Consider the following 93,932-nt stretch of genomic DNA (forward strand, 5'->3'; position numbering starts at 1 on the left):
TGACTACGATGCAGACCCTAGTAAAAAATTAAAGCTTGATGCGGGTGTGCAAACAGGGAATAGCAAAATTACAACGAATGTATGGGCTACAGGGTTTGCGTTATCAGAAGATTTCCGTGCTGAGTTTCTGAAAGAAATAGGAAATCTTACACCACCAGATGTATTTAATGGTACGACTCAATCAATTTTAAAAATCAGTTTACTTAGCGAACCTAAAAAAGTAAACCCAGGTAAGTTTCAAGTAGATATGGTAGGGGAAGTAATAGTTTTTCAGGGTAATAATATGGTTGGAGAACCAATAGGGTTTAACAAAAGTGTTTTTGTGAGAGTGATAGACACACCGACATTACCGCAGATTTCATCTGAGTTTCAACAAACAGCTTATCGTGTCCGCAAAGCAGGTTTAGAAATATATAAAATTCAAGATTTGAATTTATGACACAAACGCAAGAATCACCAGCAGTAAATAAAAGAAACGTTCCCCAAGAAGAAGAGCCAGCAGAACTTTTAGCACAAGAGCAGTCAGACACAGCGAACCCAGATTCTTTGGATAAGAAAGATAAAGATTTCGCTGCGATGAATGGGGTAAGTATTCAGCTTGAATCCTTAGCTGATACAGAAGCTCCTGAACCAGAAGAAATCACAACTACTCGTACAATTCCGCAAAACCCACTTTTAAAGATGGCTGTGATCGGTGGGATAATACTTGTTTTTATAATGATTGTTGGCGGACTAATTAATGGTTCCATGAATGCCCTGAACTTTTCTCCTAGAAAAATAGAATCACCAAAAATAAATCTTGAAACAATAGAAGAACCAGTCAAGGATGAGACTGGACAAAATAAAACAGCTTTAGCTTTGACTAGCCAGAATGTGGAATTTAAGAAAATCCGCGATCAAAAAGCACAAGCAGAAGCAGAAGCAACACCAACACCTAGTCCTACATTCACACCTGTCCCGGTAGCTCCTCCACCACCAACAAGAACAATACCCCAGCGTACACAACCAGTAACAGTTACTAGAAATCCCTCTCCACCTAGAATTAATACGCCGACTAGACGTTCGTTGCCAGTTTCTCAACCTCAACCTCAACCAAAACAAGTAGCACGAGTAATCCCCAATGCAAGTTCGGCTGTAAAAACTCAACAATTAGATCCGATGCAACAATGGCTTGCTGTTGCAAACGTTGGTAGTTTCAGTAGTTCAGTCAACTCTGATGATGAACAATTAAACCCTAGTGGGATAAAAGGGGGAATAGGGTCAAGTACAGAAGTTAAAAATCAAACTACTGCACAAACAACTGATTATAATACAAAGCGTATTTTAGTTGGTAGTACTACAGAAGGACGGTTAGAGACACCAATATTTTGGGGGACTAATGATGATATCGGTCAAAATTACCTGATTAAGATATCCCTTCCATTGAAAGCATCAGATGGTAGTGAAGTGTTACCCACGGGATCTTATCTGGTAGCTCAATTGACTAATTCAAATGGCTCAGGATTTGCCCAATTGCGTGGGGTTTCAGTTTTAATTAATTCCGATGGGAACGCCCAAGAAAAGAAACTGCCAGAAAACGCTGTTTTAATCATGTCTAAAAACGGCAGTTTTCTAAAAGGTGAATCTCGCAAAGGTAGTAATTTAGGAAGTGATTTGATGTCGTCCGTAATTGCCGGGGTTGCCAAGGCTGCTGAGATCCAGAATCGCCCAACAAGTCAGACTAACATTAGTTCTAATGGATTTTCTAGTAGTACAACTACTAATGATGATAAAAATATCACTTCTGCTTTTGGTGAAGGTGTATTTAACAATATTCTCGAAGGTATTAAAGCATCTAATCAAAGTCGCTCTGGGCAATTAAATAGCCAAGAAAAAGTGTTCGTGATTGATGCTGGTCAGACAGTACAGATATTCGTTAATCAAACGATTTCGTTATGAAAAAGATTCTAGCCCTAGCTGCAACATTATTGTTAATAAACTCTCATCAGGTTTTAGCTGGAAGTGTTAGAACTGTTTATTATCAAGATGTTGATTCTAATTTCCTGGAACTGAAAATTTGGAAAGGTTATGGACTGACGATTAATTTGATGTCTACTGGAGAAGTTATCAAGCAAGTCTGGATTGGCGACCCCTCTAGAATTACTTTTACCTCAAACGGAAGCTTGTGTCAGAAAAGTAATGATAACTCTAATGATTTAAATTGCAGTCAAGGAAATGCGACGGTTTTATTCTTGCGGCAAATCACACCAATTAAGTTCGCTAATTTAACTTCTTCTTCGGATGGAAATACACAAATAACCATTATTACTAGTGGGTCAGAGGGACAAAAACAATACCAATTTAAATTAATTCCTGCTACAGGAAGTCCATCTTACACTAGTCTGGTGATTAAACCAGATTCGGCCCGTCCGTTACCTGTAGTACCTGTAGCCATTAAACCGGAAGTAGTCCCAACTACCTTAGATAGGATACCAACGCCAGCAACAATACCGCAACCAACAGCAGCAACTATAAACTCTATATTACCTGGTAGGGCTTTACCAAGAAATGATGCTAATGCTCTTGTTTATGGTTTAGCGATCGCTCATAGTAATGGTCAAATTAAGGAGGGTTCAATAACTTGGAAAAAAGCTCAGGATGCGATTAAATTACTACGTCAGGGTAAGAGAAAAGAAGAAGCTATTTCGCGTTCTGGTGTTAAGGAGGAAGTTTTTAATCAGTTAATTCAGTGGGGGCAAAAATAATGCTTTGCCCTTTTTTACTCAGATAATTATCGGCTTTATTAGTTAATTAATCAGGAGATCAAATGAAGTTGAAAGAATATTTATTAACAGCTATGTCTTTAATTCCATTTGTCTTCCCTGCTCCATCAAAGGCTGAAACTCCGACAATTACCTATTCGCAAGGTCAATATCTTGTTCAGGCTCCAGACTGGTCACGAATTACATGGGATAATCTCCCGCCTGTGCAAGAACCGGGATATCTAAGCATTCCACAGAATCTCATCTCGCTATTTGGATATGACCCGTCACGTTCCTGGTCAGCAGGACAAAAAGTTGATTCTGTTGTGATGCTGGGTGATACGGATGATGCATTTAAAATGTCCAGTTTGAGCCTGAAATCGATAAGTTCAATCGCACCAAATAATAACAAACTGACACTAAAAGATTTTGGATTAATGCAATGGCAGACACCAGCATCACTAGTTAAGTCCATCCCTAGTTTAGGAAACTTAAGCCTTCAAAAAGTCCCACCAATAGCCGCCTTATTGTCTAGAAATAGGGTATTAAGTGGTGGAAACATTTCTCAAATTTTACGGTTAAACCCGGAAGCAGCGAATCTCCCTTTAGGTAAACTTGATTTAAGCAAGTACTCGTTAAACTCTATACCAGGATTAACATCAACTTCCTTGGGAAAATTCAAGTCTTGGCAGCAAAGTTATATTAACCAAGTCCCTGGATTAAATCAAGTACCCTTCGATAAGATGCCCCAACCAATTAATTCTGGTGTTAGTGTTGTGGGAATTGCTTCTGTAGTTCTTGGTACTTCTGAAAGAGGTGATGCAAGAGTTGGGAATAATTATTTTATCTCTGGCAGTGTAATAAGGGGCGATAAAACTGTACCTACTGCTTGTGCTGCTGGTAAAGAATGCTCATATCTAGAAATGGGCGATTTCTCAGGTTCAGAGGGTACATTATATGGAAAGCGTTGGGCTTCTGGGTCATCACAGCAGGTAAAAGGTGGTTATGGTTTCTTGGCTGCGGTCAATTCCGGGAAGGAACCGACAGGACGGTTGGTATATGGTAGTGGATTCAAGGTTGCATTGACCGGAGTGAATGAATCATCTGGTACAGCAGACTTTGGGTTGTTCTTCCGAATCTGTGTGCGTCCTCCTTTTATGCAAAAAACTTGTACGCCCTATTTTATTGGGCCAGTGCCCTGGCTTGGAGTTAAAGAGAATGGGTTAGTTATTGTGGGGAGCGGACAATGACAACGACCAACACGCAAGTCAATGCGAACCAATTCATTCCACCAGGACTCTCTTCTGCACTAATCTCACCCGCAGGGCTGGGGTTACTGGCCTGTGGTGCGGTGATTGTGGTAGCCAAATACATAGATGGCAAAAGGGGTAAAGCTAAACTAGCAACTGCAAGGTGGGGTGGAACAGCAGAGAAGACAGCAGCCCGTAAACTTGCGTGCAAACAAATAAATAAACGTAAACATAATCGTGTGTCTCTGTACGTCGGCACTCCCAAGAATATAAAAAGTGAAATTGTCAATGGCATCAGGAAAACGTGCATTCCCGAAGATCCAGTAACCCTTTACTTACCAGACGCACAACGGGGGATTTTCGTTTGTGGTGGCCCAGGTTGTGGAAAATCATTTTCAATGATTAATCCGTTGATTCGTTCAGCAATAGATCAAGGATTCCCCTTAGCACTTTATGATTTTAAGTATGCAGAGCAGGAATCAGCCACAGCCGCATCTAAAGGACAAGCCCCAATACTCGCGGGGTATGCACTCGAACGTGGTTATAAAGTCACCGTCTTAGCCCCAGGATTTCCAGAATCTGCGATCGCCAATCCAATAGATTTTCTTCGTAGTAACGAAGACTCGGAAATGGCGCGGCAGCTTGCTATCACTCTCAACCGCAACTTTCAACTCGGTGAAAAAGATTCAGGAAACAGCTTCTTCACGAATGCCGGAGATCAGCTAGTACAAGCTGTTTTCATGTTGGCGAAGGGAACTGCTTACCCAGATATCATGATGTGCCAAGCGATTTTGGGATTACCCAGCAATTCTCATTTTGAAAACAAAAGAAGATAAAGTTCTTTCGTTTGCATAGACAAGTTCTGTGTAATTATGATTTTTTGAAAGATAATCATAATAACTTGACTCAAGAGAAAAAATTTTAAAAATCTGCCCATGAAAAATCGATTTCAACTTAGTAAATATAGCTGAAATTTAGACCCACTTTGTAAAACTTCTCAATTAATAGTCTTTACCTCCTCTCAAATGTTTGACATTTTCAACTAGAATTTCCTTTTGTGGTCGGGACATATTCGGTAATAATAAATAAGAAAAACTCCGACCAGTCTTGAAACCAAATAAATTTTAATAAGGTACGAATATCATTAAAAAAACTAGTCCGAGTTACTAATAACTCACGAACTTTTTGATAGGTATGATTGGCTAAATCTAAAACAGTATGAAATAAAAAAGCTAGTAAATTTAAAGACAGTAATAACTCGCACAAATGATTTTTACCATGACCAAAATTATGCTCTAAATTATAACCATGATTTTTTAGTACGTTATTACCTTCATTCTCAACTTTCCATCTACTGCGTCCAGCTTTGACAATTTCTTCAACATTGTTTTCAGTAATTTTATGATTAGTGATCCAGTTATTTTTGTAGATAACTTTCTGTGTTTTCTCATTAATAACAGTTACTTCACACCAATTAGCTTCAAGGCTTGAATCCCCATTCTTTAAAGGAACTCTAGAAGCATACCGATAACGGTAAATTAATTTTTTTCGCCCATCCCATTGTTTCTTTTCAGTGGTTGTAACTTCCCCACTGGCTTCTAAAAATTCTAGCCATTCATACAAAGTTTTATGTGACGTTTCCAGACAAACAAAAATAAAATTATAGCCTTGCTTTAGTGCTAAATCACAAACAGGTTCATGAGAATATAAGTCATCCCCTAGAAGGGTTACAGGATGACCATACTTACTTTTATGATTCTTATTTAACCATCTTTTAACAGCCGCATTTTCACAGTCTTGTTTTTGATGTCCATCTTGTTTTTTAATAAATTCTGGTTCTAAGTTAATTACTTGTTTTTGATTAGGAGAAACCACAACAGGTGTGACACAACCATGAAAATAGGTTGTAGTTCCATTTCGATGATTACGATAGTTACAATGAGGACAATTAATTTTCTTTGATGAGAAATATTCTGTGCCATCTAAAGCCACTAAAATTTCTCCATCTAAGTAGAGAAACTTTTTCAAAACTCCCTTTGACTCTAACCATTGATAGACTTTTTGAAAAGCCATAAAGATAGTACTGGCTGGCACTGGATCTAATAAAGTTCTTATTTGATTATCACTAGGGATTGCCTCAATTGAAAATAAACTTTCAGCATTATTTTTTCCCTTATTGCTATTCATTAAACGTTGATGATCTAAAAAAGACGCTGACTGAGTAAAAAAAACTGAAAATGCAGCCATCACTGCATCTTCTACCTGATATTTCGTATTATTTCCAGGTTTCCTCTCATCGGGTAAGTCATGTAATAATGACCGTAAAAATTGCATTAATTCAGAAATTTCTATGGTCGCCGCTTTTTGAGCCATCTTGAAATAATTTGACGCGAGAAGTGGATTTTTAACTCACCAATTTTACCTGAGATGACAACAGTTATAAATTTTTATTTCGTTTGAGTTCTCTTTTCTCAAAACAGAACTTTTTTGCTCGATTTCCCCTTTTCGTTGTCAGCCAATTCCCGCCAATGAATTGAGTATTTATACTCAATCAATCGGTCAAATTGTTTTTTAAGCGATAGCTTCCCTCGCCACAAGCATCACCTCTCCCGGAAAACTAGTTATTTTGTACTATATTTTGAATTTCAAAATGGGGGTTAATACTCCATTTATTTCAAAATGAGAATTGCTGGGGATTACCGAAGCTAGTCAAACGCATGGAACAAGCAGAAAATCTGAATTTCATGGTTAGGGAAGCTTTCGCCCAGTTTGTATCTGTAGCTGGTAGCCCAGAAACAGCAGCTAGCATTGTGGGAACAGCAAGCGGATTGTTCAGCCGATTTATGGTTCCGGCAGCATTGGCAGCTTTCTGCGGAAAAACCAATATTCCACTGGACTTGAAAGGACGGCAGATGGTGATTTTTGGGATGAACAAAGAAAAGCGTGATGTAATTGCACCGTTGCTTGTCTCCATTCTGCATTTAATAATAAGTAGAAATGTCGCCTATAAACGCGCTTGTCCTCTTGTGCTTGGGATTGATGAATTACCAACATTATATTTACCAGCCTTGGTGGATTGGTTGAACCAAAACCGGGAGGATGGACTAATTTCTATCTTAGGTTTACAAAATCTCTCAATGCTAATTGAATCTTATGGAGAAAATACAACAAATGCCATATTTGGAGGATGTGCTACCAAAGCATTCTTTAACCCTCAAGATGATGTAGCAGCAGAACGTTTTAGTAAGTTCTTAGGTGATGAAGAGATTAAATACAAGCAACGTTCCCGTTCATCAGGAGGAAAAGGAGGAGCAAGTATTTCTAATTCTGACCAAAACAGTACTCGCAAGTTATTTGATATCAACCAATTTAATACATTACCAGAAGGTAAAGCCGTAATTATTAGTCCAGGGTTTCGTTCTCGCGGACAGATAAGTATACCAATCTTGCAAAATATTCATATTCCTCAACATGAGATTAATTCGGAAGCGGCGAGTGTAAAAGCTTGGTATAAATTCCAAAAGTCATTAGCCATGAAGTCTATTTTGAAACCTCCAGCAGATGAAGAAATGAGAATTCGTCGGGCAGAGGCATTAAAATTGTTGCCTTTAATAGAAACTCAAGAGCAGCTATCAGAATATGCAAGCCTGATTTAGGCAAGAAAAAGGGAACAGGGAACAGGGAACAGAGAATAGAAAAAATTAGTAATAAATGAAGGCTTTATATGTCAGAAATTAATGATTTTAAAGACTTAAAGATTTGGCAAAAAGGGATAGATATAGCTGAGAAATGCTATTTTTTGACCAAACTCTTTCCTAAAGATGAGTTGTATGGAATGGTACAACAAATCAGAAGGTCTGCGGCATCTATTCCAGCTAACATAGCAGAAGGCTATGGAAGAAGATCAACGGCTGAGTATATAAGATTTCTTAACATTGCCCAAGGTTCACTTAACGAATTAGAAACACATATTATTTTATCTCAGAGAGTAGGATTATGTAGCCAAACTGACATAGAATCAATTATCCTTTTACTACGAGAAGAGAGCCGGATGATTATTGCTCTTATTAAAAAGCTACAACAATAAATTCTGTTCCCTGTTCCCTGTTCCCTGTTCCCTGTTCCCTGTTCTCTGGATAAAATTCATGTCATCAAGTAAGTTTTACCCGTTCTCTGATTATGATAGAAAACAAATTGCAAAACTCCCTCCTGATATAGCAGCCCTCGCAGATAAATATCCAAGCGAAATTTTAAACACTGCTGATAGTTGGGATAACTTGCCTTTTGATGCTAACTATCTTCCTGAGTGCCTTGAAGTCTATAGTAGCGATGCAGATGATGCCAACATTTTTGTGTTAAATGGTGTCCTGAAAGATTATGTCCCATCTCGCGCTGAAAAAAATACATCATCGATAACAGTGATGATCGATGGAGAATTTGCTTACATTGAAGTTGAAGGAAGACAGGTTCTTAATAAACTCGGTGGGATAGTTTTGCCAGAAGTAGCGATTAATCCTGAACTGTTAATACAGTCAATTCTCAAAGGCGAAAATAATGATTGATGATGGTGAAGCGAAAGAAATTAAGCGAGATTATTTAGACATTTTAGAATCTCTCCTCAAACTCATCCATGCGAAAGCTAAAGAAAAAGGATTAGATCCCAGCAAGGATGTTTCTATTTACTCTAGCTCTAGCAAAGTTTATCAAGGAACATTGGGAGAATCTCCCTCGAAAAACTTATTAACACCAACGATAGTAGAGAACTTAAAAAAAGCTCTGTCTGACCCGAAAAATTCTCAAGGTGCAATTTCTATTAAAATTGGCAATGAAAAAGTATTCCATATTAAAAATGGAGAAGTACTGACTGACAAATTAGGTTTAGCTCCCCCATCACCGAAAAATAAAGTTGTAAGTAATGAGCGAATCTACAGTGTAGAAGCTTTACAAAAACAAGTGGCTGTTTTGCAATCTAAACTAGAGTCGCAACAAAAACTTGTTGACAGTCTCAAAAAAAATGAACAAACATCTGAATCCTTGTCAGAACTGGCTGCTCAAGTTAGCGAAATGGGCAAGTCTTTAGAAAAGCAACAACAGTTGATTGAGAACACCCAAAAAGCTTTGTCCCAAGTAAATGAACGGTTTTTACCACAAGTTCAAAATACTAAACTCCAAAACTGGGTTGGGTCAGTTGAACGTCAGGTAAAGAAAACGGCTAAAAATGTATTTGAGCAGATTAAAGATGCGCTGACCCCTGAAGTCACCAAGCTTAGAAAAGAAATTGCACAGATGAAAGCTCACATAGAGCAACAAGTTACTAACCGACTAGATGAAGTCAGAGAAAACACAGATAATGTCAGGGATGAATTCAATCAACAAATTGGGAATTTAACTCAAGAGTTACGTACACAGGTAGACGGTGTTAAAAACACTGTTGATCAAAGCCTTATGGGTGTCAAGTCAGCTATTGACAATACTCGAACTGAACTACGAGATGCTGTTAAGGATGTTAAAGGTAAAGTAGTTGAAGAAAGCGTTAAAGCACTGCTAAATATCTTGGGCACAAATAACCCCGATGGTTCCAAGAGTTTCAAAAGTACAACTTTTGATTTTGAACGTCTTGGCGAGAATGTAATCGTTCGTGCCAAAAACGGCGAGCCTGTTCTCACTGACGGAGTTTTATCACCTAACGTAAGTGACCAACAGTTACAGGCACTTGATAAGGTTCAATCTGTTGTTAATATGCATCATCAAATTCAGCAGGATTCTCAACAAGAATCACAATTTAGAAATATGCACAGATAAGCCCGCATTTCTCACAAGCTTGAGGGGAAGGATGCTTGAGGGGCAGAGGGGCAGAGGGGTAGAGGGAAAAGAACAAGGCACGTTGAACTCTCCCCTGCCCCCCTGTTCCATGATCAAAGGGAAGCGTGAAAATGATACTAATTGTTTGCTTGTTGTTTGCACTGGGTGGGATAATTTTTCTAAGTTGGCTGTTTGTTTTTTTTCCACCTTCAAGTCCAGAACCAAAGTATCGCTCCCAAGATTTTAAACCTGACCAATTACCAGCCAAGAGTACAAAAGCGTCGTCAATTTCACCTCAAAATTTTGTACGACAAAGCCCAGCACCAACGCAAAAGGCTCTCTTAGCTAAAAATTTTAAAAAGCAGTTACCACTAAGCAAAGCAACAACGCGAAGGGTTAGATTAGCTAAAAAGCTTAAAAAGCAGGCAAATATTCAGTACGCCTCTCAAGTGCTGCAACGGCTTTGGAGCAAAACTCCCATCGTTAAATTACCAGTAGTAATCGCCACACTGCGTAGGATATCACCTTACGTTTTTGAAGAGTTGGTACTTACTTGCTGCCTTGAACAGGGCTGGCAAATCCAACGCAACTTTCGGTACACTGGTGACGGCGGTATAGACGGTCGCGTATTAATTTTGGGAAAGCTCTATGTAATCCAGGTTAAACGCTACACTAATCACATTAATGCAGAACACATCAAAGATTTTCTGTCTTGTATTGAGCATGAAAGAGCCAGTGGTGGATTCTTCGTGCATACTGGCATAACTGGACAGTTGTCAAAACAGTTGATTCGTCGCTCCAATAAAATAATCTTAGTAAGCGGTCAGAAACTAGTAAATTTTGTCTTAAATAAGCAGTTAAAAATAGTGGGAATAACAATAAGTGGTAAGTCTTAATTTTCATTTCCAATTGATAGAAGAAAGGCAGGAGGCAGAGGGCAGAGGGCAGAAGGAAGAAGGAAGAAAAGGTACAAACCTCGCCCCTTGTTGGCGAAAAAGTAGGAATACTCTTTTCGTTAGCGAAGCGGCACGAAGTGCGATGCACAGCACAAAAAAAGATGTGTCCGTAGCACTTACCTCTTCCCTTCATGGGAGAGGTGTTCCTTCTGCCTTCTGCCTCCTGCCTTCTGCCTTGCCGCCTTTGGCGGCTTGATTAGTTAGCGCCGAAACCGGATCTGCTCCCCGTTGTCATCTGACTGTTGAGGATTTATTTTCAATCTCTTCAGAATCAATGGTTTGTCATCTCTAATCAGTTGCCTAACGATGTTCATTTTTTCCTCAAAAGTCAATACTTTTGCATCAGTTGTAACACTCGTAAATAACTCGCTGACCTTTGCTCCTGTTACCTTTTCACCTTTGACATATTTTCCTACTTCCATAACTACTTCTGCCAATCTTTCAATATCTAAACCCTGAATCATCTGTTTGAGATGCAACTTTAATTCTGCTAGTAATGTTTTAGCTAAGGTTGACTCAGTAGCTGATTGCTCAACAGAGTTAGAGGTGGATAAAATAGCTCTCTTCTTTACATGAGATTGCAACTCAGTTGTCAATGCTGTTTCAAAGTCATTGAATGTAGTCTTAGATGCAACAAGTTGTTGATGAGACTGAGAAAGTTGTTCTGTCAATCCTAATACTGCTTGGGCTAAAGCAGACTCGATAGCTGATTGCTCAATATAATCAGAGATTGACAGAATGGCTTTGTTTTGTGCATGAGATTGCAACTCAGCCGTAACTGCTTCATCAAAGTCATTGAATGTAGTCTTAGATGCAAGAAGTTGTTGATGAGATTGAGAAAGTTGTTCTGTTAATCCTAATATTGTTTGGGTCAAAGCAGACTCGATAGCTGATTGTTCAATATAATCAGAGATTGACAGAATTGCTTTGTTTTGTGCATGAGATTGCAACTCTTGAATCAAGGCTGTTTCAAAGTCATTGAATGTAGTCTTAGATGCAACAAGTTGTTGATGAGATTGAGAAAGTTGTTCTGTTAGCCCTAATATTGTTTGGGTTAAAGCAGACTCGACAGTTGATTGCTCAATATAATCAGAGATTGACAGAATGGCTTTGTTTTGTGCATGAGATTGCAACTCAGCCGTAACTGCTTCATCAAAGTCATTGAATGTAGTCTTAGATGCAAGAAGTTGTTGATGAGATTGAGAAAGTTGTTCTGTTAATCCTAATATTGTTTGGGTCAAAGCAGACTCGATAGCTGATTGTTCAATATAATCAGAGATTGACAGAATTGCTTTGTTTTGTGCATGAGATTGCAACTCTTGAATCAAGGCTGTTTCAAAGTCATTGAATGTAGTCTTAGATGCAACAAGTTGTTGATGAGATTGAGAAAGTTGTTCTGTTAGCCCTAATATTGTTTGGGTTAAAGCAGACTCGACAGTTGATTGCTCAATATAATCAGAGATTGACAGAATGGCTTTGTTTTGTGCATGAGATTGCAACTCAGCCGTAACTGCTTCATCAAAGTCATTGAATGTAGTCTTAGATGCAAGAAGTTGTTGATGAGATTGAGAAAGTTGTTCTGTTAATCCTAATATTGTTTGGGTCAAAGCAGACTCGATAGCTGATTGTTCAATATAATCAGAGATTGACAGAATTGCTTTGTTTTGTGCATGAGATTGCAACTCTTGAATCAAGGCTGTTTCAAAGTCATTGAATGTAGTCTTAGATGCAACAAGTTGTTGATGAGATTGAGAAAGTTGTTCTGTTAGCCCTAATATTGTTTGGGTTAAAGCAGACTCGATAGCTGATTGCTCAATATAATCAGAGATTGTATTTAAGAGTTGTCTGGTGGCTGGTTGTGAAGAATGGACATAATTTGTTTCTCTATTAAAAATTGTTGAATCTTGTCCGTTAATTTGTCTTGAGAGTTTCTCTGTTCGTTGACCTCGAAGCCCATCATCTGTAGAGCTTTGGTTAATTCCTGCAATATCGTCTCCATGCTCGAAGACTTTTTCGAGTTCAGCATCTCGGTTAATTGCTGCAAGAAATTCGCGTGACTCGCACTCATCTCGGTTAGTTTCTCGGTTTGACTCGTTTCTAATAACTTGATTAGCTCGCTCATCTGCTGGCTGTTGGTTTGTAACTGCTCGATTCTCTGGGTCAATTGCTCTATCTTCTCGGTTAGCAACTGTATCTGTGTTGGGTTGTTGTCGTTGGTTAAAGTCATGGGTTTGTACCTGTGGTTTATTTTGTAAAAGATAGGGAACAGGTAATGGGGAACAGGCAACAGTTTTTTCTATTTCCTCTTCCCTGTGTGTTGGTAAGAGATCCAATTTGTCATTCCCTGTTGCCCGTTCCCTGTTGCCTGTTCCCTCAAGTTGTATAGAACGTTGTTCTGGTGTCAGATGAGGCGGTGATGGAAAAGCCGCATTCAAGAAGCGTTGATTGTGCTGTTGCCAGTCTCTTAAACGCTTTGCTTCATGGCTCAATTTCTCGTAAGCTAGTGGCCCACTTGCGACTATGAAATCATCAACACCTTTAGAAGGCCCTGGCAAGCTGACAACTTTTACTCTTGCTCCAGCTTCTTGTAACAATCTTCCAGTCACGGAAATATCTCGTTCGATATGGAGCTTAGTTTCGGGCTTGGTTTCGTAGTCAAAGCAGAACTTGAAAACTCTCCCTTGTGTGGCGAAAACGGCTAACTCTTCATGAAGATAGGACTTACCGATTTTTTTGCCAAACTCGTCTTTTGGAGAGCGATATCCTGCTGAAATTCCAGGTAGCCCAATGGTAGCGTGACCCTGACTCAACAGGCTGGCCGCTTTTTTGGCTCCCTCTGCGATCGCACACGGTAAATTATATTTCCATACACAGTACCAAAATCCCGATTTGCGCTCCTGCTGGGTGGGATTAACTTTATGTTTGGAGTAAATGCGTTCGGCAATATCTTCAGAGACATTGAGCAAGAATATACTTAATTCAACCTTTGGGGGATGCTCATATTTAATGAATTTCCCTTCAATTATCTGGTTCTCCTCATCTTTTTTGGGTCTAGGTGTGTTCGGCTTGTAACATCCCCATCTTTTAATTGCAGGTTTATCACCTGGTGTTAAATCAGCAAATGAACGCGCATCAACTCCAGCATCACACCACCAACCACCAGCATCAAGGTGAGAATAGGCTTTGATTAACCCTTCACTAAGTCGCCCCGTATTTGTACGATTAAGTTTTTCGCTAACCATCAGCCTTTCCCAAGCCTCATGCTCACCACCTGCATAGTTGAACTGAAGGCTTTCAAAGTTTAGCGCTGCAATTTCTGGGTGAATGGCACTTGATTCAAACTCTTGCCAGTGTTTTGATTCAATAAAATTAGGTACTTCTTCTTGCTTTTGAGGTATCCAAAATGCTTCTGTTGGGGCAGCAGTCTTTAATACTGGTTTTTCAAAAACAGGAGACTTTCTATCATCTCTATGTTTCTCTTTGGGAGTGGGTTTGGCTACAGTTTCTAAACTCGTCGTAACTAATGGAACTGGCCGACTAACTGCCAAGGAGACTTGTTCTGTGATTGTTGGTTGAGCTTTCAGTACAGGCTCTGCTATTGCTACTTCAAGTTTTACTATTGGCTCATTAGCTCTTGGACTGACCGAGGCAGTTTTCGCCTGAATTCGTTCCGCTTTTAAGGAATTCATCAGCAATTCTAAGGCGTTATCTTTGGCTTTAGACTCTTGCGCCAGTTCCAGCAATTCTGATTTGTCTTTAGTATAAAGTTTGACGTTATGCCTAGCTCGACTAATCGCCACATAAAAACTTTCTTGCCCAATGGTGTGATCTGCCGCAATCAAGGCTAGGTCAGTGGTTTTACCTTGGCTACTATAGATTGTGCTGACAAGGGCATAGTCCAGGTTTTGCGCCTGTTTTAGGTTAATAGTTTCAGTTCGATTGCTATCTAAATACTGAATTTGGGCGGAATCTCCCTCAATCGCCGTGACTATAAACTCTTGACCATTGCGCCTTTGTAACTGTCGGTCATTTTTCTTCCATTGCAAGCGATCGCCTACAGCAATCTCAATTTCATCACGCTGGTAAACAGCTTTGTCAAAATTGGTATCTACTTCTAAACGTGTCCCAGCAGAGGTTTTTAATATTAGCCGATCAAGCTCCTTACTGAGTACTTCATAGACCTTGCCTTTCTCTAAACCCCGGCGCTTGTAGTTGCGCGTCGGCATTACCACATCACCCAGTTCAAAGTTATGAGTGTAGCGCATCTGGACTCTTGTAAGATTTTTTGCTTGCAACTGGGTAATGTTTGCAGTTGCCCCTAAACTTCCCTCAATTTTTAGCTTGCCTCGGATTGCCTGCGTAAGTGCCAACTTCTCTACATTTGTGCCAGCGAGTACTAAAGTTCGCGCTCGTTGCTCTTTCCCTAATCCTATATAGTCAGCAGCAATTATATCTAGCTTCGTATCAGCTGATACTTCCTGAATACTACCAATTGTATCTAATTGCTTAAATCCCGCTTCTACTCTCCCGTCTGCAATTAGGTCTACTGCAATTTTCAGATCCAGGTTACGCTGCCTATTTGATTGGTTTAAGTGCGCGGTCTTGATGCCAGCTTGTTGCAAGGATTTGAATGGGTTTCCAGCTTCTACTGCCGATAATTGCTTGGTATCGCCAACTAGTAATAGTCTTGCTCCCTCAAGGGTAGCTCTCTCTAACAGGGCATGAGCATCTTTGGCACTAAGTAAACCTGCCTCATCTACAACCCAAATCTGATTTGATTCAATTAGGGGTGCTGGCTCAGACACCAATAAACTGGCTACAGTCTCAGAATGTATGCCTAGTTCCTCACTCAGTACCTTTGCTGCCATTGATGAAGGGGCAAAAGCTTTGATTGTATAGCCCTGGGCGAATGCGATCGCGTTTAATTCTTTGAGGGCAAAAGTCTTACCAGCACCAGCTACCCCTTGCCACGCAATGAATTGGTCTGTCGTCGTTGCAGCTAGACTAACTGCCTGCCTCTGCCCAAGGTTTAGTGAGGTTTTATCCAACTGACTTTCAATTACTGGAGTTGAGCAGATAGGGTTTACTTTACTTTGTCCCGACTGCATTAATTCAATAGTAGCCAGTTCTCGCTTTACTGCTGCCCATGTTGTGTATTGCATCTGCACGTAAGGCAGAACAATTAACTCCTGATGTTGCTTGATCAATGGCTCAATTGCAGTCACATCAGTGAAGAGGCTTTCAGAAAGGATGAATTTCTCCAAATCCTCCTGCTTAAAAGCGACATTCCTCTCACTACAATGAGCAATTGCATTATCGAGTGCATCTTCTAGAGTTTGTTGTGAAAGAGAATCTTGTACAAAACTATTTGGCTCAACAGGAAGAGAGAAATTGATGCCCAGTGCCGCAGCTTCTTCATTCCACAGTGATTTGAGTTCCGATTCTGTTACCTTTTGCTTGCACTGCCGAGTATTATCCCAGATTTTTTCGCGTTCTGCCCATGTAGTTGATGCACCCGCCGCAATAATTTGCTGCCGCCGTTTTGAAAACGCCTCTAAGTCTTGTTCCTTGAACCCCTTGATCTCAAATTGTCCATGTTGACGTGGCTCGACCTCATACCCCAACTTGATTACTTCTGTTGCCAGATAACTTTGGTATGCCATACCCAGGAATTTCTTGTTGGCGAATATCTCATTATTGACCAAGCTCATCCACTTACCGTCTGCCTGGGTTGTGTTCATGACTAAGCAGTGGGTATGGAGATGGGGGTCTAAGGAGCGACTCTCGATGTGGTCAAACTCTGCAACCACCAAGTTAGCTGTGTTTACCCTGTGACGAGAATCTCCTTGTGTCACTCTAGTTATTGCGTAACGTTGTTCCATCAACGTTAATACTTTTGTTAATGCCTGATGATGCGCGGCAATTAATCTTTCATCTCCACCTACCAACGCCATTAGGCTCACACTCTTGGGGGTAGAGAATGTACAGTCTAACGCTGCTCTGCGTTGGTCGGGCTTTAGTACTCTGGCATTAAGTTGCTCACGACCATTAGGCGAAAGCCCAGAGATGACATTTTTAAACGCTTGCTGATTTTCAACTGCTCCTGATAAACCAAGCTTCTCTGCACCTTGACCACTCCAGCGTGACTTGCCTTGGTGATAGTAGTTCTTGATGAAGTAGTTGACTGCCATCTCTGATGACACGTTAGCAGCTGTTAGCATCGCTCACCTCTGCCATCAGCAAAACATAACTTAACTCGACGACTATTGAACAACCCCCAAAAAATATTGAAGTCATTGTTTAACGCCGACATCAAACTCGCTTTGGTTTGATGCCGAGTTAAAAATTTTTGATAAGACAATGACAGCAACAAATTTTTTATTCACCAACTCTCATGCACTTAAATATAGCAAATTATCGTCTAAAACTTTCTGCCAAATTTGGCGTACTGTGCGTAAGATTTTGCTATTATTGCTTTACTAAAAGAATAATATCATTGTAATAGTATATATATTAAAAACGCCTGTATTTAGAGGGATTGCGTCAGAGTTATGCCAGAATTGCGCCATTTTTTCGAGGAAAAAGCACTTGATTATCAATAAAATTAAATTGTTGATAAATACTATTTAAGATTTCAGAGTTATGCTAGAGTTATGCCGGATTTATATGAGTTTGAGCCTGTTTTTATCAAATTCCATAAATTTGCCATAATTGCGCTATTAACGACTTATGATTTGATGAAATGGTTGAGTAATTTTTGTTGAAAGTAGATGGCAGATTTAATAATCTCATTCGATCCGGGAGCATCGTTGAGTAGAGTTTTTTTTACTCTAGATTCAAGTAAGCCGGAGTTGCTTTTGATGGAACCCTACACAGCATTAATCCCGAAACAAAGCCTTTTAAGTTATGAGGAGGATGCGATTGGTGTATCTTCTCCAGAAAATTCAGCTTGGATTGAATACAATCAGCAATGCTGGGGTATAGGATTAATTTGTCAGAGGTTTTTTGCAGATTTGAAGTTAGAGCAGCCAAAATTTGAGCTAGCGATTTATAAAACCTTGGCTGTAGTGGGTGCTATAGCCCAAAAGAAGTCGTTAGCCAACGGTGCAAGTATTCGTCTGGGCATCTTGTTTCCTTACGGAGAATACTCGGATCGCAAATTATTTGAGATATCGATTACAGGCGCTCTGCTCAACTTTAAATGGAGAGGTGAAAAACGCTCTTTCAAGCTAGTGGAGTTTGTTTGCCGCCCTGAAGGATTTGGATTGCTCTCACGAGGACGTACAACTACTCATAATTTGCGTTCACGGAAAGTAGCGGTGGTGATGATTGGCTTTCGCAATGCCTCTATTTTGATTATGGATAAGGGTGCGATGACAAGTGGAGTTACAGAAGACTTAGGGTTTCATAAGTTAGTATCATCAGTACAGCGTCGGGTAGCTGGACAAAAACCTCTGTCTCTTGCGGCTGCTATTAGTGCTGCTGGTTCCAAAATAAATCTAAAAGCCTTATTACCTTTAGTTCGAGTCGAAGATGCTTTGCTACAAGAATTAGAAATTCAATCAATCAAATCAGCAATCAGTATTGCTCGTGAAGAATATTGGGCAGTGCTTTCAAGTTATTTGCATCGTTATATTCCATCAGATATTGATGAGATTATCTTTGCTGGTGGAACTGCCCACTATTTCAAGAGTGAATTGAATCGATTATTTCCACGTCCTGAAAAAATTTCCTGTGATGCCTTGGAATATTTAGTACAGCAAGAATTTTTATCTGAGAAACCTAAATCAGATTTATCCTTTCGCTTAACTGATAACTACGGTTTTTTCTCCTATCTTTGTAAAAATTCTCAACAGGTCGTAAATCATGCCTGAACAAGTTGATTTTCGTTTTCAGTTCAGTACTTCATCTCCTTATCTTCCCCTCTTAAAATATCTGAGTCCCAAAAATAAAACTCTTGAATTTCCGAGACAAAACATGATTATCTGGGCAATCGCTGCCTTTTGGCACCCGATAGCTTGTCGGTGGTTAGGAGGGTTCTCAGAATCAGATTTAAAATCAAAGGCAAGAATTTCAATTTACCAACTGCAACAACAAATTATTTATTTAGCTCAAACTTTTAACTTGGAGCAAGAACTGGAGAGCCATCTAATCGTTGCAAACCCTACCGACAAGGTTGATACACATTTTGGATCTTCACCTACTCACGAGGATGATGATTGTTTACTAGAAAATGCATTTAACTAGGAATAAATTTATGCCTTATACCAAAGAACTGCTACAACAAATATAGGAATCATATTTGATTTCTGAAAAAAACTACGAGATAATACGGACAGAATATTTGTCTAATAGCTAACAATGATAAACCAGCATCTACAAGCCGCGATCGCAGAACTACAAGAATTTATAGATGATCGCCCAGATGCGCGTGAGGTGAGGAAAGCGTTGGCAGTCAAATTGGTTTATCAAGGCTACAAGTATGAGGAAATTCAAACAATTTTAGATGTGTCACTGGGTTCGATAACAAGCTGGAAGCAAGCTTATGAGGAAGATGGAATTTCGGGACTGCGCCTGAACCACAAGGGGAAAAAAAAAGTTACTTAACTGCTCAACAACGAGAAGAAGTTTTAAGTTGGTTGCAAACAAAAGAATGTTGGGAACTTGGTGAACTCGAATATAAATTGGCTTTTGAATATGATGTAACTTATGAGTCAAAGCGGAGCTATTATGACTTATTTGATGCGGCAGGAATTAGTTGGAAGAAAACTACTTCTTTAAATCCAAAAGCTGACGAGGACGCTGTTGCTGCAAAAAAAAAAGAGATTGAAACACTATTGGCAAGGCATCGGCAGGAAATTGAAGAAGGAAAGTTGAGAGTATTGCTGCTTGATGAGTGTCATTTAATGTGGGGAGATTTAAGTGGGTATGTCTGGGGAAAAACTGACCAAGAAATAGCAGTGAGAGTTGTTAATATACGAGACAAACAGACATACGGGAGCTATGCGGTTTTGTCAGATCCTGCGATCGCTAAATCATTTTCTCCGTAATACAAATAAATTTATACCTATTAAGCCGTATTAAGACTTAAAAAGTAAAGATGAGTTTGAATCACAAGTTGCAAGACTCTCTTTTTTGACCCAAAAAAAGCTAGGATTCCCTTTGAGCAATAATTTCGAGGCAGGGATTATCTATTTTAATGGAAAAATATATATGTGCAACTCTAGATTTGAGTAAATCATTATCAAACTTTTCTTCGCAGGTAACAAAATATTTAGAATTGACGAACATCACAGAATGGAATGGAAAAATTCTTGAAGAAAGAGAAAGAAAGATTAGAGAACTTGCACTTATCTTAGCTGGTCAATGTATCGCGATTTTATTGTATAACCTTTCCCAATCTCAGTCAGCCAATCAAACCGCTATGAACCAAACAAAAGGCTGGTGGGGTGGCAATATGCAAAAACACGGTTATAGAACGCGGCAAATATTAACAGTCGGAAATGTTTTAGTTACTTTAAAATTACCATATATGGTAAGAAAAAATTCAACAGCTTCGACCAAAAATAAAATCTCTACTCAGGGAGTATACCCTTTATTAAAGTGGTTGGGGATGTCAGACGGTCTAACCCCATTAGTATGGTCAACAGTTGCCCAATACGGCGCAATCACTAGCTCATTTGAAGCCGCCTGTACAACTTTGACGGGTTGGGGAATTAACCTTAGTTTAAAACGAATTGAACGTTTGACATATAAATTTGGTCAAATTGGGATCAACTTACGTCAATCTAAAATCTTAAATCGCCAATTAGGGAATTTAGCTGAAGGTAATATTCTTAAAGACCAAAGAGTTGTGATCGCCGTAGATGGTGGTCGGAGTCGAATCCGAATTAATAAAAAGGGAAGAAAAAGTTCCAAAACCAAGCGACACGGGTTTATCGGCAAATGGGTTGAGCCAAAATTATTTACAATTTATGTTGTTGACGAGCAAGGTAAAAAAATAAATAGTTCTGAAATTCCTATTACGAATGATGGCACTTATGAAGGATATAAAGCGCTTTTGGAGATTTTAGAAGCGGATTTAGTTGACTTGGGAATTAGTCAAGCAAAACAAGTATTATTAATCGGGGATGGAGCGGAGTGGATCTGGATACATATTCCCCCACTTTTGACAAGATTAGGATGCCCAGTCGAAACTTATCAGTTATTCGATTTTTATCATGTTACGGAAAATATAAAAGTATTTGCAGACGCAGCTTTTAATGAAGAAGTACAGTCGAAAGAATGGTTTGTAAAAGTTAGAAAGAGTTTAAAAAAAGGTAAAGCTAAATCCTTAATTAGCCAGATGGATGAATTGATTGCTGTAGCTACTGGAGAGCGGTGTAAGATTATGGTAACTAAACGAAATTATATTTTAGATGCTTATCGTAAAGGACGTTTAAATTACGATAAAGCAATACAGAAAAAATTACCTATTGGTAGTGGTGCAATTGAGAGTTTAATCCGCCAAGTTGTCAATTTAAGAATCAAGGGTAACAGTAAATTTTGGTTGAAAGAAAATGCAGAAATTATGTTACATCTGCGTTGTCAATGGATAGCTAAAAGTTGGGATAATTTTTGTGCTTCCATATTTAATTCCTTTATCAAACCAGAAACTGCTTGATAAATTTTATACTTTAGCTCTACTTTCAACTTGTTATTTGCTTTAATTAACACTAAGTATAAAAGGCTAATTGTAGATATTTTTGTTAATAATCGTCAAATACCTTGCTAGTAATCTTTTTGAGATATCTCATCAAGATGAATTCTCGTGACTATCAACATATATTTAGTATAGGACTAGTATTTGATTTATGAAAAAATCTAAGTATATGTAGGGTGTGTTACGGCTTCCGTAACGCACCAAAATCTTCGGATGGTGCGTTAGCCTACGGCATAACACACCCTACTGAAATATTTTCAGAAATCAAATATGATTCCTATAACCCTCTTCTGTCACTCTCCGAAAACATTTGCCTTTTCTAAAATCTAGAGCTTTTGTATAACAAGCGATTGCGCGATTATTTTCTAATAACAAATACAAGTCCTATTTTTTTCTAATAGTATAGCTTGTATTGATTGCCTCATGAGGCTTCTAGCGATCACTTTCCCGGAAAGTGACAGAAGAGGGATAAATAAAGTTACTGTCTACTTAGATCCAATTTTTGCGATCGCACTTTGTTTACCGGATCTGACAAAACCGCATTGCTCCCCAGACATACTACGGGGCAGTTGACTATCTGGAGGGAAGCTTACTACTAAAAGCGTATAACGCAGGTAACTCAGAAAATACAATTGATTATCTACGTTATTTATTAGATCAGTCCCCCAATCAAAGATTACTTCTTTTTTGGGATGGTGCTTCTTACCATCGTTCACATCTGGTTCAAAACTTTTTAGGCGAGGTAAACCAAGATTTGTCTCAAGAGGAGTGGAAAATTCACTGCGTCCGCTTTGCTCCTAATTGCCCGTCACAAAATCCAATTGAGGATATTTGGTTACAAGCTAAAACCTGGGTGCGGCGTTTCTGTGCCTTGATTCCTTCGTTCTCACATCTCAAATGGATGTTTGAGTGGTTTATCCGGCACACTACCTTTGATTTTGCGACTCTTCAAATGTACGGAGCTTTTTCAGAAATCAAATATTAGTCCTATATATTCGCTCTCTGTAGAAGATGTTGATGCCACGTTGACAGCAAGTAATTTACCTATTGACCAAGCTGATTACAGTGATGAAGAAATTCAGTCCCGTTTTGATGTGATCCGAGCGTCAATTCAACAGGGTAAAACCTATAAGCAAGCGGCAGCACATTTTCAAAGACAAGAGAAAAAACGTGCTGATAAAACTGAATTTCCACCAATGAATATTCTGGAAATGTTAACTCACATTAAATCAGAGTACGGCATTGAGCTAGAACTAACTGAAGCGATTGAGATTATCAACGCTTGTGGACTATCTCCAAATCAGAAGGAGTATCGTCAGTTGGAGTGTGAGCGATTTCTCGAAGCTTGCGACCTAATTAAGGAGCAAAATAAAACATATTTTGATGTAGCTACTCACTTTGGCATAGTTCAACCCCAAGATGAGAGCCAGTTAATTGCTGAATTTTTTGGTGAAGAAGCATCTGTTTCTGAAGAGGAATTGGTCAATTTAGTGGATAATATTACCCGAAAACGCGCTCAAAATATTCCCGGACTAGTCAACCAAATGTATCTCAAGAATGTACTCCACGCACTTTCGGAAAACAAACAGGATATTAAGAATTTTTATTTAGGACTAGAACAACGTATATTGGAGCGCATTGAGGGAAAGTCACGATTGAAAACTTTAATGGCGAATCACTATCCGATGAAGGATTTTCCGCTTTCTTCGCCCACGCCGATGCTATCGCCCAACGTGTCCGAGAGTGGAACGAGTACCGATTAGAACAAGAAATTGCTGACCAAAAACGCACCATCGATCTGAAAATCGAGAAGGCATCTGATGTTAAAGCTGTTGAAAAGTTAAAGAAGTCCAAAGAATGGTTGAAACATCGCCAACAGAGGTTTGAAAAAGTTAAAGAGTTGCTTTTCTGGATTGGTGCTTGGGTCGGCTCTGGTCGCTCTGGTACTTTATTTTTCCTGAGTGGCATTGTAACATTCGCTACTCTTGGGCTAATCGCAGGACTCAACTGGCCTACCACCATCGCTTGTAAAAGTGGCTCTGGGGGATGTTATTTACTGCGATTTGATAAGAAAACCGTGATTCTTCCCCAACAATTCAAAAATATCCTTGCTGAGTACGAACGTAATAAGAACAAATCCAAACATCTTAAGAGGGAACAGGGAATAGGCAACAGGGAACAGACAAGAAACTAAAGTTTCAGAGTTTAAAGCTCAGTCAAAAAAAAAAGATGTTTTTTGAGATGTGTAGCACGAAAAAACAGTGTCATTATTTCAATCTCATGTTTAAAAACCATGAGTTTTTCCTGTTCCCTCTTCCCTCTTAAGAGTTCCTTATTCCCGCCCCAAAGGGGCTTCGTAAATAATTAAGAAATACTCATGTCCGAACTACAACAAACTAAGCTCTGGGACGATTGGGATGATATCAATTTATCAACTTCTGAACGTCGCATTGAACGCTTAGAAATACTGCTGTGCCAAAAAGTACACCAAGGCGAAGATATCTCTCAATGTCTGCAAGTTTTAGAGTACTTGAAAAATCGCACGACTCACCAAAAGTTAGAGTCTGTTTTCTTTAGGCAAGTTCATTTTAAAATGACTTTCAACTACTGGCAAATAATTAGTCAGGCTATGTTAATTTTTTTAGTCGCTATTCCTTGCTGTTTTGCCATGTATAAAATAGCTACTTCATCAATATCTAGTAGTTCTTCGTCTGAATTATTTCAGGGCAAACAATTATCAAAAAACACCCCACCACACGGGAAAAAACATCATAAATAAATCTAGTCACAGTGCGGTATATTTATTGACTGCACTGCACTTACTGAGCAAAGTAAAAAGGCAGTTTATGAATATTTACTTCCATGCCTGTTGTAGGCGATCGCTTTTTTTCATATATTCAGATAAAATCACTGTACTTGATGGATAAAGCGGGGTTACGGCGTAATCTCACCTACTTTAATAGAAGGTGTTTTTATCAAAAGGCAAGCTATCTTCCGGCTCAAAGTTCCGCAAGTCCTGTTCCATTTGGCGGCGGCGTTGAGCGTATGTTCTGCTGTCTTCAATCCTTTCTTTCATCCGTTCTTCACCAAAGTTAATGCCTTGTTCTGCATGTTCGGCAGATACAGCATCATAATTCTCGACTTCGTTTCTCTTACGCCACTCTTGGTGTTCCAAGGCACTTTCACTGATGCCAATTTTACGAGCGTATTCTACATATTCAGGTCTGAGAGAACCATCACGGTTAAATTCCTTTTTCTCTTGTTCAGTGAAGAAATCGTAGGCTGTGTAGATTGGCCACGGCTCTGGGTCAGTCTCATCCAGGTGCTTCCACTCGTCGTACTCTTCTTTTAATCTACGAGCATAATCATCGATTGCTTCTGGATGTGCGCCACGAGATAACTTTCGTTGTCTTACTTCATCTTTTAAAGTTCCATCTGCATTGAACTCTTCTTTATTCATATTTATCCAGCGCTTAATTCTTGACATAAAAACCTCCTAAAATATTAACCAATCTTCATCAATTTATTAAAACCATGACTCTGGAAATTAAACATTTTGATCCCAGGCTTAATCAATGGATTTATACAGATGAGCGTAAAACTATTTTAACCGAAAAGCTCAGTAATACTTTACTAGAATTTTACTTTCCTGATAAAGAATTCTCATTTGGACATTCAGATGAGTACAGTACAGACGAAGAATTAAAGAATCATCCAGACGGACAAATTTTATTGCTATCTTCTAAAACCCGCTTACTTTATGGAGAAAAAGAATGTTTAGAAACAATTCAAAAAATTTGTCCAGATGGTAAAGACCGTGGAGCTTATGGTTCGATATTTCTTGGGGCTTGTAAAAATGCGATTCACGAGAAGCTAAACATTCTAGTAGTAGATGATTCTACTAATAATCCCGGTCAAAATGGAGGGATATTATCAAATGATTTAGCATATAAACTAGTTGGCGATTGTTATGGACAAATTTCAACACAACTTTATGACTTGCTCACTTCAAGAGAATCACAACAAGATAAAAGCTACCGTGTTATCCAGCATCGATTCGGCTGGAGGGAAGGAAACGGAGAAGATACTAGTAAATACCGCTTTGGTAAGGGAACACTTCGACCATACAAACTAGATAAAATAGAATATGCAGAACCAAATAACAAACCAAAAATAGACATAATTCTTCCCATAAGTAGTTTTAAGGGAACAGATAAGGATAGACCAGCAGGGGCGACTAAACCTCAAATTAAGCCAGGATTATATCAGCAAAATATTTGGTTGGCTGAAAAAGGACAATCTCAGCAAGGTCAGATGTCTATCTCCCAACTATTGGCATCTTTCCCCCAAGGAATTAAAGATTTTGCCGAAGAATTAGAGCTACAAGCTGAAAAACTAGCCTCTATTCAAGATGACCCTAGAATTGTTGCTGCTGACTATTGTGAAAAATACGAAAAACGCAAAGAATCATTGAACCAAAGTAAATTAAAAATAGGAGAGGTCACAAACCAAGAAATAGATATTAAAAACTTAGGGACAAATAACGATTTAGAGACAGATGAGGAATTAGATGACGAGAGTACTAAAGATGACTTGTTCATGTACAAACTCATCAAAACTGACTTACTTGGTCATCAACAACTTTTAGAAACGGAAAAAGTTAAACAGGAATTAAGTCGGTTTTTACAGAGCCAATGGCGAGATATCGCTCTGGGGAAAACGCTTACTTTTGACCGAGGGATGATTATTCCATCCAAAGAACTTAAAAATGGTGAAATTTGTGTTTCATGGGAAAAGAATGAAGAGAAAATTCTTAACTTCCGTTCTCCTTTTCTGAATTCTAACGGATTGTGTGTGTCTGCTAACAAGCACATTAAAGATCGACTCGGGCCAGATGGTAAAGACCTCAAAGGCATAATTGTAGTCAATGACGAAGACCACAAGCGCATACAAGCCAGAATTACAGAGTTAGAAGCGCAAGGGATTGATGTTGAAGAAATAGATCCAGCAGAAACAGAATCAGAACGCCAAGCACGAGACTACGATGGTGACTGCATTGGTGTAGCAAGAGCCAGCTTATATCCCAACTTAACGGCAGAGGCAGAGCGAAGAAATCTTCCCCAAAACGCCTATTCGCCCACGGTTAAGCTCAAAAAACAATCATTTTATGAACCCACCGATGGAAGCCAGCCTCCATTTGAAGAAATAGCTATCCACATGAGCGATAGCATCAGCGTGGGCATAATCAACAATCAAGTGACAGCACTGGAAGCATTAGAATCGGAAATTGAGGTACTAAAGACTTACGGTACTTTTGAGCAGAAATCAAATTATCTAGACCAAGTTTCTAACCATTACGAAACCCTGTTTGAGCAAGAACGCCAGAAAGATCCAAAGTTAATTCGAGAAGAATACAAGCCTTATATGCAAGGGGTTGTTGAAATTGCTCATTCTCAAAGAACTCCCGAAATGATCCAGAAAGCAATGGACATTAACCGTCAAATGTACCGGAGCATGATTGAAGAAGGATGTTATCAAAACCAAATAGCGGTTGATTTATTCAAAAGTGCTAAAAAACCTGAGATGAATAAAATCCGGGAAAACAGCCGCTACTTATATCGTGATGTTAATTATATTAAAGATAAAAAGTCGCGTTCAGTTTATTTAAACACAGGTATAATACCAAAGGGCTACTCACCAGTAGAATTATTGATTAGCCAAACTAATAAATATTTCCAAGAATCACAGTTAGAATCGCGTCCCATTGTCCAGTTTAAAGACTTGTTCAAAGGGGTAGAATTTTCACCACAGCAGAAATTTGCAGCGATCGCCGCCAAATACGAGTTTGATCAGAAATTCAACGCTGCGGTACGTATGGAGCGACGGCGGGAAACCGAGAAAGGGCCATCAGCAATCATCCAAACTCCACAGTCTTGCCAACTCGAAATTACCAATCTCACCCATTACGAACATCCTCTGATTTGGAAAGCCCAAACGTTGAACATTCGCCTAGACGAAATACCAGAGAAATGGCGAACTAAAGAACGCCCCCACAAATTACTAGCAGTTGCACAGATAGATGGCGAGATTGGGGAGGATAAGAAACCCGCTTACCGCAACCTGGGGACAGTTAGCCAACAATCTGTGACTGACCACAACCTCAAGGCGGGGATGGCCATGCAGGGAGCTAAACTATTAGAACTAAAACCAGAACTTACTAGAAGCCAAACTAAACTACTCTTTGCCTTGGCAAATGATGCAGCAGAAGCATTTTACGCGAAAATCCCAGAGTCAGAAAAACTTGCATCTGCTGCCGCCGCTTGGAACATCTGTGCATCTCGCCAAGATGAACTTGAAGTTGCAAGAAAAGAAAACGCAAACCCCCAAGCGATCGCTAAAAAAGTCTCTAATTTTGCCTTCGCTGCTTTCCCCAATGAGATTATCTCTCGCTTAGATAAATTGCAATTTACTGAACCAAAGTTAGTCACACTCAATAATGAAGCGAATCAATTTTTGGGTCGAGACTGGAACGTTCATGAAAAACACCCGATAGAAATTAGAGCTAGCCACCACCCAGTTGGGCATGAGCGCCATGTTTCCAGATTGTTATTTGTCCAGGATGCTGACGGCGAATATAAGGAATTCGCCATGCTCGAAACCAGAACTGCACAGCTTCCCATTGGTACGAAAGCGCTCTCTTGTATGGTTGGGGTAGAACCTGCCACAGCATCAGCAACTATTGGACTACCAGGAAACGAGCCGATTGAGATTACCATCCGTGAACTCAAGAACTTCTCTTATGCAGGACTTGTTTTTAACGCCGAACCGGTCAACTTAGAATTTGGCACTGTGCCGATTCCTGATAAAACAGTAAAAATCAAAATTGATGCTTTGACCCTGGGTGAGTTAGACAGTGATTCTGCCCAACAGTTAAAAGAAATTAATTATCTCAAAAATGGTAATCCCCTAAAATTAAAGCTCACGTCAATCTCTGAGACAGGAGATCAAGCTTTTGTCCTGGGTGAGTCTCCCAATGGAAATCTCCTCAAAATTAATAAAATTAACTTTTATGATTTTTCTGGTCAGACATTCAATGATCAAGATTACCGAAAACTGACTATCGAAACCTTAGCTTCTAAAACTAGGGATGCTGTATTTTTGAATAGTGAACCCCTGGGAGTATTGCACTTCAAAAAAGACAAAGACGCGCTCAGACAACTTGGATTGCTCAAAACCGGAAAACTTACATCCGCCGACGCTATCATTGAAAGTAATTTTTCTGTTATTTGCGCTCAAATTGACCCTAATACCGTTGAATATCCTACTATTTGGACGAAAGAATTTCAGGCTTTTGGGACTCAATCGGTTAATTCTGAACAACAAGAGATGATTGAGAGTAGTGCGAATATTCTACATCAGATTAAAGAGCGCCCTACTTTCTTATTTTCTACCCAATCAAACAAAAAACTTGGAGTCATGGGCTTGGCTGTTGACAACCAGAAAGCTGATACTGTAACTAAATGGTTAACTGCTCAAAAAGTTGAATTCTCGCTTGCCCCAACAGAAGATGTTATAAGGGAAACTAAGAAAGGTCTAGCCGTATTTAACTTGGTTGATAGCTCCATCCCTGCCAAAACTTTAGAGAGCATGGCCAAGAAATTTGGGGCTGTGATTGAAACGGATAGTGAGTATCAACAAAGGGTTAATTCCCTCGCCACACGACCGCAGTTTTTGAAACCTCCATCTCAATCAGCACAATCCCCGCCTCAACAAAGCGCTCAATTCCACCCAAACCAAGAGGTTCAAAATGTCGCCCCTCCTGTCATCAAAGGCAAACCGATTCCGATGAACTACCCTTTAATGATGCATGGTGACACTAATCCACTACCTGTAAATACTTGCATTGATGCCATGCGCGGATATGGCAGAACTCATACCACCAGAGCTTATCAACCATACAAACAGTATGGGTTTAAGGAAGGGGATATTGCTCTGGCGACAGGCATTGATAAGCAAGTCGCCTTTCGAGTCGGTAAGCAGTATCAAATCACACCTAATATGATTGCTGACCCCGTTTATCAACAGCAGTGGGCTGATATGGAAAAGCACTCACCCAAAGCATTACCAGAATTGTTCACAGGCAAACAGCAGGTGTGGGGACTACATCTTGAACCCTTGGGGGATTATGTGGAGGGTTTTATAGTCCCGTTTCCTGAACCACAAAATAGAGCCGCACTTGAAGCAACAGTCCAAACTCAATCAGTTACTATTGATGACTTGAGAAATTGGTACAATGCCGCAGATAAGTTAGGGAAGCCGGAGAATTACAAAAAACGCATTGTAGAAGTGGCAAATGGGTTTAAAGCTGGTGAGCAATTGTCAGCCGAAGCGTTGACAGTAATGAATAAAGATAAGTTTGATCTTGTTGCCATCAGTCGGTTGACTCAAATTGCTCAAAGGATTGGCATGGTTTGGGGTAAGTCTGATGAAAATGGTACTCAAGTCCAAGGGAAAATTTATGACTTGGCTTTCAATACCCAGCAGAGGGATTTAACTATTTCGCAGAAAAATGGAGAGGTAATTTTAAACTTGCAATCTGGCAAAGTGCAGACGAATAAAGTAACTCCACAGATATTGCAAACTTTTGAGGATGCGAATAGTCAGATAGATAAAATTTTAGCGAAAAATAAAAGTCAAGAATTAGAAATACAAAGATAGATTTATCTGCCTCTGGCAAAGCAGAAAGCAGAGAGTATTTCTTGATGGAGGAAAGAATAAGTTTTAAATATTGCCTTTTTGCCTTGCTAACTTGGGTTTAAGCTCCCTGCTAAATCGTAGATTTAACGGTCTACAATTACTGTTATTGTCAGAATCCCCTTTAATTGACCTTCTGCCTTCTGCCTGAATTATTCATATCAAAGCCAAAGATGCATCCAATTCAAGCTTTACAGGTTCAAGCGATCGTTCCATGAATTCGTTTTCCTAGTCCCTGCTGAAACAATCAGCTTACGGCAATGCATGAGCTGATCGCTTGTGGCTTCTACAAGAAAACCACACCAAATGGGAAAAAAGTGTTTGATGACTCTTATAAAAATGCGTTAGCGTTAGCTCCTCTGAAAGAGGTTCGCCACAAATTAAGCTTACTTTCAGAGTACCGCAACCGTGCAGCAAGGTTCAAAGTTCCAGCATTGTGGGTGGATGCTTGGTGTCAAAGGTGCTTTGTATCGTTCACGGAAATGGTAAAGTGGCGAAGGGTTATTCAGTGAGATGCGACAAGTCTATGAGACACTTACAACACATGAGATTTTAGTCAAAGATTGTGTCGGTTACATTAATCGTGTACTATTATATTAGTACAAATATACTGTAGTCTACGATGAGCAAGCCAAAAAGTGTTAAAGATTGCAAAAAAAGCAACTATAATTAAGCGATAGAAATATTCTATAAAATCTTTATATTTTATTAAATAAAAAGGATTATGAATCTTTATATACATTTGTCTTTGTTCATTAATTAGATTATTTTGTGGCAGTAAACAGAGAGAAAGGTCATGTTGGATAAACTAATAAAATATTTTGTCTACGCGACAAAAGGGTATATTACAAAAACACAACTGATCAAGTTTTTGTATTTAGCTGATCTTTACTCTGTTAAGTGGACAGGAAAGCAGCTGACTGATCTAGATTGGTGTTATTATCAATTTGGCCCTTGGAATGAGGGTATAGATGCTGCTTTAAATGAAATGAATGGGAAAGAGATTATTCAAGAGTCTCAGTATAATGCAACATATATTAGACCTGTGAATCAAGCTGCTCAGGCAGATGATTTGGACATACCTCTCAGTATTAAGTTTGTACTGGATAATATTCGGAGAGAGTGGGCTGGCTCAGATAAACTGAATCAGTTACTAGAGTATGTATATAGCACTGCTCCAATGCTGGAAGCAAAAAATACCCATAGACCAGAAGAAAAAGCTAGACTTAACTTACAAGCAGAAAGAGAAAAATTAGTCAGTGAATTAGGATTGTAAAGTGGCTGGACAAAGACCTAGACAAGGTTGGATCTATTCCATAAATCCCTATAGGGTATCTCTTCGTTGCAAACTGGGTCATGTCCATATTTATAATTTAGATGAGCCAGGTGAAGTAGAATGTCAAACTTGCACTGAGAATATTAATTCAAGTAGGGTTTTCAGAGGGATACATCCTTATATCATCTGGACAAGCGATAAATTTCAAGATGAATCTGGATATATAGCAACATTTTCCGTTATTCCTCTGACTTCACAAGGAACATTTAACGGTTTACCAACTACATATCCAATTAACTCTACAAGTAGAAATGGTCTTGATAAAAGTTCATACGCTTTAGTTCATCAAATATGTACTGTTGATGCTAATTGCTTTAAAGGCTCATCAGCCAATTGGTTAGAGAGAATTGGACAATTGGATAAAGCAGATAAAGAAGCTATAGAAGAACGTTTAAAATATTTTTTGAATATTCAAGAGAATCCTAGTGAAGACTGGTTTGCTCAAAATGCGTCTCCAGAATTTTTGAAAAAAATCTTTGATTATCTACCTGAAGATACAAAAAATTTAGTAATAGAAGAATTAATTAACAATTTAGACTCATATAGGACTAATATTTGATTTCTGAAAAAGCTCCGTACATTTGAAGAGTCGCAAAATCAAAGGTAGTGTGCCGGATAAACCACTCAAACATCCATTTGAGATGTGAGAACGAAGGAATCAAGGCACAGAAACGCCGCACCCAGGTTTTAGCTTGTAACCAAATATCCTCAATTGGATTTTGTGACGGGCAATTAGGAGCAAAGCGGACGCAGTGAATTTTCCACTCCTCTTGAGACAAATCTTGGTTTACCTCGCCTAAAAAGTTTTGAACCAGATGTGAACGATGGTAAGAAGCACCATCCCCAAAAAAAGAAGTAATCTTTGATTGGGGGGACTGATCTAATAAATAACGTAGATAATCAATTGTATTTTCTGAGTTACCTGCGTTATACGCTTTTAGTAGTAAGCTTCCCTCCAGATAGTCAACTGCCCCGTAGTATGTCTGTTTGTCTCGTATATTAACAACTCTCACTGCTATTTCTTGGTCAGTTTTTCCCCAGACATACCCACTTAAATCTCCCCACATTAAATGACACTCATCAAGCAGCAATACTCTCAACTTTCCTTCTTCAATTTCCTGCCGATGCCTTGCCAATAGTGTTTCAATCTCTTTTTTTTTTGCAGCAACAGCGTCCTCGTCAGCTTTTGGATTTAAAGAAGTAGTTTTCTTCCAACTAATTCCTGCCGCATCAAATAAGTCATAATAGCTCCGCTTTGACTCATAAGTTACATCATATTCAAAAGCCAATTTATATTCGAGTTCACCAAGTTCCCAACATTCTTTTGTTTGCAACCAACTTAAAACTTCTTCTCGTTGTTGAGCAGTTAAGTAACTTTTTTTTCCCTTGTGGTTCAGGCGCAGTCCCGAAATTCCATCTTCCTCATAAGCTTGCTTCCAGCTTGTTATCGAACCCAGTGACACATCTAAAATTGTTTGAATTTCCTCATACTTGTAGCCTTGATAAACCAATTTGACTGCCAACGCTTTCCTCACCTCACGCGCATCTGGGCGATCATCTATAAATTCTTGTAGTTCTGCGATCGCGGCTTGTAGATGCTGGTTTATCATTGTTAGCTATTAGACAAATATTCTGTCCGTATTATCTCGTAGTTTTTTTCAGAAATCAAATATGATTCCTATAATACCTGTATATTTATCAATAACATTGATATTCTAATTATTACAAATTCGGCAATCTCCGTAGTGCTGTTAGCTTGGTCAGTGCAAAGTGCGATCGCTTATGGAATGGTACGCTTGATTTATGTGAAACCTGCTTGCTGACTATCTTGTTGGGGTAGGGTGTAGGAAAAAAATCAAGAAAAGTAAATATGAGTGCGAACATAATTGAAGAAGAATTCAGCTATTCAGAATTCAGGAGTCAGCAATCTTGACGCTCTCTACGAGACGCTACGCGTAGCTTGCTTCTCCGTAGGAGTACGCAGACTCGCTATCCGCCAGTCATACACAATACCTTTCCTGTATTCTGACTCCTGACTCCTGAATTCTGTTTGATAAACTTCTTTGCGGGAGCAACGCTGGCATGAGCATTACTACACCCCACACCCAAAAACCTTATAAATAAGGGATTGCCTCATATCTTGCGTGCCATTCGGCTATAAGTCAAAGTCAAGGCTGAAGGTTTCGCTTGAAGAATCTTCTTCTTTCTTCTGTGCCAATGGAGTTGAAGTCATTGAAGGAAGTTTGTTCGGCTCAGTAGTAATCGGCGTGAAAGCTACTTGTTGTGTAGCTAATCCAGCCTTGATGAAAACAAAATAGCAGTCAATTATAAAGTAAAGCGTCTCCAGGTAACTTTTACCTAGTTGTTGGGACTCTGCAAATATGCGCTCTCGGTAATTATCTTTGAGGCGAACTTTTTCCGGTGCTAAGTCTTTTTTATCTGCCATTGCGATCACTTAATAGATGTAGATGCTGGATTCTTGCTGCTGATGGCTTTTGCCATCTCTAAAAGCCCAAAGACATTAGCTTCTACTGGGTTGTCCAGTATTTTGAACCCGTTTTTCTCTAAAAGCTTCTTAAATCCAGGTAAGAGGCAGCCTCCACCAATCGCCCAGATTTCATCCCCTTGGTGTTTAGCATCAAGCGTCAGATTCACCACTTTCTTTAAGTATTTTTCATACCAATCTTTTAAACAAGCGCTGTAAACATCTTTGATATCGATGTCACGGCTGTACCGAGTATGCCCCATTTCCAGACAAAATCGGATTTTGGATGCATCCCCGATTTTTCCGCCATTTAAATGTTTCATCTTTTGGGAAATATCATTGATGAGAACTTCTACGCCAGTGGGGTAGGCGGTGTGAACTTCTCGTTTCCCTTGGTTGTAACGAGAATACAAAGTTGTGCCATTGCCAAAATCTAAAATGGTTAATTTTTTGGGTAGTTGATGCCCAAACAATGCACCCATCCCTTCTAGTACGACTTTCAGGACTTCGATCTTCACCTCTGATTGTTTGCCAGCAAGTATTGCCTGATATTCCCCGTTTAGTACTTTTTGCAATTCGTCAGCCAGAGCGACATCATGTAAGCTAACAACTAATTTTAAATGCCAAGCTTTACGGTGTGGAAGATGTGCCAATGCACCGAATAAAGTCAATAATGCGTTATTGACTTTGTTTTCATTGTTACCAGTGTTTCGGTCAAAATAATTTCCTGTACGGAAAGCTGATTCTCCAACTCAACTGTGTAAGCATTACCGTTAAAAACTACCCTCCCAGGTACGTCTTCCATCTCGGCATTGGTTATATAGCTGGGGACACGAACTACTTCAAAGCCATCGACTAAAAGTTTTAGGCTTTTTTTTCTTCAGCGTCAAAAAATTATCATAACCTCTTGGGGGCTAAGTGGGGTAAAACCTCACTCAATCGAATATACCCCATACAGCCCCCATAAAGCCCCCATATAGGAGTCAAAATTTGTTCAAGCCCCTAAATGATTTTGGGGTACATATAGCCCCCATACAGCCCCCATGAGTTTTTTGAAATCTTTTCTATGAACGCAGCAAAAATTAATTTAGATCATCGTTGACTGCTTGATTTATACTTTAGTGCCAATCTTTTGTTAGCAATTTATTTCCCTGCAAGATGTCTAGCTAAAGCTCTGATCCACTTACTCTATATCGCGTTATCGCGATGATTAAGTAACGAGAGGTTAACCCTTTTAAGTGTAATGCTGGGAATAGTGAGTGATCCGGCTTTCACTCTATATCGCGTTATCGCGATGATTAAGTAACGAGAGGTTAACCCTTTTGAGCGTAATGCTGGGAATAGTGAGTGATCCGGCTTTCACTCTATATCGCGTTATCGCGATGATTAAGTAACGAGAGGTTAACCCTTTTAAGCGTAATGCTGGGAATAGTAAGTGATCTGGCTTTCACTCTATATCTGTCACTATACCCAAAAGATTTCCGGGTCTGGAAGCATAACCGAGTATTTCAATGTCTGAAACCATTATTGTTGCGTTACTGGATTGTCAGTAAGTCCTAACATTGGAAGGATAACTTGTCTTTTGACTCAAAATGGAAGCATAAAGCTATCCGCGAGTCCCAAAAAGGAAGTATCTTTTAAACCTAATAAAAACGTTGGTTCAACACTAGTTCTATTTTTTACATCCTCGCTGGGCTTAAGTTTGGGGCTTAGAACCATAATTTGTCCTTTTGGCGATTGGAAGCATAAGCCGTCCTTTTCTGCCAAGTTATCGTTCCAGTGACAATATCGCGTTATCGCGATGATTAAGTAACGAGAGGTGACTGTAACCATAAGTTTGCCGCTTTTGAAAGCATAGCCTTGCCGCAGGACAAGCCCAAGGGCTTGATTTAACGTTCTGCGATCGCAGTCAAAGCATTTGGTTTTGAAACCAAAAAGTTGCCGAAAGTCTAAAAATCAAGCATAAACCTGCCGAAAGTTCAGGGATTATGTACCCTCAAATACCTGAAGTAACAAGATTGCCTCTTAAAAACCCCAAAAATTCAAGCTGTCGTAAGTCCATTTGAAACTATAAACGTGCCATCCCGGTAAACTTATGCTTACAGTCACACGAGAGGTTAATCCTTTTAAGCGTAATGCTGGGAATAGTGAGTGATCCGGCTTTCACTCTATATCGCGATATAGAGTCGCGATCACTGGTTCTAATTGGTTAGCCCTAATAAAGTTTTTTTAGTTAAACAAAGATAACAGTAGAAATCAGGTTTGACTTTCTGTGTATATCGCGTTATCGCGATGATTAGTTAACGAGGAGTATCAATCGAGTGGTGGTGTTTTAGAAAGAGCATCTGAGATGATTTGTGCAAGCTTATACTCAAACTCAGCCAGAGCTACTGGATCACCATTTGGTGGACGCTCTAGCTTTTCCGAGTGGCTAGCTTGTGCAATAATCTCTTTCTGCGCGTGTCGAAGAATTGTCATGCAAGACCTTAATACATGACTAAGTTTGAGAGGAGTTTCTAGTTCCTCGGCAAGGCGAGAGACGAATCGTTCAATTTCTCTTTCCTCAGATTTAGTCAAAAGTACCCGCTTCTCTCGACTTAATTTTTCGATTACTGGTGCAGGTTGTATTGGTGGAGATTGTTGAGGGTCAAGAGTTATTGGCTCCACTAAAGTTGAATCTCTCACAGATGGAGCAGCAGTATTATCTGAAACTGAAGTTGTTTCCTCTGAATCGGAACCCCTGAGAACAGACCGTACCAATGCTTCGTCTACTGGGCGGTAGGGTTTTTCATTTCCTGAAACGCGTTTAGCCATTGGTGACTACTTTTTGCCTCGCTTTGTTGAAACAGCAGATTTTATAGTAGATGTTGTAACTGGTTCTTCAAACTCAGCAATACGAGCTTCTATTTCCTTAGACAGCTTACGATATTGGTTTGTGACTTTGTGGTTTGGTGCAGTTTGGAAAATTGTCTTCCCTAACTTTTGGGACTGAGGTACAACCGTAGAACGGCTGATGAGTGTATCAAATTTTAAAGACTTACTACCATCAGAAAAAAGTTTCTCGACATATTCAGTTAGAGAACTAGCTAATATAGTTCTGCTATCTACACAACAAAGAATTACTCCTAACAAACGTAAATTCGGGTTGCCGTAACGTTGAGCGCCTTGAATGTCAGTTAAAGCATCATTAAGTCCTGCGATAGCAAATGGGTCAGGAGTGGCTGAAAGAATAAACCAGTCAGCCGACTTATAGGCTGCAATTGTTGGTGTAGTTGCATTAGGCGCTGTATCAAGAAAGATGTAATCATACATTCCAGCAAGCTTGCGTAAAGGATTAATCAAAACATCTTGAGTAACCAAAAACTTATCTCTAGCTGCGAGTGCTTGATCTATCTTTTCTAGATTTCGACGAGCTGCAATCAAATGAATATTTTTAGGTAACTCTACTCCATCATCAGGGGTAATGATTACATCTGTTGGTTCTTCTTCCCCAGTCAAAACTTCAAAAGTACCAAGGAAGCTTTCGCTAGGAATTCCTAAATGCCGGGTAGCTCCCTGGTTCATATCTAAATCGAATATTAGGCATCGCCTTCCCATTTCACCTAAAGCAGTTGCAATATGAATCAGGTTACTAGTTTTTGCAACTCCTCCCTTTTGATTGCCCACTGCAATTACTTTAGTTTTTCGTGCTGTTACTTCATGGCTCATGTAAGTGTCCTCAATAACCAGCAAATTTTAATAGCGACTTCGCATTATAGTAATGTCGCGTTATCCGAAACTAGCGTTATAGGATACTCGCGTTATCGCGATTTAGTAAGTGGGCTGATAATACCACTCGATAAGTAAGATCCTTACCGTACAACAATTTTTCAGTTTTGATAACGAGTTTGTATTATAACAATGTCGCGTTATCCGAAACTAGCGTTATAGCAAACTCGCGTTATCGCGATTAAATAAAAAAAAGAGCTTATTATTTTTTTTAAGGGTAAAAAAGACCCAGATTAAATACCTGGGCCTTTGAGGTTGGGAATTACCCCAAGATTTCAATCACAGCCGCTAGAATAGCTGGGGCTTTGTCTGAAACCGGAATGAATACCCGCTTTTGCCAGTTGATGATCTCGGTGAAGCAACCCACAGCTAAGAGTCGCTCTGCCAGTGAGATACCATTAACCAGTTCTATGCGAGGTTCATTAGCAACGAAAGACCGCCGCAGCGTAATTCCTCCTGGTAGTTGCTGTGTATATCTCTCGTTTAATACCAGCGAAACAAGTTCTTCTGGAGAAAGGACTTGATTTCTTAGTCCGAGTTGTTCGCGCACGGTTTGAATGTCGTGAGCATTCACCACCCGACCAAGAATCTTTTGCCCATCGCTGGTTTGTAGTCGGAATACTCGACTATTCTGCTGTGGTAGGATTTTCCAAATGGGCAACAAAATACCGGTGACTAAATGCAAGTAATCGGTTGTGAACTTGGGTAATTCGTTTACTTCAGTAGACCAAGCAGCAGTAAACGCATCAATAGAAACTTGCCCCCATGTGGAAGATTCCAAGTCTTGGACTGGTACGCGAGTTTCCTTCTGTGGACGAATCAGCAAAACTCTTGGGACAACACCACCATCCGCGTCGTAGATACTATGTGTCGGAATTGATACAGCAGCATTGCCTGACTTGGAGTTGATCATGAGCCTTCCTTGATATTGAGTGGCGAACTCTAACATCTCGTCAGCAGTTCTGATGTTGTTCTTCTGAGTGCGTTCCACTTTCAAGTAATTGGTGACGCTACCAGTTTGAGCATGAGTATATACAGCTTCCTGGCTCTCAACAGTAAACCGTTCAGCCCGTAAAGTTTCCACACCCATCTCATAGACCCCTGCGGCGATCGCTGCTTCAATCTGTTGACTTAGCAACAACTCAAAACGCTCGAAAATGATGTTTTGCATATCGATGCGTAAAGCCAGTAGTCGGTTAAGGAATTGACGCAGGGGTGGGAGATCGATCTTCATCCCGCCTTCGTGGGAAGTCAGCGATAAACCTGTCATTTGCTCGAAAGTGCCGAGTGACACTTCATAAAATCGACCTTGGAAGATTTGCTTAAATAACTCATACAAAGCGTGTTCTGCATACTGAGATTCAAGATTATCTTTAGCCTCAAATATCCCATTGCCTCCGGTTTGCCTTTGCCCCCTTGTGAGTGCCCCCAAGCTATCCAGCCGTCGGGCAATGGTTGAGATAAAGCGGCGTTCACCGATGACGTTAGTGGTAACAGGTCGGAAAATAGGTGCTGATGCTTGGTTAGTTCTGTGCGATCGCCCTAAACCTTGGATGGCATTGTCTGCTCTCCAGCCGGCTTCCAACAAATAATGCGATCGCCGCCGACGATTCACAGCATTTAGATCAGCATGATAACTCCTGCCTGTGCCGCCGGCATCACTGAAAATGAGGATTTGCTTGTCTCCCTGCATAAACGCAGCAGTTTCAGCAATATTCGCCCCACCACCGCGTGAATCCACAAACAAACGTCCAGATTCATCTTTGAGAACTCGTTTACTACGACCCGTAACTTCAGCCACTTGCTTATTACCGAAGTGCCACAGCAATTGTTCTAATGCACCAGGGATTGGATCAAGACGTGCTAACTTATCGACTAAGGCATCTCTCAAAGCTACAGCTTCTTGTGAAATAACTGGAGAGCCATCAGCGTCAAAGACCGGCTCGGATCTTTCTTCTCCATCAACGCCAGAATGGATGGAATGAAGATGAACAGGGAAAGCACTCATCAGGTAATCCATGAGGTATTCCCGTGGGGTCAGGTCAAGATTAAGATCCTTCCATTCCGAAGCCGGAACTTCATCAAGTCGTCGTTTCAAAAGTTCTTCATTAGTCGAAACTATTTGAATGACAACTGCAAGACCAAGGGATAGATCCTGCTCAATCGCTTTGATCAGGGTAGGGCATTTCATCCCGGTCAGCAGATGATTGAAGAATCTTTGCTTGTGTGACTCAAACTGCGAGTTGGCAGACATCTTAGCAGCACGATTGTACGTTTTTGCGCCAGAGATATTACAAGCTTCTAACGCTTTTTCTAAATTATTATGAATAACCTGAAAAGCATCGGAGTAGCTATTGTAAATCCGTTCCTGCGTGGGCGTTAAATCAATGTAGAGAGTTTGATACTCAACTCCCTCGAATGAAAGGCTCCGCGCCAGATACAGTCCCAAAGCCTTGAGATCCCTGGCGACCACTTCCATCGCAGCGATACCACCGCCCTCAATGGATTCCACAAAATCCTCACGGGAGGTAAACGGAAAGTCGCCCGTCTGCCAAAGCCCCAGACGATTTGCATAAGATAGGTTAGAAACCTTCGTCGCTCCAGTCGCGGAGACATAGACAACTCTTGCCCCAGGTAAAGCATTTTGCAACCGCAGCCCAATAATGCCTTGCTGGGATGCTGCAACCATGCCCAGTTTACCCTCTTGCGCCATTGCGTTACCCATACTGTGGCACTCGTCATAGGCGATCGCTCCCTCAAAGTCCTTGCCTGCCCACTCAACGATTTGCTTGAGCCGACTTTTACCGTTCTTTTGAGAGCGAAGAGTTGAGTACGTGCAGAACAGAATACCTTGGGTGAAAGGGATGGGGTCGCCAAGTTTGATGTTGCTCAGGTCAATGATATCTTTTTCACTACCTCCGAGCGCACACCAATCTCTACGTGCGTCCTCAATAAGAGCAGAACTCTTTGATACCCAAATGGCTTTTCTTCGTTCCTGACACCAGTTGTCGAGGATGATTCCTGCACATTGTCTTCCTTTCCCCGCGCCTGTCCCATCGCCTAAGAACCAGCCACGACGAAATTTTACGGCATTTTCTTCGCCAGTTGCCGCTACAGTCACATTATCCCATGAATCATCCACAATATAAGACCCAGACAGAAATTCACAGTGAGCCTGACCTGCGTAAATAACGCTCTCAAGTTGTGCTTCTGATAACAAGCCTTGTGTAACAATGTTTTGTGGGAGATGTGGTTTGTAAGTGGGAGCGGGGGGCGAAACAAGTGCTAGGGCTGCACTTTCGCACAGTAGGGACGGATGAGCTAAAGCATCTTTAATTCTGATTCGCTGTGGGCGATAGGTTTCATATAAAGTATCTTTGAGTCCTTCTGTAGCAGACCATTCGATAACCTCATACTCCAACACTACTACGTCGTCTGGAAGAAAGGAGACTGTTTCTGGTTGTGCAACTGTAATACGCTTTGGCAATTGAACGACAATTGCCTTCGCAGCAGCTTTGACTTTTTCTGAGCGTTCCCACAAAGATCGCTTAGGTAATTGCTCAATCAACGCTAGCAGTTCGGGCAAGTCCAAGGTTTCGGAAATACAGGGGATGTCACTGTGATTATCAGCCGGAACCTTGTCAATTACTGTGATTCTGGTATCGATTTGTGTACCATGTTTTGAGTAAACCTTGCCGTTAACCCCGACTGACATTAAAACTCGCGCTTCTGAGTGCCACCTAACAAAAGTCTCTCGCCAGCTTGGGTTAGCCGGAGAGAACCAATTGGCTGTGATTGTTACCAGTCGTCCACCGTCAGCCAGTCTTTGCAATGCCGAGTTGATGTGGCGAGGAGTTGCGTCGGGGTTACGACTGTTGATTTTGGGAGATGCAGAGAAAGGTGGATTCATCAAAACAACTGAGGGCTGAGTCTTGCCAACCAGATAGTCGTTAATCTGTTCCGCGTTTACTGAGAATAGTGGAGTGCCAGGAAACAACCGACGCAGAATCTTACTTCTATCGGGTGCAAGCTCGTTTAGCATCAGACTTGCACTGTGCAGTTTAGCCATTTGTGCCAATAGGCCAGTTCCGGCACTTGGCTCCAGCACCAAATCAGTAGCTTGTATAAATCCTGCTTTGGCTACCAGATAAGCAAGCGGCAGAGGGGTGGAGAATTGCTGAAGCTGTACTGATTCTTCACTACGGCGAGTATGCGTCGGGCAGAGGGCTACTAACTTCTCCAATTCCAATAATACTGTTAGCGGCGGTTCTAATAAAAGCTTGTAACCTTTTTGACGCAGATATAAAATTTGCGCCACTTCCACAGCTTCGTAAGCATCTTTCCACTGCCATGCACCAGACGCGGCAGTGCCTAGAAAGTAGCGATTCATCTGGGAAGAAACAGTTTTCGTAGAGAGAGGGCGATTATCTGTTAAAACTTTTGCAAGCTCTTGGGCAACACTAATAACTGACTGCCCATAATCGATTACTGTTTGCAAATCGAATAAAGAACCTTGAGTGAAAAGTTGCTGTACCATTGCATCACTCACAATATTATTTTTTCACTTTTGCTATGGCGAAGCCTTCCTCTTACTAATAAATGAGGCAATTACCAAGAAGGGGAAAAGGGAAAGGGGGAAGGGGAAAGGGCACAGAATCTAGAACTTTTTCCCACAAGGTAGAAAGCCCACTTCGGCTACGCTCAGTGCATCGCCTGTCCTAATTGTGGAGAACAAAAAAGAAGATTTTTGAGACACGTAGTGCGAGAACTTAGCAGCGTCTTTATTTGGAACAAGAGCTTTTAAGTTATTGGTTCCCTTTCCCCTTCCCCTTTCCCCTTTAACCTTCTTCATTAGCCTCATTTAAACTTTTAAACCTTTCAGATATTTATTCTTCGGTGATCGAACGAGAATTAAAAAGTGAATTAAGCAGTTTTACGCGGTCTACCTGGCTTGCGCTTGCCTGAAGACTTTACATCAGCCTTTTTAGTTTTCGGTGACTTGTTGGCAGCATTGTTAGCTTTGCTTGAACGAGTAGTACGTTTTGGTTGTGGTGAAATTTCTTTAACTGGAGGCAGTAATCTTAATATAGGGAATGAGATAATAACTGCTTCGTTACTTGTGCGATGAACAACTTCATCCTCTAACATCCAAGGATCTGGCAATTTTTCAAAAGTCTGAACTTGTTGTGGTGTGATTACTTGTGATACTGATGGGATTGTAGAAGCCGCTATATTTAGATTGCTAACCGAAACCACATTACTAGCATGAGCAGACGATACAAATAGTCCATTAATGAATTGGAATATAACGAGAGTAACGAATGCCCAAAAGATGACTTCGATTGTCAAAGTGAGTAGAGATTGCATATCCATGATTTTTTCTCAACTAATTATTTGTAATTTTCAATTAATTTACGCAAAGCGTCTTTGAGCTTTGTCCAAATATGAAGCGGATTTGAACATATCCTCTCTTCAAGAGAGGGCTTCACTCTAAATTTAGCGTAGCGTATCTTTGATTTAATCTAACTAAATTCCTTTATTACTTTAAAACTTAGTTACAAAATAAAGTAGGTTTTAGTATTTACCTATTTGAAGATTTAAAGTATTATATTTATAAACTTATTTTCCAAAAATAAACATTGGGTTAAGTCTATGGTTAAGATTTGATTGGTTAGCTAATTCTGGAAATAAAAGATTCTATTCAAACGAAAAATAAAAGTAGTCGTCACAATTAATTGAAAGTATGCCTAGCCCAACTACCGACTTAGTGCGCTCTTACCTCAAAGAAATCGGACGCTACCCTCTGCTAACTCCTGAGCAAGAAATTACAAATGCTAGGCTTGTGCAGCAGATGATGGCGATTGAAGAACAGCGCTCAAATCTCGCACTTCAACTAAACCATCAACCAACCACAAGAGAATTAGCTACCTCGCTTGGGCAAAGCGAAGCTGAAGTACAGTCAATCATTCAACAAGGTCAAAAAGCTAAAGAGAAAATGGTGACAGCTAACCTGCGGTTGGTGGTAGCGATCGCTAAAAAGTACCAGAATCACAATTTAGATTTTCTTGACTTGCTCCAAGAAGGGGCACTGGGACTGCAACGAGGAATCGAAAAGTTCGACCCTAACAAAGGCTACAAACTATCAACCTATGTTTATTGGTGGATTACCCAGTCAATAACACGGGCTGTAGCAGATAAGTCTCGCACTATTCGTTTACCAATTCATATCAACGAGAAATTAAACAAAATCAGGAGAGTACAGCAGCAACTATCTCAATCTTTGGGTCGTCCTCCAGTTGTAGCAGAAATAGCCGAATCCTTAAATGTATTGCCCAATCAAATACGGGAATACCTTCACGTTTCCCGCACTCCAGTCTCGCTAGAAATGCGAGTCGGGGATGAGCGTGAAACTGAACTAGCTGATATTTTACCGATGGATGGTATTTCCCTGGATGAGCAAATAGCTCAAGAGTTTTTACACCAAGACTTGAGCGAGTTGCTGGCATTGCTTAAGCCAAGGCAACGAGAAGTATTGACTTTACGTTTTGGATTGGAAGATAATCAGGAATTGACTTTGAGTCAAGTTGCAAAACGCCTAAATCTTAGTCGAGAAACAATTCGTAAAACTGAACATCTTGCTTTGAAAATTTTGCGCTCTCATCAAAACAAGATTAAAGATTATCTTCTTAATTAAGATTAGCTAAGGGTTGTTGGACTTTAGTTTCATTTATATAAGTCGAACTCGCTACTCCAAAGACTGTAAACAAGTCGCCACTGCTGTTAAAGATGCCTCCAATTGCGGCACTCAGGAGTGCGATCGCGTAGCCAACATGAATCAGTGGCATCGCCTCTGCTTAATCCTTGGCGAAGAACCATGAGATTGTCAGATCAAGTCGCAAGTTACAAGTCGCAAGTATACTTCGCACTGAATCATGGGCTTGAAACAAGGACATTTTATGTCTGGCACTACATCAATTGACATAATTCTTTTTTTTGAAGTGGGCTTGTATTCCACAACTGAAGTTTTTTATCTTACTTGCGACTTGCGACTTGTTTTTGTTACTGTTTCAATCAAATGGTGTATGAATATATTGCTATCTAGAAACTATCCTTATAAATAGAACACCAAAGAAAGAACCGATGCCCAGCAAAACTATTGAAGTCCGAGAGTACACCGTTAGAGCGCACAAGCGGGAAATTCACACTCGCGTTTTCAACTTCGTATGTAAGCAGTGCGAACAACCCACACAACGAGAAACCTTTGGTGTTCGACCACTCTACTGTGAGCAATGCCGTCCGCCACAAGCGCCCAAGCAATCGAAATTAGTCCCTATAGGCAAGAGGAAACCTAGAGCGATGAACTATAAGAGTGGGAAGGATATAGCTGGGTGATTTTTTGTTTTGAGGTAAGGGCGATCACCAACAGAGGGCAGTTACGCCATCGCACGAAAGTGAGTGAAGCAGGTAGTTATGTGTGAGGTTACGGCAGTTGCATGAAGTGGCTAGCCGTGACTCTTCTGTGGATTCGCTGTTGCAGGGGTTGGGGATTTTGCCAAACCATATCTATCATCCTCCTTGCAGGCAAAGCTGTTGGCGGCTGTTGAGAGAGAGAACAACCTGGTTTGGAAGCAGCAGAAGTAATGATACAGCTAGTAAACAATGTTTTTTAATTGCGTTAGCGACACGCAAAGCGAGTCCGTGTACTCTTACTCTTAAGCAAGCTACGCTTTTAGCGTCTCATAGAGAGCGTCATTGCGAATTGGTATTAGTACCATTGCAATCAGATACCCTTGAAAGACCTACTCAGGACTGAAGCACAAAAGTGATCCGTTGAGACTCAGTGTAAGAGTATGCGGCAATTTCACTATCTTCTCTCACTCAATGATTATCGTTATTTTTTAGGAGATAGCTGGCTTTTTCTAGTTGTTTATCAAGAAAGGCAGAGGGCACTTATGCTGGAGGCTCAGTTGGAATACTGTTTTCAACACTGAAGCCCGTGACAATCATCGAACTTGCGGTTTAAGACCCCCACCAAATTTTCAATTTGGTAGTCCCAATTTAGGAGGGGTTGGAATCCCCTACAAAACATTGAACCTTCTCCCAAGGGGGAATGGCACTAAGATAACGCCAAACCAATTACCTATAAGGCTTTTGGGTGTCGGGTGTCGGGTGTCGGGTGTAGTGAAGAAGGAAAATATTTATGTTCGTACTCGATATTTGGTTTTCTTAATTTTTCCCTACACCCCACACCCTACCCCCAACACCCTGCCTACACAAGCTTTCAGCTTTTCTTCGTGCCATTCTCCCAAGGGGAGAGGCTTCGCCATCTGCCCTCAGCAAGAACTGCCTTCTTCCATTTTTTTACTGGCATAGGCGCTGAAATAATCTTTCACCTTTTCATCCCCCACCCCAGCATTGAGGGTTGGGGAATTCAATGCTAATCTGTATTTGATAGTAATGTAAAAAGATAATTTTTTCTAGCTAGTTAAAAATATTAATCATGATTTTTTACTCAAATATTTTGAATTAAGAAAGAAATTCCTTTTTAGTGATTACTAGTAAAGACTAACCAGAATTTCTTAATTTTATATTGCTAGAGTGGGCGTATTTACAGGAGATGAAATTTTAAATGTTAATCCTGATCGAGATAGCAACTAATCCTACATATACAAGATATATCCAAATTTCTTTGCTGGCAATAATACTTGGCGGTTTTCTACTAGCTACAATTGTTGGTTCAATTGGCTGGTATATCTCTAAGCGCCCTGCTGGTTGGGAAAATGCAGAGACTCCAAACTGGATTGTACAACTTACTAAAAATCTTAATAAACAGAAGTCATCGGATAATTAGAACTGAGATAGTTAGATGAAAATTTATCAGGAAAGGCAGAGGGCAGGAGGCAGAAGGCAGAAGGGAATTCTGATTCCTGCCCTTTGCTACGACCGGAGGGAGTAAGGGTTTAAGACCCCCACCAAATTTTCTTGTTTTGTGGCCCCAATTAAGTACGGTATTGAATCCCCTACAAAACATTGAACCTTCCTTCTGCCTTCTACCCTCAGCAAGAACTGCCTTCTTCAATTGTGAAATTAATTAAATTAACCATAAGGAAAAATCTTACAAAACCGTCATCATAATTTATCTAAAATTGTTTAATTTCCGATGTCTTTGTTAGCATTCTGCTACCTAAAGAAAGTTAACAAAGGAGAATATAAGCATGGAAGCAGAAGAAGTATTGCAGAGGTATGCAGCAGGACAACGTAATTTCTGTGGGGTAAACCTTCAAGGAATATACATGAGAGGGGTGAATTTGAGAGGAGTAAACCTTAGTTGGGCTGACTTAAGTAAGGCTTCTTTGATGGATGTTAATCTGAATGAAGCTGATCTGCGTGGAACTTGCTTCAAAGAATCTTTTCTGATATTAGCAAATCTAACTGAGGCAGATTTGAGTTATGCTAACTTCACATCAGCTTATTTAACTTTAGCTAATTTGAGTCAGACCAATCTAAATCAGACGAATTTCACTAAAGCTAACCTCACGAAAGCCAATTTGACCGGAGCAAGATATCTAATTTCAACTAACCTTCATCAGGTTATAATAACTGATGCGATTATGCCAGATGGAAAAGTACACAGCAAAATGAGTTTGTGGAAAAAAACAGGTATTTGTCTAAAAAGTTGGACAAAGAATGGATTTTATAATTGCTCTCATGTCAAACAGTGATATACTAAGTTATTCCTTTAACTTCTGTAGGCTATCTATCAGAAGCAAGGTAAAAACAAGAGTATAAATCCGGGACTTTGCTACAACTGTGAATGAGACAAAAGTCTCTAAGTTAGAATACCCAGCGCCTGTTTATCAACTTTTATTTTTTATCTGTGAATTGCGGATATAAATAAAAGTATTATTAAAAAGATTGTAGTTTACACCCTTGGTTGTTATGCCAGCAAAATTTTACATTCAGACAGAGTGGGCAACTGGTTTTCTTCACTAAAAGTAGGCAGAAGTCCTACATAAGTTGCGTATCTGGAAGAAAAGGAAATGGCTGGTCAATAATTACCCGCTATTTAGATATTTAGAAAAAATCCATCAGTATCAAAGTTGCGTATATCTTTGACATGCAGACTGAAGAAAAGTGAGTTGCAGTATTGCTCTCATTGTAAATAGCACCCTGGAATTGGGAACTATAAAACGAAGAACTGATCGGGATTTTTTCTCTCTTCTGCTCATACCTGTTGAATGTCTCATTCAATTGGTAATCTTTCAGATATTTTCTAGTCTTATTTCAACCCCTCAAAGCTATCAGGAGTAAATATGCAAGCAACAAACGTAACTCTGGGAATTCCCAACCTCAACACTATGAATACCCAGGATTATATTGAAATAGAACAACAATATGGTGCTGATAATTACCATCCTTTAGATGTAGTCATTACTAAAGGGCAAGGAGTGTGGATATGGGATATAGAAGGTAAAAAATACCTAGATTTTCTTTCAGCTTACTCAGCATTAAATCAAGGTCATTGTCATCCCAAAATCCTTGCAGCCATGATTGAGCAAGCCGAGAAAGTTACACTAACTTCCAGGGCTTTTCGCAATGACCAATTGGGAAGATTTTATGAGAAGCTTTCTGAGATTTCTGGTTTACCTAAAGTGCTACCCATGAATTCGGGAGCCGAAGCTGTGGAAACTGCTATCAAAGCCATTCGGAAATGGGCTTATAAAATAAAAGGTGTACCAGAAAATCAAGCAGAAATTATTGTTTGTAGTAATAATTTTTCTGGACGCACTATTAGTTTAATCAGTTTTTCCACAGAAGAACAATATCAAGATGGATTTGGGCCTTTAACTACTGGGTTTAAAGTTATCCCTTTTGGTGATGCTGAGGCTTTAGAAAAAGCGATTACTCCTAACACTGCTGCATTTTTGGTAGAACCAATTCAGGGTGAGGGAGGTATTATCGTTCCTCCCAACGGGTTTTTAAAGCAAGCAGAACAAATCTGTCGCCATCATAATGTATTACTGGTTTTTGATGAAATTCAAACTGGGTTGGGAAGAACAGGTAAAATGTTTGCTCATCAATATGAGAATGTTAAGCCAGATGGCATAACTGTAGGAAAAGCTTTATCTGGTGGATTTTATCCAATTTCTGCGTTTATTTCTACTGACGAAGTGATGAGTGTATTTCAACCAGGAGATCATGGTAGTACCTTTGGCGGAAATCCATTAGCTGCTGCTATTGGAATTGCAGCACTGGATGTTCTTATAGAAGAAAATTTGCCAGAAAAAGCTGCTCAACTAGGAGAGTATTTCATCACGAAATTACAATCAATTGAGAGTTCATATATCAAGGAAGTGCGTGGCAAAGGGTTATTAATTGGGATGGAATTGCACCCCAAAGCTGGTGGTGCTAGACGTTTTTGTAAAGCCTTAGCTAAAGAGGGATTATTAGCTAAAGAAACTAGAGATAATGTCATTCGTTTTGCTCCACCCTTAGTTATTTCCCAAGATGAAATAGATTGGGCATTGGAGAAAATTGAGCGAGTTTTGACAACCACTTGTTAGTTTAGCGTAAATTGAGTATGATGGGTGAATTGTAGTGTTTAAAAAGTCATTAGTAGCAAAATTGAACAGTCCTTTCATCCAACTCATGAGTATCTGGAAATTGCACGTCAAGTTAAATAAAAGACGGCAATCTGATCCTGGTTTGTCCTGGTACGACCACTGCGAAGCGCCTAGTACGTTGGCGAGACTTGCCTTCTAGTCGCTATGCAGACCGTATAACTTTTATTTTCAATAAAAAGGACAATCTACCATGAATCGTGAAGAACTTTTGCAACAGACTGTGCAAGCAATTGACATCAAAGCTTTCGATGTTGTTGGCTTAGTGGAAGCTATGGGTAAAACAGCTTTCCAAGGTCGAAATTTGGGGCGGGCAGCAAAAATTTATGACGCAATGCTGCAAGATAAAGAATGTACGATTATTCTGTGTTTAGCTGGGTCTTTGTTTAGTGCTGGACTTAAGGGAATAGTCCACGATTTAATTACTCACAATATGGTAGATGCGATCGTGTCTACTGGCGCTAACATTGTTGATCAAGATTTCTTTGAAGCGTTGGGTTATCGTCATTATGTTGGCGACCCCTTTGCTGATGATGAAGTGTTAAGACAGCAACGGATAGACCGCATATATGACACCTACATTGATGAAGATCAACTGCGGGTGTGTGACATGACGATCGCCGAAATCGCCGAGAATTTAGAGAAGCGTCCCTATTCTTCACGGGAATTTATTGAGCAGATGGCGGTTTATTTAGAACGTCGGGGTAACTATGGTCAATCTGTGGTGCAAGCAGCCTACCAACACCAAGTCCCAATTTTTGTACCCGCTTTTAGTGACTGTTCGGCTGGCTTTGGTTTAGTGCATCACCAATGGAATTCTCCAGAATCTCATTTAAGCATTGACTCGGTGCGAGACTTTAGGGAGTTGACGCAGTGCAAACTAGCTTCCAACTACACTGGTTTGGTGATGATTGGTGGTGGTGTACCGAAAAACTTCGCCCAGGATACGGTGGTAGCTGCGGAAATGCTGGGGTTTGATACGAGTATGCACAAGTATACAATTCAAGTCACTGTCGCCGATGAACGGGATGGGGCTTTATCTGGTTCTACTCTCAAAGAAGCGCATTCTTGGGGGAAAGTAGATAAAGCTACTGAACAAATGGTGTTTTCTGAGGCAACTGTAGCGTTCCCGTTAATTGCGGGGTATGCGTATCATAAGGGGAACTGGCGCGAGCGCCAACCACATCATTTAGCTGAGTTATTCACTAAACCTCAACCCAAGGTAGTGACTGTATAGCAAGCAATATTTAAGGAGCAAGGGAATTCCTCTTGCTCCCTATTTTTGCATCTAAGAAGAAGCTGATGTGTAACTTACCATTACTTGGGTCGGTTTCTACTGTTGAACCGACACCGAACACCTCACGGATTAAATCAGATTGTAGTACATCTTGAGGCGTTCCTACTGCTCTTATTGTTCCATTATTGACAACATAAATGCGATCGCAATAACTAGCAGCCAAATTCAAATCGTGCAACGCTGCAATAGTAGTCACACCCAACCCCTTCACCAGTTCCAAAAGTTCTAACTGATAGCGAATATCAAGGTGATTAGTCGGCTCATCGAGAATCAAAAACCGTGCTTGTTGAGCGATCGCGCGTGCAATCAACACCCGTTGTTTTTCTCCACCAGAAAGGGAAATAAAACTACGTTCTGCAAAGTCATTCATTCCCACCTGTACCAAAGCATCGAAGACTATGGAGTGGTCTTTTTCTGTCTCGCGGTCAAATAACCCTAGATGAACGTTACGCCCCATCAGTACCATTTCTGCAACAGTAAAGTCAAATTCAGTCGATGCTTCCTGCAAAACAACTGCTGTAGCTTGTGCCATTTCACGGGCACTCAAATGCCAAATATTCTGACCATTGAGGATTATCACCCCACTATCTGGCTTGAGGACACGATACATACATCTGAGCAAAGTTGACTTACCACTACCATTAGGGCCAATCAGCCCGACAAACTCACCTGACGACACTTGCAGATTGATGTCATGTAAAATCTGCTTTCCCTCAATACTCCAGGATAGGTGTTTCACCTCTAATTTCATTTTCCACCACCTTTACCTTGCATCAACCAAATGAAAAAAGGAGCGCCGAAAAGTGCCGTAATAATCCCAATGGGCAGTTCCTCTGGGGCGACAATGGTACGTGCTAGAACATCTGCCCAAATTAAGAAAATTCCGCCCAGCAGCAGACTCACAGGTAACACCCGGCGATGATCTGAGCCGACGAGGAAACGGACGCTGTGAGGAATCATTAGTCCAACAAAGCCAATGACACCACTGACAGCAACTATTACACCTGTCAACAGTGAAGTTACTAGGAATAACTGCTTACGGAAGCGATCGGTGTCAGTTCCCAGAGTCCGAGCTGTTTCTTCACCGATGAGGAGTGCATTTAGCGATCGCGTCTGGAGTAACAAATACCCGATTCCCAAGAACAAAGCCAGCATCGGCAGGATTAAGTCTGTCCACGTTGTTCCCGAAAGTCCTCCCAATAACCAAAACAATACTCGTCGTGTGGCTTCACCACTTCCAGCCTTGATAGCCAAGAAACTCGTTACCGCCTCAAACAGAGACGATACTGCTACACCAATTAAAATTAAGCGGGTGGAGGAGAGGTGTCCTTGTCGTCGTGCTAAAAAGAAAACAACAAAAAATGCTAAGAGCGCACCAAGGAAAGCCCCAAAAGACAGGGCGTACACACCAAAAAAGGAGAAAATACCAAATAGGATAACTAAAACAGCACCCACCGACGCGCCAGAGGAAATACCGAGAATAAATGGGTCAGCTAGGGGATTTCGCACCAGTGCTTGCATGATGACACCAACCATTGATAGTCCAGCACCCACAAAAAAAGCCAATAGCACACGCGGAAAGCGGATCAGCCAGACAATTTGAACTTGTGCTTGCGTCCAGTCTCCTGTAATGTTTGGAAACACTTGGGATAAAGCTATCTGCCATACCCTCAAAGGAGGGATAGGCACTGGCCCAATCATTACCGCCAACGTCAGAGACACCAACAATATGATAATCATTGCTACCATTAGCAGCTTGTAGCGTTGCTGCTTGTTTTTTCTCAATTGCTTTGGGAATAAATTTTTCATTGGTCATTTGTCAGCACTTTTAGAGTCAATGAATTGATGGAGGAGTAACTTTATCATAGTTTTGAGTTGCACATAAAAACTGAGGGAGTGATAAACTTTAAAAAGTAAAAAGAAATGTAAATAAGATGTCTATTTCTTTAACACCTGAACAAATTCAGCGTATCCAGCAGCAACTCCATACAGGTCATTATGCCAGTGCTACCGAGGTAATCGATCAGGCATTGAAACTCCTAGAAGCCAGCACGGAAGAGCCTCAGCGCGGTGAGAAAATGCTAAAAATGTTTGAGGAAACAGGGTTTCTTGGCTCACTACCAGATGCTAATCCAGACCTTTCTAGTAATTATAAATCCATTATTTATACCGAAATTGGATCGCAACATGATTCTTGCTGATACAGGATTTTTTGTCGCTATTGCCAGTACAAAGGATCGATATCATTCTCTAGCAATTGCGGGACTGGAAACGATCAACGAGCCAATCATTACTACTTACCCAGTTATCACTGAAACTTGCTACTTACTATTAAGAGAAGCAGGTAGCAAAGTTCCGCCCAGATTTCTCAGGAATTTCATTGAAAGCAAAGACTTGACTATATTTAATTTAGAAATTATTCATTTACAGCGAATTGCAGAGTTGATGGAAACCTATAGTGACATACCAATGGATTTTGCTGATGCTTCTTTAGTAGTTCTAGCAGAACATCTTGGAGAAGGGCGAATTCTCAGCAGTGACAGGCGAGATTTTTCGATATATCGATGGCAGAACAGCCGTCGATTTAGTAATTTGATGTTTGCAGATAGTTAAGAATATTTTCAGGAATTATGAAACAATTTTCCTTAGCATTAGTTATTGGGCATTGAGCATTGGGCATTAGAAAATAGGCAGAGGTGCGGGGGGCGGAGGGGAAAACTCTTCTCCCCTGCTCCCTGCTCCCCTACTCATTTAAACTTCTCTGGATATAAAGCCTCTGCTAACTGCCTCACCCCTGCGACATTCCTAATTCCTGGCATCGTGTAACTAAAACCGATGACAATAAATTTATCTTGTTGCACTGCTTTTAACTGAGAGTAAGCAGGGTTTGATTTAAGTAATCGACGCTTCTCTTCGGCAGATGACCAGTTAGCATCAATGAGAACAATCACATCTGGTTGACGTGCAATTACATCTTCCCAATTAACTGTTACCCACGCTTTTTTTTCTTGGATATCTTTGAATATATTTTCTCCACCGGCTAATTCAATAATATGATTGGGTATTCCCCAGTTAGAAGCAGTTACGGGAGGATCTTCAGAATCATACCAGAAAATGCGCTTTTTGGTTGTCACTTTCCCTAGCTTTTGTTGGGTTGCTTGGAGTTGCGATCGCAGTTGCACAATTAACTTTTCTGCTCGTTGTTCTACTGCAAAAATCTGCCCGATTTCTCGGATTTCTTGATATAAATTCTCCATCGTCACGCGCTCAGGTCTAAGTTCTGGGCGATCGCATTCAATGGGCAATAAATAAGAAGAAATACCTAGTTTTAGTAACTCTGATTGTGACCCTAGTGCTTCTTTGGCAAAAGCGCTTTCCTCAGTGGAGAAGACAAAATCTGGCTCAACCCCCAAAAAAACTTCCCGTGACGGGTACTTTGGCGCTAAAACGCGAATTTGGGAATATGCTTGTTGGTACTCTGGCAAAATCGGATTATCCAGGTAGGCTGTACCAACCATCTGCTTTTCTAAACCCAGCGCTAGCATGACCTCCGTCGCCGATTGCATCATGGTGACAGCACGTTGTGGTGGTTGTTTGTAAGTAATTGTCAAATCACAGTTCTTAAGTGTAAATGGGGTATATGGTGTTCCATTAGAGGTAATATAAGTTGGGGCAGTGACATTTCCTGCACACCCTGAAACCATTCCCAGCATCAGCACTGCTAAGACTGCAACAAAGGGTTTAAATATCCAGATCCGGCGATGTAATTTACTCACACACAACCCTCTTCAAATCCTCTTAAGACAACAAAATCGTAACGAATTAACTTTAGAAACCTCTGCGCTCCTTTGCGCTACGCCAGTTGCTTCAAGTCGGGCATTGCCCGCCCAACGCACTGGCTTAACTTTGCGTTCCTCTGCGTTAAAAATTTTTACCTATTAAAACTCAACTGACACTGTTCCCAACACTGTAAACGGTGGTGCAGGGTCAATACTATACCCATCAACCTCATAATATTTAACATTTGAAATATTCTTGAAGTTGACTGCAAATCGATAATTTTGCCGTCGATAAAAGATAGAAGCATCCGCTCGTAAATAACTTGGAAGTTGAAACGTATTCGGTAAATCCACCTCCTGCTCCCCAACAAAATACAATCCAGCACCAAATCCTAATCCCTGCAAACTACCACTTTGCAGCTCATAAGTTGTCCACAATCCAGCGCTATGTTCTGGGACACCAAATAATCTGTCTCCTACAGGAATCACATTATCTTTTGTCACTTCGCCATCAATGTAAGCATAGTTGAAAATCACTTTCCAACTTGGTGATATTTCACCTGCAATATCTAATTCAATACCTCGACTGCGTTGTTCTCCCGTTTGGATACTAAATAAATCGTCTACTGGATCTGGTGTCAATACATTCTGCTTGGTAATTTGAAAGAATGCCAAAGTTGCAGAAAGTTTATTGTCAAGAAAATTCTGTTTCACCCCTACCTCAAATTGCTGGGTAGTTTGCGGTTCAAATTCTTCAGTTGTCCGACTTCTGGCTTGAAATTGGGGAGAAAAACCATTAGACCAATTGAAGTAAAGCGAAGTAGCATCGCTTGGTTGATATATAACTCCAACTCGCGGCGAAAATCGAGTATTTGATTGTTTATCGAGAATATCGCCACTCACACGGCCTTGACGACTGTAATCATTAAAGTCCAAGCGACCACCTAATAAAACTTTGAAATTAGGTGTAAGTTCAATTAAGTTCTGCGCGAATAAACCAACATTCTCGGAGACAATTTTTCGACCAAAGGGAGAACCATCTTCTACAGGAGTAGGAGTTCCACCATATTGCGGGTTAAAAATATTTATTGATAGTTCAAGGTCTGGGGCAAAAATGTAGTTAAATAAATTTCGAGCTAAATCTACTCCAAATAGCACATTATGGCGAATAGAACCAGTAGAAAACTTGCCAGAAATTTCGTTTTGGAGAGTGATATTTTCGTGTTCCTCATCCGAAGCGTAAAAAGAACGGTCTAATGTCTGACGATCTTCTCGCAAAGAACCAGGAGATACCTGTCTTGCGTCATTCAAATTAGCACTGAGGACATTAAATCCTTGGCGAAATTTCCAGTTGTCGTCAAATTCGTGTTCTAATCTATAGGTTAATGAGTTAAATGTCACTTCCCCATTAGCAAAATTGGGTTCTCCTAAAAATCGATTGCGCCCAAGTTGGAGAACTTCTGGCTCAATAGGAAAACCATTATCAAAAACAAAGTTATATTTCTGGTGTTCGTATTCAAAGGTGAGTTTAGTGCGATCGCCTACTTTGATCTCTACCACAGGGGAGATAAAAAAGCTGTCATACTCAACAAAATCACGAAAACTGTCAGAACTTTCATAGGCGACGTTCAAACGATACAGCACTGATTTATCATCTGTCAGTGGGCCGCTAATATCTAAAGTCGGACGCAAAAAGTTATAACTTCCATAAGTTACACTCGCGTTGTAATAAGGCTCTACAAGCGGCTTTTTGGTAGTTGTATTAATAACACCACTTCCACCTGCATACTGTGTTGGGCTACCACCATAAAGTACCGCCGCCGGCCCTTTGAGAATTTCCAACCTCTCGATATTAGCCACATCTCGCGGACTGAAGTAACCATAATCGGGAAAGCCATTGCGTAAAGTTTCAAAATTGGTGAGAAACCCACGCACCCGAAATCCTAATGACGACAATCCCCCGTATCCCCGTTCTGGTTGTACACCACTAACGTTATCCGCCAATTCCGAAAGACGCACAACATTTCGATCTTCAATCACCTGACGGGGAATGACTTGAATTGATTGGGGAATATCCCTGAGTTGTGCATCTGTCCTTGTTGCAGTGCTAGCATCGGGTACTGAATATGTATCGCTCTCCCCCGTCACTGTCAGTTCAATCGGTTCATTTGGTGGTGTTTCGCTAGTAGGTGATGTGACTGGTATGACGACAAAAATTAACCCTTCATCGCTGTCATCTAACTCAACTTTTGGTATAGCGGTTTCACCTGTTACTGTTACCCGGATACTATTTGCATCTTGATTGGTGACGACTAATTCTGTAATTCCTGCAAATGGTTTTTCTTGACGAAATGAATTACCAGCAGGTAAACTTAGTTGCGCGTTAGGAATATCGACAATAAAGTTATTTTCCTCAGTTTTAGTGGTAACTTGCAACTTATCAGATGCAGGAGTTTCTAATATTATTTCTAAATTGCTAGGAGTTTTGTTGAGACGTATTCCTGTCACTTGAATGACTGGATTTTGTTGCTGTGCGAATAAGTCTTTAACGCTTGTGTGAGGAAGCTGTATTTCACTTAATTGAGGAATGTCTTTAATCGCTATTTCTTCTGCGTATACAGGGAAATTAGTAAAAATTGATATGGTAGAAGTTAGCCACAGATAAGCAAATAAACTATGTTGTTTCACCCTCGATCCTCACACCGTTGACGGTAAATTACACCACAAAGTAGATACTGTGACAATAAGTCAAAGTACTACCTATGTCAAAAGACATAGTGTCAAACTACGCTAAAGCAATCTTCAATCATGCGAGAGAAACAAGATCCCCGACTTCTCAAATAAGTCGGGGATCTGAACACCACGTATTTTCATAAATTCATGTAAAATTCTGCCAAAATGTATTCTATTAACGTTGATAATTTATCATTTAAACTTTTCTGGATACAAGGATTGAGCTAATATTTTAACTCCTTTAGCAAACCTGACACCGGATGTACTGTAGCTGTAATCAATAACTATAAATTTATCTTTTTGGACTGCGCTAATTTCCCCATAGGCGGGATTTGTGAGAAAAAATTGTCGCTGTTCTTTCGCAGGCGACCAACTCGCGTCACTCAGAATAATTATTTCGGGATTACGGTTAATTACATCTTCCCAATTAACGGTTATATAAGTACCTTTAGCTTTTTCTTGAAAGATATTCCGTCCTCCGGCAAATTCCAATATTTGATTTGGTAAACTATCAACAGTGACAGTGTATGGTGGACTTTCACTAGCATACCAAAATACACGTTTGGGAGGATTCACTTTGCCCAATTTTGTTTGAGTATCTTGAAGTTCTTGTTTTAAAGCAGCAATTAATTTAACAGCGCGATCGCTTACTCCAAAAATCTTACCAATATCCTGAATTTCACTATAAATATTTTCTACCAAAGCTCTTTTTTGTGGACAAACTTCTATAGCTCCTGCTGCCAAATATGAGTTAATATTTAAGCTAAGTAACTCTTTACGTCCACCGATAGCATCCTTACCAAAAGCCCCTGGAAATGACCCATAAACAAAATCTGGCTCTGCACCTAATAAGACCTCTTTTGAGGGATATTTATCGGCAATGACAGGAATTTGAGAGTAGGTTTTTTGGTATTCTGGCAGAATGCGATCGTCTAGATAAGCTGTACCAATCATCTGTGCTGATAAACCTAGTGCTAACATGATTTCTGTTGCAGGTTGGTTGAGAGTAATTACACGTTTTGGTGGTTGTTTGTAGGTAATAGTAATACCACAGGTTTCAATTGTAACTGGGGTAAATTTAGCAGCTACAGGTTGCAGATTTTTAGTATTTTCTACCTGCATCTGACAAGCAGTCATTATCACTAATAAAGCAGTTATGAGGAAACGTATATAGCGATTTCGCCACCAAGTAAAATCAGGAAGTTTCATTATTAACCCCCTTAAAAGTCAAACGACACTGTTCCTTGGACTGTAAACGGTGCGGCGGGGTAAATAAAGTAACCATCTAAAGTGTAGTATCTGACATTGGAAATATTTTTGAAGTTCAACCCAATTTTATAGCGATCGCGGCGATAGAAAATAGCAGCATCGGCTCTGACGTAAGAAGGTAGCGTTAAAGTGCTTGGTAATCTAGTCTCCTGTTCTCCTACAAAAGCTAGCCCCAGTCCGAATCCTAGCCCTTGTAAATTACCACTTTGAATTTGATACGTCGTCCACAGGCTAGCACTATTTTCGGGTACACCATACAATCTGCTACCAACAGGAATATCCTCGTCTTTTGTCACCACAGCATCGGTGTAGGCGTAGTTAGCAATGATATTCCAACCCGGTAAAATTTGTCCTGTAATGTCTAATTCTACCCCTCGGCTTCTTTGTTCACCTGTGGTAATACTGAAATTCTGAGGATCAACAGGATCTGGAGTCAATACATTCTGTCGAGTAATTTGATAAAATGCTAAAGTTGCCGAAAGACGGTCTTTAATCAAATCTTGCTTAATTCCCACTTCAAATTGTTCGCCAATTTCTGGTTTAAACTGCTCGTCTGTCCGGCTTCTAGCAGAAAAATTTGGGAAAAAAGAGTTTGACCAATTGAAGTAAAGTGAAGTTGTTTGACTAGGCTGATAAACAATACCAACTCGTGGGGAAAATTGCGAATTTGATTGTTCGTTAATCGTCGTATTGGTCACAGTATCGTTTCTGAATAGTTCATTGCTATCAAAGCGACCACCAGCCAGAATTTTTAAATTAGGTAGAACTTCGATAAAATCTTGTATGTAAAGAGCTATATTGTCTGAACCAAATTTTCTCCCTCTAGTTGGTGAGGATGGGAGGACAATATTTGCGCCATACTGTGGATTAAAAATATCAATTTTGATATCATCCCCACTAGTAAAATTGTAATCAAATTTGTAACGAGAAAATTCTATGCCAAACAGCAGGTTGTGACGCAAAAATCCTGTTTTAAATTTTCCGATAATTTCATTTTGCAGAGTTAAATTATCATTTACTTCATCAGATGTGCTGGGGTTGATATTAGCAGTTCTGCGGTCATCTTCTAGAGCAAATAAAAATGTTGATTTACTATTTAAATTAGCCTGGACTAAGTTAAACCCCTGGCGAAATTTCCAGTTATCACTGAATTCATGTTCAAAATTATAAGTAAATGCAGTTGAGTTGACATTACTTGCATTAAAATTGGGTTCTCCCAAAAATCTATTTCTGGGGAGTGTTAAAAATTCTGGTTCTGGAAGGAATCCGTAGTTAAAGTTGAGATTGTAGTTTTGGTATTCAAATTCTAGAGCGAGATTGGTACGCGGCCCAATTTTCCAAGTGAGTGCAGGGGCGATAAAGAAACTATCATTTCTAGTAAAGTCGCGGAAACTATCTGCATTTTCATAAGCGACATTTAGGCGATAAAGAAGTGATTTATCTTCTGTGAGTGGCCCAGTCAAATCAATTGTAGAGCGCAAAAAGTTGTAACTTCCGTATTTAACGCTGGCGTTATAGTAAGGTTGTTCGAGAGGCTTTTTTGTGACAGCATTGACAACACCACTTGGAAGCACAGACTGACCACCTCCATATAAAACTGAGGCTGGGCCTTTGAGGATTTCAAACTGCTCAACATTAGCGATATCACGAGGTGTCACATAGCCAAAATCTTGAAACCCGTTGCGTAAGTTGCCAAAATTTGTTGTAAACCCGCGAATGCGAAAGCCTACGGAGGGTAGAGAACCATAACCTGGTTCTTGCTGGACACCCGCCACATTATCAGCTAAATCGTTGAGTCTGACTACGCCCCTATCCTCAATCACTTGACGCGGGATGACTTGAATAGATAAAGGTAAATCGCGTAGTGGTGCTTCTATTTTAGTGCCGGTGGTGGCGGTGGGGACATTATACCCATCTCTCTCTCCTGTCACAGTCAATTCAATGGGTTGATTAGCTTCAGCCGATGGTTGTGTTGCTGGCGTTTCGCTAGTTGGTTTATTTGGTGTGACAACAAAAATTAAACCTTCATCGCTGTCATCTAACTCAACTTTCGGTACACCCGCTTCACCTGTCACAGTTACTCGGATACTATTTGTATTTATGTTACTAACAGTTACTTCCGTAATTCCTGCAATTGGCTTTTCTTGACGGAATGAGTCACCACTAGTTAAGCGTAGTTGAATATTAGGAATATCTGCAATGAAATTATTCCTTTCAGTTTTATTAGTGACTTGCAACTTATCGGATGTAGGAGTTTTTAAGATGATTTCCAAACCGCTAGAGGTTTGGCTCAGACGTACTTCTGTAACTGAAATAATCTCTGTCTGCTGCGCTAGCCAGTCTTTGGTATTAGTGTGAGGACGTTGGATATCACTAAGTTTGGGAATATCTTTGATAACTATTTCATCTGCATAAACTGGATAAGTAACTAAAATTATTGCAGCAGATGTTAGCCACAAATAAACTGATAAATTAGGCTTTTTCACCCTACTTTCTCACACCACTTGCAAAAATGACACTCACCACATTGCCAAAAAATCAGTAAGATAATTACTGATTTTTACTATAGACAAATATTACTTGTGACAATAAGTTAAAGTAGTATCTATGTCAAAAGACAGAGTGTCAAACTTAACTCAAGCTCACTCTGTTTTTGTTGGGAAATGAAGATTTCCTCATCTTTGAGCTAATGCTATGGCTGCTGGCAAAAGGTTAGTATTTCTTATCTGTTGACTTGCTAATTTTCATAGTTTGTAATATTTTACAAGTTGTCTTTTGACAAGACAGCTTATCTCTGCATTATTACTTTATATCTATTTGCAAGAATTAAATCTTTTTTATCTCCTAATTGATATATACTATCAACTAGATTAAGATGCTCAAACTATGTCAACCGTAAGTCTTCATGCTTGCTACCTTTTTTGGTGACATTTTGCAAAGGAGTTGCAGCAGGGGGAAAAGTTGGTATTGTTGCCAGTTGTATTACTCCAAACCCACCCACTGTTTTGAAAGGTGATGACAGATAGCAAAAATAACTACAACCAACACCAAAAGCCTAAAGGATGGGGGTTTACGTTTTTTGGAGAGACACCCCAAACTCCCGAATTAGAAGAAAAAACCCTCAATAATGGCTCTTTTGTGAACACAGGTAAATCTTTTCCTTTAGCGATCGCTAGTGTGGGAGAGCGTTTAGCGATCGCTAAACTCAAAGGGACAGAAGGTACAGTCCGTCGTCTGATTGGTATGGGATTAGTTCCTGGAAGTGAACTTCAAGTGATTAGTATTGCCAATGGTTCTGTCATCATTGCACTTGGTGATAACCGCATTGGTTTAGGGGTAGGTATGGCACAGAAAATACTATGTACCAATTTAGGGACTTCCAACTAAAAAAATATACCATCACGCCTGTCAGCAGGGGAGCAGAGGAGCAGGGGAGCAGGGGAGAAACAGAAAATATGGACTGACTAAAGTATAGAAGATGGAAACAAGAAAATATGTCCACATCTTTGACATATTTTTGCAATAAGTTTGTAAATAATAAGTGCGATATTCTATGTCATTAAACAAAGTTTCATAACTAGACAGATATGAAGCTGTTATATCTAGAATGCCAGCCAGTTATGGTTTGTGAATTTTTCCTATCTCTTTTAAATAGCGTTACTAAATATACCGAGCTTTACAAACAAAAATGAGTGAAAAAAGACAACTACGTGATTTAGCTGTGGGCTGTACGGGGCGGGTGGTTGGTTATGAAAAAGCTGCCCGTAGTTATAAAGGAAAATTGCTGGCGATGGGACTGACACCTGGTACAGAGTTTACTGTCACCCGCCATGCACCTCTGGGAGATCCTGTAGAAATCCAAGTGCGGGGTTTCAAATTGAGTCTGCGAAAAGACGAAGCCAATGCTTTATTTGTAGAGGAAGTAACACAATGACGAAGCAGATAATTGCATTGGTAGGTAATCCTAATTGTGGTAAAACTACTTTATTTAATGCCTTGACAGGTGCTAATCAAAGAACTGGTAACTGGCCTGGTGTCACAGTGGAACGCAAAGAAGGCAAATATATCCACAAGGGGAAAAACATTACTGTTGTTGACTTACCAGGAGTTTATTCTCTGGATGCTGAAGATAGTGACACGGGACTTGATGAACTGATAGCGCGAGATTATCTGCTTGCTGGTGAAGCGGATGTGATTATTAACATTGTTGATGCTTCCAACTTAGAACGCAACTTGTATCTGACTACCCAAATCATGGAAATGCGCTTACCGATGATTGTGGCGTTGAACATGATGGATGTGGCTAAAGACAGGGAAATTAAGATAAATCCCGCCCTACTTTCACAGCGTCTTGGTTGTCCGGTGATTCCCATGAGTGCAACATCAGGTAAGGGAGTTCCAGAATTACAAGATGCGATTAATCAATCTTTCGTTAACTTATTAGTACCACCAACCTACGTTGCTTACCCTGCCGTAATTGAAGATGCGATCGCGCAATTAGTCCCTTTCATCACAGAACATAGTCCCAACCGCACAGTAGATCCCCGGTGGACAGCCCTGAAACTTTTGGAATACGAGGATCGAATTGCACCAGAATTGAGGAGTAAGGAATTAGAGAGGATAGTTGTAGAACACCGACGACAAGTCCATCAAACCCTCGATGATGATTTAGATATTATCATCGCCGATAGTCGTTACACCTTTATTCGTAACTTAATTCAAGGTGCAGCCGAACGCAGCAGAGAAGTTAAAACTAACATTTCCGACAAAATCGACCAAGTGGTACTCAATCGCTGGTTGGGTATACCAATTTTCTTGTTAATCATGTACGTGATATTCACCATATCGATTCATGTCGGTGGTGCTTTTATTGACTTTTTTGATATTAGCTTTGCCACGATTTTTGTTGATGGTTTCGGTAAACTGCTGGAAAACATCAATGCACCAGGATGGCTGATTGGACTATTAGCACAGGGCGCAGGTGGTGGGATTCAAACCACAGCCACTTTTATTCCCCAAATAGGCATGATGTTCTTGTGTCTGTCGGTGTTAGAAGATACTGGCTATATGGCACGGGCAGCCTTTGTGATGGATCGGTTGATGCGTTTAATTGGGCTTCCTGGTAAATCCTTTGTCCCGATGATTGTGGGTTTTGGGTGTAACATTCCCGGAATTATGGCGACGCGGACATTAGAAAATAAACGCGATCGCCTGATGACAGTGATGATGAATCCCTTCATGTCCTGTAGCGCCAGATTGACAGTTTACGCCCTATTTATTGGTGCTTTCTTCCCCGTTGGCGGTCAAAATATGGTTTTAGGTCTTTACCTATTGGGTATCTTAGCCGCCATATTCACCGGACTGATCTTGAAAAATACCATTCTCCAAGGGGAAGCCGCGCCTTTTATCATGGAACTACCCCCATACCATATACCCAAGATTAAAGGTGTTTTTTTGCGTGCAGGCGATCGCCTCAAAGCTTTCATTACCAAAGCCGGCATTGCTATTGTAATTATGGTGATCGTCCTGGGCTTCATGAATTCTGTTGGTACTGATGGCACATTCGGCAAGCAAGATAGCAAAGATTCGATTCTCAGTGCCATGAGTCGTACAGTCACACCAGTATTTACACCAATGGGAATTACTCAAGATAACTGGCCTGCTACCGTTGGTTTAATGACAGGCGTATTTGCGAAAGAAGTGATGGTTGGTACGATGAACTCTCTGTATACGGGATTGGCAGAAGCAGAAAAAGCAGCCACAGCAGAGCCAGAAAAACCCGAAGAATTTAGTTTTTGGGGTGGTATTAGTAAAGCATTTGCTAGCATTCCAGAGAATTTGGCAAAACTTCCCAGTCAACTATTTGACCCCCTTGGTTTAAGTGCAGCCAATGTTTCGACAGACCAAAAACAAGCCGCAGAAGCTCAAGGTGTATCTGTTAGCACTTACGGCGAAATGTCCAAACGGTTTAGTAGTACATCTGCGGCTTTCGCCTATCTGTTGTTTGTGCTGTTGTACTTTCCCTGCGTTTCTGCGACGGCTGCACTTTACCGGGAGACAAATTTTGGGTGGACGATATTTGCTGGATTGTGGACTACTGGTTTAGCTTACTGGGTGGCGGTTTTATATTACCAACTGGCGACATTTACACAACATCCAAGTTCTTCTATTGCTTGGGTAGTGGGATTAGCTTTTGTTATGGGGATGGCAATTTTCGGACTGAAGATGGCAGGTACTACACGTACAAGAGAAGTTATTAGTCATTAGTCATTTGTTACTGACTAATGACAAAAAATGGAGGACAAAACCATGATATTAAGTGAACTACAACAATTCCTTACCCAACACAAAAAAGCTTCTCTTGCAGATATGCAACTTCACTTTCGCATGGATGGAGACGCTTTACGAGGAATGCTGAGTAAGCTAATTCGTAAAGGTCGAGTCCGTAAAATGGCGGATGGGAAAAAGTGTGGTGGATGTCACAGTTGTGAACCAGAGGCAATTGAATTTTATGAATGGGTTTGTTAAAGTTCCGCGCAAATAACCCCCAATGGTTTAGTTTTTGTCGTCTTTCCTTCCATTATCCTTACCAAAATCACCATTTTTGAGGCAGCTTCTTCCTTTAGGTCTCAAGTTTTAATGAGTGTCTTTGTTCGATACTTACTAACGATAATGTAAAGAAAGATAATCCTGATATTGGTTTACTTATTAAGCTCGAAAAGAACCTATCCAACCCATAAGTTTGTTTCCCTGATTTGCTGACTACAACTTCATCTCCTGCAAGCAAATATACCTCATTCGCACGAAACAAATGCTTGCGAAAAAATAGCCAAAACAATGTTGCCCAAGGGATTACTGTATGAAATAATCTCAACATCGAAGGGTAACTACCACCAGTGCCTGTCCAACGGGAGATTCCCAGCATCGTTACTCTCCCATCCATTGCTAGCATTGCCATTATTATCTGGTTCAATTGCCGCATAGTCGTAGCGTTTATCTGCGGTAGCAAGCATTAGACTTGTCCTAAAACTCCAAAGGCAGACTGTTCAAAGCTTTGAGAGCAAGCTTTGATATCTTCGTGAAAACGTAATCATAAGGCTTTGAGATAGTTAATGATAGTTTAGAGCCATCAATAATACTCCCTAGTTATCTAAGTTAGTATTACTATTAATAGTAATTAATTTGGTAAAACTAGACTACCAATTCTTAGCCTAACTAACCCACAAACTGTTAAAATAATTTGTTCATAAGTATCAATACTTAAGCGAAATCTTTGTGAGGCTATGCGGAATATTTTCAGCAAGCGAATCAAATGCTCAATAAATATCCGATTACTAGATGAGGCAGAAGGAATATTGTTCCGCTACAAACGCCGATTGATTCTAAAAATGTAAAATCAAGCATCTATCGGATCTTGATAGCTATATTTCTCCTAGTATTAGCGATTTGAGTGGAAATCATTCAACTGTAAACTTTATCGGAGGACGGCCTTTCTCTACCGTAACATTGCTGAGGTGATGTCACAGGAGTATCTGCGCCGTATTTTTAGATGGGAATTAAAAATCTGTTTACTGCTGGCGGCTTAGTTATGTGGCCGCTATTGGTATTTTCTATATTGGCGGTGGCGTTAATTATTGAACGTGTTAAGTTTTGGGTGAGAATTAATAGCCGTCAAAGTCGTGTAATTAAAGAGGTATTAAAACTCTATCAGTTAGAGAATGTAGTGGCTGCAATAGATAAACTCCGGCAAAATATTGATTTACCCCTCGCACGGGTTTTTTTAGCAGCGTTGGAATTAGAAGAACCAACTCCAGAAGAATTTCGTTTAGCTTTAGAAAGTGAAGCACAAGCTGAGATCCCCATACTCAAACGGTTTCAAAATATTTTTGACACCATCATTGGTTTAGCACCACTATTCGGTCTACTTGGTACAGTCTTAGGGTTAATTACTTCCTTTGCTTCTTTGAATATTGGGGATGTAGGAGGTACGAAAACCGCAAACGTTACTAGTGGGATCAGTGAAGCTTTGGTGTCTACAGCATCTGGATTAATAGTTGCTATCTTTACATTGTTTTTCGCCAACTCCTTTCGCGGACTTTATAGCCGGCAAATATCGTTGTTTCAGGAATATGGAGGACAGTTAGAATTACTCTATCGCCGCCGTGATAAACGAGGAGAAAAAGCCTATACCTCTACAAAATGAACACTATATCCCAACAAATTATGCCTTTAACAAAAAATGAGCAAAATTTCAGTTTTTGGTAAAAAAGCTCGGTTAAACGACATCATTTTTAGATTTCTTCATCCCAAGGAGCAGGTTTGCTGAATTGAAACTAGTCCAATTGAAATCAACCCGTGGGGAATAGCACCAATTGAAATTAAACCATGAGGGGAGATGCCAATCGATAATAAAGCATCATGTGGTGCGATACCGATGGATAGCAGCTTTAATTTCTTTCGCTTATTTTGTCCGTCGGTCATATAACCTAAATTTAAATAGAGGCATCTAAGAATGCTAAATAACTCATTAATATCTGTCAAAAGACAAAGCGTCATACTTGACACTATCTGACATGTACAGAAAAAGTGCAAATTCTGTCAGATATGAATTCGTATTTGTCCAAGCTTAGGGCCATCTACGTCCATTGTTTGTATGGCTTCAAAGCAAATATCGCAGTCATTAAGCTGAAACCAATCATTTCTCAAATTGGTATCACCTATTCCCCATAATGTGTACCTGCCACTTTCCCTCGAAACACAATGTAATTGTAGATGTTGTAGAACAACATAATGGGAATCAGAAATCCAATGAAGATAATCATGAACACTAATGCACTAGGTGCTGCCGCTGCCTGATAAATGGTGATACCTGGGGGGATGATATAGGGAAAAACAACTAATCCTAAGCCCACAAAGGTAAGTAGAAACAGCAGCACTGTCCAAACCAGGGGAGTAGTTTCTGCTTTGCGGTTCAGGCTTTGAATCAATAACCCAATCAGCAGCACGCCTAGCACGGGAATGAGTGAAAATAGATATACTTCTGGTTGGTGAAATAACTTTGCCCTGGCATTTTCATACACAACAGGGGTGGCGATGGTGATTAAGATTGCACCTATAAGGGTTGTCCAAGCAGCGAGTTTTGCTGTGCGGTAATGGGATGTTTGCAGTTCTCCCTCAGTTTTTAAGATGAGATAGGTGGAGCCAATCAATACATAACCCTGGATTAATGTCAAGGCAACTAAGAGCGATCGCCAATCCAGCCAGTCCCACATACTACCAATAAAGTGACCCGATTCATCCACCTTAATGCCTTCTAAAATACTCCCCAAGGCAAATCCTTGAAACAGCGCCGCCATGAAACTCCCAACTCCAAAGGCGACATTCCAAAACACTTTGTTTGTAGAATGCTCTCGAAATTCAAAGGACACAGCCCGAAAAATCAAGCCAAAGATCATGCCAAAAATGGGAATGTAGAGCGCATTCAGAATAGTGCCATAAGCCAGAGGAAATGCCCCAAACAGCGCACCCCCCATCAACACCAACCAGGTTTCATTGGCATCCCAAATATTACCCAAACTCGTCATTAAAATGTCGCGTCGGTCGTCATTGGAACTGGTTAGCGATAGGATGCCTACGCCTAGATCAAACCCGTCTAACATTACGTAGAGAAATAAAAACAGAGCTAAGATGACAAACCAGACCTGCGCTAAAAAGTGTTCTAGATTCTCCATACAATTACCGAATTATTTTACCTATTTGATTTACGAAAAAGATAAGGTTCAAAGCCTTGTCCCTGGCGATAGCGCAGCGTCTGCACTGAGTTTCGACTGCGCGGTAATCGAGCGTACCCCTACGGGGAAGCAAGCTACGCGTAGCGTCTCCGTTAGGAGAAGTCGAGATTCAACTACCGCTTGACGAAGTGTGGGTTCTCTCCTCTGCTCCCCTGACCCTCTGCCCCTCTGCTTTTTCATTGCTCTGCTTCGATAGGACGTTGATCTGGAACAAATTCAGCCGGAGTAGTTTCTAGGGCAGGTTGGGTGTCAATGCCTGGAACCGGAAGCTCTAGGTTGGGGCCTTGACGAATGATTCGACTACCAAAGAATAAGGCACAAATAAATAGGGCTGTATAAATTACAGCAAAAATCACCAAGGATGTTAAGACTTCACTAGCAGGTAAGTGTGAAACTCCATCTGCCGTGCGAATTTGCCCGTAAACTACCCAAGGTTGCCGCCCAACACAACGCACAATCCAGCCTGATTCGACGGCAATGTAGCCCAGTGGAGCCGCCAAAATCCAGATTCGCAGTAGCCATTTCTGCTCGGCGATCGCTTCTGGTGAAAGTTTGCCCCGCAACCACTGAATCACACTGATGCTCATCAATCCAGCTAAGAAGAAGCCAATGCCGCTCATGATGCGGAAGGCGTAATAAATTAAACCCACCATGCGGGGGCGATCTTCAGGTTTCCACTCTTTCAATCCCAGAACGGGTTTAGACAGATTTTTTTTGAATTCCAAAATGTAGCCCAAGCCGTTGGGAATTGAGATTTCCCAATCATTTTGCTCAGTCTGATTATTAGGTAATGCCACCACACTCCAAGGCGCGGGCTGTCCGGCTGGACTAGTTTCCCACTTGGCCTCCATTGCGGCGAGTTTGGTGGGCTGATAATCTGCTACTTGCTCGGCGCTGAGGTGTCCGATATAGATTTGTAATGGGGTGACAGCGATCGCAGTTGCTAAGACAATTTTGAGCGATCGCGCAAAGAAAGCCTGATGACGGTTGTTGAGAATATACCAAGCACTAATTCCCCCAATCACAAACAGAGAAGTTTCTAGCGTCGCTAAAAACATATGCGACACGCTGTTGAGCATGAAGGGATTTAAGATTGCCTGAAAGTAATCATCGACAACAAACTTCCCGTTCACCATTTCTCCGCCTGCCGGGGTTTGCAACCAAGAGTTTGCCGCTAAAATCCAGAAGGTAGATAGGTTTGCGCCAAAGGCAACCATAATGGTGGCAAAATAGTGAATCACTGGATTTACCCGTTCCCAGCCAAACAGCATAATGCCCAAAAATCCGGCTTCCAGCATGAATGCCATCGAAGCCTCAAAGCCTAGAATGCTGCCAAAAAAGTCGCCTACCGCTTCCGAAAATGGTGCCCAGTTCGTGCCAAATTGAAACTCCATCGGTAAGCCAGATGCTACACCAATACCGAAATTCAACACATATAACTTTGCCCAGAAACGAGCATGGTGATAGTAATCGGGGTTGCGTGTTTTGAGCCACATTCCTTCAACAATGACTAGATAAATCCCCATCCCAGTGGTGAGAACAGGCCATAGCATGTGAAAGATCGCCGTCAGTGCAAACTGCATCCGCGATAGGGCAACGGTGTCCGATAGAAAATCCATGAACTAACCTCTGAATTTGTTTAAATCTTGACTTGCATACCATCTTGGGGTGCCAGTGGCATGGTAACGGAACATTTCTACCTTTTCAAAATGATTAATATCAAGTTCGGGTAATTAGTTATATTCCCAAACCTATGCAGAAAGCTAAAAACCCCTATCGGGATGTTTTATCTTTTGCAAGTCCCTTAGTGCAAGCGTGCAATCAAGCGATCGCCAACTCGCAAAGCATTGGCAATAATAGTTAAAGCCGGACTCACCCCAGAGTTAGACGGGAAGAAACTACCATCAACAACATAGAGATTATTCACATCATGGGTGCGACAATCGAGGTCAAGCACAGATGTTTTTGTATCTTCCCCAAATCGGCAAGTACCGCACTGATTCGCCACCACTTGAATCGGGCTATCACTACGGGGATAAATACCGCGACGAAACACCGGGTTTTCCGAAGTGCGGTCTACAGCTTTTAGCACATCAGTCCAGCGATAAATCAGGCGATCGTGTGCCTCAGTATTATTAGGCGTATAATCCAAATACAACTTATCACCCACTACCCGCACTCGATTTTTTGAGTCAGGTAAATCTTCCGTTTGTAACCACCAACCAATAGAATGATTGGCTAACTGTCGCATTCCAAACCCAGGTACTAACCTCGACATCAGCGATAACAAAGGCGATGCTTCGGCGGGAATCATCTCTTGTAGAATACTACCTGTATTTTGAATATGACCCATCGGGAAAGGAAAATCTGATTCTCCCCAATAAAAATCATTGACAGAGATTGTTTTCTGAAAAACCGTTGGGTTTGGTGTTGGACTAAGTTGCACCATAGCCGTCATCAGATGTTTCATAAAATTACGTCCCACCAAATCGGAACTATTAGCAAGTCCCTTTGGGTGTTTGTCATTTGCAGAACGCAACAGCAACGCCGCCGAATTTACCGCACCACAAGCTAGAACTACGATATCTGCAAAAAATAGATAGGATTGTCCATCAATTTCTGCTTCCACAGCTTTTACTTCCACACCAGAAGGGTTAGTGTGTAAACGCACAACCTTAGCTGAGGTTTTCAAGGTGACGTTAGAATATGACAAAGCTGGGTTAATTCCCACAGTATGAGCATCAGCTTTGGCATCTATTTTACAAGGGAAACCATCACAAGTATGACATCGGATACAATCACTCTTGAGTGCTAAAGGTAAATTTGTTGGATGTAGCCCTTGTTGGGAGATAGCATCAGCAATTGTTTGCATCCGCGCTTCGTGACTTACTTCTGCATAAGGATAAGTTTCGCTGCGGGGTGGTTCTGTTGGGTCATTGCCTAGTTTACCGTGGACGTGGTAGAGTTTCTCGGCTTCAGTGTAATAGGGTTCAAAGTCTTGGTATTTCAAAGGCCATGCAGTCGAAATTCCATCTTGATGTTTGACCTCTTGAAAATCCCGTTCCCGCATCCGTAACAGCGCTGCACCATATACTTTTGTATTTCCGCCTACCCAATAGTTAATTTGAGGGCGAAAAGGTTCGCCGGCGCTGTCGTACCATTGTTCTTGAGTGTGATAACGTTCTTTTTTAAAGACTTCAACAGCACTCCAATTTTCTTCTTCTTTGGGGAGAAAATTGCTGCGTTCTAGAATTAAGATTTTCTTGCCAGATGGTGCGAGTTTATATGCTAATGTACCGCCACCAGCACCGGTGCCAACAATAATAATGTCGTAGTGTTGATCGTCAATAATCATAAGGGTTTTTCTTTGAGAAGGAAATGAGAAAGCAGGGGGGCAGAGGGGCAGGGGAGAGGAGGATTTTTCAGATAAAGTATTTATTGCCAGATATAAATGAGGAAAAATAAAATAATCCAAATTACATCAACAAAGTGCCAAAATAGGGAAGTAGCATCTACGCCAAAATGGCCTTGATCGTAATTACCAGGAATAAGCGATCGTACTAACATAATTAACTGCAACACCACACCAGTAAAAACGTGCAACCCGTGGAATCCTGTTAACAAGTAGAACATTCCCCCGAATACGCCAGATGTCACACTAAAATGCAGGCTACTCCATTCAACTGCTTGACCATACAAGAAGTAGCTACCCATCGCCATTGTTGTTGACCAAAGCAGACGGAATCCCCACATATTATGGCGTTTCAGGGCAAGTTCCGCGAAATAAATCACAAAGCTACTAGAAACCAGAATTACCGTATTAATCGCCGGTTCCCTAACCTCCAATCCCTCTACACCAGGAGGTAGCCAATCAGGAGTCGTGGTTTTATAAACAATATATCCTGCGAAAAAACTCAGAAAAATGATGCTTTCCGAAAGTAAAAATACGATAAAGCCAAACATACTATTGGCGGCTTCATCATGAGTATGTTCAACAGTCCTCGTCTCCAAAGACTCCTGCAACTCTTCTCGACTAATAGAACTATTCACAGTCATAGTTGAATTTTCACTAATTTTTTTTTGGTTTGTAGTGGGGACTTTAGTCCTCTCCTGGAAACAAAATTAAGGACTGAAGTCCTTACTACGAACATCGCACTAGGTTTCAAGTATGAATTAATTCAAATCTCTTGCTAACTCTTGCTTTTCCAAATTCGCCGTCAACGGTTCAGACTTCCCATACCCATAAGGTTCAGAAATCACCACAGGAATCTCCTCAAAATTCTCCACCGGCGGCGGAGAAGCCACCAGCCACTCCAACCCAATAGCCCGCCAAGGATTATCCGGTGCTTTCTCACCCTGCACCCAAGAACCAATCATGTTCAAAATAAAGGGTAGTGTAGACATCCCCAACAAAAATCCACCAATACTAGCAATCACATTCCAAAAAGCATATTCTGGGTCGTAGGAAGAAACCCGACGCAACATCCCTTGTAAGCCTAATGGGTGCATGGGTAAAAAATTCAGGTTAGTCCCGATGAATGATAACCAAAAATGCAGCTTACCCAAGCCTTCGTAGTACATCCGCCCAGTCATCTTGGGAAACCAATGATAAAAGGCGGCAAACATCCCCATTGTCACAGTCCCGTAGAGGACGTAATGAAAGTGACCCACGACAAAGTAAGTATTATTAACGTGAATATCAATCGGTACAGAGGAAAGCATAATGCCTGTGATACCGGCAAACACAAACATAATCAATCCACCCAAAGCAAACAGCATCGGGGTAGTCAGCCGCAGTTTACCTCCCCAAATTGTCGCCACCCAAGCAAACACCTTAATCCCCGTGGGTACGGAAACGAACATTGTGGAAACCATGAACACTATCCGCATCCAGGCTGGTGTACCACTGGCAAACATGTGATGTACCCAAACAAAACCACTTACGCCGGCAATCAATAGTGAGGAAACGGCAACTACTTTGTAGCCAAACAGAGGTTTACGGCTATAAACTGGGAAGATTTCGGAAAAGATGCCAAAAACAGGTAGTATGATTACGTAAACTGCTGGATGTGAATAGAACCAGAAAAAATGTTGAAAGAGAACTGCATTACCGCCCTTAGCAGGGTCAAAGAAGGCTGTACCAATGCTGAGGTCAAGTAGCAGCATGACTGCACCTGCCGTCAGTGCAGGCAATCCAAACAGTTGGATAATCTGGGCGCTGAACACTGCCCAAACATAAGCCGGCATCCGAAAGAAGGTCATTCCTGGTGCGCGCATTTTGACAATTGTGGTAACAAAATTAACACCACCCATAATCGAGGATACACCCGATATGGCTACAGCTATCAGCCAGAGAAATTGACCGTTAATGAGATTACCTGTAGGGTTTTGCAAGCTAACTGGGGGATAAGACCACCAACCTGCTTGGGCTGGGCCACCAGGTAGGAAGAAACTAGCCATCAGGATAATTCCAAATACTGGCACCATCCAGAAGGCTACGGCATTCAGGCGGGGAAATGCCATATCTCGCGCCCCAATCATTAGCGGGACAAGGTAGTTTGCTAGACCAACTAAGACGGGAAAAGTCCACAAGAACAGCATTATAGTGCCGTGCATGGTGAACATGGCATTATAAACGGTGCGGTCAACTAAATCGGCTTCTGGGGTAATCAGTTCGCCGCGAATAATCATTGCCAAGATGCCACCGATCAGAAAGAAGATGAATGAGGTGACAATATATTGGATACCGATAACTTTGTGGTCGGTGCTGAAGGTGAAGTAGGTTTTCCAGGTGGTGGGGGGATGGTGGTGTGTTTCTAGTAGTATTTTGGGATTTTCGATTTGGGTATTTGTCATAGGATGTTTCACGCAGAGGCGCAGAGGCGCAGAGAAATTGAGTTTAAGAGGAGAAATTGACTAGAGGCGGTGGTGCGGGTATGACTGTGGGATAGCCTGTGGTGAATGCCCCTTTGATTTTTTGGGTGTATTCGTTGGCGGCTTGATTATTGGCGGGGACTGGTTTATGGGTTGCAGCTAATTTCAGCCATTGGTCGTAATCTGCTGTTGATTCGACTACTACATCTGCTTGCATGGCTGCAAAGTAAGTACCGCTAAATTGAGAATCGCGCAGTCGATATTTGCCGGGGCGAATGGGAGTAAATTCAAAGTCGATGGTTTGCTTGGGAATTATGTCTTGTTTGAGTCGAAAGGCAGGAATGTAAAAGCCGTGGAGAACGTCTGCTGATTGGAGTGCTAAACTAACGCGCCGATTTGCTGGTAGATGTAATTCTGTGCTGGTAACATTCTGGTTGGGGTAGCGAAAGACCCAAGCCCATTGTTTGGCAAGCACTTCTATTTTTTCAACTGGTATGGAGTTAGAGGCGGTGATTGAAAATGTCCCCTTCTCCTCCATTGTTGCTGCATGGGCTGATGCCATTTTATGTATGTGCATGGCTTCCATTGGCCCTTGAATCGCCATTTCTGCATAGATGTTGTAACTGTAGGTTGCAATCCACAGTACCAACAGAATGGGAATTGTTGTCCAAACTACTTCTAAGGTGACATTTCCTTCAATTGGCGGGCCATCGCTGGTGTCATATTTACCTGCGCGATGGAAAATTATGGAATAGATGACGGTTCCAGTTACACCCAGGAAAATGAAGGTTCCCAAGGTGACTAAAAAGCTAAAGAGTTCATCTATGAGTTTGGATTCGGCGGCGGCTTGGGGGGGAAACCAGGAATAGGCTTGTTCTCCCATCCAGAGGCTAGCAGCTGTGAGGGCGATCGCACAGCCAATTAAAATCAAAATATTCTGAATTTTCATTTACTTCAATACCGCGTTAATGTCTTTACCCAATCTCAGTAATTTATCAGCAGTATTATGTACGCCAAATTCTGCCGCTAGTTGCGCTCCTAATGTGCCGTGAACGAACATAATAAACATGATGAAAAACCCTGCTGCAAGATAACTCCACTGCACTTGTTGACCGACATCTTTTCGCCATAAATAACGCTGAAATCCTCTCCATACAGTCATGCCAATAATCAGCGCTAAGAGGAGGACACCACCGACACCATGCCATAGCATTGTCTCCATCCCTTGTAATCCCCAAGCACTTTTTAAATCTGTTGGTGGTTCTGCCAACATGATTTCGTAAAAGCCTGCGGCCACGGTGAAAAAGGTGATGATGGCTGAAGCCAGCATATTGTACCAACCCACATCAAAGAAGCCGGCACGATTAGCGGGTATTGCCAAAAATTTGAAAACTGGTTTTTCTAGGGGGAATAGTACACCAACAATATCAAAGGCAATGGCGACGATAAATAAACCCAAGGTGAGATGGACTAAGTTGGGATGAACGGGAATGCTGTAAGGTAGTCCGTTTGCACCTAGTTGCGATCTGAGTTGTTCAATTAGTTGGGTATTCATCGCAAAATACCTGCCTTCACAGCTTCTACAACTGGTACTGTGTGCAGTCCATACACCCACACTAATTCATCTCCCAAATACACTTGGAAGAACACCAAACAAGTTAAAAGTAGTCCCACTCCCAGATAGGGAACTGGTAATTTTTCTGGGTCACGTAACCGAATGACATAACGCCAACCTGTTATCGCGGCGATGATTCCTGAAAGCGACCAGCCAATCAGGGTATGTAAATTTAGGATTGGTTCAACTGCGTTGTAAGGTTCGGCTAAACCCGCTTCAATCTGACCAAAGATGATCGCAATAAAAATGGCGATCGTGGCGAAAAACATATTCCACCAACTGACTTCAAAAAGACGGGCGTTATGGCTAAAATAACCAACTACATCACAGAAGAAGGCGAACAATACCATTGCAATCACGAAGTGGACAACTATCGGATGGATTGTATCTGGGTAAGGTAAGTTGTGGTCGTTCAAAGGTGGAAGATATTCAAACATGGTCTGCTCCCGTGCAAATATCCTGCACTTAGTTAAACTTAACAAATATATTCTTCAAATAATGTCTTCAATAATTATTGATCTGGATATTCTTTAACTTTTTTCTAGATTTTTTAGTTTGACAAAATGTCAGAGAAAAGAATGACAGTCTGTCTTTTGACATTTGTAAAAATCTCATCATAAAATAGATAGACTACTTGATACAGCTTCTAAGTAATCTGGGTTAAAGATAACTGCTTGCTCAGAAGAGATTGAATATTTGGTAAATTTTATTGATTGAGTTGAAATACGCATATTCCTTAATTAATGAACAATTGGAGGTTTAATCAAGATTGTAATGAGCTTCAATTCCTGGAAAAAATTAAGCCAACTGAAGCTAAAAATCCCCTCCGACCTTAAGTCAGTCGGTGTGAAATGTCAAAAGACAAGTTGTCAGATTGAAGTGCGACAGCTTGTCAAAGTTAGTTATGAAGTTTTCAAGCAAATTTATCATAAATAAATTCTGGTTAATCTAGTTAAAAGACACTAAAAATAAAGATGAGTTCTCTGCCAAATTACCGCCCCAACAAACTGAAATTAGGCCCATTAGAAGCAGAGATTTTAAACATTATTTACTCTCTGGATTCTGCCACAGTCAAAGAGATACATGAACGCATCATTGCTGATCCAGAACGCGAGTTAACTTATTCCTCAGTAGCAACAATACTGGATCGTCTTAGCAATAAGGGTTGGCTAGAATGTGTTAAACAGCACCGCCACTATATTTGGCGACCTTTGATTTCCTATTCTGAAGCACAAGCGTTAGAGGCTTATGAACAGTTACAGAAATTTCTCGAATTGGGCAAGCCGGAGATTGTAGCTGCTTTTGCTGACAGTCTGGATGAGGCTAGTGTGGCACAGTTTGAGGCGATCGCCCAAAAAATCCAAGCACTTCGTGAACTCAGGGAGAAGAAGTAATGCATCTGTTGATGGTAGTGATGGCGTTAATCCTAGCTTGGTACTTGAGATATTATTGGTCATCCCCTATGGGAAGCTGGACAGAACGTTTTCCCCGCGCCTTGTTGCTATTTCTCCTACCGCCATTACTTCTGTTAACCACAACATTTGCAGTGTTTTGTATGGGGCCTCATGGACATATTATGGTTTGGGGGTGGGAAGGTTGGGTTAGCTACGGACTTGCCATCAGTTTCTTAGGATTTGCAGGTATCTTATGGCTGAAGTTGGCATGGGAGGGAAACCGGATGCTAGAACAAATTCGCACCTATCCCATAGTTTGTGTTTACGGTACACCAGCACGCTTACTAAATGCGCCTGTTGTTTATTGTGCTTTGGTTGGTTTTTGGGAACCTGAGTTAATTATCAGTCAGGGATTATTAGATACCTTAGATGTCCCCCATCTCAAAGCTGTACTAGCCCATGAAGATGGACATCGCCACTACCGCGATACCTGTTGGTTTTTCTTTTTGGGGTGGCTACGTCAGTTAACCTCTTGGCTACCGCACACAGAATCTTTATGGCAAGAGTTGTTACTTTTAAGAGAAATACGGGCTGATTATTGGGCAACTAGGCAAGTTGATAATCTTTTATTGGCAGAGGCTTTACTCTTGGTTGTCAATACTCCAATTTTACTAGAGGTAAATTTTTGTGCAGCTTTTGCCCAGCATATTCCAACTAATCATGTCACACAGAGAATAGATGTTCTTTTGCAGCAACCAGATTCTATAGGACAGCCAAAAATATGGTCTTGGGTGTGGTTAATTTTGGTGCTTGTGCCATTGCTGGTGATTCCGTTTCATAATTAGAGGAATTAGGTGAGTATTTGAGTTCTTTTTGACAATAACAGGACTTATGTAAACAATAGCCGAAACCCTTATTTTCACGTATGGGCAATTCATGAATTGCCCATACAGCGTGTACTTTTGCGTAAGTCCTAAATAATTAGACAGTTTCAAGAACTAACTCCATATTCCTTAGTCTTTGCGTCTCTGGGGATTAGAGCAATTTCTGATAAAGATGAGAGTTGTTGCTGTAAATTTTTCAGTAATAAGAAAGCTTTGTCATAGAGTGTAGTTTCTCTCTGTTGGGCAAAGTATTCAACCGCCTTTTGTAAGTCTGCAATCGCTGCTGGTTCGTGACCAAGTTGATGGTAGGCTATACCCCGATTAAGATAAGCCTGAGCATTGGTTGAGTTCAGTTTGAGTGACTCCGTAAAATCCCTAACAGCACAAGAGTTATCGCCACTTCTACCACAAGCACAACCCCGATTATAGTAAGCTCTATAGTCATTGGGATTGAGTTGAATTGCCTCTGAGAAGTCGATCATAGCTGTTTTTAAGTCTGATAACTCAAAATGAGCTAGTCCTCGGTCATTGTAAACATCCGCTTCTAGTAGACTGGATGATTGGGGAATATTAGTGAGTGCGAGATTGTAATCTGATATTGCTTGTTGGTGATTACCCAACATACCACGGACTATCCCTCGGTTGTAGTAGGCTCTGAAATCATTAGGTTTGAGAGCGATTACTTGATTGTTGTCAGCGATCGCTGCTTGATAGTCCCCTTGTCTGTAGTATGCTAGTCCTCGGTTGAGGTGTGCTTCCACATTGTTGGGTGTTAACTTTAGAGTTTGATTGCAATCGGCGATCGCATTCTGATAATCTTCTAATTGCAGATAAGCCAGACAACGATTGCTATAAGCTACAGCAAAATCCTTTTTGAGCTTAATTACCTCTGTAAAATCTTGAATAGCTTCAGGGTAACTGCCGTGTCGCATTTTTTCGATCCCTAGCTTGAATAAGTCGCCTTCTGGGATTTTCGCGTCCGATGCAGCTAAGGAATATGCAGGCGAAGTGAGAAAAAGACAGACGAGTACAACGGCAATACCAAAATTGAGGATGAATCGGTAAAAGCGACTCATAATAATACCTCACTTTATTAACAGAGCAAAATGAGTAGATAAGGCACATACCCTACCTACTATTTCTGAACTAGAGGACAACAGTCGTATTCTGACTTTATTTCCAATCCTTGTCTGCTTGTCCCAGCACATACGCTGCTACATTTTCAATTTGCTCTGGTTTTAAACGACTTTTGAAGGCAGGCATAGCATTTTTACCGTTTGTTACTTGGGCGATAATCGCTTCTGCTGAGTACATCCCAAACTTTTCTAAAGCATCTTTTTTCAAAGTTTTGTTGGCTTGAACCAAGTTTTTACCACCTGCGTGACAAGAAGCACAATTGGCACTAAAGACTTTGGCTCCACTGGCTGCGTCTGCTGCTAAAGCTGGGTTATTGAAGGCAAAAGTGAAAATCGCTACACCCAGCAACAATACTGAAATAATCTTTTTCATCCCAATGTTCCCTCTGCAATTAAAGCTTATTCGACATCCTCAACAATTCTCTTGTTCATGGGTGGTGTCGTCAAATGACAAGCTGTCAAACTGTCTGGCTTGGCTTTGTGCGATGGCTTCTCTTTTCCTGTAGTCGACGCTGCGCGTAGTTTGCTTAAGAGTAGGGGTACGAGACGCTACGCGATGGTGCTTTGCACCCGCCAGAGGCGATCGCCCAAAAAGGAGACGCTACGCGATCGCACATACGGTAAACCTAACTGCTGAGTACGGAAAACCACATTCTTTGTTTCTGTCAAGTACTTGTAAAAAATATTTACATAGTGTTATATTTGGTTACATAAGCAAGTAAAGGAAAAAAGACATGACAAGCAAAAGCTTTACCATGAACGAACTTGGTCAACTCAACAACTTTGCAATTGAACCAAAGGTTTATGTAGATAAAACCCCAAGAGCAGGTTTTACCGAGTACGCCGAGAAACTCAATGGACGTTTAGCGATGATTGGTTTTGTCTCACTCATAGCTCTAGAAGTTGTCACAGGACACGGCTTGATTGGATGGCTGACAAACCTGTAACTAAATCTGAATATTTAAGAATTTCACTCAATTAACCGATAGAAAATTACCAGAGGATTGCTATGAAAACTGATTTTGATTTCCCTAAAAAAGATTTAATTGGCCCCGTTGTTTTTCGCCCCGATTTCAACAACTTTGAAATAATTAACGTTAACCAAGCCTGGTCATTATTTTTCAGTGCAGGTCAAGACGATAAAGTACTAGGAGAAGAAACTGAATTAGGCAAGTTTTTCACTAACCTTTTAATTGCTGTGGGAGTAACAGGAACTCTTTGGGCAATCTATTTCAGCAATTTGGGATAAAAAGTTGGCTTCAGGTTTTAAATTGAATAAATATATCCGAAGTCTTGGTGGACATAACCAAGACTTCTTTTAAATTGTAGGAATCAATGATTAGTAACAGTGCATTTAGCGGGACTTAAACATTTTTGAGGGAAAAACAAGCCTCAAACCAATGCAGGGTAAGAGAAAGACACCTTATGCTCAAAAATAGCCCAAACTTAGATATCTTAAGAAACTAAGCAAAACGATGTTAAAGTCTTTCTGCATATAGATTTGAGGTTCTTTTTTGGTTGTTTTTGTCTCAGTCCCACTAACAAATGGTAGCTATTGGAACCAGTCAGTTTAAGTATGATTAAATTCATAATCATGCTATTGTTAGGAAAATATCAACTCGGTTCTGTTGGGAGTCAGCCATCAGACGCAAGGGGGAAAGTCCGGTGTAAATCCGGCGCTGTCCCGCAGCTGTAATCAAGGTTCGCCTTGTGAGTCAGAATGCCCGCCGAAAGCAACACGTAAACTCATACCCATCTGCGAGGTACAGGTGAATATTGCCATAAATATTTCAACGATACATCAGTTTCACGTTCTCATAGTGCCAGAGATACTCCACAGACTACTCATGGCTGTGAAATTATAGGCAGTTTATTGATCATTGCAATTAGCCTTTGGTGCAACTGTCATTTGCGCTAGTTTTTTGTTGGCGTGAAAGCTTTTGTAACATCATTTTTGCTAAATTGACACGTTATGTTGCAGTTGTACGACTGCAAAAAGTTGTCATATCTGCGATTCAGACTTCTTTCTACAAACTTCAAAATTAATGCTCGACAAACAACATACTTTATTTGTTTGCACGACTTGTGACAGCGTGTGGCAAAACGGTAAACGAGTTGGTGAAAGTAAAGGTGAACAACTAATACAACAGCTTCAACAACTTGCACAAGATTGGGAATTGCGAAATAAATTCCACATTCAGGGAGTTGAATGTATGAGTGCTTGTAACCATTCTTGTGTTATTGCCTTTACAGCAGAAGGGAAATCAACCTATCTCTTTGGCGATTTACCAGTTGACGGCTGTGCATCTGCTGTATTGAAATGTGCAACTCAATATTATACTAAGCCTGATGGTTTATTACCTTGGTCAGAACGACCTGAACCTTTGAAAAAAGGGATTTTAGCAAAGATTCCACCACTAAATAAGTGGGCAAAATTAAACATAAGTTGTTGTTAATTGATGACTGGGTAAAATTTGCCAGTTCTTAATCTCTAGTACCTAAATCATTAGTCTTAAAAGGAACAGAAAGTAATGCAGATTCAAACAGCAACATTAGGCTATCCCCGCATTGGTAAAAACCGGGAAGTAAAGAAAGCGCTAGAAGCATTTTGGAGTGGTAATATAGAGTCCGAATCATTACTGCAAACCATACAAAAAGTCGAGGAATCTAACTGGAAAACCCAACTTGAAGCCGGAATTGATTATATTGGAATTGGAGACACAACTCTCTACGATCATGTACTTGACTGGACATTTCGTTTTGGGCTAATTCCTGAAAGATTTCAACAGCTTTCTGGCTTAGAACGCTACTTTACAATGGCACGAGGTAAAGAAGGAATTCCCGCCTTGGAAATGACCAAGTGGTTTGATACTAACTATCACTATCTTGTCCCGGAAATTGCTGAATCAACATTACCATCTGATTTCAGTGACTTTTTAGAACGAGTTAGCCGCGCTCAAAAAATATTAGGTAAACGAGCAATTCCGATTGTACTTGGCCCCTGTACTCTGCTGCGCTTAAGCAAACTATCACTAAATATTCAGCAAGCAGTATCAAAGTTAATTCCGCTATACATAAACCTACTCACTGAATTAAAAAATCTGGGAGTAGAAGAAGTACAAATACATGAACCTGCACTTGTTTTAGGTGATGCTAATTCTTGGAAAGAACACTTTCATAAAGTTTATCAATCACTTTCGTTAGTTGGAATACCCCTACACTTGGTTACTTATTTTGATGATTTGGGTGAAACTTACCCTTGGGTGATAGATTTACCCGTTGCTGCTATTAGCTTAGACTTGACACGCGGACGCAACTTAGAGTTAATCAAAACCTACGGTTTCCCACCAAATAAGCGACTAGGTGCAGGGATTATAGACGCAAGAAATATTTGGCAAATTCGTTCCGAGAAAGTTATTCCCATTTTACAAGAGATTGTAGAGACTTTACATGGAACATCTCTACATATTCAACCATCTGCTTCCTTACAATTTGTTCCCTACGATGCCAAACGAGAAAAACGATTACCATCACCACTACGTAATGTCTTGAGTTTTGCTGAACAGAAACTTCAAGAAGTGGTTTTCTTGGCTCGGACAATAATAGGAGAAAATACTAAAATAGAACAAGAAATTATCGAGACTAGCTGGAATAAGTTCGAGGAGTTTAATCCAGCAAATCAGTCAGTTCAAGAAAGACTAAAAACTTTAAAAACTGATGATTTTCAGCGCTCCTTATCCTATGGATTGCGGCTTGATTCCCAAATTTCGCTTCCTCTGTTCCCCACAACTACAATTGGTTCTTTTCCCCAAACCTCTGAAGTTCGCCAACTCCGAATGCGTTACAAACGGGGTGAATTGAGTCAGTCAGAATACGAAGCTGCAATTGATGTTCAAATTGCTGAAAGCATTAAACTACAAGAGGAATTAGGATTAGATGTTTTAGTTCATGGTGAATTTGAACGCACCGATATGGTGGAATTTTTTGGACAGCAGTTATCAGGCTTCGCTTTCACTGAAAATGGTTGGGTGCAAAGCTACGGTAGCCGTTATGTTCGTCCACCAATTATTTATGGTGACGTGGTTCGGACTGCGCCAATGACGGTACGTGAGTTTAAAGTAGCTCAATCATTGACGGAAAAACCTGTAAAAGGGATGTTGACGGCTCCTGTAACTATCTTAAATTGGTCTTATCCCCGGATGGATATTTCCAAATCAGAACAAGCTTTCCAAATTGCTTTAGCGTTGCGGGATGAGGTAGCGGATTTGGAAGCGGCTGGTGCAAAGGTAATTCAAGTAGATGAACCCGCGCTGCGTGAGGGTTTACCCCTGAAGGTTGAGCGCTGGAATGAATATCTATCTTGGGCTGTAGATGCATTTCGTTTGGCGACAGCAGTAGCCCAACCCCAAACGCAAATTCATACCCACATGTGCTACTGCGAATTTGGTGACATCATCAAGGATATCGAACGGTTAGATGCTGATGTTATTTCAATTGAAAATAGTCGCAGCAACAATCAAACTTTGCGAGAAATCACAGAGGGTGGTTACTCACATCAAGTTGGTAATGGAGTCTACGATATTCATAGTCCTGTCGTGCCGACAACTGAGCAGATTTTACAACAATTGCGGACTGGAATTGCTAATTTACCGGTAAAACAAATTTGGGTAAATCCAGATTGTGGTTTGAAAACTCGGCGATGGTCAGAGGTGATTCCGGCTTTAAAGAACATGGTGGAAGCCACGAAAGTTCTACGGGAGGAAGCAAATGTGACTGTGAAATAACAGTAAAAGTAGTCACAGGCATTAGTCTGAGAGTGCTTTAAGACTTTTGCTCTCTTGCTTATTGTTGAACTCAACAGTAATGCCCAATATCTACACTATTCTTCTCTGCATTCACTGAAGATATGAAGCTCAGACTTCTCTTGGCGTTTAGAGCGGTGCTTTTTGTTTTGGAGTTTAAAAATGATGATAACGACAGTGGAAACAATCGCAGCAATTGACTACAAACTATCCAAGCGATTTTTAGAACTCGATCCGGCAGGTTATTTTATTATCTACTTAGATCGGGGAGCAGGCTTGATCTGTGCGAAACATTTTACCAATGAAGTTAACGAGCAAGGATTGGCTATCGATCCAGAAACCGGAAAGCCGATTCCTGCAACCGTCAAAGTGGAACGACAACCAACTGCCCTATTTACTGGAAGAACTGCTAAAGAAATTTGCATTCAACTGTTTGAGTCAACAAAACCTTTTCCAGTCAGCCGATTGGATCATGCGGCTTACTTGGGGCGTGAGTTTATGCGAGCAGAATTGGCTTTGGTGACAGGACAAGACTACGTACAGGATTAAATAGGTTTGTGATGACTTAACGACCAAATTGAGCGGCAACGATCACACTTAAACGGAGCCAGCAACGTTTCCTTGTCCGCTCCAATGACTTGTTAGCTTGCCACGTCACCGATCCCTCATGCCTTGCAACACAGCGAGCGATCGCCCTCCAAACACGCCTGTCTCAGCAAAGAGCTTGCTGGGCGATCGCGCTACCAACAAATCACCCTGAAACCACCGCCTCAACTGACCAAAACGGAGCCAGCTAACGGTTGGTGCGTCACCGGACGACTATATTTTTTGCATCATAATCGATAGCGTAAATCTCCGTTCCGTGTACACGCGCTTCTTAGACATAGGTTCAACATTCAAGCTGGTTTGGGCAGATAGGCAATATCGTCTTCAATAGCGCAGTACCAGTCACGGTCAGCATCCCATAATGGCATATCTCTCTTCAACCATACATAGTAAGCTCTTTCTCTAATTTCATGTTCTCGTAGAGATATGTAGCTGTTTCGTACACGCTCATAAAGTGCATTACCAATTGCTGAAATTCCTTCCCCAAGTATACATTTCATATTATATGCAGCAATAGCTTTATAAAGTCCTGATTTTAGCATCACATCTTCATAGATTGCATAGTGGTTCTTACATGGAATTGAGCTAAAAGTTTTGTCGGTGCAAATAAAACCTGGCGTATATGGAAAAATCCTGACATCGACTCTTTTGTCATGCGAACGATTAATGTAGTGATTTTTCAGTTCATCCCAAAATTCATAGATTGTAGCTAGAGATTCAACTCTTACTCCCGACAAACGGTGTGTCTCACCATAGAAAAGAGGCTTCAAAATATTTACTGCAAATCCCGTCAACCAAGTATAAGATCGAGTTCCTGTATGTATATAAATATTTCCCCATTCGTAAATCCTCTTAATGATGTCAAATCTAGGATCAATAATCACTTTTTGCTGATTCACAAAGGAGCGATAAACTTCAAGAAAATCACTCATATTGCCTGGTTTTTGACTAACCATGTATCCAGAGATTCCCATGCTCCACTTAAGTCGAAGCTCTATCATGACGCGAATTAAAGCAGGAGTAACTTCACTCTGGTCAGAATAGTCGTCAAAATTTGCTTCACCAAAAATAATTTGATCGCACGTGTCATAGTAAATACTAAAATCAGGATTATTAGTTAGATATATATTATTAAATAACTCATTTTTTCCAACACTGCCTTGATAATGATTAATAAGCCGTAAACTATCTATTATATGCTTTAAAGTCAATCCTCTTAGTTTTCTTAAGGCTGATTCCTGAATAGCCTCATCTCGAAATCTAGTTAGAATGCTTCGGAAAACATTACTGAATGCAGAACAATTTCCTCTATAGTATGTATGATTTAATAATTTTCTCTCATAATCTGATTGGGTGGTGTAGTAGATTGCTTCGGCAATTTGAATTTCGTTAGAAAGAAAGGGTTTATTTAAATTTAGTACCTGAGCGCATAAAGTCTCGTATAGGTTCAGGTATTGATGGCATTCATTAAGTAAAGTATTTAAACTTCCAGCATAGACAATTTGCTCAACGCAGGAATACTTTTTTACGATTTCATCTTTAACCCAATCAATAGTCATAAATTAGCTCACCACTAAGATTTTTCCCTCACTTACTCATGCTCAGATGAGTCCTAATTATTTATTATACGGAAACTTCCCGTATAATCTTTTTCTAGATAAAGATATATTAAGCATTACAGACAAATCCTGTCAGAATATACAGAAATTTTCTTGATAACAAACCTATTTGGATATTATACAGAATTTTTCCGTGTTCTTTAAGAATGCGTAGGCGTAGCCCGCCGCAGGCATCGCTCCGCCAAAAATCATAGACATGTCTACGGCGATCGCCATTATGTTTTCTCCATTTGTAATAAACCCTGGGAAGAGATCCAAAGCCATCGGTGCATTATGATAAAGCAAGCAACGATAAATTTTCATCTTCATAAAATAACTTGATCGCGTTAAAATTCTGACGTAGCAAATTTTCAACTTGTAATGTTGAACAGTTTCCAGCGCGAAGCCAAATAACTTTCGGTGGGTTCCCAAATACTAAGCTCAGGTCGTGCATATCTGCATCTTTTGAGACAATCATCAAATTATTGTCTTTTGCATAATCCCAAACTATTGGGTCGATCGTTGCTTTCATGCCCACATCTCGAACATGAAGCGAATTTGGGAAAAGATCGCTCAAACGGCTTGGTAACTTAGGTGACAAGTTTTCATCAAAAAGTAATTTCATGCAGATAATGGAGCGGTCATAAACCGACGCTCACGGTCAGCAGCATAAGCAATGCAAGCTTTTAAATCTTCTCGCGTCAGATCGGGAAAATCGTCGAGAATTTCTGCTTCGGTCATCTCGGAAGCCAAGTACTCAAGCACTTCATAAACCGTAATTCGCAAGCCGCGTACACAAGGTTTACCACCGCGTTTATTTGGTTCAATCGTAATGTAGTTTCGGTAGTTCATAGTTGAAATTATCGACATTGTATTCTCGACCAAGGCACAATCTTAGATTATGCCTTGGTCATGTTTAAACATAGCAAAAATTCAAAGAGTGGTGATTGCCACCATCCTAAGACTAAGCGACTTAACGTTCCCAATCACCAAAACAGGGAGTAGGGAGTGGGGAGTGGGGAGTAGGGAGGATATTGAAAATACCCTACTCCCTCGTTAAAAATCATCTCTCGGCGGTCGGGTACATTGGGGTTGCTAGACCCCTTTTTAGAAATCATCCCAACCTTCAATACTAGAAGACATAACATAACTGGTGACACTCGCCTCAAAGAAGTTTGCCTTCGTGTGAGCTTCTTTTTTAGTATCTGAGAAACGCTCCAAGTGAGCATAAGGGCTTTTCTTGTAGATAGCTTCTGTCCATAATGGATCTAAACCGATCGCCTTTAAACGAGCATTTGCCAGATATTTTGTGTACTGTTCTGTACTGTTTGCCGTAATACCCAGAATATCATCTCCGACAATATGTCCTGTCCACTTGCATTCATGCTCAACAGCTAGGGCAAACATTTCATAAATTTGTTCGCGGCTGTGGGGGAAAACTTGCATCGCTTCTGGAATCAATTTTTGATACAGCCGCACATGGGAGAGTTCATCTCGGTTAATCATTCTAAAGATATCGGCACTCCCAGACATGAGCATCCGTGATGACAGATTGTAGAAAAATATAAACCCATTGTAGAAATACAACCCTTCCAACAAATAATCCGCCAACAGCGATACGAAATAATTTTCTAGTGTCGGCTTATCGACATACTTTTGGTATAACCCAGCGATAAATTCACATCTAGCTTTGAGAATGCGATCGCTCCGCCAAAAATCATAGACGTGTGTACGGCGATCGCTGGGAATCACCGTCTCAATAATGTATTGATAAGACTGATTGTGCATCGCCTCTTGAGAAATTTGTTCTGCCATGCACAATGCAATTTCTGGTGCTGTCACGCTGTTTTTGATGTGAGGCACATTACAGGTTTGCACTGAATCGAGAAACGTCAGGTAACTAAGGATGCCATCAAATGCACGTCGTTCTCCAGGCGTGAGATTGACGTAATCTGTTACATCTTGAGTAATGTCTATTTTTTCGGGAATCCAAAAGTTCTCTCGCATTTGACGGTAGAGAGACACAGCCCACGAATAGCGAACGTCGTTTAATTGCATTAAGTTCGTAGTCTCTCCGAACCATATCAAACGGTTTCCTGTATCATCATTTCCGTTCGGATTGAAAACGGGATTAATCGGCATTAATGATTGTCTTGGTTGGTACATCTTTTAGTAGGGAGTAGGGAGTAGGGAGTGGGGAGTAGGGAGTGGGGAGTGGGGAGTAGGATTAAAAAAGATACATACACTGATTTAGCATCTATGGCAATTAATAGTTATCGGGATTTAAAAGTTTGGCAGTTGGGTATAAGCTTGACCAAGCAAGTTTATCTATTAACACGAGATTTTCCTAAGTCTGAAACATATGGTTTGAGTAGCCAAATGCAACGGGCGGCGGTATCAATCCCATCAAATTTGGCAGAAGGTCATGCTAGAGATTCAACACAAGAATTCCTTCGATTTATTGCGATCGCTCTCGGTTCTTTGGCGGAACTTGAAACCCAACTCATTTTAGCCGAACAATTGGAATACATAACCAATCTTAAACTCCAAGAAATCCTAACCAAAACTGACGAAATACAACGAATGCTTCGAGGTTTACAAAAATCCTTGAAAGCAAAGCTTTCTTAATCCCTACTCCCTACTCCCTACTCCCTACTCCCTAGTTAGCTTGCACAAGCAACACATTGCTCGTTCGATTCTTTAAAACTGTCTTTCTGGACAGTGCGAATATAGTAGATTGCTTTACAACCCAATTCCCAAGCCAGCATTATGGTTTCAAAAATATCAAGAGCGGTGAGAGAACGCTCTGGTTCGTCGGGGAAATAAACTCCAGCGTTGAGATTAAACAGTAGTTCCATCGAAATTCCTGTATCAATCCATTGTTGGATTGTGGCGATCGCCCGCACCACTTTTTTCTGATCTAGTGTCTTATTTTCGACATAGAACCATAGATTATCCCGAATGTAAGGCGGTGCGATCGGTACTGAACCCTTTGCCCACTTTTCATAGAAGAATTTGCTGTAAACGGGTAAAACACTGGCTGTACAACCCTGAACTAAAGATGAAGAAGTGTTGGGTGCGATCGCTGTAATGTGTGAATTGCGAATACCATGTTGTTTGATATCCTGACTCAATTTTGCGAAGCGTTCTGGAAGACTAGCGTGTTGCAAAAACCATTGCACAGGTTTTGCTCCGATTAAATGTCCCTTGCTCCATTCACTACCCACAAAAGCAGGATACGCACCTCGTTCCTGAGCAAGGGACATTGATGCTGCGGTGCAATAGTAACCGATATCTTCAAATAAATCGCTGATTTCCTGAAGATGGGTGTAGGTGAGATGACGTTTTGCTAACCAGTCGGCTAATCCCATACAGCCCACTCCAATTGTGCGATATTTGGCGTTGTGGGTGGCACTAGCAGCAAAGGGTGGTGAGGTGAGTTCAATCGTGTTATCTAATATACGTACTGCAATTTGACAAATCTCTGCTCGTTTCTCATCCTCAAGATTTGCTAGATTGATACTTACGAGATTACACGTATGTGCTTCTTCACCAGGTTTCACATTTGACCAAGATTCCTGGCATTGTCCCGTCAAAATCCCATTAAACATACCTAAATGACGAAGCGGTTCGGTAAAACAATAGGTGTCATCACGACGACAGGTTAGCTCAATTTCCTCAACTCGAATGAAATGACTCGCTTCTCGCTGAGGTTTTCGTAATTCCCATTGCAATCGGTAAGTTTTTAATCCAAGCTGCCCAAGTTGAAATAGCCCAAAGGATGAAATAAGTAAGCGGTAGGCTGTTTGGCATAAGTAATCCTTTTTACTACCTTTCCCATCTGGCATTGACTGATAACCCCCATCAAAGTATCGTGATACTTTCGAGTCAATACCGAGAGTTTGTAACATCAAACGAATATCAAGTAGAAAGTTTTTGTGGACAGAGGTGATTGATAGCGCTTCGTTACATCCGTTACGAAAAACACAACCATCTGCATCAAGCAGTCCTGCAAACCAATCTAGTCGCGATTTAATCGTATAGCCATTTAGGGGAACGGTAAATTTTGGGGGGATATCCAGGGGAAGTTTACAAACAATGCGGTCTTGTTTTTCATCATGGTAAACGGCTAAGGTATCTAGTTCTTTTGAACCCCAGGGACTACCCCAACGATGATTGCGAATAGCAAGATGTGGTAACAATGCTTTTTTTGAACCGTAAAGGTCGATTTCGGGAAGACCTTCAGCCGAATGACTTCCATCGCCGCAAAAAAAGCCTACTGTGTAAGCATAGGGAAATTCAATATCACTCTCAGACTGAACGATGGGTAAGCGGTATTTAATCAGCTTGTCACCAGATTGGAGGTTTTTAGCTTCAACACAACGAGGTTGAGATTTGTAGTTGTCTTGTACCCAAAAATGGTGGTAGTAGGTGCATTCAAGGGTTTCTCCATTACTAAAATGCACTTTCAGTAATGGTTGATTTTCTCCAGTTTTACGAATGCGAACATTTGACCATTCCGAACCATTCCAAATGTTAACGAATTGCTCTTCTAATTCTGCGATCGCAAACTGCCCACGATCGGTAAGAACACAAGTTTCAGGTGCAACACACAAATTTCCACCTGGAATATAGCCCTCATGCTGATTGGGATTAGCTCGGTTCGCGGTATCTTTAAACCATAGGTAAGGCATCCCGGTTTCTAACTGGGTTCGCATCACTTGTTTGAGTAAAAGACGAGCATTCACCCGTTTGTAAAGTGTAATCTTGCTTTCTAAACTGGCTTCGATTTGAAGATAAGCCTTTTCAAATTCTTCACCCCATAAAAGAGCCAATTCAATGCCTAAACGAGTTTGTACTTCATAAGGATCAACTAACGTCCATTCTTCATCGGCTGCTACTCGCCGCATAAATTCGTCACTGACAACCAGTTGCGGGAACACGTCATAAGCTTTGCGTCGCCCGTCCCCATTCTCGGTTTGCATTTCCAAAAATTCGGGCAAGTCCAAATGCCAAACATCCAGACTGACAGTGACAGCACCGGCTCTGCGTCCACCTTGATTAACTGCGATCGCTGTATCATTCAACAATTTAATCCAGGGAACCACGCCACCAGAGGAATTAGCTTTCCCCATCACCCAACTACCAGTAGCCCGAATGCGAGACAGATTTACGCCCACACCACCACCATTTTTGGAGATCCGAGCTGCATCATGAATCCCATCAAAAATGCTTTCCAAATTGTCGTCCATCGCCGTAATGAAACAACTGGCAAGCGACCCATTAGGAATCCGCAAATTCGCCAGAATGGGAGTTGCCAAAGATATTTGACGATTCGCTAACGCTTCATAAAATTGTTTTGCCCAGGTTAATCGATTCTCTGGTGTTTCCACGGAGGCAATCAATAAAGCACAAGTTAAAAATGCTTCTTGGGGTAGCTCATTCGCCAGAAGATATCGCTTCGTCAGTAATACAGCTCCGGCATAATCATAGTCGGCATCCCAGTCGGGATTGATCCAAGTGTTAGCAATCTCTAATTCTGCATCTGTGTAGATTAAAATGCGGCGATCGTATTGTTCTGATAAAACTTTTGTTTGTACAGTCCGAGCATAATAACCGTACTGATAGCCACGACTAACTGTTATTTCTTTCCACAAACTCCAAATATGTAATCGCCCTGCTACATAGCGCCAATCAGGTTCTTCAGGACTACACAAATCCAAAGCACAGCGAATTAAATTATCTTGAATTTCTCGCGTGGTAATTCCAGGACGCAATCGAGTTGTCAGATGTGCTTCTAAAGCAATAGAATTTGCTGAAAGTCCGCAACAAGCCCAATTAACCACTGTGCGAATTTTATTAATTTCTAACGGTGTTGTCGAACCATCACGACGAACAACATGGATATCCGTTGTGGAGTCCTCAAAAAGTGTGGATGAAGCTTGCATACAAGATGTGTTGATGAATGGTAGAAAAATAATTGCAAAAATGCAAAATAATTGTTAACTAGATTTGGCAAAAAGACATTTTCTATGTCGTCTGATTTACTGACAACCAGTTAAGTAAATCTTCAATAGCTGTAAAATCTAACAAAGCTTCACCAAGTGATTCTAATTGCTCTAAAGAAAGAGTTTGAATGCGCTCCCGAACCTCTTCTGGTAACTCTCCTACCCGTTTTTGTAGTTGCCGTATTACAAGAGTTTGTCCTTGTTCCTGCTTTCCTTCTTCCTTCCCACGCTCGTAGCCAATGCGTTCGCCTGTGGTAATGTAGCTCATAGTCCGCTCCTGCTCAAATTGCTTAAACTCTTGCCAAAATTCTGCTTCCAAGGCTTTTGGTAAAATCATAACCCAATCAATAAATCGGTACAGGTTACGAATGTCCCTTTCCTGTAATCCTAATTCATACAACCGACGAATTAAGCTAAATTTCCAAGTTTTACGTTCTCCTGGCTTTTTACTTGTTTGCTGTGTTTTCAAATGCGCCATGACTACGGTTGCAAATGGATTGTCACTGGCTTCTAATTCTGCCCAATTATTTTGATAATCTAAAAGCTTGACGATGCCAAATTCAAAGTTAAGCCTAGTATCCGGGTAATTATAACTATATTGATTTGGTCGCCATGTCAACAAACAGGGAGTAGGGAGTGGGGAGGATATTGAACAAAACAGGGAGTAGGGAGTGGGGAGTAGCGAGGATATTGAACAAAACAGGGGTTTCTCTACTCCCTCTTCCCTACTCCCTACTCCCTCGTTAAGAGCTATTTGTTGAAATTCCTTGTCGAGAAATTCGTGGGGACGTTCCCAATTAATTAATGCTGCTGTTTGGGGGAAGAAAAATTGCATCGCTTGGGGAAAGTAAGCTTCTAAAATTTCTTTCCACGGACTATCATTATCTGCTCTTTGAAGTTCCTCGGTCATCAGTTGATTGGTAGATGGTGGACTGACAAATAAAAAAATTCGGACTTACGCCCAATCTGCTAATTCTTCTCTTTTTAGGCTCCGCCAACGAGAAAGCGGTTCGGTATGAGTTTCGCGAACGATAAATTAAGCTTTTTAACAATTTTTACGTAAGTCCTGAAAATGGTCTGTGAGACAATGCCAGCGCTATGTCAGCAAACGCTGGCAACCCGAAAAAGTTTGTTTGGTTGAAAAATTTCTAGAAGAATTGCCCAACAAAAATCCAGAGCAAGCTTTGATAAAGAATGAGACTTGCCCCGATTAATGACGAATGCCAGTATAGATCGACCATTGATTTTTATGCAAGCAAATCACAGTTGTGTTAGTATTCAGATGAATCTCGGTTCTAGTGGGGAACAGCCGCTAGAGGAAACGGGGAAAGTCCGGTGTAAATCCGGCGCTGTCCCGCAGCTGTAATCAAGGCTAGGCAAGCTTTGTGAGTCAGAATGCCCGCCGAAGTGAACTTGTAAATTTTGTACATCTGCGAGGCACAGATAAGTATTTTTATGAAGATTTCTACAACTACTCAGCTTTACGTTCTCATAGCCCGACATATCAAGACGCTACAGATTACGACTTTCTATGAGAGGGTAAGCGATTAATTTCCGGTACAAATTGTGTCTTGAGATGCAGCGATCGCTATAAGCCACTCCCTATAAAAGTATCGCTTGCAAATAATCACAGCAACAAAAAAACGCTGTATTAACTAACAGATGGAAGTTGTTCCAAACAGGTAGTAAATGGCGTGTATGAAGTACATAGTCCTGTTTCACCACTGAACA

Annotated in this window: 76 protein-coding genes, 7 pseudogenes and 2 riboswitches (1 of these 85 cut by a window edge); of the genes and pseudogenes, 46 read left to right on the top strand and 37 right to left on the bottom strand. The window is 40.8% G+C overall.

All coding sequences use genetic code 11. The annotated features are described in order from the left end of the window. From HUN01_RS02365 to HUN01_RS02385, 5 genes are all read left to right on the top strand, one after another. Window positions 1–439 carry the 3' portion of a hypothetical protein gene (locus HUN01_RS02365; protein WP_181927288.1) on the top strand. The gene continues 281 nt to the left of window position 1, outside the view, so 439 of the gene's 720 nt are visible here — the last part of the coding sequence; its start codon lies beyond the left edge, outside the window; it ends in the stop codon at window positions 437–439. Then, window positions 436–1,938 carry a hypothetical protein gene (locus tag HUN01_RS02370; RefSeq protein ID WP_181927289.1) on the top strand — a complete coding sequence of 501 codons (1,503 nt, stop codon included), beginning with the start codon at window positions 436–438 and terminating at the stop codon, window positions 1,936–1,938. The genes HUN01_RS02365 and HUN01_RS02370 overlap by 4 nt, the downstream gene beginning before the upstream one ends. After that, window positions 1,935–2,744, top strand: a complete 810-nt coding sequence (locus tag HUN01_RS02375; protein WP_181927290.1) for a hypothetical protein — start codon at window positions 1,935–1,937, stop codon at window positions 2,742–2,744. Before HUN01_RS02370 ends, HUN01_RS02375 begins: the two co-directional genes overlap by 4 nt. 62 nt (window positions 2,745–2,806) lie before the next feature. Next, a complete protein-coding gene (locus HUN01_RS02380) occupies window positions 2,807–3,991 on the top strand; it encodes a hypothetical protein (protein ID WP_181927291.1) in 1,185 nt (394 codons plus the stop codon). Further along, window positions 3,988–4,827, top strand: a complete 840-nt coding sequence (locus HUN01_RS02385) for a type IV secretory system conjugative DNA transfer family protein (RefSeq protein ID WP_181927292.1) — start codon at window positions 3,988–3,990, stop codon at window positions 4,825–4,827. The genes HUN01_RS02380 and HUN01_RS02385 overlap by 4 nt, the downstream gene beginning before the upstream one ends. 288 nt (window positions 4,828–5,115) lie before the next feature. Here the strand turns inward: HUN01_RS02385 and HUN01_RS02390 are convergent. Then, window positions 5,116–6,364 (bottom strand): annotated as a pseudogene (locus tag HUN01_RS02390) (ISNCY family transposase). A gap of 344 nt (window positions 6,365–6,708) precedes the next feature. On the opposite strand from HUN01_RS02390, the gene HUN01_RS02395 reads away from it, so the two are divergent. From HUN01_RS02395 to HUN01_RS02415, 5 genes are all read left to right on the top strand, one after another. Next, the gene (locus HUN01_RS02395; RefSeq protein WP_238845397.1) at window positions 6,709–7,647 is read left to right on the top strand and encodes a type IV secretory system conjugative DNA transfer family protein; all 939 of its coding nucleotides are present in this window, start codon (window positions 6,709–6,711) and stop codon (window positions 7,645–7,647) included. Window positions 7,648–7,715: 68 nt separating this feature from the next. Next, window positions 7,716–8,078: a four helix bundle protein gene (locus HUN01_RS02400; RefSeq protein WP_181927293.1), complete on the top strand. Its 363-nt coding sequence runs from the start codon at window positions 7,716–7,718 to the stop codon at window positions 8,076–8,078. A 58-nt stretch (window positions 8,079–8,136) separates the two neighbouring features. Then, complete coding sequence (locus HUN01_RS02405; protein WP_181927294.1) at window positions 8,137–8,553, top strand: hypothetical protein; 417 nt, start codon at window positions 8,137–8,139, stop codon at window positions 8,551–8,553. Further along, window positions 8,546–9,793 (top strand): hypothetical protein, encoded by a 1,248-nt coding sequence (locus HUN01_RS02410; RefSeq protein ID WP_181927295.1) that lies wholly within the window; start codon window positions 8,546–8,548, stop codon window positions 9,791–9,793. Before HUN01_RS02405 ends, HUN01_RS02410 begins: the two co-directional genes overlap by 8 nt. Before the next feature lie 131 nt (window positions 9,794–9,924). Continuing rightward, window positions 9,925–10,689, top strand: coding sequence for a restriction endonuclease (locus HUN01_RS02415; protein WP_238845406.1), 765 nt, complete (start codon window positions 9,925–9,927; stop codon window positions 10,687–10,689). A 260-nt stretch (window positions 10,690–10,949) separates the two neighbouring features. Here the strand turns inward: HUN01_RS02415 and mobF are convergent, their stop codons facing one another. Then, on the bottom strand, window positions 10,950–16,970 hold the full coding sequence (gene mobF / locus HUN01_RS02420) for a MobF family relaxase (protein ID WP_181927297.1): 6,021 nt from the start codon (window positions 16,968–16,970) through the stop codon (window positions 10,950–10,952). A gap of 549 nt (window positions 16,971–17,519) precedes the next feature. Between mobF and HUN01_RS02425 the strand changes: the two genes are divergently transcribed. From HUN01_RS02425 to HUN01_RS02460, 8 genes and pseudogenes are all read left to right on the top strand, one after another. Beyond that, complete coding sequence (locus tag HUN01_RS02425; protein WP_181927298.1) at window positions 17,520–18,623, top strand: ParM/StbA family protein; 1,104 nt, start codon at window positions 17,520–17,522, stop codon at window positions 18,621–18,623. Then, window positions 18,616–18,996, top strand: a complete 381-nt coding sequence (locus tag HUN01_RS02430; RefSeq protein ID WP_181927299.1) for a hypothetical protein — start codon at window positions 18,616–18,618, stop codon at window positions 18,994–18,996. Before HUN01_RS02425 ends, HUN01_RS02430 begins: the two co-directional genes overlap by 8 nt. A 138-nt stretch (window positions 18,997–19,134) precedes the next feature. Then, a pseudogene (locus tag HUN01_RS02435) lies at window positions 19,135–19,790 on the top strand (IS630 family transposase); the annotation flags it as partial. A gap of 158 nt (window positions 19,791–19,948) precedes the next feature. Continuing rightward, window positions 19,949–21,412 (top strand): ISLre2 family transposase, encoded by a 1,464-nt coding sequence (locus tag HUN01_RS02440; RefSeq protein ID WP_181927300.1) that lies wholly within the window; start codon window positions 19,949–19,951, stop codon window positions 21,410–21,412. Between the two features lie 589 nt (window positions 21,413–22,001). Beyond that, window positions 22,002–22,436 (top strand): annotated as a pseudogene (locus HUN01_RS02445) (transposase); the annotation flags it as partial. 40 nt (window positions 22,437–22,476) lie between these two features. Further along, window positions 22,477–23,214: a hypothetical protein gene (locus HUN01_RS02450; protein WP_181927301.1), complete on the top strand. Its 738-nt coding sequence runs from the start codon at window positions 22,477–22,479 to the stop codon at window positions 23,212–23,214. Between the two features lie 98 nt (window positions 23,215–23,312). After that, on the top strand, window positions 23,313–23,645 hold the full coding sequence (locus tag HUN01_RS35165; RefSeq protein ID WP_238845408.1) for a hypothetical protein: 333 nt from the start codon (window positions 23,313–23,315) through the stop codon (window positions 23,643–23,645). Between the two features lie 183 nt (window positions 23,646–23,828). Beyond that, complete coding sequence (locus HUN01_RS02460) at window positions 23,829–24,230, top strand: hypothetical protein (protein WP_181927302.1); 402 nt, start codon at window positions 23,829–23,831, stop codon at window positions 24,228–24,230. 177 nt (window positions 24,231–24,407) lie between these two features. Here the strand turns inward: HUN01_RS02460 and HUN01_RS02465 are convergent, their stop codons facing one another. Beyond that, window positions 24,408–24,938 (bottom strand): hypothetical protein, encoded by a 531-nt coding sequence (locus HUN01_RS02465; RefSeq protein WP_238845410.1) that lies wholly within the window; start codon window positions 24,936–24,938, stop codon window positions 24,408–24,410. 47 nt (window positions 24,939–24,985) lie between these two features. Here HUN01_RS02465 and HUN01_RS02470 point away from each other — a divergent pair, with 47 nt between their 5' ends. The 4 genes from HUN01_RS02470 (at window position 24,986) to HUN01_RS02485 (ending at window position 32,100) form a co-directional block, all read left to right on the top strand. After that, complete coding sequence (locus tag HUN01_RS02470; protein ID WP_181927303.1) at window positions 24,986–30,169, top strand: hypothetical protein; 5,184 nt, start codon at window positions 24,986–24,988, stop codon at window positions 30,167–30,169. 296 nt (window positions 30,170–30,465) lie between these two features. Then, complete coding sequence (locus tag HUN01_RS02475) at window positions 30,466–30,717, top strand: hypothetical protein (protein ID WP_181927304.1); 252 nt, start codon at window positions 30,466–30,468, stop codon at window positions 30,715–30,717. A gap of 284 nt (window positions 30,718–31,001) precedes the next feature. Then, window positions 31,002–31,481: a type II toxin-antitoxin system antitoxin SocA domain-containing protein gene (locus HUN01_RS02480; RefSeq protein ID WP_104910153.1), complete on the top strand. Its 480-nt coding sequence runs from the start codon at window positions 31,002–31,004 to the stop codon at window positions 31,479–31,481. Window position 31,482: 1 nt separating this feature from the next. Next, complete coding sequence (locus tag HUN01_RS02485) at window positions 31,483–32,100, top strand: type II toxin-antitoxin system PemK/MazF family toxin (protein ID WP_181927305.1); 618 nt, start codon at window positions 31,483–31,485, stop codon at window positions 32,098–32,100. Here the strand turns inward: HUN01_RS02485 and HUN01_RS02490 are convergent. From HUN01_RS02490 to HUN01_RS02520, 7 genes and pseudogenes are all read right to left on the bottom strand, one after another. After that, on the bottom strand, window positions 32,090–33,151 hold the full coding sequence (locus HUN01_RS02490; protein ID WP_338044485.1) for an IS630 family transposase: 1,062 nt from the start codon (window positions 33,149–33,151) through the stop codon (window positions 32,090–32,092). The genes HUN01_RS02485 and HUN01_RS02490 overlap by 11 nt on opposite strands. A 545-nt stretch (window positions 33,152–33,696) precedes the next feature. Next, window positions 33,697–33,987 carry a hypothetical protein gene (locus HUN01_RS02495; protein WP_181927306.1) on the bottom strand — a complete coding sequence of 97 codons (291 nt, stop codon included), beginning with the start codon at window positions 33,985–33,987 and terminating at the stop codon, window positions 33,697–33,699. Between the two features lie 5 nt (window positions 33,988–33,992). Then, window positions 33,993–34,897: pseudogene (locus HUN01_RS02500) on the bottom strand (ParM/StbA family protein); the annotation flags it as partial. Between the two features lie 1,442 nt (window positions 34,898–36,339). Continuing rightward, window positions 36,340–36,840, bottom strand: coding sequence for a hypothetical protein (locus HUN01_RS02505; RefSeq protein ID WP_181927307.1), 501 nt, complete (start codon window positions 36,838–36,840; stop codon window positions 36,340–36,342). 6 nt (window positions 36,841–36,846) lie between these two features. Then, window positions 36,847–37,734, bottom strand: coding sequence for a ParA family protein (locus tag HUN01_RS02510; protein ID WP_181927308.1), 888 nt, complete (start codon window positions 37,732–37,734; stop codon window positions 36,847–36,849). A 322-nt stretch (window positions 37,735–38,056) separates the two neighbouring features. Continuing rightward, a complete protein-coding gene (locus tag HUN01_RS02515; protein ID WP_238845412.1) occupies window positions 38,057–42,343 on the bottom strand; it encodes a strawberry notch family protein in 4,287 nt (1,428 codons plus the stop codon). A 374-nt stretch (window positions 42,344–42,717) separates the two neighbouring features. Then, a complete protein-coding gene (locus HUN01_RS02520) occupies window positions 42,718–43,167 on the bottom strand; it encodes a hypothetical protein (RefSeq protein ID WP_181927309.1) in 450 nt (149 codons plus the stop codon). A gap of 370 nt (window positions 43,168–43,537) precedes the next feature. Between HUN01_RS02520 and HUN01_RS02525 the strand changes: the two genes are divergently transcribed. Then, on the top strand, window positions 43,538–44,488 hold the full coding sequence (locus HUN01_RS02525; protein WP_181927310.1) for an RpoD/SigA family RNA polymerase sigma factor: 951 nt from the start codon (window positions 43,538–43,540) through the stop codon (window positions 44,486–44,488). On the opposite strand, the gene HUN01_RS02530 is transcribed toward HUN01_RS02525, so the two are convergent. Then, window positions 44,481–44,639, bottom strand: a complete 159-nt coding sequence (locus HUN01_RS02530) for a hypothetical protein (protein WP_181927311.1) — start codon at window positions 44,637–44,639, stop codon at window positions 44,481–44,483. The genes HUN01_RS02525 and HUN01_RS02530 overlap by 8 nt on opposite strands. Window positions 44,640–44,934: 295 nt before the next feature. Between HUN01_RS02530 and HUN01_RS02535 the strand changes: the two genes are divergently transcribed. Beyond that, the gene (locus HUN01_RS02535) at window positions 44,935–45,186 is read left to right on the top strand and encodes a hypothetical protein (protein ID WP_181927312.1); all 252 of its coding nucleotides are present in this window, start codon (window positions 44,935–44,937) and stop codon (window positions 45,184–45,186) included. An 88-nt stretch (window positions 45,187–45,274) separates the two neighbouring features. On the opposite strand, the gene HUN01_RS02540 is transcribed toward HUN01_RS02535, so the two are convergent. Then, a complete protein-coding gene (locus HUN01_RS02540; protein WP_181927313.1) occupies window positions 45,275–45,454 on the bottom strand; it encodes a hypothetical protein in 180 nt (59 codons plus the stop codon). A 969-nt stretch (window positions 45,455–46,423) separates the two neighbouring features. Between HUN01_RS02540 and psb35 the strand changes: the two genes are divergently transcribed. The 4 genes from psb35 to HUN01_RS02560 all read left to right on the top strand — a co-directional run bounded on the left by psb35 (window position 46,424) and on the right by HUN01_RS02560 (window position 50,652). Further along, window positions 46,424–46,645, top strand: a complete 222-nt coding sequence (gene psb35, locus HUN01_RS02545) for a photosystem II assembly protein Psb35 (RefSeq protein ID WP_181927314.1) — start codon at window positions 46,424–46,426, stop codon at window positions 46,643–46,645. A 364-nt stretch (window positions 46,646–47,009) separates the two neighbouring features. Beyond that, window positions 47,010–47,516: a pentapeptide repeat-containing protein gene (locus tag HUN01_RS02550; RefSeq protein WP_181927315.1), complete on the top strand. Its 507-nt coding sequence runs from the start codon at window positions 47,010–47,012 to the stop codon at window positions 47,514–47,516. 591 nt (window positions 47,517–48,107) lie between these two features. Further along, a complete protein-coding gene (gene rocD, locus HUN01_RS02555; protein WP_238845414.1) occupies window positions 48,108–49,358 on the top strand; it encodes an ornithine--oxo-acid transaminase in 1,251 nt (416 codons plus the stop codon). 250 nt (window positions 49,359–49,608) lie between these two features. Then, on the top strand, window positions 49,609–50,652 hold the full coding sequence (locus HUN01_RS02560; RefSeq protein ID WP_181927316.1) for a 1,9-bis(guanidino)-5-aza-nonane synthase: 1,044 nt from the start codon (window positions 49,609–49,611) through the stop codon (window positions 50,650–50,652). Window positions 50,653–50,662: 10 nt separating this feature from the next. Here HUN01_RS02560 and HUN01_RS02565 read toward each other — a convergent pair whose 3' ends face one another. Both HUN01_RS02565 and HUN01_RS02570 read right to left on the bottom strand, forming a co-directional pair. Next, entirely contained in the window at window positions 50,663–51,463 is an 801-nt protein-coding gene (locus HUN01_RS02565; RefSeq protein ID WP_181927317.1) for an ABC transporter ATP-binding protein, read from the bottom strand. Beyond that, window positions 51,460–52,521: a FecCD family ABC transporter permease gene (locus HUN01_RS02570; RefSeq protein ID WP_181927318.1), complete on the bottom strand. Its 1,062-nt coding sequence runs from the start codon at window positions 52,519–52,521 to the stop codon at window positions 51,460–51,462. The genes HUN01_RS02565 and HUN01_RS02570 overlap by 4 nt, the downstream gene beginning before the upstream one ends. 125 nt (window positions 52,522–52,646) lie before the next feature. On the opposite strand from HUN01_RS02570, the gene HUN01_RS02575 reads away from it, so the two are divergent. Continuing rightward, a complete protein-coding gene (locus tag HUN01_RS02575; RefSeq protein ID WP_181927319.1) occupies window positions 52,647–52,913 on the top strand; it encodes a ribbon-helix-helix domain-containing protein in 267 nt (88 codons plus the stop codon). Continuing rightward, entirely contained in the window at window positions 52,900–53,325 is a 426-nt protein-coding gene (locus HUN01_RS02580; protein ID WP_181927320.1) for a type II toxin-antitoxin system VapC family toxin, read from the top strand. The genes HUN01_RS02575 and HUN01_RS02580 overlap by 14 nt, the downstream gene beginning before the upstream one ends. 134 nt (window positions 53,326–53,459) lie before the next feature. Here HUN01_RS02580 and HUN01_RS02585 read toward each other — a convergent pair whose 3' ends face one another. The 4 genes from HUN01_RS02585 to HUN01_RS02600 all read right to left on the bottom strand — a co-directional run bounded on the left by HUN01_RS02585 (window position 53,460) and on the right by HUN01_RS02600 (window position 60,979). Continuing rightward, entirely contained in the window at window positions 53,460–54,488 is a 1,029-nt protein-coding gene (locus HUN01_RS02585) for an ABC transporter substrate-binding protein (RefSeq protein WP_238845416.1), read from the bottom strand. Between the two features lie 162 nt (window positions 54,489–54,650). Further along, a complete protein-coding gene (locus HUN01_RS02590; RefSeq protein WP_181927321.1) occupies window positions 54,651–57,179 on the bottom strand; it encodes a TonB-dependent siderophore receptor in 2,529 nt (842 codons plus the stop codon). Between the two features lie 237 nt (window positions 57,180–57,416). Beyond that, window positions 57,417–58,433 (bottom strand): ABC transporter substrate-binding protein, encoded by a 1,017-nt coding sequence (locus tag HUN01_RS02595; protein ID WP_181927322.1) that lies wholly within the window; start codon window positions 58,431–58,433, stop codon window positions 57,417–57,419. Window positions 58,434–58,444: 11 nt separating this feature from the next. Further along, window positions 58,445–60,979: a TonB-dependent siderophore receptor gene (locus HUN01_RS02600; protein WP_181927323.1), complete on the bottom strand. Its 2,535-nt coding sequence runs from the start codon at window positions 60,977–60,979 to the stop codon at window positions 58,445–58,447. A gap of 529 nt (window positions 60,980–61,508) precedes the next feature. On the opposite strand from HUN01_RS02600, the gene HUN01_RS02605 reads away from it, so the two are divergent. From HUN01_RS02605 to HUN01_RS02620, 4 genes and pseudogenes are all read left to right on the top strand, one after another. After that, window positions 61,509–61,880, top strand: coding sequence for a FeoA family protein (locus HUN01_RS02605; protein WP_181927324.1), 372 nt, complete (start codon window positions 61,509–61,511; stop codon window positions 61,878–61,880). A 343-nt stretch (window positions 61,881–62,223) separates the two neighbouring features. Next, window positions 62,224–62,427: pseudogene (locus HUN01_RS02610) on the top strand (FeoA family protein); the annotation flags it as partial. After that, a complete protein-coding gene (gene feoB, locus HUN01_RS02615) occupies window positions 62,424–64,760 on the top strand; it encodes a Fe(2+) transporter permease subunit FeoB (protein WP_181927326.1) in 2,337 nt (778 codons plus the stop codon). The pseudogene HUN01_RS02610 and the gene feoB, both read left to right, overlap by 4 nt. A gap of 42 nt (window positions 64,761–64,802) precedes the next feature. Next, window positions 64,803–65,021, top strand: a complete 219-nt coding sequence (locus tag HUN01_RS02620) for a FeoC-like transcriptional regulator (RefSeq protein ID WP_181927327.1) — start codon at window positions 64,803–64,805, stop codon at window positions 65,019–65,021. Window positions 65,022–65,121: 100 nt separating this feature from the next. Here the strand turns inward: HUN01_RS02620 and HUN01_RS02625 are convergent. Further along, window positions 65,122–65,475: pseudogene (locus HUN01_RS02625) on the bottom strand (transposase); the annotation flags it as partial. A 195-nt stretch (window positions 65,476–65,670) separates the two neighbouring features. Further along, window positions 65,671–65,835 (bottom strand): annotated as a pseudogene (locus HUN01_RS02630) (transposase family protein); the annotation flags it as partial. Between the two features lie 207 nt (window positions 65,836–66,042). Here HUN01_RS02630 and HUN01_RS02635 point away from each other — a divergent pair. Further along, window positions 66,043–66,696: a MotA/TolQ/ExbB proton channel family protein gene (locus HUN01_RS02635; RefSeq protein WP_181927328.1), complete on the top strand. Its 654-nt coding sequence runs from the start codon at window positions 66,043–66,045 to the stop codon at window positions 66,694–66,696. 98 nt (window positions 66,697–66,794) lie between these two features. Here the strand turns inward: HUN01_RS02635 and HUN01_RS02640 are convergent, their stop codons facing one another. The 9 genes from HUN01_RS02640 to HUN01_RS02680 all read right to left on the bottom strand — a co-directional run bounded on the left by HUN01_RS02640 (window position 66,795) and on the right by HUN01_RS02680 (window position 76,210). After that, window positions 66,795–66,974 (bottom strand): hypothetical protein, encoded by a 180-nt coding sequence (locus tag HUN01_RS02640; protein ID WP_181927329.1) that lies wholly within the window; start codon window positions 66,972–66,974, stop codon window positions 66,795–66,797. Window positions 66,975–67,210: 236 nt separating this feature from the next. Continuing rightward, on the bottom strand, window positions 67,211–68,224 hold the full coding sequence (cydB, locus tag HUN01_RS02645; RefSeq protein WP_181927330.1) for a cytochrome d ubiquinol oxidase subunit II: 1,014 nt from the start codon (window positions 68,222–68,224) through the stop codon (window positions 67,211–67,213). Window positions 68,225–68,460: 236 nt separating this feature from the next. Beyond that, on the bottom strand, window positions 68,461–69,903 hold the full coding sequence (locus HUN01_RS02650; protein WP_181927331.1) for a cytochrome ubiquinol oxidase subunit I: 1,443 nt from the start codon (window positions 69,901–69,903) through the stop codon (window positions 68,461–68,463). Window positions 69,904–70,088: 185 nt separating this feature from the next. Beyond that, a complete protein-coding gene (locus tag HUN01_RS02655; RefSeq protein WP_181927332.1) occupies window positions 70,089–71,639 on the bottom strand; it encodes a GMC oxidoreductase in 1,551 nt (516 codons plus the stop codon). Between the two features lie 80 nt (window positions 71,640–71,719). After that, window positions 71,720–72,340: a cytochrome c oxidase subunit 3 gene (locus HUN01_RS02660; protein WP_238845418.1), complete on the bottom strand. Its 621-nt coding sequence runs from the start codon at window positions 72,338–72,340 to the stop codon at window positions 71,720–71,722. A gap of 117 nt (window positions 72,341–72,457) precedes the next feature. Further along, window positions 72,458–74,140, bottom strand: a complete 1,683-nt coding sequence (gene ctaD / locus HUN01_RS02665) for a cytochrome c oxidase subunit I (RefSeq protein ID WP_181927333.1) — start codon at window positions 74,138–74,140, stop codon at window positions 72,458–72,460. Window positions 74,141–74,183: 43 nt separating this feature from the next. Further along, a complete protein-coding gene (locus HUN01_RS02670) occupies window positions 74,184–75,107 on the bottom strand; it encodes a cytochrome c oxidase subunit II (protein WP_181927334.1) in 924 nt (307 codons plus the stop codon). Further along, window positions 75,108–75,713: a DUF2231 domain-containing protein gene (locus HUN01_RS02675; RefSeq protein ID WP_181927335.1), complete on the bottom strand. Its 606-nt coding sequence runs from the start codon at window positions 75,711–75,713 to the stop codon at window positions 75,108–75,110. Continuing rightward, complete coding sequence (locus HUN01_RS02680) at window positions 75,710–76,210, bottom strand: DUF2231 domain-containing protein (protein ID WP_181927336.1); 501 nt, start codon at window positions 76,208–76,210, stop codon at window positions 75,710–75,712. Before HUN01_RS02680 ends, HUN01_RS02675 begins: the two co-directional genes overlap by 4 nt. A 537-nt stretch (window positions 76,211–76,747) precedes the next feature. Here HUN01_RS02680 and HUN01_RS02685 point away from each other — a divergent pair. Together HUN01_RS02685 and HUN01_RS02690 are read left to right on the top strand one after the other, a co-directional pair. After that, window positions 76,748–77,167 carry a BlaI/MecI/CopY family transcriptional regulator gene (locus tag HUN01_RS02685; RefSeq protein ID WP_181927337.1) on the top strand — a complete coding sequence of 140 codons (420 nt, stop codon included), beginning with the start codon at window positions 76,748–76,750 and terminating at the stop codon, window positions 77,165–77,167. Further along, the gene (locus tag HUN01_RS02690; RefSeq protein WP_181927338.1) at window positions 77,167–78,012 is read left to right on the top strand and encodes a M56 family metallopeptidase; all 846 of its coding nucleotides are present in this window, start codon (window positions 77,167–77,169) and stop codon (window positions 78,010–78,012) included. Before HUN01_RS02685 ends, HUN01_RS02690 begins: the two co-directional genes overlap by 1 nt. A gap of 146 nt (window positions 78,013–78,158) precedes the next feature. Here the strand turns inward: HUN01_RS02690 and HUN01_RS02695 are convergent, their stop codons facing one another. After that, the gene (locus HUN01_RS02695; protein ID WP_181927339.1) at window positions 78,159–79,127 is read right to left on the bottom strand and encodes a tetratricopeptide repeat protein; all 969 of its coding nucleotides are present in this window, start codon (window positions 79,125–79,127) and stop codon (window positions 78,159–78,161) included. A 97-nt stretch (window positions 79,128–79,224) separates the two neighbouring features. After that, window positions 79,225–79,560 (bottom strand): cytochrome c6 PetJ, encoded by a 336-nt coding sequence (petJ, locus tag HUN01_RS02700; RefSeq protein ID WP_181927340.1) that lies wholly within the window; start codon window positions 79,558–79,560, stop codon window positions 79,225–79,227. 361 nt (window positions 79,561–79,921) lie between these two features. Here petJ and HUN01_RS02705 point away from each other — a divergent pair, with 361 nt between their 5' ends. From HUN01_RS02705 to HUN01_RS02730, 6 genes are all read left to right on the top strand, one after another. Further along, entirely contained in the window at window positions 79,922–80,134 is a 213-nt protein-coding gene (locus tag HUN01_RS02705) for a high light inducible protein (RefSeq protein WP_181927341.1), read from the top strand. 62 nt (window positions 80,135–80,196) lie between these two features. After that, window positions 80,197–80,436, top strand: coding sequence for a hypothetical protein (locus HUN01_RS02710; RefSeq protein ID WP_181927342.1), 240 nt, complete (start codon window positions 80,197–80,199; stop codon window positions 80,434–80,436). A gap of 354 nt (window positions 80,437–80,790) precedes the next feature. Continuing rightward, window positions 80,791–80,933, top strand: a riboswitch (cobalamin riboswitch). A gap of 299 nt (window positions 80,934–81,232) precedes the next feature. Beyond that, window positions 81,233–81,643 carry a DUF1636 domain-containing protein gene (locus tag HUN01_RS02715; RefSeq protein ID WP_181927343.1) on the top strand — a complete coding sequence of 137 codons (411 nt, stop codon included), beginning with the start codon at window positions 81,233–81,235 and terminating at the stop codon, window positions 81,641–81,643. Between the two features lie 75 nt (window positions 81,644–81,718). Next, entirely contained in the window at window positions 81,719–83,971 is a 2,253-nt protein-coding gene (gene metE / locus HUN01_RS02720; protein ID WP_181927344.1) for a 5-methyltetrahydropteroyltriglutamate--homocysteine S-methyltransferase, read from the top strand. A gap of 183 nt (window positions 83,972–84,154) precedes the next feature. Continuing rightward, window positions 84,155–84,538, top strand: coding sequence for a DUF4346 domain-containing protein (locus HUN01_RS02725; RefSeq protein ID WP_181927474.1), 384 nt, complete (start codon window positions 84,155–84,157; stop codon window positions 84,536–84,538). Between the two features lie 123 nt (window positions 84,539–84,661). Then, window positions 84,662–84,835, top strand: coding sequence for a hypothetical protein (locus HUN01_RS02730; RefSeq protein ID WP_181927345.1), 174 nt, complete (start codon window positions 84,662–84,664; stop codon window positions 84,833–84,835). A 50-nt stretch (window positions 84,836–84,885) separates the two neighbouring features. Here HUN01_RS02730 and HUN01_RS02735 read toward each other — a convergent pair whose 3' ends face one another. The 4 genes from HUN01_RS02735 to HUN01_RS02750 all read right to left on the bottom strand — a co-directional run bounded on the left by HUN01_RS02735 (window position 84,886) and on the right by HUN01_RS02750 (window position 88,359). Continuing rightward, the gene (locus HUN01_RS02735) at window positions 84,886–86,154 is read right to left on the bottom strand and encodes a DUF2934 domain-containing protein (RefSeq protein ID WP_181927346.1); all 1,269 of its coding nucleotides are present in this window, start codon (window positions 86,152–86,154) and stop codon (window positions 84,886–84,888) included. Between the two features lie 331 nt (window positions 86,155–86,485). Further along, window positions 86,486–86,818, bottom strand: a complete 333-nt coding sequence (locus tag HUN01_RS02740; RefSeq protein WP_181927347.1) for a DUF5615 family PIN-like protein — start codon at window positions 86,816–86,818, stop codon at window positions 86,486–86,488. Then, window positions 86,815–87,045: a DUF433 domain-containing protein gene (locus HUN01_RS02745; RefSeq protein WP_106368350.1), complete on the bottom strand. Its 231-nt coding sequence runs from the start codon at window positions 87,043–87,045 to the stop codon at window positions 86,815–86,817. The genes HUN01_RS02740 and HUN01_RS02745 overlap by 4 nt, the downstream gene beginning before the upstream one ends. A gap of 255 nt (window positions 87,046–87,300) precedes the next feature. Beyond that, window positions 87,301–88,359, bottom strand: a complete 1,059-nt coding sequence (locus HUN01_RS02750) for a ribonucleotide-diphosphate reductase subunit beta (protein WP_238845420.1) — start codon at window positions 88,357–88,359, stop codon at window positions 87,301–87,303. A 93-nt stretch (window positions 88,360–88,452) separates the two neighbouring features. Between HUN01_RS02750 and HUN01_RS02755 the strand changes: the two genes are divergently transcribed. Further along, on the top strand, window positions 88,453–88,821 hold the full coding sequence (locus HUN01_RS02755; protein ID WP_181927348.1) for a four helix bundle protein: 369 nt from the start codon (window positions 88,453–88,455) through the stop codon (window positions 88,819–88,821). 35 nt (window positions 88,822–88,856) lie between these two features. On the opposite strand, the gene HUN01_RS02760 is transcribed toward HUN01_RS02755, so the two are convergent. Both HUN01_RS02760 and HUN01_RS02765 read right to left on the bottom strand, forming a co-directional pair. Then, window positions 88,857–92,141, bottom strand: coding sequence for a ribonucleotide reductase N-terminal alpha domain-containing protein (locus tag HUN01_RS02760; protein WP_181927349.1), 3,285 nt, complete (start codon window positions 92,139–92,141; stop codon window positions 88,857–88,859). An 82-nt stretch (window positions 92,142–92,223) separates the two neighbouring features. Beyond that, window positions 92,224–93,111 carry a DUF4351 domain-containing protein gene (locus tag HUN01_RS02765; RefSeq protein WP_181927350.1) on the bottom strand — a complete coding sequence of 296 codons (888 nt, stop codon included), beginning with the start codon at window positions 93,109–93,111 and terminating at the stop codon, window positions 92,224–92,226. Window positions 93,112–93,280: 169 nt separating this feature from the next. On the opposite strand from HUN01_RS02765, the gene HUN01_RS35930 reads away from it, so the two are divergent. Further along, window positions 93,281–93,415, top strand: a complete 135-nt coding sequence (locus tag HUN01_RS35930; RefSeq protein ID WP_257797968.1) for a hypothetical protein — start codon at window positions 93,281–93,283, stop codon at window positions 93,413–93,415. 59 nt (window positions 93,416–93,474) lie between these two features. Further along, a riboswitch (cobalamin riboswitch) is annotated at window positions 93,475–93,622 on the top strand. Next, window positions 93,587–93,736, top strand: coding sequence for a hypothetical protein (locus tag HUN01_RS02770; RefSeq protein ID WP_181927351.1), 150 nt, complete (start codon window positions 93,587–93,589; stop codon window positions 93,734–93,736). Its footprint overlaps the riboswitch before it by 36 nt. Window positions 93,737–93,932: the final 196 nt, after the last annotated feature.

Origin of the sequence: Nostoc edaphicum CCNP1411, assembly GCF_014023275.1 — a bacterium.
GTDB classification, from domain to species: Bacteria; Cyanobacteriota; Cyanobacteriia; order Cyanobacteriales; family Nostocaceae; genus Nostoc; species Nostoc edaphicum_A.

Bases quoted from the DNA above. Each gene is read 5' to 3' on its own strand.
- HUN01_RS02370 (WP_181927289.1), top strand. From the start codon at position 436: ATGACACAAACGCAAGAATCACCAGCAGTAAATAAAAGAAACGTTCCC.
- HUN01_RS02375 (WP_181927290.1), top strand. From the start codon at position 1,935: ATGAAAAAGATTCTAGCCCTAGCTGCAACATTATTGTTAATAAACTCT.
- HUN01_RS02380 (WP_181927291.1), top strand. From the start codon at position 2,807: ATGAAGTTGAAAGAATATTTATTAACAGCTATGTCTTTAATTCCATTT.
- HUN01_RS02385 (WP_181927292.1), top strand. From the start codon at position 3,988: ATGACAACGACCAACACGCAAGTCAATGCGAACCAATTCATTCCACCA.
- HUN01_RS02395 (WP_238845397.1), top strand. From the start codon at position 6,709: ATGGAACAAGCAGAAAATCTGAATTTCATGGTTAGGGAAGCTTTCGCC.
- HUN01_RS02400 (WP_181927293.1), top strand. From the start codon at position 7,716: ATGTCAGAAATTAATGATTTTAAAGACTTAAAGATTTGGCAAAAAGGG.
- HUN01_RS02405 (WP_181927294.1), top strand. From the start codon at position 8,137: ATGTCATCAAGTAAGTTTTACCCGTTCTCTGATTATGATAGAAAACAA.
- HUN01_RS02410 (WP_181927295.1), top strand. From the start codon at position 8,546: ATGATTGATGATGGTGAAGCGAAAGAAATTAAGCGAGATTATTTAGAC.
- HUN01_RS02415 (WP_238845406.1), top strand. From the start codon at position 9,925: ATGATACTAATTGTTTGCTTGTTGTTTGCACTGGGTGGGATAATTTTT.
- mobF (WP_181927297.1), bottom strand. From the start codon at position 16,970: ATGCTAACAGCTGCTAACGTGTCATCAGAGATGGCAGTCAACTACTTC.
- HUN01_RS02425 (WP_181927298.1), top strand. From the start codon at position 17,520: ATGGCAGATTTAATAATCTCATTCGATCCGGGAGCATCGTTGAGTAGA.
- HUN01_RS02430 (WP_181927299.1), top strand. From the start codon at position 18,616: ATGCCTGAACAAGTTGATTTTCGTTTTCAGTTCAGTACTTCATCTCCT.
- HUN01_RS02440 (WP_181927300.1), top strand. From the start codon at position 19,949: ATGGAAAAATATATATGTGCAACTCTAGATTTGAGTAAATCATTATCA.
- HUN01_RS02460 (WP_181927302.1), top strand. From the start codon at position 23,829: ATGTCCGAACTACAACAAACTAAGCTCTGGGACGATTGGGATGATATC.
- HUN01_RS02465 (WP_238845410.1), bottom strand. From the start codon at position 24,938: ATGTCAAGAATTAAGCGCTGGATAAATATGAATAAAGAAGAGTTCAAT.
- HUN01_RS02470 (WP_181927303.1), top strand. From the start codon at position 24,986: ATGACTCTGGAAATTAAACATTTTGATCCCAGGCTTAATCAATGGATT.
- HUN01_RS02475 (WP_181927304.1), top strand. From the start codon at position 30,466: ATGCATGAGCTGATCGCTTGTGGCTTCTACAAGAAAACCACACCAAAT.
- HUN01_RS02480 (WP_104910153.1), top strand. From the start codon at position 31,002: ATGTTGGATAAACTAATAAAATATTTTGTCTACGCGACAAAAGGGTAT.
- HUN01_RS02490 (WP_338044485.1), bottom strand. From the start codon at position 33,151: ATGATAAACCAGCATCTACAAGCCGCGATCGCAGAACTACAAGAATTT.
- HUN01_RS02495 (WP_181927306.1), bottom strand. From the start codon at position 33,987: ATGGCAGATAAAAAAGACTTAGCACCGGAAAAAGTTCGCCTCAAAGAT.
- HUN01_RS02505 (WP_181927307.1), bottom strand. From the start codon at position 36,840: ATGGCTAAACGCGTTTCAGGAAATGAAAAACCCTACCGCCCAGTAGAC.
- HUN01_RS02510 (WP_181927308.1), bottom strand. From the start codon at position 37,734: ATGAGCCATGAAGTAACAGCACGAAAAACTAAAGTAATTGCAGTGGGC.
- HUN01_RS02520 (WP_181927309.1), bottom strand. From the start codon at position 43,167: ATGGATATGCAATCTCTACTCACTTTGACAATCGAAGTCATCTTTTGG.
- HUN01_RS02525 (WP_181927310.1), top strand. From the start codon at position 43,538: ATGCCTAGCCCAACTACCGACTTAGTGCGCTCTTACCTCAAAGAAATC.
- HUN01_RS02530 (WP_181927311.1), bottom strand. From the start codon at position 44,639: ATGCCACTGATTCATGTTGGCTACGCGATCGCACTCCTGAGTGCCGCA.
- HUN01_RS02535 (WP_181927312.1), top strand. From the start codon at position 44,935: ATGCCCAGCAAAACTATTGAAGTCCGAGAGTACACCGTTAGAGCGCAC.
- psb35 (WP_181927314.1), top strand. From the start codon at position 46,424: ATGTTAATCCTGATCGAGATAGCAACTAATCCTACATATACAAGATAT.
- HUN01_RS02550 (WP_181927315.1), top strand. From the start codon at position 47,010: ATGGAAGCAGAAGAAGTATTGCAGAGGTATGCAGCAGGACAACGTAAT.
- rocD (WP_238845414.1), top strand. From the start codon at position 48,108: ATGCAAGCAACAAACGTAACTCTGGGAATTCCCAACCTCAACACTATG.
- HUN01_RS02560 (WP_181927316.1), top strand. From the start codon at position 49,609: ATGAATCGTGAAGAACTTTTGCAACAGACTGTGCAAGCAATTGACATC.
- HUN01_RS02565 (WP_181927317.1), bottom strand. From the start codon at position 51,463: ATGAAATTAGAGGTGAAACACCTATCCTGGAGTATTGAGGGAAAGCAG.
- HUN01_RS02570 (WP_181927318.1), bottom strand. From the start codon at position 52,521: ATGAAAAATTTATTCCCAAAGCAATTGAGAAAAAACAAGCAGCAACGC.
- HUN01_RS02575 (WP_181927319.1), top strand. From the start codon at position 52,647: ATGTCTATTTCTTTAACACCTGAACAAATTCAGCGTATCCAGCAGCAA.
- HUN01_RS02580 (WP_181927320.1), top strand. From the start codon at position 52,900: ATGATTCTTGCTGATACAGGATTTTTTGTCGCTATTGCCAGTACAAAG.
- HUN01_RS02595 (WP_181927322.1), bottom strand. From the start codon at position 58,433: ATGAAACTTCCTGATTTTACTTGGTGGCGAAATCGCTATATACGTTTC.
- HUN01_RS02605 (WP_181927324.1), top strand. From the start codon at position 61,509: ATGACAGATAGCAAAAATAACTACAACCAACACCAAAAGCCTAAAGGA.
- feoB (WP_181927326.1), top strand. From the start codon at position 62,424: ATGACGAAGCAGATAATTGCATTGGTAGGTAATCCTAATTGTGGTAAA.
- HUN01_RS02620 (WP_181927327.1), top strand. From the start codon at position 64,803: ATGATATTAAGTGAACTACAACAATTCCTTACCCAACACAAAAAAGCT.
- HUN01_RS02635 (WP_181927328.1), top strand. From the start codon at position 66,043: ATGGGAATTAAAAATCTGTTTACTGCTGGCGGCTTAGTTATGTGGCCG.
- HUN01_RS02640 (WP_181927329.1), bottom strand. From the start codon at position 66,974: ATGACCGACGGACAAAATAAGCGAAAGAAATTAAAGCTGCTATCCATC.
- cydB (WP_181927330.1), bottom strand. From the start codon at position 68,224: ATGGAGAATCTAGAACACTTTTTAGCGCAGGTCTGGTTTGTCATCTTA.
- HUN01_RS02650 (WP_181927331.1), bottom strand. From the start codon at position 69,903: ATGGATTTTCTATCGGACACCGTTGCCCTATCGCGGATGCAGTTTGCA.
- HUN01_RS02655 (WP_181927332.1), bottom strand. From the start codon at position 71,639: ATGATTATTGACGATCAACACTACGACATTATTATTGTTGGCACCGGT.
- HUN01_RS02660 (WP_238845418.1), bottom strand. From the start codon at position 72,340: ATGACTGTGAATAGTTCTATTAGTCGAGAAGAGTTGCAGGAGTCTTTG.
- ctaD (WP_181927333.1), bottom strand. From the start codon at position 74,140: ATGACAAATACCCAAATCGAAAATCCCAAAATACTACTAGAAACACAC.
- HUN01_RS02670 (WP_181927334.1), bottom strand. From the start codon at position 75,107: ATGAAAATTCAGAATATTTTGATTTTAATTGGCTGTGCGATCGCCCTC.
- HUN01_RS02675 (WP_181927335.1), bottom strand. From the start codon at position 75,713: ATGAATACCCAACTAATTGAACAACTCAGATCGCAACTAGGTGCAAAC.
- HUN01_RS02680 (WP_181927336.1), bottom strand. From the start codon at position 76,210: ATGTTTGAATATCTTCCACCTTTGAACGACCACAACTTACCTTACCCA.
- HUN01_RS02685 (WP_181927337.1), top strand. From the start codon at position 76,748: ATGAGTTCTCTGCCAAATTACCGCCCCAACAAACTGAAATTAGGCCCA.
- HUN01_RS02690 (WP_181927338.1), top strand. From the start codon at position 77,167: ATGCATCTGTTGATGGTAGTGATGGCGTTAATCCTAGCTTGGTACTTG.
- HUN01_RS02695 (WP_181927339.1), bottom strand. From the start codon at position 79,127: ATGAGTCGCTTTTACCGATTCATCCTCAATTTTGGTATTGCCGTTGTA.
- petJ (WP_181927340.1), bottom strand. From the start codon at position 79,560: ATGAAAAAGATTATTTCAGTATTGTTGCTGGGTGTAGCGATTTTCACT.
- HUN01_RS02705 (WP_181927341.1), top strand. From the start codon at position 79,922: ATGACAAGCAAAAGCTTTACCATGAACGAACTTGGTCAACTCAACAAC.
- HUN01_RS02710 (WP_181927342.1), top strand. From the start codon at position 80,197: ATGAAAACTGATTTTGATTTCCCTAAAAAAGATTTAATTGGCCCCGTT.
- HUN01_RS02715 (WP_181927343.1), top strand. From the start codon at position 81,233: ATGCTCGACAAACAACATACTTTATTTGTTTGCACGACTTGTGACAGC.
- metE (WP_181927344.1), top strand. From the start codon at position 81,719: ATGCAGATTCAAACAGCAACATTAGGCTATCCCCGCATTGGTAAAAAC.
- HUN01_RS02725 (WP_181927474.1), top strand. From the start codon at position 84,155: ATGATAACGACAGTGGAAACAATCGCAGCAATTGACTACAAACTATCC.
- HUN01_RS02735 (WP_181927346.1), bottom strand. From the start codon at position 86,154: ATGACTATTGATTGGGTTAAAGATGAAATCGTAAAAAAGTATTCCTGC.
- HUN01_RS02740 (WP_181927347.1), bottom strand. From the start codon at position 86,818: ATGAAATTACTTTTTGATGAAAACTTGTCACCTAAGTTACCAAGCCGT.
- HUN01_RS02745 (WP_106368350.1), bottom strand. From the start codon at position 87,045: ATGAACTACCGAAACTACATTACGATTGAACCAAATAAACGCGGTGGT.
- HUN01_RS02750 (WP_238845420.1), bottom strand. From the start codon at position 88,359: ATGTACCAACCAAGACAATCATTAATGCCGATTAATCCCGTTTTCAAT.
- HUN01_RS02755 (WP_181927348.1), top strand. From the start codon at position 88,453: ATGGCAATTAATAGTTATCGGGATTTAAAAGTTTGGCAGTTGGGTATA.
- HUN01_RS02760 (WP_181927349.1), bottom strand. From the start codon at position 92,141: ATGCAAGCTTCATCCACACTTTTTGAGGACTCCACAACGGATATCCAT.
- HUN01_RS02765 (WP_181927350.1), bottom strand. From the start codon at position 93,111: ATGACCGAGGAACTTCAAAGAGCAGATAATGATAGTCCGTGGAAAGAA.